This window comes from Pseudonocardia sp. Cha107L01 (genome assembly GCF_052566575.1).
Genome location: NZ_CP199579.1, coordinates 4,265,692 through 4,379,721 on the forward strand (window position 1 = coordinate 4,265,692; position 114,030 = coordinate 4,379,721).

Here is a 114,030-nt window from a genome sequence, read left to right on the forward strand (position 1 = left end):
AGCAACCGCACGAGCCGGGCCCAGCTCGCCGCGGCTGGCTGGGTGAGGTCGAGACTGGGGCCGAATGCCAGCGGGCCGGTGACCGGTCGTTCGAGGCGGGCGGTGAGTGCGTTCTCCAGGGCGGCGCGGTCGATGCGGACGCCGTAGGAGGCGTAGCCGCCACTGGTGCGCATGTGCACGTCGCCGATTGGCTGGTAGACGGCGGCGCGGCCGGGGGCGATGTCGACGCCGCGGCCGCGGTGCTCGACCCGCACGCTGCCGGTCCGCGGGAAGTTGATGTAGTAGCCGGTCCGCAGGTCGGTCATGGTGACGTCAATGCCAGCGTTGTACCAGGCCGTGCCCACGGCTAGCGCGCCCAGGGTGAATCCGTTGATGCGGAACTCGTAGGGGGCGTTGCGGTCGAGCAGGCCCATCGAGGTGATCATGTGGAAGCTCTGTCCGACCGCGGCCCGGGCTTGGTCGATGTCGGTTTCGTAGTGGGAGAAGAACTGCGCGGGCATCGCCTCCGGCCCGGGAGCCGACGGGCCTGTGGTCTGGTCGTGGGCTGGCCGTGGGCCTGCGCCGGGCCCATTGTGGCCGTTGCGCGACATGTGGCCACCTCGTTTCCGGTGTGCTGCTTGCCCTCGCCTGTGGCAGGGGCGTGCCTGGCCGTGATACCTAGGTAGGAAGGACGAGTGTGGAACCGCGCTCGACAGAGAGTCAACCGCCGGGCGGGATATAGGCCGGGTGGGGGCAGGTCCGACTGGACGCGGTCAGCCCACCGAGTCGTGGCGGGGGCCGGCCGGCGGTGGGTGGTTCAGGGCGTAGCGGACGGCACCGACCCGGCCCCTGACACCGATCTTGGGATAGATCGAGCGGAGGTGGGCGTGCACGGTGCGGGGGCTGATCCCCAGCTGCTCGGCGACCTGTTGGTCGCTCAGCGCGGCGGCGATCAGGGCGAGGATCTCGGATTCGCGGCGGGTGAGGGCCGGGGCGGACCGGGTCGGGACCGGCGGGGGAGGTATCTGGACCGCGCGGGGGTCGGCGAGCAGGTAGCCCGGGTCCGGACAGTGTTCAAGGATCCCCCGAGCCTCTTCAAGGCGATCTGTTGCGGAGTCGATCCTGCCCAGCTGACGGTCGGTCAGGGCCAGGGCGGTGAGCACCTCGACGGTTTCCAGCCGCATCGGGCCGCGCCGTAACAACTCAAGCGCCCGCTGGAAGTGGCCCTGGGCCCGTTCCGGTTCTGCTTGCCCACGCGCGGCCCATCCACGAGCGAAATGGAAACACCACGCGTTGAAATGCTCGCCCGCGGAGTGGCCCCGACTCGCGCCCTCGGCTCGGACCGCGAAAGCCTCGGCGTCGTGTTCCCGGCCCTCGGCGGCGGCAATGATGGCCTGAATGCCGCAGGTGACCATGATCGTCAGGTCATCGCCGCGATCCTGGCTGAGCAGCATCGCCTGGCCGAAGGGCGCCTGCGCTTCGCGGAACTGGCCCTTGCGGTAGAGGCTCCAGCCGAGTGCGGCGTAGGCCTGCCTGAGCGTCCGAATATCGGCCGGCAGTCGGATCGCCGCGCGAGCATGCCGGACCGAGACTGTGACATCTCCCGAGAAGTAGGCGGCCCCCCATCTGGTCACGGCGACCCCGGCATGCACCGACGTGACAAGGTCGACCGGAAGCCCGGGGCTGACCGCGGCTTGCTCGGCGAGGTCGGCCCACCGGACCATCTCGACGGGATGGCCTCCGGCGCCGGCCACCATCGCCCGCGCCATGCCCAGGCGCGGATCAGCGCGGCAGACGTCCTCACCGAGCGCCCCGAACCAACCAAGCACGGTGTCCACTTGTCCTTGCAGGCACACCGGCATGCTGTGCACGGCGATGAGCTCGGCCGCCTGCGCGGTGTCGCCGCCGGCCAGAGCGTGACCCACCGCCTCCAGCGGAGAGTCGTGCACGGCGAACCAGTCCGCGGCGCGGCGGTGCAGCACCGCGGCGAGGGCGGGCTCGGTCTGCTCCAGGTCGCGGCGCAGGACGTCGGCGAACAGATGGTGGTAGCGGTACCAACGGCGGCGATCGTCGAGCGGAATCAGGAATAGCTGGTCGCGCTCGATCCGGGCCAACATGGCCACGGCGTCGGTACCCGCGGTGGTGGCGTCGCACAGTGGCGCACTGAGCCGCTGGAGGATCGAGGTCCGCCGCAGAAAAGCGCGCAGCTCATCGGGTTGCCGGGCGAGCACCTCCCCGGCCAGATAATCCCCGATGCGGCGGTTGTCGCCGGTGATTTCACCGATCGCCTCGTGCAGGTCGCGGCGTCGGCGCAGCGACAGTGCCGCGAGGTGCAGCCCGGCGACCCAGCCTTCGGTGCGCTCGTGCAGCCGTGCGGCGTCCTCGACCGTCGGCGGGGTGGGCAGCTCCCGGGCCAGCAGCTCGGTGGTCTCGCCGAGGGTCAGAGCGAGATCGGCGGCGGTGAGCTCGACCATCCTGCCGCGACCCCGCCACCGCGCGATGGGCAGCGCGCTGGGCTGAGTCCGGCTCGCGATGATCAGGCACAGTGTCGGCGGGATCCGCTCGACCAGCAGCGCCACGCTGTCCTGGACCTCGCGGTGGGTGACCGTCTGATAGTCGTCGATTATCAGCGCCACTGCTTCGGACTGCTCGGCGAGGTCGTTGAGCAGGGCCGGCACCACATCGCCCAGGGCGGTCGTCCCGGGCGCGGACAGCAGCTGGGTGGCCCCGTCGCCCAGGCCGGGCTGGACCGCGGCGAGCGCGGCCAGCACATAGGTCCAGAACCGGCCCGGGTCGTTGTCCGCGTCATCGGCGGAGAACCAGCCGCACCGGTCTCGGGGCGGGTGCTGAGCGCACCAAGAGGCGAGCAGGGCGGACTTGCCCCAGCCCGCCGGGGCGACCACCAGCCCCAGCCGGCCGGGGAGCATTTCCGCGTCCAACCGCGCCACCATCTCGGCCCGCGCCAACGCACCCGGTTGAGGCCCCGGTGGGGTCAGCTTGGTGCGCAGCACGGGCTTCGGCTCCGCCGACCCAACCGCGCCCGGGCCAGCGCGACTCGATGTCGGATCCATGGCACTGTGAGGCTAGCGCGGTCCGGACCGGCGGATCCGCCCCGACCAAGGCACCCGCGCGGGCGGCGGATCGACGCCGAGTTTGCTCACGGCGCGGCGTCCAGAGCCGCGGCGATCGTGGGGTGGATCTCGAACAGCTCCCGAGCGTCGGCATCCAGCGCCGCGGTGATGGCGGCCGTCTGGGCGGCCGCTACGACCAGGCATAGGCCGATGTCCGCGTCCGCGGCCTCCCGGGCGACCTCGATCAGTACCGCCATGGCGGCCTCCAGCGGCGCGGGGTCATGGTTGGCCAGCAGGGCGGGCGGGGCGAATTCCACGATCACCATCCGCGGGTGTCGAGCCAGCTGCGCGAGCGCGGCATGCCGCAGCATGACCACACGCTCGCGGCTCAGCGCAGCCCGCGCGGCCACCACCACAACCTGGTCCGCCGCCGCAAACACGCTGACGGCGTGCCCCCCAGGTCCGGCCTCGGCCGTTGGGTGATCGCGGGTGTCAGCTGAGGATGGAGTGCCATCGTCGTTGTCCGGCTCAGCAGGATCGCACCACATGAACCGCAGTAGATATCCTCGCTCATCGGCAGGCTATCCATTCAGCGCAAGTCGCGCCCCGCGTGGGGCCGCCCGGCTGCCTCCAGCCTCACGCCTGCCTGGCGACTAACGGGGCCACGCCCGACCAATGCTCAGCAAGTCAACATTCAAGGCGCCTTCGTCGTGGGCGACAGCTTCGGACTGGGCTGGGGAAACAACGGCAGCGGTCCGTGGTCCAGGACAGGTGGATGCGGTACGAACTGAACGCAGCCCGCGCTCGCTGAGAACTAGGTGATCGGGTACTCCTGGCGGAACGCCCAGCGGCCAGGTGGATAGGTCGACTCGTCGAACTGCGCGGGGGAGTCGGTTCGTCCGCGCCGACCCCGCGCCCAAGGAATCCGCCGGAGGTATATTGCGGGCGTCGTATCGCTGCGAGAGACGGCCTTCTGGTGGGCGCGTCCATGGGGTTAGCGATCTCGGCGCTGGCTGCCCGGGACGTGGATGGGCTGTTGGGTGCATCCGCCGTGAATCTGGCCGAACGGCGGACAGCCTCCGTCCGGCTCCGGGGTGACGTGCGCGAGCCAGGCGAAGTATCCATAGTCGGCAAGGTGGGCATCGGGCATGTACCGGTCGGCGGTTGCCGACCCGGCCGACGCGAAGAAGTACAGCAGGGGCACGAGCAGCAGCCCGATCGGTACCGCGTACAGCGCCCCTCGCTGCGGCTCAGACAGTTGTCGATGGATCGTGGCCGCCGCGTACCTGACTCCGAGGCCGGCTAGTAGCATCAGGCAGCACAGCAGGACCGGGGTTGTGCGTGGGTAGAGCCGGACCAGCCCGTCGGCATACACCCGGCTGGCCAGCAGCATCCGAACCAGCCAAGCCCCGCAGGCGCCGCAGAGCAGGGTCACCACGGCCGTTCGCCGCCAGCCCAGAACGATCGCCACGCCTAGCCCGACCACCAGCAGCACGGTGAACACCCCAACGTTCGCGAGCTCACCGGGTGGTGGCCACGGACCGTCGCGCAGGTCTAGCGGGCGGTCGTCGCGCCACATCGCGATGAAGGTCGGCTCGGTGTAGGTGTCGAAGTATGCGTAGGCGTCCGAGGCGCCACCGCGAGCACTGAACAGCCCCCGCAGATGGATCCAGCTCACCGCGACGAACACCGCGGCCGTAGTGCCACCCAGTGCCAGGATGGCCGGCCATCGAGTGCGCCACGGCGCCAAGACGGCCAAGGCCACCGCGACCCCTGGGGCAAGCCAGACGAACCACCCGGAGTAGAGCAGGAACAGCAGCCCGAACGTTACCCCAAATAGCGCGCCCGCCAGCGCAGCCCCGCGCACCGCGCCGCGCGGCCCCGGCTGCGCTGCGGCCGATCGCGCGTGCTGCACGAATGCGATGATCACCGGCAGGAGCACGACCAGCACGATCTCCCGGTATGGCTTCAGCGGAACGATCACGGTAAGAGACGCCACCACTCCGATCGACAACGCCCAACCCGGACGCATCAGCAACCGCCACGCCAAGTAACTGGCCGGTCCGAACAGCGCGGTCCCGATGATCTGTAGGTCCTTCAGTGCGAACGCCAGCGGCATCTCGCGCAACCAGGAATAAGCGGCAAGTGCATACAAGAACAACGGGGGGTAGTGATCGGTGGTCGGTTGACCTGCCCGCATCCGTTGAATCCAGTCGAGCAGATCCTTGTAGTCACCCTGCCCGGCCCACAAACCGTACGGCGTGCCGTGCAGCGCGACGACCACCCCGCCGGCGACCGCTCCGGTAGCCAGCCCAGCGGCTGCCGCGCAGCCCAGCCGGACCAGCCCATCGCGGCTCCCGCCACGGCGCACCCGCTCCACGATCAGCAAGCCCGCCACGAGCACCCCCGCCAGCAGCGCGTACCACACCTGAACCCCGGCAAGCCCGCTGACCTGCCCGACCCGATCGATCGGATCGACCTCGACGAAGGTACTAACCCCGGTGAGCAGCAGCGCCGCCCCGACCGCGGTCACCGCCTCCAGAACCGGCCATCGCCACCGTCGCAAATTCATGACCGAGAGAATCCTACGGAGCCCTCCTCCGGACTCCAGCAATATCCCGCGCCGCCTATCGGAGGCTGTGGTCGATGTTGTCGACGCCCTTTACACCCGAGCGGTCGCAGGTTCGAACCTGCCGCGCCCACCAGCTTGACCAGCACGGACGCAATACCGAACGATCATCGGTGTTGAACGTGACACGGGCGGGCTATTGTCGTGCCGGGAACCTCCTCGTGATCCGGTGGGGTTCAGTTCCTTCGGCGTCCGGATCGTGCTCGCCCGAGTGATTGCGCGCTGCAGGCTGGCGGGAGCCTGTCCCTGCGCCGATAGTCGAGGAGTGGCGATGTCATCGACCCCGGGATGGCCGGAGTGGCCCGACTCGCCACCTCCTGCCGTAGGGACGTGGTACGGCCCTGGAACGGGACTTCCTCCGTTCCCGCAACCGGCCGGTTTGCCGACCGGCCCGCCAGTCCAGTCGCCCCCGCCGTCCAAACTCAACACGTTGGCCGTGGTGGCGTTCGTGCTGGCGTTCGTGGTGTCGCCGGCGGCGATCGCGCTCGGTGTCATCGCCCGCGGACAGATCCGCCGCACCGGCGAGTCCGGGAACGGGCTGGCCACCGCCGCTGTGGTCCTCGGCAGCGTGTTCACTGTGGGCGGCGTGGCCGCGGTCGCGGTGCTCGCGAGTGTGCTGTTCAAGGCCATGCCTGCGCTCTACCCGCATCCCGGGCTCGCGTCACCGACCCCCACAGTCGCTGCCCCGCCGCCCTCGCGCAGCGCCGGCGACCTCGCACGCGATCTCAGCGGACAGCTCACGCGCGGCGGAGCGAACGTCCGCGACGCCACGTGTCCGGAGGACCTGCCGGCCATCCCCGGGCGGACCGTGCGCTGCACCGCCGTGTTCAGCGACGGGCAGCCGGTTGATCTACTCGTCACGGTGACGTCGGTCAACGGCGAATCGATGCACTATGAGTATCGGCCCGAGGCCCGTCCGATTGCGGAGTCGTTGCTGGAACCCAGGGTGTCAGAGTTGCTCGCCGACCAGACCGGGTCCAGGCCGCTGTCCGTCAGGTGCGCCGGTGATCTTCCGCCAGTCATCGGTCAGGAGGTGGACTGCTTGGTGAGCACCCGAGGCGGAACCGTGAGGGTGGCTGTGACCACGACCGGCACGGCGGGTGGGCGAGTCAGCTTCTCCATCGCGTCGAAGTAGTCCTCCGCGTCTCGCTCGCGGTCCTGTTGGCGATCGCACTCAGGGTGAGCCTCCGCCGGCCAAGCACCTCGGATCAGAACTGGCAGAGTGACGTCACTGAGGCGGTGCCCGCTGTGCGGATCAGCGCGACGGCGGTCTTCCAGGCGGCTGCGCGGGCAAGTCTCAGGAGGTGGCCCCGGCGGAGCGTTCGCCCTGACTGATCACAGGGAAGGGATCCGTGGCGAGGCCCTTCCAGAAGTTGAGCTGGGCGGTGTAGACGCCGTACCCGACAGTGAGGTTGCGCAGGCGCAGCTCGTTTCCCGGTCTCGTTCGCATGCGAGTCTCGATATCGGCAAGGGCGGCCAGGCGCCTCTCGTAGGCGATCACCTGACGGTTGGCCAGAGCACGGACATCCTCAGGCGTCGACAGCTCGATCGCCGCGATCTTGAGCAGCGCGACATCGCGGATCTCCATCGACGCATCGGTGGGTTCACGCACCCACTCCGTCACAGCGTCACGACCGGCTGGGGTGAGCTCGAGGACACGTCGGCGCCGACCACTCTCCTCCTGCTGCGCGGTGAGCAGTCCCGCCTCGACCAGGCGGACGCAGTCTCGGTAGACCTGCGCGCGAGGCACGGCCCAGAACTCCCCGGCCAGCCGTTCCAGCCCCGACTTGACCTGGTAGGCGGTAGAGGGGCCACGCAACGCGAGCACGATCAGCACCGCGTACGAGGACTCAGTCAAGGGAAGCGGCACCAGCCAAACGTACCATTGCGACCGTCTCAGTGAGACGTTAACGTCTGTCGGCGCAGGAGGCGCCGCGATGGGCTGCTCCGCCGATGGGACGGTTGATCGCCTCCGTCCTGATCATGGTCCGGGGTGGACTCGTCGCGTAGCCGACACGGCATCCCTCAGGCACAGGAGACCGTCATGAACGCTGAAGAGACCCGCGCGGTTGTCTTCCGGTTCTACAACGAGGTCGTGAACAGTCGCGACGCCGCCGCGGCGGGTGAGTTGATCGCCGACGACATTGAGTTCACCGATCCGACAGCGCCTGGCGGACAGCTCCACGGCAGGGCGGACGTGGGGCAGTTCATCGCTACGCTGCTGAACGCGTTCCCGGACTTTCACATGACTGTCGAGGACGGTGTCATCGTGGAAGGCGATAGAGCTGTCGCCCGCTGGGTCGCCCGTGGTACGCACGCCGGCTCGTTCGCCGGCGAGAACCCAAGCGGGCGGACCGTCACCGTCCAAGGCGTCGACGTATTCATTGTCAGCGCCGGACAGATCCAGAAGATGTGGGTGTACCTCGACACCGCGAGTTTGGCGCAGCAACTCGGACTCGCGCCGATCCCCGCATAGGCGGACCACGTCCGCTGGGATTCTGTGCCCAACGGTGAGTGGCGCCGACGGTTCGAGTGGTTCATCCAGTCGCGCGGACACCCGCGCTGCCGCCAGGACCGGGACCGCAGTCCGCGATCGTGCCGGCGGCATGGCGGCATTCGGGCTGTTTCTGATGCGGTCCGTTGACAGCAAGGCTGGTCACGAGGACTGTGCCTAATCATGTTCGGGGAAACTACGACACATTGGAAAGTCAAACGTCGTGAGGTAGCGCGCCGCGAGATCCTGTCCGCCGCGTGGGCGGCGGCGCGTGAGAACGGCATGGCGGCGCTCACGTTGCGCGATGTGGCGGAGCGGGTGGGCATGCGCGCGCCGTCGCTGTACTCGCATTTCGACTCCAAGCACGCGATCTACGACGCGATGTTCGGCGAGGCGTGGACGAGCTATGTCGATGTGATCGAGGAGCTGGTCGTGCCCGCGCGCCCGCGGCCGGCGCTGCGCCTGATCGCCACCACCTTCTTCGACTTCGCGGTGGCCGATCTGGCCCGCCACCAGCTGATGAACGTGCGCACCATCCCGGACTTCACCCCGAGTGAGGAAAGCTACGCGCCCGCCGTACGCGCCTTCGCCCGCATGCGCGAGGCACTCGCCGCCATCGGCGTGCACGAGGACGCCGACATCGACCTCTACACAGCGCTCATCACCGGACTGATCGACCAGCAGTGGGCTAACGATCCGGGCGGGACCCGGTGGGCCCGGCTCGTCGACCGCGCCGTCGACATGTACGCCGATGCACTCGGACTGCCGGAGGAACCGACATGACCACCACAGACACGCCCCGGGCCGCGCGCACCAGGCGATCCGCGCTGGACCGTGAGACCGCCATGCGGCTGGCCGCCACGGAGTACCAGCGCTTCCTCGACCAGATCCGCACACTGGACGGCACCGACTGGGCGGCGCCGACCGACTGCCCGGCATGGGACGTACGGGCGATGGCCACGCACAACCTCGGGATGGCCGTGATGGCCTCGTCGTTCCGGGAGATGGTGCGCCAGAACATGAAGGCCACCAAGCGCGGCGGCGTGTTCATCGATGCGCTGACCGGACTGCAGGTCGAGGAGCGCTCAACCATGACACCGGACCGGATCGTGCAGGCCTATGCCGGGATCGTCGAGCCGGCCGCCCGCGGCAGGCGACGCAGGTCGGTCGCAATGGCCCGCGTACCGATGCCAGTGACGGAGACCCTCAACGGCGTCGAGGAGCGGTGGAGCTTCGGCTTCCTCTACGACACGATCCTCACCCGCGACACGTGGATGCACCGTGTCGACACCGCGCAGGCAACCGGCCGTGCCTTGGCGCTCACCGCGGAGCACGACGGCCTGCTCGTGGCCGATGTCGTCGCCGAGTGGGCGAGCCGGCACGGCCGTCCGTACACGCTGCACCTGACCGGGCCTGCCGGCGGCACCTGGTCCCACGCGGCGGGCGGCCCCCAGCTCGAGCTCGACGCGATCGAGTTCTGCCGCACCGTGTCGCGCCGCTTGCCCGGCACCGGTCTGCTCGATGTCGAAGTCCCCTTCTGACGAACCGCTCGTCAAGGCCAGCGGCGGGGCGCGATGGCGCGTCGCGGCGCTGGCCCTGATCACACCGATCGGGCCCCTCGCTGTCGCGGGAGAGCGCTCGGAATCCACAAGCCCTCTTAAATGAGAGGAACCTACTCTCGGCTCGCCGTAGCGGCAGCGCTCAGGACAGCACTCCGGTCGGGAGTAGGGCGTGCACGCCCCAGACCTGGTTGGCGATCTGCGTAACTCGCATGTCGACGCACGTGCTCGCCAGCGCCAGCGCTGTTGCCCGGTCCAGGTCGAAGAGCAGCTGCATCCAGGACACCATGTCGTCCAGGGCGTCGCCGGTGGCCTTGTTGAGGTCGGCATGGAAGCCGAACGTCACGCGCCCGGCTGGCGTCTCGGCGTGTACTGACGGCAACGGCCGATCCGGAGCCACGTCGATGACCACCTCGCTGGTCATCGGGCATTCGATCGCGGAGCCGCCCACCTCACCGTCGCCCTGGGCGGCGTGGCCGTCACCGAGGTAGAGCAGCGCCTCGGGCACGTCGACCGGCAGGTACAGCGTTGAGCCGGCCACCAGCTCCCGGCAGTCGATGTTTCCCCCGGTGCTGCCGCGTGGCGGGATTGTCGAGTGCTCGCCAGGTTCGGCGGGCGCCACGCCCATGACCCCGAGGAACGGGGCGAGCCTGCGCACGAACCCGCGGGACTCGGTGGCCTTGCCGGCATCGGCGTCCAGCTCCCAGAGCAGCCACGATGGCGACCCGACGGCGAGGCCGAGCCGCTGGGTGACCGGCGATTCCTTGGCACCGGCCACCGTCCAGCCCCACGTGCCGGGGTGCAGCCCGACGACGTGCACAGAAAGCATGTCTCCGCGTCGTGTGCCGCGTACTGCGATCGGCCCGGTGAGGCAGTGCCCTCGGCGATTCGGGAACATTTGCGGCCGCGCCTGCCCGGGCGCGGTCTGACGTTCCAGGTGGCCAGCCGCGTCGAGCGACCCGACCACGACGGTGTCACCCGGGTCGACGGTGATCGCGGGCGGGTGATCCGCGGAGAACACGTCGGCCGTCGTCCGCGGCGTCGGGTCGAGTACGTGGCTGGTCATGGGCACCTCTCGTCGAGGACGTCGGAATCGGATAATGCGCCGACCGCCGGCGGCCAGGCCGCCGGATGAAGTTCGGGTAAGGCAGTGGCGGCGATTCGCCCCTATGTACAGAATTAATGTGTGGGCCAGGCCTGATCATTGGTGCAGCAGAGCGACAGGCCGCACCGGGCTGGCTGTACCGCCACGCATCGGTAGGGGAAGGACGATGAAGGTGAACTCCCTCCCGACCAGTCGCTTGAGATTATTCAACTGTTGCACCATCGGAACTCCGCCTTTGAGGAAGGCGGTGTGGGTGGGCTCCCACCACTTGTCCGGGTCATCGATAGCGATGAGATCGGTGCAGAAGAGAGTGATTCCACGCTCGACCAGCCAACGTGCGCTCTCGTCGGTCACGTGCGGCCGTTCGGTGAAGAAGTCCTCGGTCCCCCAGTTCACGTCCTGACCGGTGCGCAGCACGACGGCCGTCCCAGGGCCGATCGTCTTGCCACTCGCGCGCTCGGCCTCGGCCAGATCCCGCGGTTCGATCGGTTCGTGTGCCCGTTTGTGGGAGACGTCGAGAAGGTGGCCCGGCAGGATCAGGTTCTGGAGCGGCACATGATCGACGGACACTCCATTCTCGTCGAAATGAGAGGGGGCGTCGAGGTGGGTGCCGGTGTGCTCGCTGAGCAGCATCATCTTGTTGTGCAGGGCGCGGCGTCCGTCGCTCGGACGCCGAGTGTTGTCGAAGTCGTCCACGGTCCAGAACGCGGTGATCTTAGCGGCGTGACAGGGCATCCCGGTGTAGAGCTCGTGCCCGAGGTCAACGATCTCGTCGAAGTTCATTGATCTTCTCCAGGGTGATGCAACAATGGCTCAGAGGCCGACGGTGGTGAGGGAATGGAGGAACCGTTTAGTCTCGGGCTGTTGGGGCGCCTCCAAGATTTGGAGTGGCGTGCCCTGCTCCACGACCCGCCCGTTCTCGATGAAGATCACCCGGTCGGCGACGTCGCGGGCGAAACGGATTTCGTGGGTCACTACGAGCATTGTCATACCGCCGGCGGCCAAGCGGCGCATGACGGCGAGCACCTCGCCGACCTTTTCGGGGTCAAGCGCACTGGTCGGTTCGTCGAAGAGCATCAGTTTGGGATGAGTGGCCATAGCTCGGGCGATGGCCACTCGCTGCTGCTGTCCTCCCGAGAGTTGGTGTGGCATCTTCTCCGCGTGATCGGCAAGACCGACTTCGGCGAGCAGCGCCAAGGCCTGATGAGTGACCTCAGATGGATCCTGGTTATGTACGAAGATCGGTGCCAGGCGGACATTTTCCAGGGCGGTCAGATGGGGGAACAGGTTGAAATGCTGAAAGACCATCCCGATGCGGGCCTCGGCTCGTGCCGTCGCCAGCCTTGACGCCGAGCGTTCTGAGGCACCCGATGGTGTGTAGCCGATGTGGCGACCGTTCACGGTGATCGCGCCGCCGTCGAGGGACTCGAGATGGTTGATCAGACGCAGCAACGTGCTCTTGCCACTGCCGCTGCCGCCCAGCACGGCGACGACCTCACCGCGGTGCATGGTCAGGTCAAGACCGTCGAGCACCATCCGGCCGCCGTAGCTCTTCCGCACGCCATCACAGACCAGGACCGGCTGATGAACGTCGGGAACCCGAGGGTGCCGGTCGACGGGTTCGCCGAGGGGTAGACGGGCGTCTACGGGTTCCGGGCTCAGTGCGACACCGGGGGAGCGCCGCGATCGAGTTGAGTAGCGAGGCGCCTTCGGTACCCGTTCAAGACTCATCCGCCGCTCGAATCGACCTTGTCCGAGTGCGACGCCTGAGGTGAGAACGAGGTACATCAGGCCAGAGGCGAGGAAGATCGGAAAGAAAACGAAGGTCTGCGACGACAGGAACTGGCTGCGCTGCGTCAACTCGCTCACCGAGATCACCGACGCAAGCGAGGTGCCCTTGATCAGGTTGATGAACTCGTTGCCCAGACTCGGCAGGATCGCCCGCAGAGCGAGCGGCATAACAATGTGTCGCCTGGTGACCCGCGGCGACATGCCCAGCGCCTGAGCGGCCAGTGTCTGATTCCGGTCGACAGAGAGGATGCCACCTCGAATGATCTCGGCGAAGAACGCGGACTCATTGATGGTGAATCCGATAATCGCGGTCGGGATGGGCGCCAGAACGACGCCGACTGCTGGTAGCACGTCGAAGAGAAACAAGAGTTGTAGTAGTAGCGGTGTACCTCTGATGAGCCAGATGTATCCGCCGGCGAGTGCGCGCAAAGGGGCCACGGGGGCTATGCGGACCTCGGCCAGGATCGCTCCGAGAATGACAGCTCCCACCAAAGAGGCGGCGGCGATCTCGACAGTAGTCAGCGCCCCCTGCCACAGATAGGGCAAGGTTAAGTACTGCAGATATTCGCGCATCAGCGGCCTTTCGCGGGACCGTTACCGGACAGGGACGATCCATGGCGTGCAGAGCTAGAGCAGTGCGCGTCGACGCATAGCCGCGCCGCCGCACCCGTGACCTACGGAAGTTCGGTGGCGGGCGCCTGACTGGCTGGATCGATCTTCCAATTCGTGAACAACGACTTCTCAGTGCCGTCGGCCTGCACGGACTTGACCGCGGCGAGTGTCGCGGCCTGCAGCGATGTGCTGGATTTGTTGAACGCGATACCGATGGGGGATCGGAACTCCGTGATCGGGGCGGTGCCACTGAGTCGGCTCGGGTACTTGGTGACGGTCTGCTCGACCATGCTCACCGGATCGATCGTCGCGTCGCTGCGACCCGCGAGGACACCCTGAACACACCCATTGAAGTCATTGAACGTGTTGATCGCGATCGGCTTATTGCCGGCTGCGGTGCATGCATCACTCTGCGTCTGTACGAATCCAGCCTGCACCGTTCCCGGGAAGACGGCGATGGAGTTTCCGCACAATGCGGTCACACTGGTCAACGACTTCGGGTTGTCATGCGCAACCAGCAGGGCTTCCTCGTCATTTTGGTAAATGACGAAGTTTACCTGCTTCGCTCGAGTGGCCGATGCGATCAGATTCGCGACGACCATATCAATCCGGCCAGCCTGAAGGGACGGCACGAGCGTCTGGAAATCGGAGGGAGAGAACGAGTAAGTGAACCCCGCGCATTTGCTGACCGCATCGAGGAAGTCAACGTCGAATCCGACGATCTTAGATGGGTCGCTGGGATCAATCGACTCGTAGCTGGGTTGCGTCGGCGACGTACCGACCGTGTAGTGCTTGCCCACAACGCCCGGGTTGGCCTTCTGACCCGCCGCGCACGCGGCGGAGACCGGGCTGGCGTTGGCGTTTCCGCTGGTGCCGCCGCCGGCAGAGCACCCAGCGACCAGCAGGCCGAGGGACGCAACCGCGGCGCATGTCCGCACGGATACAGCGAAGCGAAATAGTTTACGCACGGCGCATTCCTCTCGGAGGAAACAGAAAGGAGTCGCGGGGTAGAGCTTGACTAGATCAGGGGATAGTTCTGGGTTGTCAGCTCAGCGACTTCCTGAAGATGTTTGAGCATGGCATCACCGGCGGCGTCTTTGTCTCCGGCCGCAACCGCATCGAGAATCTCGCGATGACCTCGATAGGAAACTTCACGCGAGTGTCTTGTCGCGTGAGAAAGCTCGCGAATGGCGCGAGTCCACGAGCTGGCCAAGGTGTTCAATGAAGCAAGTAACGGATTTTGCGAGGCTTGAGCCAGCAACAGGTGAAATTCCAGATCCAGTTTCACCGAACCCGCGGCGTTCAATCCCTCGACAGTGTGCAGGAGCACACCGTCGAGGGCGATGAGGTTAGCGTCGGTCGCCCGGCAGGCAGCCAGCCGCGCGATCTGCGGCTCGATCGTCTCCCGCAGCTCCGCGACATCACGCAGCTTGCGGTCCTCGCCGGAGATGTGTTCGTAGAGGTCGCGCACGTACTCTGGTGGTGGCAGCACGATGGTTCCGCGACCCGGTCGCCGTTCGATAAGTGTCTTCGCCTCCAACTCGTGCATCGCCTCGCGCAGCGACGCCCGCGACACCTGCAAGTCCGCGGCGAGATCGCGCTCCGCGGGCAACCTGTCTCCCGGATTCAGCTCACCGATGGTGATCAGGCGTTCCAGATGCGCCACGATCTGCACGCTCACACTGCGCGCTCGCGGGCCGAGCGGGCTGATGAGGCGATGCGTCACGTGCCACCGTCCAGAACTTGGTCTGACCATCTGACGAACGTGACGCTACGTCGAGGCGGAAAGCGGCAGAAGGTGCGTAACAAGACCGATACGAACAGTTACGGCGCCGATACGACGTACCTGCAGGTGGTGGATCAGCAACTTCGATCGCGACGACCTGGGTGTCGTCCACGGCCCGAACATGGCATCGCCACGAGTACGCCGCTTCGCGCGATCACAGCGGCGGCCCGTTCGCGGGCGCCGCTCGGGCCGAACTGGTCATCCGGTGGGATCGCAACCGCGACTGGCTGGCCCGCCCCGCGGTCACGGCGAGTAAACCGCAGCCAGCAGCTGTGATGGTGGCGGCGCGGTTCGTGGGATGCGCGAAACGCCTGGCTGCTAGCTTGCCCGCGCCAGATGGCGTGATCCACTACCGGCCCACCCAGATGGTGACCGCAGCGTTCAGGCCCGGATAGAGGCGAATGTCGTCCGTGATCGCCGGCCGGACGCGCACGGCGATGTACTGGTCGATCTTCTGGATGTTGGTGGGATCCAGGTCGGTCGAGGGATAAATGGTGAAGTTCCCGGCGGCGGAGGCCTGGAGCTGTTCGACCACGCCGGCGACGACGCGGTTCGGGTACGCGTCGAGCCGTACCTCCGCCGCGTCGCCGACCCGGACGCGCCGAACGTCGGTCTCCGGAACACGGGCCGTGATGTAGACGCGTTGCGGGTCGTACCCGACGGCCAGTGTCTGACCGGCACGCACGTAGGTACGGTCCGCCACGGCCTTGAGGCCGACGAGGCCGGGGCCAGGGGCCTTGATGACGCGGCTGACCCGCGGGACACCGCCGACCCCGGTCACCCGCCCGAGCACCTGTCCGTGCCGGAAGGACGTGCCTTGGCTCGCGCTCCAGCTCTCCAAGATCCCGCTGGACGGAGCGTTGATCAGGATCTGGTCCGCGTCGACCTGCGCGTTGTCGGTGGAGATGTAGTAGCGGTCGTGGGCGAGGTAGGTGGTGCCGAGCCCCACCAGTTCGCAGAGCGCAAGGACAGCGACGAAGATGAGCAGTCGGCCGGCGTTGCGCACGGTCCTTGCCGAGTGGGGGACCGACACGTAGGTGAACCCGTCGGGTTCGAGGACGGTGGGCGACGGGCCGGCGCCGTTGAGTTCCGGGCCGTTGTGTTCCGGCGGCGGTGCACCGGCGGATGTCGGCGCCTGCGTCGCGGTTGTCTTCTCGATCGTCGGGGCGCGCATCAGACCCCGACCTCGACCAGTTCGCCACGGGACATCCGGGGTGGCGTCGGCCAGTTCGTGAGGAAGATGAGCGCGATGACGGCCAGGGTGCCCACGCCGACCAGGAGGTAGGCGTCGCTGTAGGCCGCCGTGAGGCTGCGTACCTGCACGCTCTGCCACAGCGGGACCAGCCCGCCTGGGCCTTGCTGCTGCAGCTGCAGGATCCGTGGCTCGTGGTAGGGGGCGCTGATGTCGAGCAGCGCGGACCGGTCGGCGAAATGTTGGGCGCGCCGCGCGGTGACCAGGACGGAAATCGCGGCCAATCCCAGCGCTGCGCCGGTGCGTTGCACCATGGTGCGGAAAACAATGCCGTCGGGCACCAGGCGCGTCGGGAGCACGTAGATCGCGCCGCCGAGCATGGGCAGCATGACGAGGCCCATTCCGAGCGCGCGGACGCAGAGCAGAAGGACAACCCTCGGATGGGGCAGGTCGACATTGAGCTGGCCGAGCATGAGGGTGGCCCCGCCCATCAGAACGAGGCCCAGGATGGTGACCTTCCTGGCTCCGATGAGCTGCCACAGAATGCCGGACAGCGGTATGCCGATGATCCAGACGATGGCCTGGGGCACAAAAATCATCCCCGCCTGGCTCGGAGTCAAGGTTTGGGCCTGTTGCAGGAACATCGGGAGGAAGGCGAACACGCAGGTCAACCCGGTGAACATAGCCTCGAGAACCACCAGCGCGACGACGAATGGGCGGAACGTGAAGATCCGCAGATCCAGCAGTGGGTTCGCGACCCGCAGCTCTACCGCGACGAACGCCACCAGGGCGTTCGCGCCCACGGCGAGGAGCGCCAGGATCGGGTAGCTGGTCCAGCCCCACTGCGGGCCTTTGGACAAGGCGAGCAGGACGGCGCTGCAGCCCAGCGCGATGCACACGAACCCGGGGAAGTCGAAGGGCGGCGGTGCGCCACTGGGTGGCATTCGCGGCAGCAGCAATGCGGCCGCTCCCATGCCGAGCAGCGCGGCGGGGGCTCCGGCGAGAAATACGAAGCGCCAGTTGAGATACTCGACGAGGTACCCGCCGATGAAGGGCGCGAAGCCCGGCGCCGAGATGGCGATGATGGCGAACATGCCCAATGCGATCGACTGGCTCGCCTTCGGTATCAACTTGTAGATGATTCCGACGCAGACGATCGGGGTGAGGGCGCCCGGAATTGCTTGGAGAATGCGAAAGGCGACGAGCGATTCGATATTGGTGGCCGAGGCGCACAGTGCGGACGTCACTGCATATCCGAGCAGAGCGGCAAAGTACATGCGACCGAGGCCGAAGCGGCGGCACAGCCAGACGGCGGCGGGAATCACCACCCCCTGGGAGAGCTTGTACGCCGTGGTGACCCACTGGACACTCTCGCTCGTGGCCCCGAGATCCTTCCCGAGCGCGGGGTAGGCAATGCCCACGATCGCGGAGTCCAGGGTGGACACGAACATGCCGATCGACACGGTGACGACCACCGGCAGCAACCAGCGGAGCGGCCCGGGGGGCCGACCAGCGGCCGGCTCGGTCGCGGGCGCGAGGGGTGTGCCCGCAGCCGGCTCGGTCCCGCGCTCCGGGCGGGATGGGGTGATCGTCGTACCGGAGTCCCTGCCGTCGGCGCCGTCCGCATATCGGTCATGACGCAAGGTGACCCCTGCACTTTCATGGTCATTGAGCTGTGAAAATGAAAATGCCGCGCAAGAATAGGTCGTGTGGGCCGAACCGTCAACCCGTCCTTGAGAAATAACCACTTAGTTTAGGCAATTATGATCACGGTTGGATCGAATTCCGACGAACCATTATTACTCGCATAATGGGGCGCTGGAGGTCCATAAGAAACCCGGTACGGTTACGCCGGTTCTGTCGTGGGGAGCCAGGTGCCGTCGAGCGGGATGCCGGCACGGCGTAGGCCGTGCGCACGGTGGAGAACATGTCGCCGCTCGCGGCCGGGCTGTCGTCGGTGCAGTCCGAGCTCGGCCGCCAGTTTCAGGTCGTCGGCGACGATGTCCTTGGTGGTCATTTCCGGGCCGCGGAGCCCCAGGGCCATGGTGGGCAGGCCGTCGCCCGGGAGTGCGGACCGGACGCGGCGGACCTCGGTGTCGATCGGGTCGCTGGTGCGGAACCCGGCGCCGAAGCAGAAGACCGACCGCCCCGGGGCTGCTCGCAGTGCGTCGATCGCGGCGTCGGTGTGTTCGGGGGTCTGCGCGGCGTGGAACCAGTCCAGCATCGTGGTGACGCCCGATGCCACGGCTTCCAGCCGGCCGTGTCATGGGTGGGCGGAGGCGAGTGCTGTGTCGCCTGTGGCGAGCGTGGCGTCGGCCGCGGCGAGTGCGTCGGCGACCAGGTCTGCTGTGTCCTCGGTGCCGGCGGCCAACCTGACCAGGCCCGCCGGAACCCCGGACGCGGTTATCTGGTCCTCGCTGAGCATTCCGCGCCACATGGCCGCCGGATGCACGGCGAGTGACTCCACGCCGCCGAGGCTGGCTGACCGGCGGGGGTAGTGCAGCCGGCTGAGGAATGCCTCGGCCGCGTCGAAGCCGCCGGCGAGCTCGATGCCGAGTACCCCGCCGAAGCCGCTCATCTGGCTGGCCGCCACCGTGTGGTGCGGATGGCTCGGCAGGCCGGGATAGTGCACCCGGGCCACGGCCGGATGGTGGTTCAGCGCCTCCGCGAGGGCTTGGCCGTTGGCGTTGTGCCGTGGCAAACGCAGCGGCAGCGTGCGCAGCCCGCGCAGCAGCAACCACGCGTCGAACGGGCCGAGCGTGGCGCCGGTGAGCAGGGCGACGTCCCAGATCTGGTCCAGGATCTGGGCCGGGCCGGCCAGCACGCCGGCGGAGACGTCGGAGTGGCCGTTGAGGTACTTGGTCGCGCTGTGCCAGACCACGTCGATGCCGAGGTCCGCAGGTCGCTGGTTGAGCGGGGTGGCGAAGGTGTTGTCCGCCATGGTCAGCACGCCGTGCGCGTGGGCGAGGTCCGCGATGGCGCGCAGGTCGGTGATCTGCAGGAGCGGATTGCTGGGTGACTCCAGCAGGATCAGGCGGGTCTTCGGGGTGAGTGCCCGCTCGAACGCCGCCGGATCGGCCTGGTCGACCTGGGTGATCGACACACCCCACCGCGGCAGCAGGTTCAGCAACACCGACGCTGTGCCGCCGTAGGTGGACTTCTGCCCGATCACATGGTCGCCGGCGGATACCAAGGCCAGTACGGCGGTGGTGAGTGCGGCCATCCCGGAGGCGGTGACCATGGCCGCCTCGGTGTGCTCCAGTTCCGCGACGACCGCCGCGACCTGAGCGTGGTTCGGGTTGCCGTAGCGGGTGTAGAAGGCCTGTCCCCGTGGGTCCACTGCGGCCCCCGCGAACTGTTCCGCGTCCTCGGCCCAGAACGCCGCAGTCTGGTAGATGGGCCGGGCCACGGCATGGCTGGGGTGGACGTCGCGATCGGCGTGAACGGCGACTGTGCTGCTGCCCGGCATGGTTGCTCTTTCCCGTGGACTGCCTGGTGGGACGTCACAAGGGTGGCCGACCGGCGTGCTGGCGGGGGCTGATCTCGGCAACTTTGGCAGCAACTAGCGCCTGAGTTGGGGCATCAGGATGTGGTAGCTCGCGTGACTGGGCAATAATCTGCCAACGTGGATGACGTGGACCGGTCGATACTGGCCGTGCTCGACAAGCACGGTCGGATCAGCAACGCCGAACTCGCCGCCCGGGTCGGGTTGTCGCCGTCGCCGTGCCTGCGGCGCGTGCGCCGACTGGAGCAGACCGGGACGATCCGCGGCTATCGGGCGCTGATCGACCCCGCCGCGGTCGGCCGCGGCCTGCGGGTGTTCGCCGGTGTCCGGCTCGTGCGGCACTCCCGCGCGGATGTGGTCGCGTTCGAGCGTGCGGTCGTGCGACTGTCCGAAGTGGTGCACTGCCACCACGTCACCGGCAACTACGACTACCTGCTCCAGGTCGAGGTCGCCGACCTGCCCGCCTACGAGGACTTCCACGCCAACCGGCTGGCCAGCCTGCCCGGCGTGGCCGCGGTGACCAGCTACGTCACCATGAAAACCCTCCCCGCCGACACCGCGTGACAATCACGAACCTGGCGACGTTCATGGATACTGGTCGGTGGTTGGGGAATTGCGTGTGGGTCAGAAATTCCCGCCGATGTCCAGCACCGGCTTGTTGGCGGTGCTGGACCCGCCGTCGGCGTCGGCCACAGCGGTTGCGATGTCCGAGGGCTTGTACCGGACTGCCGGCGGCAATCGCAACGCGCCTGAGTTGAGCCGATCAAGCACCGTCGAGACAACGTTGACGGATTCGGCCAGGGGTGTTGTCTCGAGCCAGTGGAACAAGAACCAGCCTTCGACCCGGGTGCCGCGGTAGATCATTTTTGGTGCGAAGACTGGCATCTCGAACGCGGACCGGTCGGTTTGCCGGTGTGACGACAGCGCGCCGAACACAAGCAGCCGGCCTCCCGGGGCGAGCGTTTCAGCGAGCGTGGCGCCGACCTGCCCGGCGACGCAGTCGATCGCTTTGCGCGGGCCGCCGTGGGTCGCTTCGATCAGTTGCCCGGCCCAGTCGGGGTCGGTGGTGCACAACGTGATGTCCGCGCCGAGCGCGGCGAGTTCCTCAATCTGGGCGTGTCGACGGACAAGGTTCACGGTGCGGAACCCCTCCGAGCGCGCAAGTTGCAGTACCAGTCGGCCGACGGTCGAGCCGGCCGCGGTCTGGGTGAGCAGTTCACCGTGGGCGAGGCGGTGCTCGCCAACGGTGAGCATCCAGGCTGCCACCGGGTTGATGATGGCTTGGGCGGCGTCGTCGTCGCTCACCCCGTGGGGTACGACGACGAGTTGGCCGGCCGGGCACACGACCCGCTGCCGCCAGGTGCCGATGACGTTGAGCAGCACGACCCGGGTTCCGGGCGCCGGCGTGGTGACGCCTGAACCGAGCTCCTCGACGACTCCGACCGCCTCGATGCCAGGGCTGGCGGGTAGTGGTGGCTGGCGCCCGTAGCGGCCGCGGATGATGTGCAGGTCCGACGGGTGGACGGGGGCGAGCAGGATGCGGACCGCGACCTCGCCGGGTCCGGGCGCCGGATCGGGCAGGTCCCGCAGGCCTAGGACCTGCGATGGTTCGCCGTTGGTTTCGAACACAAAGGCTTTCACGATGTTCCCTGTGGGATCGGCCGGTGGCGTGAACGACGTGCTCAGATGCCTTCGATGATGCGCGTGTCAGGCTCCGCGAAACCGTCCACAACGGCCAGCGCCGCCTGATACGCATCGCTGTCCTATGGGGGCGCCGTGGACTTGTCAAGATCTGGGACTGAAGATCTTTTAGATTCAGCCGGCGTCGTCCATACCGCCCGCCGAAAGCCCGCCGGTGGCCGAGGATCAGGGCTCGAAGCGGAACAGCACCTTGCCGTTGCGGCGGCCGGACGCGGCATGCTCGAAGGCTTGCTTGTAGTCGGTCAGCGCGTATGTCGCCTCGACGGGGGCGGTGAGCTCGCCGGTGGCCACCAGCTCGGCCAGTTGGCGGTAGGTGTCCAGGACCTCGGCTCGCGGGGTGGACCGGAGCCAGTTGATCAGCCAGAAGCCGGTGGTCGCGATCTCGTTGAACACGCTGTCGAGCACGGACACGGCCGGGGGCTTCCCGCTCACGAAGGCGTAGCTCACCGCCTTCCCGCCGAACCGCAACGCATGGGCGAGCTCGCCAACGGCCGAGCCACCCACCCCGTCGAGCACCAGAGCCAATCGCTGCCCGTCCAGTGCGGCGGTGATCCGTTCACCCAGGTCGTCGCCGTCGACGAGGACGAGGTCCCCGCCGGCCCGCCGCGCCACGTCGGCCGCGGCATCCCGGCGCACCACGTTGAGGCTGCTCAGACCCAGTCGCTTGGCCAGCGCGATCACGTACAGCCCCACGGCCGAGTTCGCCGCGGTCTGTCCGACCCAGTCACCGGGGGCCAGCGAGGTGAACCGGTGCAACAGCACCCAGGCAGTGGGCGGGTTGATCCCGGCCATCGCCAGTTGCAGCGGATCGGCGTCCCCGTTCACCACCACCACGTTCGTCTCGGCGACCACGAACTGGTCGGCCCAGGTGCCCTGTTCGTAGGTGGGGAGGATCATCACCCGCTGACCCAGCAGGTCAGGAGACGTTGCCGGACCGGCCTCGACGACCCGCCCGACCCCCTCGGCGCCGACCGGGTAGGGCAGCCTCGGCCGCTCGGGGTACAGCCCCCGGATCAGCAGAAAATCCGAGTCGTTGACCGGCGCCGCCTCCATCCGCACCAGCAGCTCACCCGGACCGGGCCGCAGCCCGTCGGTCGAGTCCACCGCGATCGACTCCACCGGGTCACCGAACGCGGTCAGCAACAGCCGTGTCATGTTCCGCCCCTCCGCGTCAGGCCGGCACATCGACGCGCGGCCGGCTGGCGACCGCCTCGGCGATGCCCTGCACCCGCTCGGGAGCCAGCCCCACCAACTCGGCGGCCGTGGCGCTGTGCCAGGCGGCGCCGTCCACCCCCCATGTCCCGCTGGGGATCTCCGCCACCAGGCAGAAGACCCTGGGCGTTGCGCCGTCCGAGCCGCCGCCGTCGGCCTTCAGGATCGCATCGGTTACCTCACGCACCAGGCCGTCGATCCGCGACTGCTCCATGAATCCGGCCATCACGGACACCTGCGCCCGATACACCGGTCGGGCCGGCTGGGCCCCGCCGACGCTGATGTGCGCCGGGGGCCGCTCGTCCAGGTACACCCAGGCGATCGAGGCGGTGGCGGGCGACTCCGGCAACGCCTCCCAGCGCAGACAGGTGCGCCACAACGTCTGCAGCAGCTCGGTCTTGGCCGACTCGGACAGTGCGCCGGCCGGATAAGTCAGGTCGATCATCGGCATGAGTACTCTCCACTTCTCGTAATTATGACACTTGTACTAATCGTGCAAACCGTAGCTGCCCGACCCGTGGCTGTCTACAGGACAACTGTCCTAAATCTCGGTTATGCTGCACCGGTGGTTGATCGATCCGAGACCAGGGCGCGCATGATCGAGGCCGCATCACGGCTGCTGCGACGGGACGGCTACGCAGCCACCGGGCTGCGCGCGGTCGTGGCCGAGGCCGGCACGCCCTGGGGCTCGGCACACCACTGCTTCCCCGGCGGCAAGGAGGAACTGGCCGTCGCGGCGATCCAACACGGCGGAACGCAGGTGCTCGGGGCACTGGAGCACGCCTTGGCCGAGGGAACCGACCTCGCCGACAGCGTCCGGCGCTGGTTCGCCCTGACCGGCCACAGTCTCGCCGCCAGCGACTACCGCGACGGATGCCCGGTCGCGGTCGTGGCACTGGAGGTGACCCCGGGCTCGGACCAGCTCGCCGACGCGTGCGCGGCCGAGGTCCGCGGATGGACGAGCAGACTCGGGCAGGCCCTGGTCCAAGCGGGCTTCTCGGCACAGCGGTCTGAAGAACTGGCCACCGTCATCGTGTCCGGTCTCGAAGGGGCCCTACTCGTGGCCCGCCTCTCCCGGAACACCTCCGCCCTCACCGTCACCGCCGACGCCATGGCGTCGCTGCTCCAGCGCCCGGTTGCTCCGACTGGGAATGAAAAACCGTAGCGTCGCCGCGAGCATGCAGGAGGCCCATGTGTGTATCCGACCGGCTCGGCCCCGACCCGGCCATCCTGTCGCGGCCGCGGGGGCCATGCTGCCGGCGGTGGCTCTGTTCACCGTCGCCAGCTGCTCGGCCTCATCCTCCAGCGGTGCGGGGCCGCGGCCGCCAGCCTCGAGCCGTCTGCCGGGAGCCCACCTCAGTCCACCAGCCAAGCGGCCCCGGCAGCTCGGCCCGACGCGGCGCGGCATTCGACAGGTGCGGCAGGCGGCGCCCACGGCACGTTCACGGCATTTGCTGGGGACTGGATCGGGCACACCCGCTCCCTGACGATCTCCTCCTCCGGCCACGGCGAGGAACACGTCAACGACGGCTGCTGCACCACGCTCCTCGACATGACCTTCGAGCTGTCCGCGCCGCCCTGCGGAGCCTGAAGTCTGCCGGAGACATCGACTCGTCCACGGTGGCAGGCCGATCGGTAGCGGGGCAGCTCCCACTCCGGGCCTGGGCCTGTCGCTCGAGGACAAGCCTCTCCATACTGCAGTGATGGCGTCGGTGCTCTCACCGGTAATGGTTGGGCGCACGGGGCAGTTGTCCGCGTTGCAGGCTGGCCTCGATGCCGTCGCTGCGGGCCACGGCGCCACCTTTGTGTTGATGGGCGAGCCAGGCGTCGGTAAGTCACGGTTGCTCCGTGAGGTGCGTCGCTGCGCCGTCGAGCGTGGGATGTCCGTCTTGGTGGGGAGGGCCGCCGAAACCACTGTGCCGCTGCCATTTCGGCCGATCAGTGAAGCGCTGCTGGCGGCATGCCGTGGCGGGCGGGTGGGCGACGACCCCGCCGTTGCACCGTTTCGATCCACGCTTGGCTCTCTGGTGCCCGAGTGGTCGGAACCGGGCACCACGGCGTCCGAGGTGTCGTTGCTGCACGTCGCCGAGGGCTTCCTGCGAGTCGCTCGGTGCCTGGGTCGAGCGTGTGGCGCTGTGGTGCTGCTCGACGACCTGCAGTGGGCAGACGGCGAGAGCCTGGGGGTCCTGGAGTACCTCGCGGACAACGTCAGCGAAGAGCCGGTGCTCGTTGTCGCCGCCACCCGGAGCGATTCCACGTCGCAGGGGGTCGCCGCCCTGATCGCGCTTGCGGATCGCCGGGTCGCGTCGCTGCTCGAGCTCTCCCGTCTCACCCCGGAGCAGTCGGTTGAGATGACCCGCCATTGCCTCGGTGACGCGCGGATTCCGGCCGCGGTGCTCCAGATCGTGATCGATCGGGCGGACGGCCTGCCTTTTTTCGTCGAGGAGCTGCTGGCCGCCTTGGAGAACGACGGTGCGTTGGTGTGGCACGGTGAGCAATGGGTGGCGGAGCACCCGGCGGTGCGGGTACCGGCCAGCTTCGCCGAATCGGTCCGGCGCCGGACCGGACAGCTGACACCGTCGGCCCGCGAGGTGCTTGTCGACGCGGCGCTGTTGGGCCGGCTGATCGATGCCGATCTGCTCGCGACGGTGGCAGGCGCCGACCCGGTGGTGGTGGCCGACGCGCTCCGGGCGGCCGAGGGCCGGTTTCTGATCGAGGTCCATGGCTCCGGCTTCCGGTTCCGGCACGCCCTTACTCGTGACGCGCTGTTGGCTGATCTGCCGCCCGGCGATCGGCCGGCGCGGGCACGCACAGTGCTCGACCGGTTGGAGACGGCGGGCGCTGGGTTGATGTCCCGGTCGCCCGAGGTGATGGCCGATCTTGCCGAGACGGCCATGAGGCATGACGTCGCGGTCGAGCACCTTCTCGCGGTGAGTCGCCGGGCGCTTCGACAGGGCGCGCTCACCAGCGCCGAAAGCGCCCAGCGGCGTGCGCTCGAGCTGGCGAGGGGTAGAGAGTTGGAGCTCGAAGTGACAGAGGCGCTGGTTGAGACGCTCGGCCTGGCCGGTCGCGCTGATGACACGTTTCCATTGGGTGAGGTTCTGCTGGCTCGGTTCGAGAGTTCGGCCGCGGCTCTCGACCCTGACGGAGCACGTCGCGGTGCGGTCCATCTGGCGCTGGGCCGGGCCGCCGTGGCCGGTACGGACTGGGCGCTTGCCGCGGTTCATCTGGGCGCCGCCGGGCGCCATGCCGCCGGGCCGGACCTGGCTGGCCCATTGAATGCGCTGCAGGCGGTGGTGGCCCTCGGCGAGGGGCGGCTCGACGATGCGGGCCGGCTCGCCGCTGACGCGGTCGCCGCCGCGGAACGCGCGGGTGTGCCCGACCTGCTCTGCGAGGCGTTGTTGGTGCATGGCCGCTGTGCGCGGATCCGAGATCACGATGCGGCCGAGCGTGCCTTCGCGCGGGCTCACACGGTCGCGCACGACGCGGGCCTGGCCCACCGGGAAGCGCGCGCGCTCGCCGAGTTGGGCTCGGTGCATGCCTACCGCGGCTTGGTGACACGGCTGTTGGAGTCCCGGCGGCTGGCCGAGGCGTGCGGAGCGCCCGAGACGGAGGCCGTCGCCGAGAACCACCTCGCCGTGGCCGCCTGGAGCCGCGGAGACGTCGACGACATCCTCGTGCACGCCGCGGCGGTGCTGCAGTTGGCCCGTCGCTACCGGTTGGGGCTGCTGGTGCCCGCGGCGCTCATCCATCAGGCCTGTGCGCACGCCATGCGCGGTGACAACGCGGCGGTGGACGCACTGCTCGCCGAAGCGGGTCCGCAGATCACGGGGGAGGCCACCCAGCGAATCTCCATGCATGCCCATGTGCGCGCGCTGTGCGCACTGGCGCATGACGACACGGCCACGGCCGCCCGCGAGTTCGCGGCCGCCGAGGACATCGTCCTGTCCGAACGGCCCACCGCCATGCCGCCACTGGTCAGCATGGCGGTGCTGATGCGTGCCCTCGATGGCGTCGATCCGAAGCAGGCGTCAAGTGAGCTCCGCCGCCGAGCCTGCGCCGGGCCGCTCTTCGAGGCGGTGCTGGCCGCGGCCGAGGCCGTTGCGCTCGGCGGGCGGGGTGAGCATCCGGGCGCGACCGCGGCCATGAGCTCCGCGCTGCATGACCTGGGGCTCAACCCCTTGGTGCACGCGATGGTTGCGCGGTTGGTCGCGCCGCGGGCGGCGGCCGAGGGCTGGGGCGAGCCGACGCGGTGGCTGGATGTCGCGCGGGCTACCTTCGAAGCGCGCGGCCTGCGCCGGCCGGCGCAGGCGTGCCGAGCGGCGTTGCGCGGTGGCGGCCCGATCGGCGGCCGCCCCGGGGGGATCAGTGCCCGGGAACGGGACGTTCTGCTGCTGGTTGCCGAGGGCCTGCCGAACCGCGTGATCGCCGAACGGCTGTACCTGTCGTCGCGTACGGTCGAGAAGCACGTGGAACGACTGCTCGCCAAGACCGGCTCGTCGAACCGCGCCCAGCTGGCCACCTACGCGCTGCGCCAGGACGAGGATACGTAGCGCGGATACGTAGATTCACCTATCCCGAGCGGCTCCGCCGGCTCGATGCTGGACCCCATGGGAACCTGCGAACCATTCCGGATCTGCCGCAACACCTGGGTGATCCCCCAGCTCGAGGAGGCCCCGCCGGTCGGGTGTTTCTTCCTCAACTCCGCGGTGATCACCGGAGCGGAGCCCATAGTGATCGACACCGGTACGCCGGTGAACCGCACCCGGTGGCTCGAGCACCTCGGCTCGATCGTCGACCCGGCCGATGTGCGGTGGATCTTCATCTCACACGACGATATTGACCACGCCGGCAACCTCGCGGTGCTGATGGAGCTCTGCCCGAAGGCGATCGTGCTCACCTCCTGGTTCGCCGTGGGCCGGATGGTCTCCACGGACGGCATCGACCTGCCGATGCACCGCATTCGTTTCGTCAACGACGGCGACGAGGTGGACATCGGTGATCGAAAACTGCGCGCACTGCTGCCGCCGATCTTCGACAACCCGACGACGCGGGGGGTTTTCGATCCGTCAACCGGCTTCTACTGGGCGGCGGACTGCTTCGGGGCACCAGTGCCCGGATTCGTCCCAGAGGCTGACGACGTCCCGGCCGCTGACTGGCGCGAGGGTTTCCTCATGCTGCACCGGATGCTGAGCCCCTGGCACACCATGCTCGACCACCGACGGTACGGCGCCGCCGTGGTTGACCGCTTACAAGAACTGCCGATCACGACGGTGGCGAGCGCGCACGGCCCTGTTGTCCGCGGCTCGCGGATCACCGATGGGTTCCGGATGTTGCGGGAGCTGCCGCACACCGGCGCATATCAACCCTTCACCCAGCAGGACCTGCAGAGTTGGATCGACGCGGCATCAACCGTGGGCACGGTCGACGCCGCGACCGCATGAGCGGAGCGTGCCGAGCGAAGCCTCGGCGCTGAGCGAGGAAAGGACGACGATCATGCACGAGACCCAGACCGCCACCGCGACGGCGACCGCTATCCCGATCCCCGCGATCGCCGGGCTACATCACGTCGGCATCACGGTCACCGATCTCGAGCGAAGCGTCCGATGGTACGGAGAGATGCTCGGGTTGGTGCAGGTGATGGAGGAGTTCTACCCGGGCGGTCGGGTCGTGGTGATGGTCCGCCCCGGCACGGCTGTCGACATCGGCCTCGACTCGCACGAGCGCAACGAAGGTGAGCCGTTCGCACCGCACCGCACCGGGCTCGACCACCTGGCGCTCGGCACGACAACACGTGCCGAACTCGACGCGTGGCACGCCTACCTGACCGCCAAGGGCGTCGAGTGCAGCGCTATCGAGGACATCACCGAGCCGATCGCCTTCTCACTATTCTCCTTCAAAGATCCCGACGGCGTCGCCCTCGAGATCTTCTACCAGGAGGTTCAGGCCTCATAGCCCGTTGGCTGGTAGTACTCGGACTTGACCAACCCAGCGAGGACGCCGTTCGGGCAGGGCTGTCCTAGTAGCAGGTTCGCTCCCGGCAGAGGTGGTCTACCCCGGCGGCGATCAACGTCGCGTAACCCCGGGTCGGTCCAAGACGAAAAGCACCGTGCCCGCGCACACAACGCCCGGGGCTGGTCGTCGAGCACGTGGTCCGTTTGGCTCTTTCCGGCCTCCGCGCCGGGGTTACGCTGGCCCCGTGGAGCCGAGCCGGCAGCTGCCGCAGCTCGAGGGCGGCCTGTTCCTCACGGACGGCGGCCTCGAAACCGTACTCATCTTCCAGCGGGGCTTGGAGCTGCCGGAGTTCGCGGCGTTCCCCCTGCTCGAGGACGAGGTCGGGATCGCCGCTCTGCGCGACTACTACCGGCCCTACCTGGAACTCGCGCGCGATCGCGGTGCGGGGTTCGTGCTCGAGAGCCCTACCTGGCGCGCGAACCCCGACTGGGCGCTGCGCCTCGGCTACGGCCCGGACGAGCTCGCGCGGGCCAACCGGCGGGCGATCGGGCTCATGCAGGAGTTACGCGAGGAGTTCGCCCCCGAGGTCGCGCCGATCGTCATCAGCGGCTGCATCGGCCCGCAGAGCGACGGCTACAGCCCCACGACGCACCTGGACGCCGAGGCGGCCCGCGAGTATCACGCCGCCCAGATCGCCACCTTCGCGGAGGCAGCGGCCGACCTGGTCACGGTGGTCAACTGCGCCCACCCCACCCACTTCGAGGGCGTGCTCGACGGCCCCTGGTGCGAGCGCATCGGCGCGCTGCGGGCCAACGCCTCCACCATGAGTCACGCCGAGCTCGACGAGGCCGAGAAGCTCGACGAGGGCGACCCGGATGATCTGGCAGCCCGCTACGGCGCGCTGCGCGGGCGACTGCCGCAGCTGCGGGTACTCGGCGGCTGCTGCGGCACGGACCAGCGCCATGTGGCGGCGATCAGCCGGGAGTGGCCGGCCTGACCGCGTGTCCGACCCCTCGGCCCGTGGCCGTGGAATCGTCGGCAACCACCGGCGACTCTGTCGCCGTTAACGCGCCGCCTGCGGTGGCGCGGTGGCTTCGCCAGTCCACTCGGCTCCGTCTCTCCGTTGGATCGGTAGTGAAACCTGGATCAGCGTGCCGTCGCCGCGAGGGCTGGTGACCTCAATCGACCCACCGATCGCCTCCACCCTGTCGCGCAACCCGATCAGTCCCGATCCCCGCCCCGGATCTGCCCCGCCCGCGCCGTCATCGCTGACGAACACCCGCAGGGTGCTGCCGCGTTCCTCCACGGCCACCTCCGCCCGCGAGGCGCCGGCATGCTTGCTGGTGTTGGTGAGTGCCTCGGAAATCACGTAGTACGCCGCTACCTCCACAGGTTGCGAATACCGGGACTCGGTGTTGACGCGCAGCTCGACCGGAACGGCCGAGCGCCGGGCGACCGCCCGCAGTGCCGGACCGAGCCCGCCGTGGGACAGCGCCGCAGGGTGAATGCCCCGCGAGAGCTCGCGTAGCTCCTCCATCACCTCGCTGAGCTCGTCGGCGACCTTGCCGAGGTCAGCCCGCAGCGCCGGCAGTTCCGCGGGCACCACGTCCTTGGCGCCGCGCAGTTCGAATGCCAGTGAAACAAGCCGTTGTTGGGCTCCGTCGTGCAGGTCGCGCTCCAGACGCCGCCGCGCCTCATCTGCGGCGGCGACCACTCGTGTTCGTGACGCCGCGAGCTGTGCACGACTCTCCGCGTTCGCGATCGCGGTGGCGACGAGCTCGGTGAAGCTCGCGATCTGCGACTCCGTCTTCACCGGGAAGGGTTCATCGCTTTTCCTCGAGGCGGCGATCACCCCCCACAGGCGCCCGGCCACGACGATCGGGCAACCGACCGACGAGCGGATACCCAGCTCACGCGCTTCCAGGGCGATCGCGCCCACTGCGCCCGTGAAGCTCTCGACCCGGACCGGACCTCCGGCCTGCCGGACATCGCGGGCGACGCTCAGCCCTTCGAGCTCGAACCGGGTGCCGACGGCCAGTTGGACCGGCACCCTGCTCCAGACGGCGAGACCCGTCACGGCCCCGTCACCCTCGTAGCGCTCCATGCGCGCGAGATCGGCGCCGCAGAGCAGGCCGATCTCCTGGATGACAGCCTCGAAGACCGTTGTCGGCGGGACCGACCGTGCGACCAGCGTCGCGACCCGCCGCAACGCGGACTGCTCCTCCGAGAGGCGTGCCGACTCCAGTGCCGACCGCCGCAACCGGGCCGCTAGCTGTCCCACGACGATCGCCGTGACGAGGAAGACGCCCAGCGCGACGGCGGTCCACGGGTCCGATACCTGGAACGAGTACAGCGGAGGGAGGAACAGGTATGCGTAGACCACGGCGCCCACGGCAGCGGTGACTGCCGCGAGTCCGGTACCCCACCGGATGGCCACCGCCACGATCGGGAGCACGTAGAGCACTTGGAAGTGAAGCGGGGGAGCCAGTGGCTCGAGCAACGCGACGAGGCCGCTCAACGCAGCCACCATCGTCACACCGGCAAGCAGCCCGCCCAGCCAGCGGACGGTAGGTTGACTCACCCGTCGACGTGCCATCTCATTGCTCCCCTAGGCGGACCTCAAGGGATGTGGTCGCCAATGACGACCCTCTCGGACCAGCGAACTTACCCGTATCCTGCCAGCTCCAGCTCGCACACCGCCCCTCGATCAGCGGTCCTCTGGTGAGGCGTGCGTCATCGCGAAGGTGGACTGTTCCCGATTTCATTGACACTGGTTTAGGCTGCCAGTTCGGTAAGTTTTCTGAACCCTAGCTCGTATTCGATGGGTGTCAAGTAGGCGAGTGTGGAGTGTCGCCTGCGGCGGTTGTAGTAGCTTTCGATCCAGAGGAATGTCTGTTGTTGTACTTCGGTCGCACCGCTCCATGGCCGGGTGTGGATGAGTTCTTTCTTGTAGGTTGCGAAGAATGATTCGGCGACCGCGTTGTCGAAACAAGTAGCGCGCCGACCCATTGAGCGCTGTACGCCGTTCTCGGTGCAGAAGTTAGCGAATTCTCGGGACGTATATTGACAGCCTCGGTCGCTGTGGAATATGACCCCGGCCAGGGGTTTACGGGTGACCAGTGCCGCGGCGAGGGCCTCGACGATGAGGCTGGTGCGCAGGTGATCGGCGACGGCGTAGCCCACCACTTTGCGGGAGTGCAGGTCGATCACAGTCGCGGTGTAGACCCAGCCGTCGACTGTCTGGACGTAGGTAATGTCGCCACACCAGCGGGTGTCGGGTGCGTCGGCAGTGAAGTCCTGGCCGATCAGGTCTGGGGCGTCGATAGGGCGTAGACCTGCGACGGTGGTCTTCTTCCAGGCTCGGGGGTGGCGTCCTTGCAGGCCGGCGGCACGCATCAGGCGCCAGACCCGCTTGGGAGCGGTCCGCACGCCGCGCACGACCAGCTCAGCCCAGACCCGGCGCACCCCGGGGTGGCCGTGCAGGTCTTGGTGGATCTCGCGGATGGTCTCGGTGAGCTCGGCGTCGGTGCGTTCGCGCTGGCACGGCCCTGAGGTCAGCCATCGGTAGTAGCCCTGCCGGATCACTCCGAGCTGGTCGCACATGAACGTAACCGAAAACTGCTCATCGGTTGCCCAGTCCGCGATCGCCGCGTATTTCACGGCTGTTCCTTCGCGAACCAGGTGGCAACTTTTTTTGCGAAGTCCCGCTCCATCTTCACAATGGCGATCTCTTTACGTAGCCGTATCAGTTCGGCACGTTCAGACTCGGACAAGTCCTTGTCAGGAGTGCGACCGGACTCTCTTGCTGACTTCACCCATTTACCCAACGTCATCTCGTGGACGCCGATACTTTTCGCTACCTCAGCGATAGTGCGGCCGGAATTGAGCACGAGGCTAACGGCCTGGTCCTTGTACTCCTGGGTGAAGTGTCGGCGTGTCGCCACGCGAGTACCTCCGCTGCGATCAGCGGCAGTCTACGACCGGCTGTCTACAAGATCGGGAACGGTCCAAGGAGCCACCTCGCTGCAGCCTTCCTGCCCTGCCATGCTCGGCTGGACCGCCGCCGATCTGCTCCGGGCGACCGTCGACATCGTGCTCTACGGGGCGATCCGCCCAGCACCCGATGATGAGCGGGAGGCCGGCCCGTGACCGTGGCCGGCTCATCTCTCACGGCACTACCTCCCGGCAGCGCATCTCGGCCGGTTCAGCAGGCTACTTCAATCACGCACGGTCCCTGGATGGCCAGACCGGCCTCGATGTGGCGGGCCAGCTCGTCGGCGGTCTGTGCGCGGAACGCCTCGATGCCGAAGGTGCGGGCCAGGGCGACCCAGTCGATCCGGGGGTTGTCGATGTTCAGCAGGGTGTCCGCGTTCGCGCCTTCCCGGGTGGCGCCGACGTTCGCCATCTCGCCGCGGAGAATCTGGTACCGGTGGTTGGCGAACACCAGTGTCAGGATGTTCAGCCCCTCCCTGGCGTGGGTCCAGAGAGCCTGCGGCATGTACATCCCGCTGCCGTCGCTCTCCAGCACGATGGTTTTGCGGTCAGGGCAGGCGATCGCGGCCCCGGTGGCGCAGGGCAGCGCGTAGCCGATGGCCCCGCCGGTGCCGAGGATCCAGTCGTGCGGCCGCGCGGTGCGGGTGTCGTCGAGGAACGTGCGCCCGGTGGTGATCGACTCGTCGACCACGATCGCGTGCTCGGGCAGCATGGCGCCCAGTAGCGCGCCGATCTTCTCCGGGGTGAGGGTGCCGTCCGGCCGGGCGGGCAAGGTCAGCTCGGTGACCGGGGCGGCGGTCTGCGTCGCGTCCAGCGCCTCGACCAGGGCCCGCAGCGCGTAGTCGGTGTCCTCGTCGGGGCGGGCCAGCTCGTGGACGTGCGTGCCGGGCTGGACGAGGCTGCTCGGCTTGTCGGGGTAGGCGAAGAACGCCACCGGGGCCTTCGCGCCGACCAGGATGAGGTTCTCGATGTCGCGGAGCGTGTCCACGGCCTGGTCGACTGGGTAGGGCAGCCGTTGCACCGGGACGCGGCCGGCTCCTCGGCTGATCCGGGCGATGTGGGTGGGCGCGAAGAGCCGCGCCCCGGTGGCGCCGGCGATCTTCCCGGCCAGCTCCAGCGGCCGCTCCCGGGTGGCGCTCGGCCCCAGCAGGATGCCGACGTTCTTCCCGGACCGCAGGATCTCGGCGACCGCCTCGACCGTCTCGTCGGCCGGTTTCCTGGTCGGGGGCACGGGGGCGCGCTCCGGGGCGGACTCGCGGGAGACCGGGCTCCAGGCGGCGTCGGCGGGCAGGATGAGCGAGGCGATCCGGCCGGGCGCGGTGCGGGCGGCTGCCACCGCGGCGGCGGCGTCCTCGGCGACGGTGTCGGCCGTCGGCGAGGTGCGTACCCAGTGGCTGAACGGTCGCGCGGTGCCCTCGATGTCGGAGGTGAGGGGCGCGTCGTAGTGCCGGTGGTAGGTGGCGTGGTCGCCGATCACGTTCACGATCGGCGAGTGCGCGCGCATTGCGTTGTGCAGGTTGGACAGGCCGTTCGCCAGGCCGGGGCCCAGGTGCAGCAGGGTCGCCGCCGGCCGGTCCGCCATCCGCGCGTAGCCGTCGGCGGCACCGGTGACCACGCCTTCGAAGAGGCCGAGCACGCAACGCATGCCGTCGACCTGGTCCAGGGCGGCCACAAAATGCATCTCCGACGTGCCGGGGTTGGCGAAGCAGACGTCCACCCCTCCTGCCATCAGCGCGTCCAACAGACTGCGCGCACCGTTCACCGTGAGCCCCCTCCGCCCGACCTCGCCCCAACCCTATTTGACGAATCGCCGGACGAAGGCCCGGGAGCTCGTGGCCGCGGGTGGGAGCGGGCACGGCCTCACCTCACGCAGGCAGCTCCGCCACCTCCCTGACCGGTAGCTTGCTCGCTGTTGGGGTCAGGCGACCTGTTGATGATGGATGCCGGAGTTGGGGTCGGCGGTGATCTGGTCGGTGTCGGTGTCGTAGTCGAAAAGTTCGGCGTAGCGGCCCCAGTCGATGGCGGTGTCGAGTTGTTGCTGGGCGTCCTGGGTGGAGAAGCCGCGGCGGAGTAGGTCGAGGAAGAACCCGGCGCGCAAGTTTCCGTCGGCACTGTTGGCGAGTGCCCGGCAGATGGTGCGAACGAGGGGTGCTCGGTGGCGCACTTGTTCGGCGAAGATTTTTTTGCTCGCTTGGATGTTGGCGGTGGTGAAGGCCTTGCCGGTGGTGGTGAGGGTGAGGTCGGCGCCGGCTACAAGAACGAGGTCGAGCATGGCGGCGGCGTCGACCAGGGGCAGTAGGTCGTCGATTTCGAAGTTGAGCTCGGCGGCGATGTCGGGCAGGTCGACGCGGCCGCCATTGGCGTGGACGATCTCGACCAGTCCGGCGAGCCCGCCGACCGAGGCGGTGGGCAGCGGTCGGGCGGTGGGGGTGGCCTCGGTGGGTTCGGGGATCTGTACGTCGGGTTCACGGCCGGTGAGGACGTCGTAGAGGTGATCGACCAGGGCGGCGAAGGTGGGGGCGCGCCGGTCTCGGGGTCGGCTGAGCGCGACGGGTACTTCGGCGCGAATGTGGCCGGGGTTGGCGCCGAGCACGATGACGCGGTCGGCGAGCAACACGGCTTCTTCGATGTTGTGAGTGACGATGCAGATCGCCTTGGTAGGAAATCTGTCTCCGGCCCACAGGGTCATGAGTTCGGTGCGCAGGTTTTCCGCGGTGAGCACGTCGAGCGCGGAGAACGGTTCGTCCATCAGCAGCAGGTCGGGTTCCAGCACGAGCGCGCGGGCGAAGCCGACGCGCTGGCGCATGCCGCCGGAGAGCTCTTTGGGGTAGGCGGATTCGAAGCCGTCGAGGCCGATCAGGTCGATCGCCTTGAGGGCCTGTTCACGCCGCTGCGCGGGCGGCACACCTTGGGCGGCGAGGCCGAGTTCGACGTTGTCCTGCACGGTGAGCCAGGGCATCAGGGCGAAGGACTGGAACACCATGGCCGTGCCGGGGTTGGCGCCGTTGAGTCGGGTGCCTCGGTAGTGCACGGTGCCGGTGGTGGGGGCGATCAGGCCGGCGACGGTGCGCAGCAGGGTCGACTTGCCCGAGCCGGAGCGACCGAGCAGGGCGACGATCTCACCTGCGCGCAACTGCAACGTGATGTCGTCCAGGACGCGGAGCTCGTCGCCGGCGGCACCGGTGAAGCTCTTGCTGACGTTCTCCACACCGACGATCACCTCGCCGGCGCCAACGGGGGGCTGCGTGATCATGGGAACCTCCAGGACAAGGGGGACCGGGCTGGGTTTCAGCCGGGGTCAGGTCGGGGAGTAGCGGCGTTCGGCCAGGGCGTAGAGACGGCGCCAGAACAGCCGGTTGAGTCCGACGACGTAGAGGCTCATCACCGCGACGCCGATGAGGATGTGCCCGGCGTTGCCGGTGCTGGTCGCCTTGGCGATGTAGGCGCCGAGCCCGGTCGCGGTGAGTGTGGTGCCGTGGTAGGAGACGACCTCGGCGACGATGGAGGCGTTCCAGGCACCGCCGGCGGCGGTGATGCCGCCGGTGACGTAGCTGGGGAAGATCGCCGGGAGGATGAGCTTGCGCCACCACAGTGCGCGGGGCAGCCGCAGGTTGGCGGCGGCTTCACGTAGGTCGTTGGGGATGGCGCTGGCCCCGGCGATGACGTTGAACAGGATGTACCACTGGGCGCCCAGTGCCATCAGCAGGATGCCGCCCCAGTTCAGGCTGATGCCGGTGGCCAGCAGTACCGCGGTGATGAGCGGGAACAGGAAGTTCGCCGGGAAGCTGGCCAGCACCTGCACCACCGGTTGGGCCAGGCGGGACACCCGGGGGTTCAGCCCGATCCACACCCCGACCGGCACCCAGACCAACGTCGCCACGACCAGGAGTGCGACCACCCGGGCGAACGTGATCAATCCGAGGAGCAGGGCGTGGCCCACCTCGGCGAATCCGGCGGTGTCGGCGATGAAGCTGACCATCCGGGCCAGCCCGTAGACGATCAGCACCGAGATCGCGACCGTGAACACCACGTCCCCGGCGCGGCGTCGCACCGGGTCGGTCCGCAGCGGATGTTCGGCCAACCCGAATATCGCCATGGCGCGGTCGACCGGGAAAACCAGGCGCCCGAACACCGTGCCGAGCGCGGCGGGGATCCTGGAGCGGCGCAGCAGGTTGAGGGTGACGCTGCGCGGTGCCTGGGCCGCTTCGGACTCCTCGACCCGGAACCGCTCGGCCCATGCGGTCAGCGGCCGCCAGAACGCCACGTTCACCCCGACCACCATGACGATCATCACGACGATCGCCAGCAGCACCCTGCCCAGCTCGCCGTTGTCGGTAGCGGTGGCCACATACGCGCCGATACCGGGCAGGGCGTACTCGTGGTTGTTCACGCTCAAGGCTTCCGAGGCGGTGAGGAAGAACCAGCCGCCGCCGAAGCTCATCATCCCGTTCCAGACCAGCGGGATCATGCCGCTGGGCACGTCGAGTCGCCAGAACCGTTGCCAGCGGGACAGCCGCATCAGCCGGGCGGCCTCGTCCAGCTCGCGGGGTTGTGAGGTCAGTGAGTAGTAGAAGGCGAAGGTCATGTTCCAGGCCTGCGAGGTGAAGATCGCGAACACCGAGGCACATTCCAGGCCCAGCTCCGAGCCGGGGAACAGTGCGATGAACCCGGTGATCGTCACCGACAGGAAGCCCAGGATCGGCACCGACTGCAGGATGTCCAGCACCGGCAGCAGCACTTTTTCGGTGCGCCGTAGCCGGGCGGCCGCCGTCGCGTAGACGAAGGTGAACAGCACCGACAGCGCGAGCGCGGTAAACATCCGCAGCAGCGAGCGGGCCGCGTAGTAGGGCAGCTCGCCCGGATCGGTGGAGACCGCTGACGGTGCGGTGGCCGGGTTGAACGGGACGTCCACCCCGCGAGCGAGGCGGACGAGGAGCCACAGCAGTGCGACCGCGCCGAGGAAGACCACGACGTCGGCGACGCTGCGTGCCGGGCGGGCCAGCACACCGCGGGTGGGGAACGTGCGCAGCATGGACATCGCGGGCTACCCCTCGTCCTCGCCGTTGACGCCCGGCAACTCGGTCTGCCAGCGCACGCTGGTCACCGAGGGTTCCAGGGACAGCCGGCTGATCGCGGTTTCCATCTGTTTGTCGTCGCGCTGCTCGGCCGACAGTTGCGCACGGACCTCCACCCGGCCCTTGCCGCCGTTCGTGTCGACGTTGGTGCTGGTAACGGACCGCAATGCAAAATCGGTACGGGCCAGGGCCTGTACCAACAGCGCGCGCACGTGTGCCTCGGAAGCGTCGTCGGTGACCGCGAGGAACTCGTACGAAGTGGGGGTCTCGGCGCCGGTGTCGGGGCGGCGGTCCACCACCCGCCCCACCGGGCGCAGCACGATGTTGACCGCCACCACCGCGACGGTGCCCGCCACCGCGATCGAGTACAGCCCGGCGCCGGCCAGCGAGCCCACCGCGGCCGCGCACCACAGGGTGGCCGCGGTGTTGAGTCCCCGCACGGTCAGTCCCTCGCGCAGGATCACCCCGGCGCCGAGGAACCCGATGCCGGACACGATCTGTGCGGCGACCCGGGTCGGGTCAGCGTCGCCACCGGTGAACCCGTGCGCGGACAACAGGACGAACAGGGTGGCTCCGCCGGCCACCAGGGCGTTGGTGCGCAGCCCGGCCATCCGGACGCGGTACTGGCGCTCGAAACCGATCACCGTGCCGAGCCCAACACCGGCGCCGAGGCGCAGCAGCATTTCAGCGGTGCTCATGAGTGTGGTCCCCTCGGGGCATGGAGCAGGTCTGTCCGGTTGGGTCTGCGTCGTGCCGTGGGTGGTCGCGTCACCACCAGGCCGGTCGGCGCCGCAGATACAGCTTCTTGGTCAACTCGGCGGCCAGACCGTAGCCGAGCAGCACCGCGCCCAGCCAGAGCAGGTAGCTTCCGGGTAGCGGTCGCAGCCCGAGCGGCACAGCCAGCGCGGACACCGGCAGCACCAGCCCGGCGACGGCGACCGCCGCGGCGGCGATCACGACCGGGCGGGCTGGTCGCGACGCCTTCCACACCGGCCCCGCAACGCGCAGCACGAACACGATGAGCAGCTGGGATACCAGGCCCTCGACGAGCCATCCGGTCTGGAACATCGACGGCTGTGTTTCCGCGCCGAACACCCACCACAACACCGCGAAGGTCATGAGGTCGAACAACGAGCTGAGCGGGCCGAACACCAGCATGAACCGGGTCAGGCCTCGGGCGTCCCAGCGGCGGGGCCGGCGCAGGTAGCCCGGATCGACCCGGTCCCACGGCAATGCGAGCTGCGCGGTGTCATAGAGCAGGTTCTGGACCACCAGTTGGAGCGGCAGCATCGGCAGGAACGGCAGGAGCACGCTGGCGACCAGCACGGAGAGCACGTTGCCGAAATTCGAGCTGGCCGTGATGTGGACATATTTGAGCGTGTTGCCCAGGGTCCGCCGGCCCTCCACGATGCCCCGGGCGATCACCCCGAGATCCTTCTCCAGCAGGATCAGGTCAGCGGCGTCCTTGGCAACGTCAGTGGCGGTGTCCGCCGCGATGCCCACGTCCGCCAGGCGCAGCGCGGGCGCGTCGTTCACCCCGTCCCCGACAAAACCGACCGCGTGCCCGCCCTCGCGCAGCGCCGCCACGATTCGGGCCTTGTGCGCTGGGGTGAGTTTGGCGAACACGCTGGTGCGCTCGACCAGCGCGCTCAGCTCCGTGCCACTGGCCTTCTCGACCTGGCGGCCGAGCGCGATCGGCTGGGACGGCACGCCGATGCGCGCGCAGACGTGCGCGGCGACGTGTTCGTTGTCCCCGGTGAGGATCTTGACCGCCACGCCGTGCTCGCGCAACGTGCGTACCGCCTCGGCGGCGCCTTCGCGGACCGGGTCGACGAAGCCGATGAATCCGACCAGCGTCAGCCCGTGCTCGTCGTCCTCGTCGTAGCGACCGGCCCGCCCCGGGCACTGCTTGACCGCTACGGCGAGCATTCGCATGCCATGTTCGGCGTGGGCCCGCATCATGTCGCGGGCCTGCGCCCGGTCCGCCGGGGTCAGCTGGGTGAGCGCGCCCAGCGCGCGGGCGTGGGTGCTGCGGGCCAGCACGACGTCCGGATCGCCCTTGGTGATCAGGAGATGCTCGCCCGGCTGACGGCGCACGACCACGGTGCCCCGGCGGCGGAGGTGGTCGAAGCCGATCTCGTCGACCTTGGCGTGGAGTGCCTCGATCAGCAGGTCCTCGGCGTCATCGCCGTAGTCCGCGAGCTGGGCGTGGATCGCGTCGTCCAAGCGGATCCGGGGGCCGGTCTGGAAATGTAGGGCGAGGTAGGCGTACTCGGCCGCCTGGCCGTCGGGCCGTCCCTCGGGGTCGATGCTGTGCGCGTAGACCACCCGGTCCTCGGTCAACGTGCCGGTCTTGTCCACGCACAGCACGTCTGCCGCGCCGAGGTCCTGGATCGCGTTGAGCCGCTTGACGATCACCTTCGCGTGGGCGAGGCGGACGGCACCGCGCGCCAGGTTGGTGGTCACGATCACCGGCAGCATCTCCGGGGTCAACCCGACCGCCACCGCCATCGCGAACATCACCGCCTGGGTCCAGTCCCCGGTCACCGTCCCGTTGACGACCAGCACGATCGGCACCAGGACCAGCATGAAACGGATCAGCGTCCACCCGACCGTGCGCACACCCCGGTCGAAACTGGACTCCGGTCGTTCGCCGGTGGTCTGCCGGGCGATCGAGCCGACGTAGGTGTTCGGGCCGGTGGCGATCACTACCGCGGTGGCGGTGCCGGACACCACGGAGGTACCGACGAAACACAGCGCCGGCAGGTCCACCAGTTCCGGGCCGGCACCGCCACGATCACTGCGCCGAGCATCGTGGAGGTGCCGGCGGTACACCGTCGCGGGCGGTGCCGGCTCCCGCTTGGCCACCGGCATCGCCTCGCCGGACAGCGCCGACTGGTCCACCACGAGATCGGACGCGCTCAGCACCCGCACGTCGGCCGGCACCAGGTCGCCTGGCTCGAGCAGCACCACGTCGCCGGGAACAAGATCCTGGCTCGGGACCTCCCGCTCACTGGGCCTGTGTCCGCCCTCGGCGCGCCGGCGCACCGTTGTGGTCATGCTCACCTGGGCCCGCAACGCGGCCACCGCGCGGTCGGAGTGGGTGTGCTGCCAGAACCGCACCGCCACGCTCAACGTCACCATCACCGCGACGGTCAACGCCCCACGTAGATCGCCCAAGCCGGCGAACACCAGGCCCAGAGCGGCCAGCAATGCAACGAACGGGCTACGTACCGCCGTGGCCACCCGCCCCGCGGCGCCGAGCCGAGCCGGTGGGTCCACGACGTTGTCGCCGTAGCGGGCCAGTCGCTCGGCTGCCTCCGGCTCGGTGAGGCCCTTGGGGGATGCGTCCAGCCGGCCGAACACCGCCAGCCGCGGCGCCTCGGCCAACTCGCGCAACCAGACAGCCGTCTCGGCGGCGGACGACACAACCGGGCGAGGCATGGTGGCGGTACGAATCATGGAACGGTCCTGTCAATGAAGGCAGTGGACATGTGCCGTGCCGAACACGAACGTGACCACCACACGGACCGCCGGGGCCTTACCCCAGTCCTGCCAGGCGTCGCCGGGCCTCCGCGTGGCGGCAGCGACTACTTCCCTCGCCGGTCATCCGGCTCACCTCCTCCACCGCGCATGCCGGCCGCCAAGGTCGAGAGGCCGCCCGACCAGTACACCGCGCGCCCGCCCAGACAGTCAAACACTTGTACAAACATCGGTCGTAAGTCACGCTGTCGGGCACCGCGCTCGAAAGGACAGCCCGTGCCCGTTGGCCCCGCTGCTCACCCGCCGGTCCCGCCGCCCGGCTCATTGCCACCCGAGCTGCTGCAGGACGCCGCGGCCACCTTTGGGCTGCTCTCCGCCACCGTGCGGTTGCACCTCGTGTGGCTCCTCGCCGAGGGCGAACGCGACGTCGGCACCCTGGCCGAGGAGGTCGGGCAGAGCGTTGCCACTGTCAGCCACCACCTCAGCAAGCTCAAGCTCGCTGGCCTCGTGCGCGCCCGCCGCGAGGGCAAACGCCAGGTCTACTTCGTTGACGATCAGCACGTCGTCGACATCGTCCAACTGGCCGTGCGCCACCACGCCGAGCTCCATGACACCCAGCTCAGCCGCGGACAACGGCGCACCCAGAGCAGAGGCGCCTAGTCACCACCGCGAGAGTCGACGCCGGACGCCGGACGCCGGACGCCGGACGCCGGACGTCGGTCAGGTGGGCAGGTCGTAGAGGTCTGGCATGGTGAAGTCCTCGTCCTACTTTGACTGGCGTGGCGACCGCGGCGGCTCGTCCGCCGCGGACGGCTCGCAGAAGGTTGGTGGTGGACTGGACCGTGGTCCATTCGGCGTCGCCGGTGATGTTGAGTCCGGCGCAGACCGCGCCGGGTGGTCCGTTGAGCGCCGCCAAGGAAATCGCGGGTGTCCGAGGTCCGCCCCTTGGGGATGCGACGCCGACCAGGTGGGGCCGTCCGGCTGCCCGATCAGCCGCTCCGACGGGGACTTCTGGGTGATGATGCCGGCCTTCACGGTGGCCTTCGCGTCATCGGCCACTGGATCTCCGCCCGATGCGGCGAGAACGACCGCGCCGATACTGTCGACCGTTCATTAATTTCCCCCCAGCGCAACTAGTGCCCATTCAGAGTCGCGCCCCGACTGGCTCTCGTCTGCACGGCCAGCCGCCGTTCTGGCTTCCCGTTAGCTGCAAGGCGCCCCTGCCTGCTAGCAAGAATGCCGCGACGACTGCGCCCGCCTCATCCGTCGAACGCCGCCGCCATGCGGTCGAGGTCGGAAAGCAGGTCGGCGAGGCGGTGTTCGGGGACGGCGTCGGTCATGTGCTGGTCGATGGCGTAGACCGCGGCTCGTGCCCCGGCGAGGCGGCGGCGGCCTTCGTCGCTGAGGTGGGCAGGCAGGGCGCGTCCGTGATCGGTCGTGGTCACTCGCGTGACGAGGCCAGCGCCCTGCAGCCCACGAAGCACGACGTTCATCGACTGCCGGGTGACGAAGGTGCCCCGGGCCAGCTCGGCGTTGGACAAACCAGGTTGCTGATCAAGGAGCTCGAGGCAGGCGTACTGCGGCACCGTCAAGCCGTGGTCGCGCAACGCCCTGTCCATCGCGCCGCGTAGAGCGGCGGCCGCACGCTTGAGGCGGTATCCCAGCCGCTCGCTGACGTCGGGGACCCGCGGCGCGGCAATCCGATCGTGCATGTCAGGAGTTTGACATAGCGTCTCGACGGCGTCTACGTTCGATTATGTCAAAGTCCTGACATACGCAACGTGTTCACCGTCGAGCCGAGGCAACAGACCGAGCTGGTCGACGCCCTGGACCGAGCCACGAGCACCCTCTTCGCCACGGTGAAGAACCCGCGATCAGCTCGGGCCCGACCCGGCCGTGTCTGCATCGAGGAGACGCGTGAGGAGCTCGGTGAGCTGCCCGAGGTCGTCGGCTGGGAGGCTTCGGATCGCCGGGGGCGGGCGCAGCAGGATGGCGTCGGCGGTCGCGATCGCGTTGTGCCCGGCGGCCGTGAGCGTGACCAGCTTGCGGCGCCGGTCGTCGGGGTGCGGGCGGCGTTCGACGAGGCCGTGGGCTTCCAGCTTGTCGACGATGAGGGTTGCGTAGGGGGCGTCGACGCTGTTGGCCTCCGCGAGCTGGCTCAGGGTCATCGGCTCGTTGCGGAGCTGGAAGAGGATCTTTCCTCGGCCGCCGCCGAGGCGGAATCCGAGCGCCTCGGCGAGCTCGCCTCGGCGGTTGTGAGTTTCGACGAACCGCTGCATGAGGGCCCAGGCCTGCTGGACGGGATCGGCTGATCGTCTCGAGGTGGCTGCCATCGGTCGCCTCTCCCGCGTCCTTCTCCTACCGCGGCGGTCCGAGCCGCCGCGTCGTGTGCCCGGCGTGCCGTAGTGCCGCGTTCACCACGCTACTGTCCGGCCGAGGTAGTCCACGTAGTGCAGACCGGGTCTGCCCTGGAGGGCGTCGAGCGTCCTGACGACGTTCGGGATGCTCTCGTCGACGCTGAGCCGGGCGTTCGGGCCGCCGAGTTCGGTGTCCACCCAGCCGGGGGCCATGAGGACCAGAGTCCGGCGCTCGCCGCCATGCCGTGCCGCGTAGCTGCGCATGAACGTGTTGAGCGCGGCCTTGCTGCCCCGGTACACCTCGTGGCCGCCGCGCTCGTTGTTGGCCACGCTGCCCTGGCCCGAGGACATCACCCCGATCGTGCCCTCGGGTTCGACGTGGTCCTGGAGAGCCTCGATGACGCGCAGCGGGCCGAGTGCGTTGGTGACCATGACCCGGTTGAACTCATCGGTCGGGGTCTGCGCCACGGTGCCTTCCGGCTGGTTGGTGACGCCGGCGTTCACGAAGAGCAGGTCGAACATGCGGTCCGCCAGGCGAGCGTGCAGCGCCGCGATCTGCGCGGGCTCGGTGACGTCGACGGTCTCGATCTCGATCTGCTCGGCGCAGGTATCGGCGAGGTCATGCGCAGGGGTCCGGCCCGAGCCGCGCACGGTGGCTACGACATGCCGACCGCCCCGCGCCCACTCCCGGGCCAGTGCAAGGCCCAGACCGCGAGACGCGCCGATCAGGAGCACTCGTCTGCCCGAGGCCGACGGCGGGCCAGAGGGAGGAGTAGAGGTAGTTATAGGCATAACAACGATTATACTAGGTATAACTAAATCCGTCAAGCCGCGGTGATCGCGGACCTGAGATCATTTCGCCTTCCAGCTGAGCTTCGACATAGTGGGCGCTTGCCGTATGCGATCGATGTGCGGCTCGGACCGTGCCGCGTCGGGACGTTTTCGAAGAAGTTGTGGCGAGGATGTCGAGACTGGCCTGGCGGCTCCGTCCCAGGGGCAGATGCGGCCACCGGGGCCGCACCACAGCGAGGAGGCCCACCATGAAGTACCTGCTGCTCAAGCACTACCGCGGTGCCCCTGAGGCCGCCAACAACGTCCCGATGGACCAGTGGACGCCACAGGAGGTCGAGGACCACATGCAGTACATGCGCGACTTCGCCACCCGGCTCGAGGGCACGGGGGAGTTCGTCGACAGCCAGGCGCTCTCGCCCGGGGGCACGTTCGTCCGGTACGACGGGGAGGGCCGGCCGCCGGTCACCGACGGGCCGTTCGCGGAGACGAAGGACCTGATCGCCGGTTGGATGGTGATCGACGTCGACAGCTACGCGCGCGCACTCGCGCTCGCCGGTGAGTTGTCGGCGGCCCCCGGAGCCGATGGCAAGCCGATCCACGAGTGGCTCGAGCTGCGCCCGTTCCTGGGCGAGGCGCCGACGGTCACCGAGTGAACGGAGCGGCCAGGTCGGCTCACGAGATGGACGAACTGCTGCTCCGGGAGCTGACCCCCTCGGTGATCGGTGTCCTCGTCCGGCGCGGAGTTGACTTCGCGGTGGCCGAGGACGCCGTGCAGGAGGCCCTCATCCAGGCCGCGCTGACCTGGCCGGACCGGCGGCCGGCCGACCCGAAGGGCTGGCTGGTCACGGTTGCCTGGCGCAAGTTCCTCGACGCCCACCGCTCCGAGCTGTCGCGCCGCGACCGGGAGCAGCGGGCCGATGCCGAGCCGCCGCCCGGGCCGGCCGAGGCCGAGGACGACACCCTGCAGCTCTTCTTCCTGTGCGCCCATCCGTCGCTGAGCCCGACGGCCGCGGTGGCACTCACGCTGCGCGCCGTCGGTGGCCTGACCACGCGGCAGATCGCCCAGGCCTATCTCGTGCCGGAGGCGACCATGGCGCAGCGGATCAGCCGGGCCAAGCGCACGGTGCGCGACGTGCGGTTCTCCGAGCTCGGCGACCTGGCGACGGTGCTTCGAGTGCTCTACCTGGTCTTCAACGAGGGCTACACCGGCGACGTCGACCTGGCGGCCGAGGCGATCCGGCTCACCCGGCAGCTGGCGTCGATGACCGAGGACGAGGAGACGGCGGGACTGCTGGCATTGATGCTGCTGCACCACGCTCGGCGACCGGCGCGGACCCGGCGCGACGGCAGCCTGGTCCCCCTCACCGAGCAGGACCGCGCCCGCTGGGACACCTCACTCATCGCCGAGGGCGTCGAGATCCTGCAGGCCGCACTCGCCCGCGACCGGCTCGGCGAGTTCCAGGCCCAGGCCGCTATCGCCGCCCTGCACGCCGATGCGCCGCGCGCCGAGGAGACCGACTGGGTGCAGATCGTCGGCTGGTACGACGAGCTGCTGCGGCTCACCGGGAGCCCGATCGTGGCGCTCAACCGGGCCATCGCGGTCGGCGAGGCCGATGGCGCGAAAGCCGGCCTCGCGGCCTTGGCCTCGGTGGACCCCGGTCTGCCCCGCCACACCGCCGCCTCGGCCTACCTGCACGAGAAGGCGGGTGACCTGTCGACCGCGGCACGGCTGTATGCCGACGCCGCCCGGTCCGCCCCCAACCTCGCCGAACGCCACCACCTCACCCGGCAGGCAGCGCGGATCAGTCAAGCGCTGCGTGGGTGAGCCTGCGCGGAAACGCACCTCACGAACCCCGGTGGAGACCCTTGGCCGGCACGACCACGACCACTGACGCGCCTTCGTCGAGGGCGTCGGCCCGGCCTGCGCCGCTGCACCCGGCGGGCGGGGAGCACCGGCGGCCGCTGAGGCTCAGACTTTGCGTCAGGGCCGATCAGCGACTACACCGGATCTGTCCGGCGCGAATGGAGGCTCCTTGATCTCACGCGGACGCGTGGCCGCGGTGCTCGCCGCGGGGCTGTTGGGACTGTCCGCCGGGACTGTGTTTGTCACGGCCTGCGGCTCAGGCGTGCGACCCCCGGACACCCCGCCAGCCGCGTCGGCACCGACGACGCCGTCCAGGCCGCCACCTCAACCACCGCCCAGAACGCCCGGTCCCGCCGTTCTTGCGGTGAAGATCGACAACGCGCGGGAGGCCCGCCCGGCACGGGGCCTCGGCAACGCCGATCTCGTGTACATCGAGCCGGTCGAGGGCGGAGCGAGTCGGATCATCGCGGTGTTCGCCTCCCAGCTCCCGCCGGTGGTCGGGCCGGTGCGTAGCGCACGCGAGACTGATCTCCAGCTGCTCCCGCAGTTCGGCCACCCGGCACTGGCCTTCTCCGGCGCCGCCCCGTCTCTGCTGCCCCGCATCGCTCGTGCCGCCGTTCGAGACGCCTCCGCTGACCGGGTGCCGCGCGCATATTTCAGGGACAGGAACCGTGCCGCACCACACAACATGTTCGTGCGCCCCGGACAGTTGCCCAAGGGCGGCGGGTGGCCGGCGAATACCGAACCACAGTTCGGCCCCGCACCAGCTGGGGGAGTGCCGAGCAGCCACAGGGTGGTGCGTTATCGGGCGGCCAATGTCGGTTTCGACTGGGCCGCCACAGCCAACCGCTGGCTGGTCTCCTTGGACGGTGCACCCGCGATGTCCGACGGCCACCGACTGGCGGCCAGCACCGTCGTCGTACAGCAGGTCCGGGTCCACCAATCGGCGATCCGTGACGTCGCCGGCAGTCCGTCGCCCATCGCCGATACCGTCGGACACGGCCGTGCGTTGATACTCCGCAACGGCCAGTTGTTCCAAGCCAACTGGTCTCGCACCGCGGTGGACCAGGGCACGACCTACACCACACCCACCGGCCAACCGATCCGTTTCGAGTCCGGGCAGGTGTGGACAGTGTTGAGCCCAGGACGACTCTAGGCGGTGGCCTGGCCTCGGACGGCGCGCTCGGCGGTTCGAATCGAGACGGGCGGGGCATGGGCCACGGCGTCGACGCCACCGAGCTCGAGGAAGCATCGGTCGCGACTACTGCTGCCCGGGCCTGCGGGCCGGCAACGGCCGGTGCCGAACGGCGCCGTCGAGTAGCCGATCAGGTCGAAAAGCGGCGAGCAGAGGCTGGGGCGCGCCGAGGATCTCCTCCGCGACGAGAGTACCGAGCAGCGGGGCGAGGGTGACGCCGCTGTGCGTGGCGACGACGTAGAGCCGGGGCGCGGAGGGCAGCGGGCCCGCGACGGTCCGGCCGTCAGCCGGTATGGCTCGCTGGCCGACGCGCAGCTGCGTGATGGCTGCGGCACCGGTGTTCCTGAGCACGCTGGTGAGACGGTTGAGGAACTCCCCGGCCAGGCCGGAGTCGGTCGTCGGAACGTCACGAGGATCAGCTGTGCTGTCGAGGTCGAGCGCCTGGAGCAGCAGTCTGCCCGCGCCGTCGGGGCGGACGTTGAGCCGCGAGGTCGTGATCAGCCGTGCCAGTGATAGGGGGAGTGGGTTGGTCACGGCGAGGTACCCGACAGTCGCGTCGCCGGCGCGTTCGAACGTCGCCATGGGCAAGGTGACGTCGGCCCGCGCCAGCAGCGTCTCGGTCCAGCGTCCGACGCAGCTGACGAACTGGTCGCCGCCGATGACCGCCCCGTCAGCGAGCCGCACCGCGGGCTGATCGGAGTCGAGGTGGAACGACGTGACCCGGGCACCGCCGATGACCTGCACGCCGAGATCGGCCGCGGTCGCGAGTAGGAAGCCGAGATAGAGCTGCGGATAGCAGTGCGCCTCGCGCGCGAAGTACGCGATGGGGCCCGCATCGACCGGAATGATCAGGTCGGGTGCGAGTTGCCGCGCGCGTGCGGGCGAGATCAGTTCGACGTCGTAACCCAGGTTCCGCAGCCGTGTCACGCGCTGACCGAGTTCGTCCCGATGCGCGAGTTCGGTCGCGATCTCGAGGTGACCGCCGGCGACGAGCCAACCACCATCGGCGTCCCGGGCCAGGCGATGGTGGGCTTCGAGGCCCGCGAGGTTGAGCTCGTAGTAGTCGCGCGGCTCCTTGTTGTTCGCGTTGACCCAGGCGAAGCTGGTGGCCGAGGTGCCGACACCGGGTGCTTCCTGCTCCACGACGGTGACGCTGGCGCCCCGTCGGGCGAGCTCGGTTGCTACGGACAGGCCGATGACGCCGGCTCCGATGACAACGACGTGCACGGGCTGCGGCTCCTTTGGGATGAGGTGGCGGCGAGTAGGGCGCGTGCGAAGCGTCCATAGCGCTCCGATGTGAACCGGGCGGGATCCGAGAGGATCATTCGTACCGCCTGTTCGCCGATCGCGAGCAGCGAGAGTGCCAGCAAATCCAGGTCGAGGTCGGCGAGACCGGGTCGGCGGTCGTGGCCCCAGCGGAGTAGGTCGCGGAGCCGTGAAAGTGCGAACTCGCGGCCGCCTTCGAAGCGACGCCGGATCTGGGTGGGTGCATCACTCGAGGGTTGGACCAGCAGTCGCCACGAGTCGGGGGCCGCCTCGACCGCACGCAGGAGATTCATCGTCGCTTCGAGCAGAATGTCGTCGAAGGTGGCGCTGTCCTCGAAAGCGCGCTTTGCCGGATCAGCAACATTGTTTGTCTTGCCGGTGGGCGTCGGGCGAGGCTTCACCGGTGACATACGCATCGGCAGTCCCGAGCTCGAACCCGAATCTGAACCGCGGCGTCGCCGCCGCCGCCGCCCACGAGCAACAGGTAGCTGACGCCGGGCCCAAGAACGGTGCCGCGGGGTGGGACGAGAGGTACGCCGGCGCTGAGCAGCTATGGAGCGGGCAGCCCAACGGGGCCCTGGTCGCCGAGGTCGCACACCTCACGCCGGGTCGGGCTCTGGAGGTTGGGTGCGGCGAGGGTGCGGACGCGGTCTGGCTGGCCGGTCGGGGCTGGAACGTGACAGCGCTGGACGTATCGCGGGTGGCCCTGGAACGCGCTGCTCGCCACGCCCGTGACGCGGGAGTCCGCGTGCGGTGGGTGCACGGTGGGCTCGAGGAAGCGCCGCTTGAGGCGGGAGCGTTCGACCTGGTGACCGCGCAGTACCCCGCACTGCTGCGCACCCCGAGCAACGATGCTGAGCGTGTGCTGCTGTCCGCCGTCGCGCCCGGCGGTGTCCTGCTTGTCGTTCACCATGCCGACGTCGACGCGGAGCAGGCCAAGGCGCACGGGTTCGACCCGGCCGACTACGTCAGCCCGTCCGACGTCGCCACCCAGCTCGGCGAGGGCTGGCGGATCGACGTCAACGAGAGACGACCGCGTGACGTACCTACCGGCGGCCCGGTGCACCACACCCACGACCTGGTGCTGCGAGCCCAGCGTCTCCGCTAGCAGACCTCGGACCCCGGGCTCGTCCCGACGAAGCGCTGTCCTTCAAGTCGAACCTCAACCGGAAAAGGATCACCAGCGCTGGGGTCAGCGGCGCGCCCACCGGGACATCACGGGGTGTGGGCCACTGGCGACCGGACCGCGAGGTGCCTGCCGGCACGGTCGATGGGGGACACCGCGCCCGGTCGGGCGTCCGGGCCCGATCTAGGGGTGCGACGACCCGCGGAGGCTTGTGCCAGGTCGGCGATCTGCCGGCTCAGGCACGCCGAGCTTGCTACCTGGGTGCCCGCCACATCGGCCACATTGTCGGTCCGCCGGGGATTTCGATCTCTGCTGTCACTTCGAAGCCGTGCCGAAGGTAGAGCGGCACGTTGCGCTCGCTCGTGGCCTCGAGATACGCCGGCATCTGGTCTCGATCGCACCTCTCGAGCACCGGGGCCATAAGGGACGACCCGAGCCCGCGTCCTTGCCGATGCGGCCTGGTGCCGAGCAGGAAGAGGTAATAGTGCGGCTGCACCGGGTGCGTCGCCGCCATCAGCCCGAACACCTCGAACAGCCGGTCGGCGTCTTCCTCGAGGACCTGGCCCAGCACGGTCGGGAGCTGCTCGTCGTCGGCGGCCCCGGGCGGAGCCCAGAGAGCTGCCGAGATCCCCTTGTCGACCGCGTAGGTCTCGTCATACGCAAGGTACGACTCGGCGACCGCCCCGTAGAAGGCCGGGCTGAGCTGCCGCCGTCTCGGCCCGTCCTCGACGCACCAACTCACCACGGGGTCGTCGTAGAAGGCGAGGGCCAGTGTCTCAATGACCGCGGGCAGGTCCGCCGCCGTTGCCTTGCGGGGGCGGAGCGTCGCCGTGTTTGCCGTTGCAGCGACCAGATTGTTCATTGCGCACCGCCAGGTTTGTCGGACACCGCCATCGAGTCGGCGTCTCCCGAAGCTACGGTTCGACCGCGGCCGCTACATCTCCCAGATGGCATATCCGCGGGCCCGAAGGTGGCTGCGTCTCAGTCGTGCTCGGCGGACTGCCGGCGAACCACCTCTGCCGCGACCTCCGAGCGGTTGCGCAGACTGAGCTTGGCGTAGATGTGCGAGAGGTGGACTTTCACGGTGCCTCGGGAGATGAACATCCGCTCAGCGATTTCCGGATTCGTCAGGCCCTCGGCGGCGTGGCGGACGATCTCGAGCTCAGTCGGGGTGAGGCTCGCCCAGCCGCTCGACGGCCGCTTGCGCACGCCCCGGGCGCGGCGCACATAGGCGATCGAGTCGTCGAGCGACATTGCTTCACCTTCCGCGCGGGCTGCCGCCAGCGCGGGCCCGCCGAGCGCTCCGCGCAGCCGAAGTGCGAGCGCCTCCGAGCGCTCCTGCTCGGGTCTCCAGCGGGCAAGTCGGAGATCACCGCGCACGCGGTCCGCTGCGCCCAGCAGGCGCGCGGCCTCCCGATGGCTCTCGAGTCCGGCCGCGACCTCGGCGAGGGTGTCGAGTGAGTCGGGTATGTCGAGGCGCTCGCCGCGCTGGGCCTGGTCCCCGAGAGCCTGGTGCGCCAGCTGCTCGGCGGTGGCCCAGTCCCCCGCGGTGGCGGCGATGCGCGCCAGCTGATTGCGCGCGCGGGCTCTCACCCCCCGGTTGTCGAGGTGGTCCGCAACTGCCAGGGCCCGCTCAGCATTGGCCCGTGCGGCGACGCCGTCGCCGAGGAGGCGCTCCACCTGCGCCAGGTCGAGCAGCGCCAACGCCTGCGCCCACGCGAATCCAGCGTTCTCGCGAACGGCGGCGGCCAATCCGCCTCGCGCCTGCTCCAGCCGACCGAGGGCTGCGTGGGCGAGCGCGATGCCGCCGTCCACGATGGGCAGCGCGAGGCCCACGCCACCGGAAACCATGCGCGCTCGGCAAGCCTCGAGCCGCTCGAGCGCCTCGACGGGCATCCCCGCGTGCACGTCGAGCAGGCCAATACCCCAGGTTGCCAGCCCGTCCTGGATGTCGCTGGCTGCCTCCAGGCAGCGTTCCCACAGTTCGCGAGCGACTTGGTGGTCACCGCTCGCGTACACGGTGTAGCCGAGCATCAACCAATGCCAGGCGACTAGGTCGCGGAAGCCGAGCTGGCGCGCGAGCTCGTAGGAGGCCTCGAGTTCCGTGCGGGCGGCGTTGTACTCGCCCATCAGGCAGAGCGCCCAACCGGTGTTCTGCGTGACCTCGGCAAGGCACCAGTCGTCACCGACTGCCCGGGCCAGCTCACCGGAGCGCCTCAGGGTTGGCAGCGCCCCACGCGGGTCAGCCATGAACTGGAGGATGCCGAGCACGTCGAGCGCACGCGCCTCGAGCGACCGGTCGCCCAGCTCCCGCGCCAGCGCCAGCGCCTCGGTTGCATCCCGCTGGGCGAGCTCATAGTTGCCCGCGAAGACCACCAGGTAGCCTCGCCAGCTGAGCGCGCCGCAGCGCAGCGCCGACCGCTGGCCGGCCGTCGCGTTCAGCGCCCGAGTCAGCGCCGCGTGCCCCTCGACGAGCCGCCCGGCGAGCACCCACCAGTAGGCCAGCGCCGTGCACAGGCGCAGCGCCTTCTCCGACTCGCCCGCCGCTGTGTGGTCGATCGCGGCGTACAGATTCGCCGCGTCGGGGTCGAGCAGGTTCCCCCGGTGCGGGTCCGCCGCCAGCTTCAATCCGGTACCTTCGGCGACGGCGACGAATGCGTCGGCGTGGCGATCGCGCAGCCGGCACGCCTCGCCGGCCTCGGCGAGCCGGTCGAGCGCGTACTGGCGGACCGTCTCCAACAGCGCGTAGCGGCTCAGCGATCCGCGCTCCTCGACGAGCACGAGCGACTTGTCGACGAGGGAGGTGAGCAGGTCGAGAATGGCGCGGCGGTCGAGGTCGTCGTCCGCGCACACCACCTCGCAGGCGTCGAGCGTGAACCCGCCCTGGTACACCCCGAGTCGACGCAGCAGCGTACGTTCCGGCTCGTCGAGCAGTGCGTGGCTCCAGTCGACCGACCCCCGCAGCGTCTGCAGACGGGGCAGCGCGCCTCGCGCGCCACCGGTGAGCAGTTGGAAGCGGTCGGCAAGCCCAGCGGCGATGCGGTCAACCGAGAGGACACGCACGCGCGCGGCCGCGAGCTCGATGGCGAGCGGGATACCGTCGAGGTCTCGGCAGATTCGGGCGACGCAGGGGGCGCTGTCGTCGGTGACCGCGAAGTTCGGCCGGACCTTGACGGCGCGCTCGACGAACAGCCGCACGGCGTCCGAGTGCCCGAGCGCGTGGGCCGCATCGGGCACGGGCGACAGCGGCAGAGACAGCGACGGCACGCGCCACGTCGTCTCGCCGCCCACCCCGAGCGGTTCGCGGCTGGCCGCAACCACCGTGACGTCCGGGCAGCCGCGCAACAGCGCGTCGACGAGCCGCCCGCACGGCTCGAGGACGTGCTCGCAGTTGTCCAGCAGCACGAGCGCCCGGTGCGCGGCGAGGCGGAAGACCGCCGCCTCGAGCGGCGTCTGGTCGGGCAGGGGTCGTACCCCGACCGCCGTGGCCAATGCCGACTCGATGAGCACCGGATCGGAGAGCGGCGCGAGCTCGACCCACCACACCCCGCCGGGGTAGTGATCCACGGCGTCGGCGGCGAGCTGGAGCGCGAGCCGCGTCTTGCCACAGCCGCCCGCGCCGGTGAGGGTCAGCAGCCGGGTCGAGGCGAGCAGCTTGTCGAGCTCGGCGAGCTCGCGGCGGCGGCCGACGAAGCTGGTCAGCTGGATGGGGAGGTTGTTGGGCAGCCGATCGAGCGAGCGCGGCTGTACGCCGCTCGGGAAGTCTGGATGCCCCAGCGCGAACACCCGCTCGGCGCGGCCGAGGTCACGCAGGCGGTGCTCGCCGAGATCGATGAGCCGGGCGCCGAGGGGAAGGTGGTCGGCCACAAGTTCGCCGGTCGCGCTGGACAGCAGTACCTGGCCGCCGTGGGCGACCGCGCACAACCGTACGCACCGGTCGACCGCGGTCCCGAAATAGCCGCCCTGGTCGCGCAGCTGCGCATCGCCGGTGTACAGCGCTATACGCACCCGCGGCGCGGCGCCTGTGCACCAGTCCTCTGCGAGAATTGCCCGCTGGGCATCCAACGCCGCCGCGACAGCGTCTCGAGCGCGGGTGAACGCCGCCAGCACGCTGCCGCCGTCGCCCTCGCCCTGCTCAACCGGCCGTACGCCGCCGTGGCGCGCGACCAACTCGCCGAGGATGTTGCCGTGGCGCGCGATCGCGGTTGGCGCGTGCTCGGCCAGCGCGGAGCTCTCGATATCGCTCAGCAGGAACGTGATCGTGCCCGGTGGCACCGCAAACGTTGAGACTTCGGTGGCTGATCGACCCATGACCGCCTCAATGAACAGCGGCCCTCCCAGGCCGAGGCACAAATCCGATGCTCTCATGACGCACCCGATGCAGGCGAATCAGTCTCTTCTGCGAGAGCCTCATGGAACCGGGTCAGTAACCCAGTTGCCACCGCGTCGGCCTGCGAGGGACCGTAGATCATGGCGCCGGACGATCTCACTGACCACTACTCACCGGGCCCGGTCAGCCTGACTCGCGCTTCTCGGCAGGTGTCTTGCGGGAAGCCTTGAGCGAGCCGGGGTGGGCCGTGGCGGTGGGGTCGTGGCGGGTCTTGACCAGGCTGGCCACGGTCACCACCGTCAGCACGACGGCGATCACCCCGAGGCTGATCGGGGTGGAGATCGCCGGTACCGACGGGCTGATGTCGACATGCCCCCAGTGCAGGATCAGCTTCACCCCGATGAACGCCAGGATGACCGCCAACCCGGTCGACAGGTACACCAGGCGATCCAGTGGGTTCTGATCGAAGGTTCGTCGCGATCTATTTCGCGTCCGTGGGCTATCCGGGGCTGGTCAACGTCTCGATCGGGTAGGGCAGGTCGCCGGGTAGCAGGAGTTGCGGTATCTGGGTGAAGCGCCACCCGTTGTGTTCGGGGGTGAAGGTCCAGATGACGTCGAACCGGTCGTGTGGCCAGTGTTGGGGCGGGGTCGGGTTCACCTGGCCCAGGTTTTCGGCGATCTTGTGCATGGCTTCGTGGTGCCAGGAGACGAGCGTGGTGCCGGGGCGGGTGCTGATCTCCCGGGTGAGGCGGGTCTCGTCGCCGGCGGCGTAGCGCTTGATGACCTCGAGGCCGAGGCGGGCGGCCAGTGGGGTGACGGTCTGGGCGGAGCGTTTGCTGTGGCCTCCGGCGTGGGCGGAGGCGTAGATGGTGTCCGGCCGCCTCAGCTCGGCGGGTAGGTCACCGCGGGAGGGCGCGAACAGCTCGACCAGCGCGCCGGCCCGGATCCAGCCGCTGACGGTGAGGCTGTGCGGGTCCTCCTCGCCCTCGGGGTTGACGCCGTGCGGGCTGCCGGAGGGGTGCAGGGGCTTCTCCGCGTGCCGGATCAGAATGATCATGCGACTGTCCGTCGGCTGACCGTTGCCGCTGGATGGATAAACCGGATTGGTCATGATGACGGTGCGACCCTCCATGAGTCGGGTAAGGGCCTCGACGACGACTTCTTCGGCGTGGGCGTCGAGATCGAAGGGGTTCGTCCAGGATCACCACCGGGGCGTCGACCAGCAGTGCCCGAGCGACTTCCTCGTCCGTGCCTCGGTCGACCGTAGCGCAGGTTGTCGAACAAGGTGCCGGAAAACAGCAAGGTGTCCTGTTGTGCCTTTATGCCTGCGCCCGTGATCAGTGGTCCGCGGTTGTCGGCTGGTCGATAGCGGGTCGGTCGACGGCTTGTTGGCGCCATTGGCCGGGCGGGTGTCCGTGGTGACGGCGGAACGCGGCAGCAAAGGCGTAGGGGGAGCCGTACCCGGTCTGCGTGGCGATCTGTGCGATCGTCAGTGCGCCGGCGCGGAGGTGATCTCGAGCTAACGTCATCCGCCAGTCGGTCAGGTACTGCAGGGGTGCCTGCCCGAGTGTCTTGTGAAAGCTCCGCGCGAATGTGGCCCGTGACAGGCCACTGACAGCGGCCAGCTCCGGCACGGTCCACGGGTGCGCGGCGTCGGTGTGCATGGCACTCAGTGCCGGGCCGAGCCTCGGATCGGCCGACGCCTGATACCAGCGAGGGGGGTCGGCGCTCCGCTGGAGACACGCGCGGATGGCGAGTACCAGTAGGACGTCGAGGAGCCGGTCGAGCACGGTCTGTTTCCCGGGGGCGGAGTCCGCAAGTTCACGTGAGAGCAGATCGACCACGTCGTGCAGAGCGTCGCCGGCGGCCGCGGACAGCGGAAGGATCGGGGGGAGCGCCGCGACGAGGGCGCGGCCGACGTCACCGGAGAACTGGTAGGCGCCGCACAGGAACACGCTCGCGGGCTGGCCGCCGGTGCGTGTGTCACCGGCATGTGTTGCGCGGAACTGTTCGGGGGAGAGGCAGGTGGCGCCGGGTTCGTGCGCGAGGTGATGGTCGGGGCCGCCCCGAACGAGTGCCAGATCACCGGGCGCGAGCTCGACCGGGGCGTGCGGGTCGTCGAGCCACAGCCACGCCCGGCCCTGAACGACGGCATGGACCGCCAGTTGGATGGTGCCGGGCAGGCGCAGCCCCCACGGAGGGTCTGCCACTGAGCGGGCGAAGACACCGCCGGAGGCGCGCGCCCTGGTGAGGTAGTCCTGCAGAACGTCCACCTGGTGAGCGTTATGCACAAAGAATCGAGCGTCAAGAGCATTGATGCGCTCAAATGCTGCCTGCATGCTCGCGGGCATGACCACTACACCGTCCACCACGCTCGTCCTCGGGGGCACCGGGAAGACCGGCTCCCGGGTTGCCGCCCAGTTGGCGGAACTCGGCCTGAACGCTCGCACGGCGGCCCGCGCCGGTGCCGATGTGCACTTCGACTGGGACGACCCGAGCACGTACCGCCCGGCCGTGGCGGGCGTTGACCGGGTCTATCTGGTCGGACCGGTCATGCGGATGGACTTCGCCGGCCAGGTCTCGACCTTCCTTGATCTCGCGGAGGCCAACGGCGTGCGGCACGTGACCTATCTCAGCGCCTACGGCATCGACCAGGCCCCACCACAGGTCGCACTGCGTGCCGTCGAACTCGACCTCATCAGCCGCGGCGCCCTCACCCACTCGATCCTGCGCCCCGCGTGGTTCATGCAGAATTTCAGCGAGACATTCCTGACGCCCGTCGACGGTGTGATCACGGTGCCCACCGGTGACGGCGCCGAGGCCTTTGTCGACGTCGAAGACATCGCCGCGGTCGCCACCGCGACACTGGCGCACCCGGACGCCCACGCCGGTGCGCACTACGCACCGACCGGACCTGAAGCGATCACGGTGAGCGATGCGGCCGACCTCATTGCCGAGGTCACCGGCCGGCCTGTCAAGCACAACGACATCGACCGCGACGCCTGGGTCGAGGGCAGCGTCGCGGCCGGTGTGCCCGCCGAGTACGGCGAGATGCTCCGGATGCTGACCGAAACCATCGCTTCCGGTCGCGGCTCGCGGCCCAACAGCGATGTCCAGAACGTCACCGGGGCGCCGCCGACCAGCTTCGCCGACTTCGCTCGCGGTTTGGTCTCGGGACCAAACCGGCCGGTCTCGTTCGGTTCGTAGCCCGATGGGCGTTGGTCGCGCGGTTCGTAGCGTCGGAGACAACATCGGGGAGGGCACTTCGCCCGGTCCCCGCTCACGTATCCGTGATCGAGGAGGTCGCCATGAAGAGCTACGCGTTGTCGGCGCCGGTCGGCGGCTCGGCCGACAGCACAGAAACCTGGCGGGACGGCAAGCGCTATCTCTGGCTCCTCGGCCTGGTCGTGCCGCTGCTGCCGTTCCTGGCGATCGGGCTGCAGCGGGCGACCGGCCTGGACGCGGTGCTGTGGCTGGGGCCGGTGGTCCTGCTGGTGGTCGTCCCGCTGCTCGACCTGGTCGCCGGGCTGGACCCGACAAACCCGCCGGACGAGGTGATGGAGGCGCTGGAGGAGGACCGCTACTACCGCTGGGTCACCTACGCCTACCTCCCGGTCCAGTACGCGGGGTTCATCGCCTCGATGTGGTTCATCGCCACGCAGGACGCCGGGCTGCTCGGCAAGCTCGGCCTGGCCATCACCGCCGGCACGGTGTCCGGCGTCGCCATCAACACCGCCCACGAGCTGGGGCACAAGCGGGAGAGCTCCGAGCGCTGGCTGTCCCGGGTCGCGCTGGCCCCGTGCTTCTACGGCCACTTCTACATCGAGCACAACCGCGGCCACCACTCGCACGTCGCCACCCCGGAGGACCCCGCGTCGAGCCGGCTGGGGGAGAGCTTCTACCGGTTCTGGCCGCGCACCGTCGTCGGGTCGCTGCGCAGCGCCTGGGACATGGAGACCAAGCGCCTCGGCCGCCGCAACCGCCACCCGCTCAGCCGGAAGAACGAGGTGCTCAGCGCCTGGGGGCTGTCGGTCGTGCTGTGGGGCGCGCTCGTCATCTGGCTCGGCGTCGGCATCCTGCCCTACCTGGTGATCCAGGCGGTGTTCGGCTTCTCGCTGCTGGAGATCGTCAACTACATGGAGCACTACGGGATGCTGCGTCAGGAGGTCAAAGGCACCACGCGGCGCCGCTACGAGCGGGTCACTCCGGCGCACTCGTGGAACTCCAACAACATCGCCACCAACGTCCTGCTCTACCACCTGCAGCGGCACAGCGACCACCACGCCAACCCGACCCGGCGGTTCCAGACCCTGCGTGACTTCCCGGAGAGCCCGGTACTGCCCACCGGTTACGCCGGCATGATGGTCTTGGCACTGTTCCCGCCGCTGTTCCGGCGGCTGATGGACCCGAAGGTTGTCGCGCACTACGACGGGGACATCCGACTTGCGAACGTGCAGCCGGGCAGGCGGGAGAAGCTGCTGGCGAAGTACCCGGCGCCGGCCGCCGCCGCCGACACTGAGCTCGGCTCGGACGCCTCGGCACGCGGCCCGGTCGGTGACCCGGTTCTCGAGGACGACGTTGCGGCGGCGCGCTGCCCGGGCTGCGGTTACACCTACCGTGTCTCGGCGGGCAACGAGCTCGAGGGCTTCGCGGCCGGCACCGCCTGGTCGGACATCCCGAACGACTGGGCCTGCCCGGACTGCGGGGTCCGCGACAAGGTCGACTTCGTGCCGCTGACCCACGAACCCGCCTGACCCGGCCCGCCCCGCCGCCCGGCTGCCCGCCAGCCGGGCGGCGGCGTGTGTCCGCCGGTACCGTCCGCACCGTGTCCATGCCGGTGTCCGACATCCTCGTCCGCGTCGCGCGGGAGATGGTGACGGGCTCCAAGGAACACGAGGACTTGCTGGCGGTCGTTCTGGCGGACATCGCCGAGGCACTGCCGGACCTCGCGGCCGATGCCCGGACGCGCGAGCTGGTCGCCGCGACGGTGCGGGACACCATCCTCGCCGCGGTGACCGTCTTCAGCACCGGTGTGCCGTTGACCTCGGTCCGCACGCCCGAGACCGGCCTGGAGCTGGCCCGTCGGCTCGCCCAGCGGAACGTCCCGATCGCGGCCATGCTGCGCGCCTACCGACTCGGCCAGGCCCGCGTCCAGCAGGAGCTGATCACCCGGATCGCGGCCCGGAAGGCCAGTGCCGACGAGGTGGCCGAGGCGGCCAAGGACCTGTCGTCCTCGGCGTTCGGCTTCGTCGACCTGGTCGCCGAGGAGGTGGTCGCCGCATACCAGGCCGAACGCGACGACTGGATGCGCCAGCGCAACGCCGCGCGGCTTGCGAAGATCAACTCGGTGCTGGAGGCGCGGAGCGGCGAACTGGATGATGCCGAGACCGCCCTCGGTTACGAGCTGGCCCGCTCCGGGCACCTGGCGGCGGTGTTCTGGTGCGAGGTCGACGGGGCGAGCCGGCTCACTGCTCTGGAGCGTCGCATGCCACGCCTCGCGGCGGCGGTCGGGGCCGTCCGCACGCCGCTGGTCATCGCACCGGACGCGGCCACGTTGTGGGTGTGGTTCCCGGTCGGGGCGTCGCCGAACGCAGTCACAGCGACAGTCACCGAGACAGTCACCGAGACCGTCACAGTGGCGGTCACCGAGGCGTTGGCGGCGGTCCCGGACGTTTACGCGGCGTTCGGGGATCCGGCATCCGGGGTGGACGGGTTCCGGCACAGCCACCAGCAGGCCCGGCAGGCGCAGGCGCTGGCGCACGCCGCCGATCCCCGCGCGCGGCTCCGGGTGACCGTCCCGGCACTGCTGGGGCCGATCGCCCTGCTGGCACTAGAGCCCGGCTCGGCGGCCGGATGGGTGTGGTCGGTACTGGGCGAACTGGCGGTGGACGACGACGCGCACGCCCGGATGCGCGAGACGCTGTGGGCCTACCTGTCCAGCGGCAGCAGCCTCGCCACCGCGGCGGCCGAGCTTCACCTGCACAAGAACACCATCCAGTACCGGGTACGCAAGGCCGAGGAGGCCCGTGGCCGGCCGCTGGCGGACGGACGGCTCGACGTCGAGGTCGCCCTGCTCGCCTGCCGCCTGCTCGGCTCGACCGTGCTGCGCCCGCCGTCCGCCGGAGGCGGCAACCACTAGGGAGTCAATGGGCACGACCAGTCCGCCTGTCGCCGCGACTCGTGGTCCGGGCTGGACAAGACGAGTAGGATCGTCGCCCCCCGTCGGGAATGTGGGGTCCGGCTCTGGCTCCGGAGGGTGCCATGATCGCCGTACGGATGTCGCGCCCGGTGCTGGTCCTGTTGCTGTTCGTGGTGGGTTTGCTGGTCCTGCTCGCCGCACCCGCCGGCGCTGATGACATGGGACCTCCTTCGGACGATCCCGCTCCGCCGGCCCAGCACGGTGGATGTCCACCGGGCGGCTGCGTGAATACCTATGACGGTGACGTGACCCCGCCTGAGCAGGACAGCAAGCCGGGCACGCACAGCAAGCAGGGCTGTGACTCCGAGGACTGCGGGCAGCACGATGCTCCCGCCTCCAATGGCTGTGGTTCGGACGGGTGCGGCCAGCAGGACGACCCGGCTCCACCGCAGGTCGCGCTCGTGCCGGCCAACCCGCCCGCTCAGGGCCCCGCCCCGCGGGCCCAGCGCCCTGCCCCGCGTGCCCAGCGCGCTGCACCGCGGCTTCAGCGCCCCGCCGCGCCGGTGGCGCCACAGGCTCCCGGCGTCGACTTCGTTCCGGGCGACGCGAACCCGGCACCGGTGCTCGAGCAATCGGCGACCTCACGCGGTGCCGGCGCGGCCGTGCCCGCCGTGGCAACGCAGGCCGGGTCGGTTACCGCCGAAACGCCCACCACCCAGTTCCGGGTCCGGCTCCGCAGCGGTGTGACCGTCAAGGTTCTGGCGGTCTATGTCACGCGCATGAGCGTGGATGTGCAGAACTACGCCGGTGGCGAGTACGGGAAGACCCGCACGATGACGTACTGGGGCGTGGGCGCCACCATCGGCGCCGGCTTCAGCGTCACGCGGCTGAGCGACTGGGAGGACTACACCACCACCCGACCGGTGACCACCAGCGACTTCGGCGGCGGGGCCTACCGTGGCGAACTCGCCGGGGCCACAGTCGGGACCTGGTGCCCTGGTGGGAGCGTCGGATCGAACCTCGGGCCGCCGAACAACGCCGGCGTGGTGATGCCCAACGCGAGCGTCGGCCTCGGCGCGAGCCTCGGCGCCTGGGGCTACGGGCTATACCGTTGAGCGCGCCGCCCGCCGCCCCCACCCACCGGCTCTACGGGCGAAGGGCCATCGTGTTGGTCGTGGTCAGCGGCGGGCTGATCGGCGCCGTCCTGGGACTGGTGACGGCGTGTCCGCCGGGGCAGTCCGATCAGGTGTTTCTCGACGCCGCCGACTCGGCGGGGACGAACCCGTTCCTGGCGGGCGTGACGGTTACGCCGGCCCCGCCCCCGGCCGCGAACCTGCCCACCCCGCCGCTGGTGGCTCGGACCGGGCCGGGCGAGGCGACGTACCCGGGTACCACGCCTGGGCTGTACGGGGGCACCCAGAACGCGTCCACCTGCAACACCGACCAGATCATCGCCTACCTCGAGACCAACCCCGACCCGGCCGCCGTGTGGGCCGGGGTCCTCGGAATCGAGCCGGTGACCATCCGCTCCTACCTGACCGGGCTCACCCCGGTGGTCCTGCGGACAAGCACCCGGGTCACCAGCTACGGGCTGGGGTCGGGTCGAGCGATCCCCAGCCAGGTTGTGCTGCAGGCCGGCACCTCGGTGCTCGTCGAGGCGTCCGGGCTGCCCCGAGTCCGGTGCGGGTCGGGCAACCCGCTCGCCCAGCCCCGCGCGGTCTCGCCGTCCGGCTCGAGCCCCGGCCCCCGCTACCGAGGTACCCCCTGGCCGGGGTTCTCTCCCGCCACGGTCATCGTGATCGCACCGACCACGCCGATTGGCGCGATCATCATCGTCGACCTCGGCAACGGCTTGATCATCATCCGGCAGCCCGGTGCGCTGCTTCGGGACGGTGTGGTGACCGTGCTGCCAGCGCTGCTGCGTCCCGGCGACCCCGTGGTGATCACCGGTCGGCAGTTCCCGCCAGGTACCCCGGTCACCATCGTCTATGACGTGCCGAACCTGACGCTGGCCGTCGTGAACTCCGACGGAGCCGGCATAGTCAGCACCACCGTCGGCGTCCCCGCCGCGTCCAGCCCTGGCCTGCACCTGGTCACCGCCGAAGGCGGCGGTGCCCGCAACGTCCTGCCGATCTACGTCCTGCCCCCGGGCGCCTGATCCAGGCTCAGCGCGACGACGGCGCCCTATTGCTCATCGTGGCCCCCGGCGCGGGAGCGGCGCGTGAGCAGATCCTCGGGCGTGGGAACGTCGGCACTTGGGCAGAGTTTTCTGGTCTCCTGATTCAGAGCCACCGAAGCGATCCCGATCACGAGCGCGATCACCAGCGCTGGCAGGACCGGGGCGAAGGTGTGAGCGTGACCGAGCAGCCAGTCTCCGACCAAAGCACCGACGGCCATGCCCACGAGGACGCCGGTCAGGCGCCGCGCCCATGTCGCCCGGTGCGGCCAGGTCGCCGGTCCGCTCGCCCAGCTGACGAAGGTGGCGGTCGCGGCCGTGGCGGAGATGCCCGGCACGTGGAGTGACCGGACGGCGTTCATCTGCAAGCCCATCGCGAGTGCGTTCAGGCCGAGCATGATGTTGGACACCTCGCTGGACGGTGTGGCCGCAATCCACACGGCGAGGAAGCCGACCTGCACGACCAGCGCGACGCCGAGCGCGATCGACACGCGGCGCGGCCACACCTGGAAGACGTCGTCATCGTCCACCTCCTCGTCGCCGTTGAACGCCTTCAGGATCCACACCGCCAGCGCGGCCCCCACCGCAAACGCGATGAGAGAGACGACCACGGAGTCCGGATCCGGGCCGAAGGGTGGGCGAGTGCCGGCGGCGGCGAGTCCGAGAAACACGATGTTCCCGGTCTGGAACCCGGTGAAGACCTTCCCGAAGGAGAGATAACAGATCGCCTCGTAGGTGCCCGACGAGAACGCCAGCAGCACGAGCAGCCAATCCCGAACAGCCAGGAGCGCCGGCGCCGTATGTGCGGCAGCAAGGTCAACGCGCCGGTCGGTAGCTCCTGCTGTTGATGTCGAACCATCAGTGGGCACACAACGGTTCGCGTCCGGCACGGATCCCGCCGTCGGAATGGCCATGACCGACACCTCTCCTCCCACCAGGTCACTGATGAAGTCCTTGCTCCGAGCGTGCGCCGGCGTGCGAGCCACGTTCAATACACGCTGGTGAGCGGCCAGTAGCGCGCGTTTATCAAGGCGGCGGTGAGGTTGCGACGGCTGCCCTCGGCCAAAGTTGATAGCCATCGCCTATTGACCAGTCGCAACCAGGTCTTGGACGTGGCGATGCGCGCCGCGGAACCTAGGAGGTGAAGGCGCACAGCCATTCCGCACGGGGAGGAACCTCCGACCATGACCACCGCTTCCACAGTGGAGACCACGGCGACCGCCGCCGACGCTCCGGCCGAGCTCACCGACGGGTACCACCTGGTCGTCGATGCGCTCAAGCTCAACGACGTCGAGACCATTTACGGGTTGGTCGGCATCCCGATCACCGACCTGGCCCGGCTCGCGCAGGCGTCGGGCATCCGCTACATCGGCTTCCGCCACGAGAGCGACGCCGGGCACGCGGCGGCGGCGGCGGGGTTCCTGACGAAGCGTCCAGGGGTGTGCCTGACGGTGTCCGCCCCGGGTTTCCTCAACGGGCTGGTCGCGCTGGCGAACGCCACCACGAACTGCTTCCCCATGGTCCAGATCTCCGGCTCCAGCGAGCGGCACATCGTCGACCTCAAGCGAGGCGACTACGAGGAGATGGACCAGCTGGCCGCGGCCCAGCCGTTCACCAAGGCCGCCTACCGGGTCAGCCGGGCCGAGGACATCGGCCTCGGTATCGCCCGGGCGCTGCGCACCGCCGCCTCCGGGCGTCCCGGCGGTGTCTACCTCGACATCCCCGCCGCCGTGCTCGGTGAGGTCCTCGATGCGGCCGCCGGCGCCGCGACGCTGCGGCGGGTTGTCGACCTGGCGCCGCGCCAGCTGCCCGCACCCGAGGCGGTGGACCGCGCGATCGAGCTGCTCGCCAACGCGCAGCGGCCGCTGGTCGTGCTCGGCAAGGGCGCCGCCTACTCGCAGGCGGACGAGCAGATCCGCGAGTTCATCGAGTCCACCGGCCTGCCGTTCCAGCCCATGTCGATGGCCAAGGGCCTGCTGCCCGATGACCACCCGCAGTCGGTGGCCACCACCCGCTCGCTGGCACTGAAGAACGCGGATGTGGTGATGCTGGTCGGGGCGCGGCTGAACTGGCTGCTCGGCCACGGTGAGGCGCCACAGTGGAACCCTGACGCGAAGTTCATCCAGGTCGACATCGAGCCCACCGAGCTGGACAGCAACCAGCCCATCGCCGCCCCGCTCATCGGGGACGTCGGCTCGGTGCTGGAGGCGCTCCTCGAGCGGACCAAGCCCGGCCAGATCACCGCTCCGGCGTCCTGGCGGGAGCAGCTCGCGGCGCGCTCGGCGCAGAACATCGCCAAGATGGCCAAGCGCATGGCCGTCGAACACCACCCGATGCGGTTCGACGGAGCGCTCCGCGCGGTTCGTGACGTGCTGGCCGAGCGGCCTGACGTCTACGTCGTTAACGAAGGCGCCAACGCACTCGACACCGCCCGCAACGTGATCGGCATGTCCGTGCCGAGGCACCGACTCGACAGCGGCACCTGGGGCGTCATGGGTATCGGCTTGGGCTACGCGATCGCCGCCACCGTGGAGAGCGGAGCCCCGGTCGTGGCCATCGAAGGCGACAGCGCCTTCGGGTTCAGCGGCATGGAGCTGGAGACGATCTGCCGCTACCAGCTGCCCATCGTGGTCGTCATCCTCAACAACGGGGGCGTCTACCGGGGCGACGATGTCAACTCGGTCTCCTCGGACCCGTCGCCGACCACGTTGATGCTGCACGCCCGCCACGACCGCCTGATCGAGGCGTTCGGCGGCAAGGGCTACCAGGCGACCACGCCCACCGAGCTCACCACCGCCCTCACCGAGGCGCTGGCCTCGGGCGGCCCGGCCCTCATCGACTGCGTGATCGACCCCACGGACGGCACCGAGAGCGGCCACATCACTCACCTCAACCCGGCGGGCATCACCGTCGGTGCCCAGTCAACGGCGACGAAGTAGCACGACAAACCGCACCGCCACGACCGAGATCATTCACGAAAGGAACGACATGACCGACTCGCCGCTCAGCGGGATCAAAGTGATCGACTTCACCGGGGTGCAGGCCGGCCCGGCCTGCACCCAGATGCTCGCCTGGTTCGGAGCCGACGTCATCAAGGTCGAGCGCCCCAACGGCGGTGACGTGACGCGCAACCAGCTTCGCGACATCCCCGATATCGACGCGCTCTACTTCACCATGCTCAACAGCAACAAGCGCTCGCTGGCGATCAACACCAAGAGCCCCGAGGGCAAGGAGGTCATGGAGAAGCTGATCCGCGAGGCCGACATCCTCGTCGAGAACTTCGCACCGGGCGCCATGGACCGCATGGGCCTGTCCTGGGACCACATCCACGAGCTCAACCCGCGCCTGATCTTCGGTTCGGTCAAGGGTTTCAACGACGACTCGTCCTGGAACGACCTCAAGGTGTACGAGAACGTCGCGCAGGCCGCCGGTGGCGCCGCGTCCACCACCGGCTTCTGGGACGGACCGCCCACCATCAGCGGCTCGGCCCTTGGCGACAGCAACACCGGCATGCACCTGCTGATCGGCCTGCTCACCGCGATCATCCAGCGCAACGCGACCGGCCTCGGCCAGAAGGTGTCGGTGTCCATGCAGGACGCCGTGCTCAACCTGACCCGGGTCAAGCTGCGCGACCAGCAGCGCCTGGACAAGATCGGTTACCTGGAGGAGTACCCGCAGTACCCGAACGGCGAGTTCGGCGACGCGGTGCCCCGTGGCGGCAACGCCGGCGGCGGTGGCCAGCCGGGCTGGATCCTGAAGTGCAAGGGTTGGGAGGACGACCCCAACGCCTACATCTACTTCACGATCCAGGAGCAGAACTGGAAGCGCACCGCCGAGGTGATCGGCCGGCCCGAATGGGTCGAGGACCCGGAGTACGCCACCCCCCGGGCGCGTCAGTCGCACATCTTCGAGATCTTCGAGGAGATCGAGAAGTGGCTGGCCGACAAGACCAAGTACGAGGCGGTGGACGTCCTGCGCAAGTGGGAGGTGCCCTGTGCGCCCGTGCTCAGCATGAAGGAGCTCGCCGAGGACCCCGACATGCGCAAGAGCGGCACCATCGTCGAGGTCGAGCAGAAGGAGCGTGGCACGTTCCTGACCGTGGGTAGCCCGATCAAGTTCTCCTCCTTCAAGCCCGACATCCAGGGTGCGCCGCTGCTCGGCGAACACACCGACGAGGTCCTCGCCAACCTCGGCTACGACGCCGACGCCATCCGCAAGCTGCACGAAGGCCAGGTCGTCGCCTGACCTGATCGGTCCAACCCGAGGTGTCCTGCGCGCGAGGATCGCGCGCAGGGCACCTTCTTGGTGTCGGTGACCTCGCCGAGGGACAACGGGGTCATTGCCTGTCGGCCGATACGTCCACCGGCTCGATCAACCCGGTCGACGAACTGCGCCAGGAAACCAAGCTCGCCGAGCAGTCGCTGCCGGTTGATTCGAGCGGTGGATAAACGTCGGGGCGGGACGACCGGGTCGGTGCGCCCGAGGGCGTGGACCCCGAAGGTGACCGGGACCACGAGGCCGCGGAGCAGGATGACCGTGGGGACGAGGCGGAGTTGTCGGTGGTGAAGATGACGAGCACCGAGGCCACCCACAACAGGTAGCCGGCGACGAAGATCCGCAACCAGGGCCGCGCCTGTCGGGGACGGCCGGCGATGGTCGTGTCGGCGGAGATCGCGCTGCCCTCGCCGGCCAGTGCCGTCATCTCGCCCTCCCGAGCGGCTCGGTCCACCGCGTTGAGGCGCGCGGTGGTGTGTGTGACCAGCCTCGTGCCTTGGCCGCGTCGAGTCGCCATGGCCAACGGCCATTTCCGCTACCGGCTGGCTGGTATCCGCGATGACGACTGTCCCCAGCGCCCTGCCCGCGGCCCGCCGCGGCGCCGAGGTGTCCCGCGGCCGGTACCGTCGGCTCCTAGGAGAGGTGGGCCGCTCCTGGGGAGAGAGGGGTCGCACATGCTGTTCCGTCAGCTGGAGTACTTCGTCGCGGTGGCGAGGGAGAGACACTTCGCGCGCGCGGCGGAATCCTGCTACGTCTCGCAGCCCGCGCTCTCTGCCTCCATCGCCAAGCTCGAGCGGGAACTCAACGTCACGCTGATCAACCGGGGGCACAACTTCGAGGGCCTGACCCCCGAGGGTGAACGGCTCGTCGTATGGGCCAAGCGGATCCTCGCCGAGCAAGAGGCGTTCAAGGCCGAGGTGGCCGCCGTCCAGTCCGGTATCACCGGGACGCTGCGGCTGGGGACCGAACCCACCGCATCCACCACCCTGGCGCTTCCCGTGGCCGCGTTCTGCGCCGCCCACCCACTGGCCAAGGTACAGGTGCAGTCCCGGTCGTCGACCACGGAGCTGCACCGCCAGCTGCGGGAGTTCGAGCTGGACGCCGCGATCGCCCACTTCGCCCCCGACGACCGGGAGTTCCTGCAGGTGGTGCCGATGTACGAGGAGCGCTACATCGTGCTGGCCTCCGGCGACCAGCTGCTCCCGCACACCCACACCATGACGTGGAAGGAAGCGGCCCAGTTGCCGCTGGCGTTGCTGACCCACGACATGAGGATCCGGCAGGTCATCGACAAGGCGTTCGCGGAAAGCGGCGTCGTGGTGACCCCGCAGATGGAGACCGACTCGGTCGCTTCCCTCTACGCGCTGGTGGGCCTCGGAGCGTGGGCGAGCATCGTGCCGCACACCTGGTTGCGGGCGATGCCGGTGGTCGGCAGGACCAGGGTCGTGCGCTTGGTCGAGCCGGACGCCAGGGCGCGGATCTCGGTGGCGACCCACTCGGCCACCCCCGGCTCGGTCTCGGCGCGGGCGTTCGTGGCCGCGGCGAAGGGCCTGTCGCTGGACGAGTTCTTCAACCAGTCACTGCCGACCGAGCACCCTTTTCAGTGAGACCGGTGTCAGTGTGTGAACTGCGCCTGGACCGCGCGCCGGTCCAGCGCCCCCTTGGCGGTGTGCGGCAGAGCGGCCACGACTTCGAGCCGGTCGGGTACTTCGAAAGCGGACAGCCGGCTGCGGCAGTACTGCAGGATCTGCTCGAGCCCGACGTTCTCGCCCTCGGCTACCAGGACCACGGCGGCGCCGACTCGTTGCCCGTAGGTCATGTCGGGGATGGCGAACACGGCCGCCTCGGCGATCCCGGGACACCCGGCGAGGATGTCCTCGACGTGCTCGGGCGAGATCTTCTCGCCACCGCGGTTGATCTGGCTCTTGATGCGCCCGGTGAGGAACAGGTACCCGTCCTCGTCCAGTGAGCCCAGGTCGCCGGTGCGGAACCACCCGTCGGTGAAGCTGTGCGCCGTCTCGGCCGGATCGGCGAGGTAGCCCCGCGCGACGGTGGGACCGTCCACCCACACCTCGCCGACGGCGCCGGCGGGGCACGGGTGCCCCTGGGGGTCGACGACGCGAAGGGCCACGCCGGTTCCCCGGCCGACCGACCCGTGCTTCAGCTCTCCGTGTTGCGGCAGCGGCTCGCTGGTCGCCTGGTGGCTGGTCTCGGTCATGCCGTAGGCGGAGAGCAGCGGCACACCGAGCGTGCGCTCCAGTGCCCTCGCCGTGGCCGAGTTGAGGGGAGCACTGCAACTGCGCACGAACCTCAGGGGCGCGACCCCCGGACCGGGATACTCGAGCGCCGAGCGCTCCAGAAGGATCTCCAGGATGGTCGGAACGGCGGTGAACCAGGTGGCGCCCGCCGACCGCACGTCGTCCCAGAAGGTGTGTGCCGAGAACTGTCCGCGCTCGGGGAGCAGTACACATCCACCACTGGCCAGGGTGGCCAGCAGCCCGGCGAGCAGTCCGTGACCGTGGAAGAAGGGCATCACGGCGACCGTCGCGTCGCCGGGTCCCAGCTCGTACGTGGCGCAGATGCCCCGCACGGAGGCAGCCACGCCGGCGTGCGTCAACGGGACCATCTTGGCCCGGTCGGTGGTTCCCGCGGTGAACAGGACGAGGGCGTCGGAGTCCGAGAGCTCAGGTGCCGCGCCCCGGACCTGTCGCACCGCACGCGCGCCGGCCTCGAGCGTCGTCGTCGCCGCGCCGGCACCGGGGATGTCTACGCGCACGGTCCACGTCGGGACGTCGACCTGCGCGACCGGGGCACCGCCGGGTCGGCCGACCGCGAGTGGGCCGACGAGGATCGCCTGCGCCCCCAGCCCCTCGATCCGGGCGGCAACCTGTGACTCGGGCAGTGTCGGATCTATCGGAGCGACCACCAGGCCGGCCCGTGCCGCACCCAGGAGCGTGACGACGAACTCGGCATTGTTGGCGCAGACCAGACCGACCGCGTCGCCGCGGCGCAGCCCAGTGCCGCGCAGTTGGGCGGCCAGGTCATCGGCCAGGGCGGCGAGGGTGCGATAGGACAGGTTCACCCGGTGCCCGGTGACAACGAGCGCTCTGGCGCCGGGACGATCGCGCACCTGCCGGTCGAGGAGATCAACAAGGCCGGTGATCGCCGGGGGCACGTACCGGCTCTCGTCGCACGCCGCTGCCGCGGTCGGAACAGCCATGACCAACACCTCTCCTCGCACCAGGTCACTGGTGAGGTCCTCACCTTCGAGCCTGCGCCGGAGTGGTGGGCACGTCCAATACGCACTGGCGAACGGCCGGTAGCGAGTGCTTATCAACCCGGCCGCGGGGTCGGACAGCAGCTCACTGAGACGGTCCCGCGTGCCGGCGGTGACGGCTCTGCGGCGGCGGAGCCTGAACGCGGTGTCGGGCCCGCCGTCGGTGGGTGTGAAGTCCGCCGCGCGCCGGGCGGCGAGCGTGCGCGACAGCGACGACCGTGGCCACAGCGGCCGCCAGAGCGCCGGCCAGCATGGCGGCGCGGTCGCCGACGGCGCCGGCCACGTCGCCACCGTTGGCCACCACGGCCACGGCGGGAAGCAGCGCCGCCCCGACCGCCGCCCCGATCTGCCGGCTGGTGTTGATCATTCCGCCGACCAGGCCCTGGTCGTCGTTCGGCACCCCGCTGCTGGCAGTCACCATCGCCCCGAATGCGATACCGGAGGTCCCGAAGCCGACAAGCGTCACCGCCGCGAGCACTGGGCTGTAGGTGCCGCCGGCGGGCAGGCGCATCAGGATCAGGAAGCCGAGCGTGGCCACAACGCTGGCCAGCACCAGCCACCGCCGCATCCCGAGACGCGTTGCCAGCCGAGCGCCGAACGCACCGGCAGCGAAACCGACCACGCCCTGGGGGGCCATGGCCAGCCCCGTCAGCAGCGGCGAGTCGTGCAGCACCTGTTGGAAGTAGATCGACAAAACCAGCATCTCGCCGCCGTTCCACACGCCCAGCAGCAGGGTGAGCGTGCTCCCGGTGCGCAGGTTTGCCAGCCGCAGGAGGTTCGCGCGGATCAGCGGGTCCGGTTGACGTTTCTCCACGAAAGCGAACGCAACGGTCGCGGACACGGCCAGCAGCAGCGCGGCGACCACAGCGGGGGACAACCAGTCCGCGTCATTGGCCTGTGACACGGCGAACACCACCGCGGCGACCGCGATCGTGATGAGCAGCGCGCCGGGGGCATCCAGGCGCGGGCGCCCGGGCCCGGGCGACCGGCGCGATTCGCGCAGCAGCATCGGCGCCAGCAGAACCGCGGCCACGCCGACCGGCACGTTCACCAGGAAGACGCTGCGCCAGCTGGAGAACTCCACCAGTACTCCGCCCAGGACCAGGCCGGACACGAACCCGATCGAGGCCGTCGCGCCGTACATACCCAGAGCGCGCGTCCGCTCGGGACCTTCGGCGAAACCCGTGGTGATCAAAGACAGCGCGGCGGGAGCCACCAGCGCTGCCCCGATACCCTGCACGACCCGCGAGGTCACCAGCAACAGGGGATCGTGTGCCAGGCCGCCGGCGAGCGAGGCGGCCGTGAAGACCACCAGCCCGGTGATGAACATGCGGCGGCGACCGAACAGGTCGGCGGCGCGCCCGCCGAGGATGAGCAGCCCGCCGAAGGTGATTGCGTACCCGGTAACCACCCATTGCACCGTCGATGGCGGAAACCCGAACTCGTGCTGGATGGATGGCAATGCCACATTGACGATGCTGAAGTCCAGGACGACCATGAAGTTCGCCACCAGGATGAGCACCAGGCCCAACCCGTGATGCCCCCGGTGCGCCGCCGTGGGCCGCGGCGCGGACCGGGGCTCTGTGGGCAGGGCCGCCGGCGACCCAGCGGGCTGGACGGGCTCCGTGGTGAGCTCGTCGGGTGGGACATCCATGACCACGACACTCGTCGTGCGGCGGGCTGATGTCGTTCAGGACAACGCCCAACTGTCTTGGCGGTCAGCCGGGCACCGGTGGTACCTACCAGCTGCAAATGCCTTGGTCAGCCCGGCTGGCCCGGGAACCGCCCCTCAGGCCGGGAGTGGACGGTTGTCGACGACCTGTTTCATGACCAGGGTCGAGTTCATCCTGGCCACCCCCGGCAGCCTGGACAGCGTGTTGTCCTGGAGCTGCTGGTATGCGGCGAGGTCCGCTGTCACGATCCGCAGCAGGTAGTCGGGATCGCCGAACAGCCGCTGCGCCAGCAGAACATTGGGAACTTGAGTCACGGCTTCCTCGAAGGCCTGGAGAGTCTCCCAGTCCTCCTGGAGCATCGTGACGAACACCAGTGCCTCGAACGTCAGGCCGAGCGCAACCGGATCCACGACGGCGCGATAGCCGCGGATCGCGCCGGTGCGTTCGAGCTCTCGCAGCCGGCGGTGGCACGGCGACGTGCTCAGCTTCACCCGGGTCGCAAGCTCGGTGAGTGTCAGTCGCCCTTCTGCCTGCAGCACAGCAAGAATCTTCCGGTCGATCGCGTCCATGTGGCCGATCTTTCCACTCCGAGCCCGTCCTGGGGTAATAGTTGGAAGCACCTGCCGGCGGATCGCACATATCGTGCCTGCAACGTCACTTTCGGAGTCCGCGGCAGGGAGTGTGACCTCGTGCCCATCAGCGCGCTGCTCGGCTTCTGGGCCGTCGCCGCCCTGCTCATCATCGTGCCCGGCCCGGACTGGGCGTTCGCGATCAGTGCGGGCCTGCGTGGTCACGCCGTCCCGGCGGCCACCGGGATCGTGGTCGGCTACCTCGCCATGACGATCGTGGTCGCCGCCGGCGTCGGGGTGCTCGTCGCCTCCAGCCCTGTCGCGCTGACCGCGCTGACCGTCGTCGGGGGCGGGTACCTGATCTGGCTCGGCGTCGCCGCCCTGGTGCATCCCGCGGAGTCACCCGGCGTCCAGGACTCCGGCCAGGCTCCGCGTACACCCGCGTTGACCATCGCCCAGGGCATCGGGGTGAGTGGACTGAACCCGAAGGGTCTGCTCGTCTTCGTCGCGATGCTGCCCCAGTTCACCACCCCGGCGGCGGCCTGGCCGATCGCGGGTCAGCTGGCTGCGCTCGGCCTGATCTTCACCCTGACCTGCGCGGCGGTCTATCTGATCGTCGGCGCCTCCGCCCATCGCGTCCTGCACTCCAGACCGGGCACCGCCCGCGCTGTCTCGCGAGGGTCCGGACTCTGCATGGTCATCATCGGTGCAGCTCTCCTGGCCGAGCACTTCCTGGCGTGATCGGCATCGCCCAGCCATGACGGAGGCAGGGTTCGGCGCGGATCGCGTTGGGCTCCGAACTGGTGGCATTGCCCTCATCGGCCACCGTCCGATTGGGGATCTCCAGGGGCTCGACCGGAGTCGGCAGCGTGGTCGCCGCTGACCTCCTCGCTCGAGCCGCACACCCTCTTGGTACGCCGTACATCCACTGCAGCGGGTGTGCGGTGGACGAACCGGGTGTGCGTGGGCGCTGGTCGGCGCGCTCAGGTCAGCCGCTGTCCGCGAGCATGGGAGACGACCAGCTGGGGGACCGGCACCGCCACGTCGTCGGCCGCGGCCTTGGCTGGAAAGTCGAACACCCCGATCATGAGCTGCATCGGGTAGTCGGGCGCCTGGTCGAGGTGGCGGACAACCTCACCGTCGACGGTGAACGCGAGCGACCCCGGCCGCCAGTCGACGCCGTACGTGTGGAACTCGGTGACATCGATAGCGAGCGGGCCGGCGGAGAACTCCTCCACCAGCGCGGGGTCGCGGAACCGGTGCAGCCCGATGCCGACGTCGGCGGACCCGCCCCGGACCGCGTCGCCGAACACCTCCGCCACGCAGATCTCGCCGGAGTGCTCGGGGCGGTCCTCGATGCCCGACATCCAGAACGCGAACATGGACCGCGCCGTGACGACGCCGCGCATCCGCACCTCGATGCGCCCGTAGAGCGGGGTGTAGCCCCATGCCGTCGGCTGCTCCTCGCGGACCTGGAGCCCGTCCCGGAACGGTTGCTGCCCGACCGTGCTGCCCAGCGGACCGGCAAAGCTCCCGCTCTGGATGCACGAGACGCGCAACGGCTCGTCGTGCAGATCGGCGCACCACAACGGCTGGTCGACGGGCACGCTCAGCCGCAGCTCGCCGTCCCGCAGGGAATAGGTCGCGGCGGACCGGGCGCGCGAGCTCCAGTGCGGAAGGTAGTACGGGAACCAGACGTCGGGATCGAGTGTGTCGCCGGTGAAGCGCTCCTCGAGCTCGAGGGGTGACGCGAGCATGCTCGATCCTAACGTTGCGCCGGTGGTGGAACGGGTGGGACGACGGGGCCGGCGTGCAGTAGGACAGAAGCCACCAGTCCCCGACGCCAGGAGCCCCGCATGTTACGAACGGATGTCACCGTCGCGACCGAGGATGGCACCTGCGCCGCCACACTGCACACGGCATCGGGGGGTGGCAGCCGGCCGGCGGTGATTCTCTACCCCGACGCCGGCGGGGTCCGGGAGACGTTCAGTGCCATGGCGGACCGGCTCGCCGGGCTCGGCTATGCGGTACTGCTTCCCGACGTGTACTACCGGAGTGGCGGGTACGCCCCCTTCGATCTCGCCACAGTGTTCAGCGACCCGGCTGAGAGGGAGCGGCTGACCGCACTGGCCACGAGCGTGACCGGGGCGATGATCGTCCGCGACGCGGGTGCGTTCCTCGGGTTCCTTGCGGGCCGCTCGGAGGTGTCCGGGGCAGGTGTGGGGACGACCGGGTACTGCATGGGCGGCCGGATGTCGCTGATCGCGGCCGGACACCACCCGGACCGGATCGCCGCCGCCGCGTCGTTCCACGGTGGGCGGCTCGCCGCCGAGGACGACCCCGACAGCCCGTATCTGCTGGCCGACCGGATCCGTGCCGCGGTCTACGTGGCGGTGGCGGAGAACGACAGCTCGTTCCCACCCGACCAGCATGAGCGGCTGGAACTGGCCCTGAAGACCGCCGGAGTACGGCACACCGTCAACACTTATCCCGCCGCGCACGGGTTCGCGGTGCCGGACAACCCGACCTACGACTCCGCCGCTGACGAGCGCCACTGGGCTGCCCTGACCGACCTCTACGGTGGCAACCTCCACAGCTGACGCTGGACATCCGCCGCTGCGTGCCCAGGGTTGTCGGGCGCCCAGGTTGTTGTGCGCGGCAGGGTCCTCAGGCGCTCGGTGACTGTTGTGCTCCTACACGTAGGAATGCTACCTATAGTAGGACCGGGTTCCCTAACTTTGGGAAGCATGCCCTCGCTTGCGCGGCGTGCTTGCCAGGAGGCGACGCGCATGGGCGAGATGCACACACTGCTGCTCGGGGTCATCGCGGGGGCGACGATCCTGTTGGGCATGCCGCTGGGACGGCTACGCACTCCGGCCGTCGGCTTGCGGTTGTTCCTCAACGCCACCGCGATCGGAATCCTGACGTTCCTGCTCTGGGATGTGCTCACCCACGCCTGGGAGCCGATCGACAACGCGCTGAGCGCCCTGCACGACGGCGCCGCCGGCCTGGCTCCGGTCCTCGGGTACGGCACCCTGTTCGTCGTGGGGCTCGGGGCGGGGCTGATGGGTCTGGCCGGCTATGAGCACTGGCTCGACCTGCGCCAGCGCGGCGAACCCAGGTCGACGGGTCCGGGCGCGATGGCCGCCGGCGAGCTGTCCCGTCGACGGGGCTCGAGTTGGACCGGCGCCCGCCGGCTCGCGTTGCTGATCGCGGTGGGAATCGGGCTGCACAACTTCGGTGAGGGTCTGGCGATCGGCGGCAGCGCGGCACGCGGTGAGATTGCGCTGGCCACCCTTCTTGTCGTCGGGTTCGCACTGCACAACGCCACGGAGGGCTTCGGCATCGTTGCACCGATGGCCGCCGAAGCCGAACGTCCGGGATGGCCACTGCTGCTCGGGTTGGGCCTGATCGGCGGCGGGCCCACCGTTCTCGGGACGGTGCTCGGGCACCAGTTCAGCAGCGATGCGGTGAGTATCCTGTTCCTCACGCTGGCGGGGGGCTCGATCCTGTACGTGGTCATCCAGCTCGTCGGGATCGCGCTGCGCTCGCCACTTCGGACCCGGTTGTACTGGGGGGTGCTCGTCGGTCTGCTCGCCGGGTTCGCCACCGACATGGTGGTCACCGCGGCCGGGGCCTGAGTTCAAGCGGGTCGTACTCGCCGCTAAGCCGGCCCGTTGATCGTCGCTGCCGGCGGGTCGGCGGCCAGAGCGGCAAGCACGGTCAGCGGGTTCAGGTAGTCCCGCCAGTGGGTGATCGCGCGGTCCCTGATCGTGATCACCGAGATGTACTGGTTCTCGTACCTGGCCTGCGTTGCGACGGCGCGGCCGTGTGAGGAGTACTCAAGGACGACGACAGAGGCCTCCCGGTCGTGATAAGCGGCCAGGTCGCCGCAGCTGTCCAGGTAGAAACTGTCGCCGTGGCCGCGGTACATCCAGGCCGTCGAGGCCCTGCTCGATGACGCGGAAGAACGGCTCAGGGCCTTGAAGTCCTCCGGATTGCTGAACGACATGCGATTCTGCCTTTCGTATTTCATCGGGTGGTGAACAGGTCAGAAGGCACCGATTGCGGCGTCCGGGAACCCGAGGAGATAACTGACTGTCGAATGGTGCATGTCGGTGGTGCATTCGATGATGAGGCCGCCGACCGCGTCCCGGTGCAGGCCCTCCATCCGGTCTCGATCGCGTAGCCGGCGCCGCCGTGCAGAGTGATGCATTAGGGGAGTGGATGTGTTGACGTGGTCGGTCAGGCCGAGCCGAAAGACGCTTCGGCATCCGCCGACCCCCGCGTTGCGCCGGTGACCAGCGCAACTTTGCCCTTCAAGCGGTTCATGATGGAGCTCCCGTCCGTACCGGGACCGCGCCGCGGCGGTGCGGGTACTTCACCGTGGTAGTGCCAACCATAATTTTTGACAGTTACTGTCACAACTGATTGGCGTCACTGTGCAGTCGGTGTCAACAGTGAGCCCGGTCGGTCCCGGTTGCGCAGGTAGAGTCCTGCCTCGTGCAACCGAACCACGGTCGGGAATACAACAAGAACCGCACGCGAATCGCGCTGGCCACGGCTGCCATCAAGCTGTTCCGGGAGAAGGGGTTCGAGTCGACCACCGTCGAGGAGATAGCCAAGGTCGCGGGGTCGTCGGCCAGCACTTTCTTCCGCTACTTCGGCACCAAGGAAGACGTCCTCTTCCTTGGCGCGCGCGAAGTCAACGAGGAATTCCAGAAATTCATCAGCGAGCCGGTCCCCGGGCTCACTCGATGGGATCAGATTCATCTCGGGATTGTGGTCGCCCTGCATAAGCTCGCGGAGCTGAGCGAGGAGGTTCAGGACGCGAGCATCGGCGGTTGGCTCGAGGAGCCGGCCTTGCGTGACCGCTTCGGTCAGCTATCCGCGCAGATGGAGGGCGCGATGGCGGCCGCGCTTGCCGCCGAGAAGGGTGTCGACCCCGACCATGACCTCGGTGTCCAGCTCGCGGCCCGCGCCGCAACCTCTATTTATGTGGCCGCGTTCCATGTGCACCACCACACCGGCCGCGCGCTGAAAGACCTCGTCGACGAGGGATTCTCGATGATCGGGACCGGCTTGTACTCGCCGTCCTGAGCGGTCAGTTGAGTTTTGTCCAGGGATTGCACCCACGTGACTCGAACGCGCCGTCCGACGGTTTGATCGTCACCGTTGTCGGCCCCTGACTGATGTTCATGGCGATGACCGACTGGGCTTCCCCGGAGGTGTCCTTGCGCCTGGTCCAGGAGCACATCTTGATAGGGCTGTCCTGGGCGGGCCCGCTGGTGCGGTAGTTCCCGGGTTCGATGTCGACTCCCACCACGTAGGTGCCATCGTCGATGGTTCTGACCGCCGTTACGGACTGCGCGGGTGCTGGCGGCATGGCGGATTCGGGACACGCCGACCCGAACAGGCCGACCTTGGAGGCACGCGCGACGTCGACCTGGGTGGCGATCCGCTGGTTGTACGACGGTGGTGCGGGGGAGTCTGGGTAGGCCCACACCCACCCCAGGCTCGCCAACTTTTCCCCGAGGTCCGCGGAGCCGACCTGCAGGTACGCCCACTGGTTGCCGTACAGGTCGGACTGGCCGAGCAACTGGTAGGTGAGCGGGGCGCGGCGCACCTCGGTATCGGTGGTGGCGGTGGCCTGTTTGACCCGGCAGGGGTCCGCGGTGGGCGCCGAGATGCCGACCTGGCGCAGCCGGGTTCCGTCGGTGAGCACGACGGTGGCCGCGTCATGCACGGCGGCTACCGACACGGTCGACGGGTCAGCTCGGGGCACCTCGAGTGTGGGGCGGGCAGGCTCGGTGAGCGTGGGAATCGGCGCGACGACGGAGGGGATCGGCGCTGTGGCTCGAGCCGCGTCGGGGCTGGTTGCGCCCGGCAGTGCGGCCTCGTACTCGGCTGCCTGTTGGGGCGTGAGCAGATGGGAGATCCGCAGCAGTACGGGCCCGCTCTGATAGTCGTACTCGCTGAAGATCGGTGCCCGCTTTCCGACAGGATGGTCACCAAGCCGAACACACCGAGCGTGATAACCCCGGCCCGGATGCGTGCCCGCGAGCCGATGCGTATGGGCTGGGTGGCGGTCATCGTTGCTCCGTTTGCTCGGTGATGTACACCACTTCGCGCAGGTGGAGCAACCTGTTACCTACGTCACCCGTTTGCCGGGGTTCAGAACAGGCCGGACAGCCAGTCGGTGAAGGACTTCCAGACGTCCTGGGCCTTCTCGGTCAACGTGCGCTTGGCCTGTTCCTTGACCTTGTCGGTGACCGCGCGCTCGACGTCGGAGGCCTTGGGCAGCTCGGGCAGGTTAAAGCTCGGTTCCGAGGAGGCGCTCGGTTCGCTGGTCGACTCCGCGGCCGGTGTCCTGGTGCGGGTGGCGCGGGGTGAGTGTGTCGACGCCGGGCTGGCGGTGCCTCCGGACGTGCTCGAACCGCCGGAGGTGTTGTTGCCGCCGGTGAAGGCCACCAGTCCCGCGACGAGCATCAACAGCACGAGGACCGGCAGGGCGATCAGTGCCACCCGCCGTGCCGGGCTGGTGGCGGCGGGCTCCTCCGGGATCGCGGCGTAGGAGGAGCCGGCGGCGGAGTTGAGCATCGAGGCGGACTGCCGCGCCGAGCCGCGGTCGGCCGCCGCGATGGCGGTCATGGCCAGCAGTGCTCGGGCCAGCGGCGCCGGCACGTTGTTGGGCACCGTCGGCGGACGGGTCAGCCGGGCGCCGGCCGCTTCCCGACCGCCGGGGTACGCCGGCCGGCCGGTGAGTGCCTCCAGCAGGGTCAGGCCGAGGGCGTACACGTCGGTCGGCGGCCCGATCGGCTCCCGACGCAGCTGCTCCGGCGACCAGTAGACCTCGGTTCCCCCGGTGGGGGCGCCCATGATCCCGGCTGTCGCGGCAAGAGTTCGGACTCCCAGATCGGCCACCCGGGTCCGCCCGTCACGGCCCAGCACGACGGTGTCCGGGGAGACGTCCAGGTGCGACAGTCCGTGGTCGTGAGCCTCGGCGAGCGCGGCGGCCGCCTGGGCGCCGATGCGGGCCACCTCCTCGGCGGGTAGCGGTCCCCGGCTCAGTTCGGCCCGCAGGGTGTGCCCGTCGACCCGTTCGCGCACCAGGTAGCCCTGGCCCCGCTCGACCCCGACGTCGAGGACGGCGACCAGGCCCGGGTGGTGCACCGCGGTCAGCGGGCGGGCCTGTTCTAGGAAGCGGCGGGCGCCGGCCTCGTCCAGCCGACCGGTGAACAGGGTGACGCCGACGGGGCGGCCGTCGCGTTGGTCGGTCGCCTGATGGAACCCGATCCCCGCCGCGGCGCCCTGCGGCTGTTCCAGCCGGTACCGCCCGGCCAGCACCTGCTCGCCCTCGGGGGGCATCCGTTCGGTGAACCGTTGGGGAGGCCCCAGGACCCGGGTGCGCTCCAGGTCGCCGGCGTCCTGGTCGCGACTGGGCTGGTCCGGCCAGCCGCGTCGCCCGGGCCAGTCGTCACTCACGTGGGCACCGCTCCTCAACTGGGTTCTGGCCGGCCACCGTAGCTGAACCGGCCGGGCGCACCGCGCCCGCCCGAGGCGAGGAGCCGCGCTCCGGCGGACCCAAGCCGACCCGGGTTGGCGGGTCACCGGAGTCCGAGGCGACCATATGACGGACAACCTCAACGGAGAGGAAGACAGCAATGGCGCTCTGGTCCCTGGCGGCGGTCTCGAGCGGTTCCGTTGTCATCGCGTCCTACTCGAACCCCTCGATGAACTACTTCACCCTCGAGGCGGCCGGGGAGCTGGATGCGCTGATCAGCGCCTGGCACGCGGACCTGTCACTCCGCGCGATCGTGCTCCGCGGCGATGGCCGGTCATCCGGTTTCATCACCCATTTCAGTGTCGAGACCCTTGCCGAGATCGCGTCGACCCCGGAGTCCGCGCGCGGCGGCGCGGCGCCGAGCCGGGGCTTCCACGCCTTGCTCGAGCGACTGACGGTGCTGCCCCAGGCAGTGGTCGTGGCGATGAACGGCGACACGATGGGCGGCGGTTTCGAGCTGTCACTGGCCTGCGACATCCGGGTCGGCCAGTCGGGCGACCACCGCTATGGGCTGCCCGAGGCCCGGCTGGGCATCATGCCCGGTGGCGGCGGCACCCAGCGGCTGCCCCGGCTGATCGGGCCCGCGCGGGCGCTGGAGTTCGTGCTGCGCGCCCGGATGGTCACTCCCGACGAAGCGCTGAGCCTCGACTGGTTCACGAGGTCGCCGACGACTCGGTCGCCCGCGCCGTGCGGATCGCCACCGAAATCGCCGCGCTGCCGCTGACCTCGATCGCCGCCATCAAGTCCGCGATGTACCGGGGTCTGGACACGAACCTGACCACCGGGCTGGCGATCGAGAGCGGGTACTTCCTGGAGACCATGCTTTCCGACGCCGCGAGGGAGCGCATGGCCGCCTACCTCCAACAGCCGGAGCATCGGCGCCGTGACTGGTTGGAGCAGGTCACCGAGCCCCGCCCCTGACCGGCTTACGAACCGGGTACCTGTGGCCGCTCGTTGAACACCTCGTCGAAGAGGTCGAGCATGGCCCGCCAGGACCGCTCGTCCGAGGCCCGGTGGTACTCGATGCCCGGCAGGGTGCGCAGCTCGGGATCCCCGGCCCTGGGATGGGTGAAGCTGTGCGCGGCCCGACCGTAGAGGTTCATCCGCCAGTCGACGCCCGCCGCACGCATGTCCCGCGTGCTTGCAGTCGGCTTGCGGTCGGGGCCGGGCCTTCGGTGCCTCGGCAGCCGTCGATCCGCCCACCCAAAACTGGTGATCAAGTACCGACTTGACCATTCGTACCCTCGATCGGGGTCTCGTTGGCGTAGTGTTCACTCCCGTCGGGAGCATGTCGCGCGCGGGCGTTCGAGCCTGCGTCGTTCTTGACTTATATCCACCCGGGCAGCCAGTCGGCCCAGCGGATAGGAGAACTGACATGCGAGCAGTAACCCTCGCGCGTAGCCCCGCCGACGCTGTGCCCACCACGGCACCCAGCACAGACGTCACCCCGTCTCCCGTCGCGATCGTCTGGGACGAGGACGAGTCCGAGGCGTTGAACCAGGCCCGCAAGGACGCCGAGCTCACCCTGTCCGCCGACTCGGTCCGGGCCTACCTGAAGCAGATCGGCAAGGTCGCGCTGCTCGACGCCCAACAAGAGGTCGATCTTGCGAAGCGCATCGAGGCCGGCCTCTACGCGGCCGAGCGGATGCGTTCGACGGTCGTGGACAACGAGCTGGCCTCGGCGCAGCTGCGCCGCGACCTGACCTGGATCGTCCGCGACGGTGAGCGCGCGCGGAGCCACCTGCTCGAGGCGAACCTGCGGTTGGTGGTGTCGCTGGCCAAGCGCTACACCGGTCGCGGCATGGCCTTCCTGGACCTGATCCAGGAGGGCAACCTGGGCCTGATCCGCGCGGTGGAGAAGTTCGACTACACCAAGGGCTACAAGTTCTCCACCTACGCGACCTGGTGGATCCGCCAGGCCGTCACCCGGGCGATGGCCGACCAGGCCCGCACCATCCGCATCCCGGTGCACATGGTCGAGATCATCAACAAGCTCAGCCGGATCCAGCGCGACCTGCTACGCGACCTCGGCCGCGAGCCCACCCTCGAGGAGCTCGGCCGGGAACTGGACATCACGCCGGAGAAGGTGCTCGAGGTCCGCCAGTACGCGCGGGAGCCGATCTCGCTGGATCAGACCATTGGCGACGAGAGCGACAGCCAGCTCGGGGACTTCATCGAGGACGGTCAGGCCGTGTCGGCGGTGGACGCGGTGTCGTTCACGCTGCTGCAGAGCCAGCTGCAGTCCGTGCTGTCCACCCTGTCCGACCGGGAGGCCGGCATCGTCCGGCTGCGTTTCGGGCTCACCGACGGCCGCCAGCGCACCCTGGACGAGATCGGTCAGGTCTACGGGGTCACCAGGGAGCGGATCCGGCAGATCGAGTCCAAGGCGATGTCGAAGCTGCGCCACCCGTCCCGCTGCCAGGCGCTGCGCGACTACCTCGACTAGACGCGGCCGCCTACCGGGCCGGTCAGCCCGCCGATCCGTAGACGGACTCGAAGGCGGTGCTGCGCAGTACCTGGGCGAGCTCCCGCAGGCTCGTGATGGCCTGGTACTTCTCGCCGACCGAGGGGTGTTCGCCGGCGCGGTCGATGTCCTTCCAGAGCTCGTCGACGTAGTCGTACAGAGCCTGGCGGGCCTCGAGCTGCGCGATGCGAGACGTCGAGTCGCAGTTGACGAGCCGTGGCCGGTCGAACAGTGCGAAGGCTTCGGCGAGCTCGAGTCCGGGTCGGGATGAGGTCACAATGCTCACGACCTGACTTCGTCGGCGGCGCCGACGAGAACATGACACTCCCGGTTCGGCACATCGGAGAAGTGCTCACTGAGCCGGGACTGCATCATGCTACGCAGCCGGTGCATCGATGCACACCAGCTCGCCGGGGCTCCTAGAAGTCGGCGTTGGGCGGGATGTTGCAGGTGTTGTGCGCGTAGATCGGGCCGGCGAGAACCGGCAGGCCGACCGGTGGGTTGATGACCGCCGGTGCGTGCTCACTGGTCATCTGGTCCATGCAGTCGTCGGTGTCGGTCTTGGTACCGCCCTGGCCGTCGATCCACATGTCGAGGTGGCCGTCGGCGCCGGACGGGGCCTTGCTGGCGCCGGAGTCCTCGACGATCACGTAGCGCTTGACGCTGGGCAGGTAGAACCTGGTGCCCGCCGGCCAGGCCATGGTGGCGTCGTGGCCGGAGACCGCAACGGTGATCGGGTCGGCGAAGGTGCCGGTGCCGCCGGCCTCCCGGTGCAGCACCGGATGGCTCACGATCGCGGAGCCGGGCGGTGTGTTGTCCTGCCAGGAGTAGCCGGTGAGCCAGATGCTCAGCTGGCCGCGCGCGTGCGCCCGCTCCAGGGCGGTGGAGCCGCAACCGGCGGCCGCGAGCAGGACCGTCCCCAGCAGCGCTCCCGAGACGGCACGGCGGCGCAACCGCCCGGAGAGCTTCACGTGGCTACGTTACTAGGGCACGTCGAAGGTCTGGCGCAGCTGGAAGTGGGCCGGGTCCAGCAGGCTCTCCACGTACTCGACGAGCTCGTCGTCCTCGGTCCAGTTGGTGCGCCGGACAGCGAGGAACCAGTTTGCCCAGTCCCGGCCCATGACCGTCGCCTCCCGCTCGGTCGGCCGCCGCCCGGACACCCACTGCTCGGCCCTGGCCACCACCAGGCCGGCCTCGGTGAGCGTCCGGGTGAGCGAGCCGTCGAGCAGACCCCGCTCCGGGATGGCGCTGGTCGCGGGTGTGAGCGGCACCCGGCTGCACTCGTAGGAGACCGCGAGGCCGCCCGGCTGCGCCCGCACCCGGTCGATCGCGACGAACTCGGGGTCGGGCACGCCAAGCCGTTTCGCGAGCCCGAGGTCACGGACCACGGCGCAGCACACGACGGTCACCGTCAGTTCGGCGCCGCTGTCGCGCAGGGCCTGCGCCCAGCCCTTCCGGTCGTCGAGCAGCTGCCCGTCGAACGTGACGAACGAGCCCTTGCCGGAGCGGGTGGTGATCAGGCCGGCGTCGCCAAGCTCGGAGAGTGCGGCGCGCACCGTGTTGCGGCTCACCGAGAACCGCTGGGCCAGGGCGCTCTCCCCGGGCAGTCGCTCGCCGTAGCTGAGCCGACCGCGCCGGATCTCCCGCTCCAGCACCTGGGCGATGCGCTCGTGCTTGAGCTGGGCGACCTCGCGCTCGGGCAGTGTCATCGGCCGGTCACCGACTCGCCCAGCACGTCGGACACCGTGACGACCTCGAGGAACGGTTGGTACAGCGCCATGGTGTCGAGCGCGCGCCGGTGGTCGGCCTCGCTGAGCCCGGCGCAGGCGTCGGAGACGACCCTGGCGTGCACCCCGGCGTCCGCGGCGCCGAGCGCGGTGGAGAGCACGCAGCAGTCCGTGGACACCCCGGTGAGCACCAGTTCGGTGCCGCCACGGACCGCCTCGGTCAGCGCCGGACCCCACTTGCCGAAGGTGGTCTCACTGACGACCGGGTGGCCGGCGGCGGGCAGTTCAGGCACCAGGTCGTAGTCCGGGGAGTCCGGCGGGACCAGGGCGAACGGCCAGTCCCGGTAGTAGTCGACCCAGGCGCCGGTGGGCTTCTCCGGCGCGACGAACCGGGTGTACACGACCCGGTCGCCGAACGCGGGCAGCAGCCGGCTGATCCCGGCGGCGGCATCGGCGAAACCGGGCGTGCGCCACGGGCTGCCCGGCCGGGCGAAGATCACCTGCATGTCCACCACGACCAGCCAGGCCGGTTCGGCACTGCCGCCGGCGCGCGGTCCCGTGCTCCCGCTCATGCGCCGGCTCGCGCTGGTTCGGCCTCCTGGGCGCGTACGGCGGAACGGCCGAACGCCCAGGTGCCGGCGAAGCCCACCAGCAGCGCGGCCAGCACGCCCAGGTTGGCCGCGGCCCAGGAACCGTCCCGCCCGCCGAGGCCGACGGCGCCGAGCAGGTAGCCCTGCCAGGCCAGCCAGGGTGCGTAGGTGTTCGTGACCAGGCCCCACCCGGCGGCGGTGCCGATGGCAACCAGCGCGATGGGCAGCCACCGGATGTTGCCGTAGCGGCCGTCCGGGTCGTAGAGGTCGCGCTCGGAGTAGTCGGCCCGACGCAGCAGCACGTCGGCGACGAAGATGCCGCACCAGGCCGCGATCGGTACCCCGAGGGTGATCAGGAAGCCCTGGAACGGCCCGAGGAAGTCGCTGGCCAGGAATACCACGTAGATCGCCCCGGCGGTCATCAGCACCCCGTCGATGCCGGCCGCCACGGCGCGCGGCGCCCGCAGTCCGGAGCTGAGCAGCGCCAGCCCCGAGGAGTAGATGTCCAGCACCGCGCCGCCGACCAGCCCGAGCACCGCCACCAGCACGAACGGCACCAGGAACCAGGTCGGCAGCAGCGTGGTCAGTGCGCCGACCGGGTCCGCCGCGATGTCCTTGCTCAGCTGCCCGGACGAGCCGGCGAGCAGCAGGCCGAAGACCAGCAGCAGCACCGGCGCCAGCGAGGAGCCGAACACCGTCCAGCCGATCACCGCGCCGCTGCCGGCCGTGCGGGGCAGGTAGCGCGAGTAGTCGGCGGCCGCGTTGACCCAGCCGAGGCCGAACCCGGTCATCATGAAGACCAGCCCGCCGACCACGGCCGGGATGGACCCGCTGGGCAGTGCCGCGATCGCGGCGGTGTCGACGTGGCCGAGCACCAGCGCGAAGTACACCACCGTCAGCACTCCGGTGATTACCGTGATGACCACCTGCAACCGCATGATCAGGGTGAACCCGACGATCCCGGCGAGCACGGTCAGCGCCACCACGACGATCAGCGCGACGAGCTTGGTGGCCACCCCGCCCTCCCAGCCGAGCCGGGTGAAGACGGTGGCGGTGGCCAGCACGGCGAGCGAGACCAGCACGGTCTCCCAACCGACGGTGAGCAGCCAGGACAGTACCGACGGCAGCCGGTTGCCGGTGATGCCGAAGATCGCCCGGCTGAGCACCATGGTGGGTGCCGAGCCACGCTTGCCGGCGAGCGAGATCACCCCGCAGAGCAGGAACGACGCCACGATCCCGACGCAGCCCACCACGACTGCCTGCCAGAACGAGATTCCGAAGCCGAGCAGGAACGATCCGTAGCTGAGCCCGAGCACCGAGACGTTCGCGCCGAACCACGGCCAGAACAGGCCACGCGGCGTGCCCCGGCGCTCGTCCTCGCCGATCGTGTCGAGACCGTTGACCTCGATACTGATCCCGGTCTTCGGCGCGTTGGGCGGGTTACTGGAGGCTGATGTGGTCGAGGTCATACCGGCTCCTGCCGTTACACCTGTTCAGACCTGTTCAAATTAGGGACGCCGAATCGTCGTGTCAATGCCGCTGATCGGCGCATACGACAGGGCTAGACAAATCATCAGTACTCAAACTACCGTCTAACGGACGACCGTGAGCCCCGCCACATCGAGGATGCGAAGGAGTGGTGATGTCCGGAGCGGACACCCAGGACCGGGCACTCGGCGCGCTGTCCGGTCTGGCGCTCGGCGACGCGCTGGGCATGCCGACCCAGTCCATGTCCAGGGAACTGATCGCGGCCCGCTACGGGCCGATCATCACGTTGCTCGACGGCGCGCCGGACCAGCCGATCGCGCCGGGACACCCGGCCGGGTCGATCACCGACGACACCGAGCAGGCCCTGCTGCTGGCCCAGCTGCTGATCGAAGGGGCGGGCCGGGTCGACCCGATGATGTTCGCCGAGGCGCTGGAGCTGTGGGAGGAGGACATGGTCCGGCGCGGTTCGGTCGACCTGCTCGGGCCGTCCACAAAGCGGGCCATCGAGAGGCTTCGGGCCGGCGAGTCGCCGGAGCAGGCCGGGCGGGACGGCACCACAAACGGCGCCGCGATGCGAATCGCCCCGGTCGGCATCGCGGTACCGGCCACCGACCCGGCCGGGCTGTTGGACCTGGTCGTGCAGGCCAGCCGGGTCACCCACAACACCGGTCTCGGCCTCGCGGCCGCGGCGGCGGTGGCGGCGGCGGTGTCCGCCGGGGTCGGCGGCGCGGACCTGCCCGATGCACTGGACGAGGCCGAGCGGGCCGCCGAGGCCGGCGGCCGGCTGGGGCACTGGACCGCCGGGGGGTCGATCGCGGCGCGCATCCGGTGGGCCCGGCGCTGGGTGCGGGGGATGTCCCGGGCGCGGCTCGCCGACGCGGTGGCCGACGTGATCGGGACCTCGGTGGCCTCGCAGGAGTCGGTCGTCGCGGCATTCGCGCTGGCCGAGGGGCTCGGCGCGGACCCGGCGGAGGCACTGCGCACCGCGGCCGGGCTGGGCGGCGACACCGACACGATGGCCGCCATCTGCGGCGCGATCCTGGGCGCCCGGCACGGGATGGCGGGGTTGCCGGCCGACCTGCTGGCGCGGGTGTGCCAGGTCAACAGCCTCGATCTGGCACCCGTCGTCGACGGGCTGCTCAAGCTCCGGACCACGCACCACAGCGGAGGGCGTCATGGCCACCACGAGCACTGAGACCGGGGTCGCCGCCCGCGCGGCCGGCGCGATGGAGACCCGGGGCATCGAGCCGGTCCCGGCCGCCGAGCGCGCCGGGCGCCCGGGCCAGCTGTTCTGGGTGTGGTTCGCGGCCAACATCAGCATCCTGGGGTTGCCGCTGGGCGCCACCCTGGTGGCGGTGCAGGGGCTGACGGTGTGGCAGGCGGTGCTGGTCGCGGCGGTCGGCTCGGTGGGCTCGTTCGCCATCGTCGGCGCGGTGTCCATCGCCGGGCGCCGGGGCGGGGCGCCCGGCCTGACCCTGTCCCGCGCGGTGTTCGGCGCGCGCGGCAACATCGGGCCGACGGCGGTGTCGCTGATCTCCCGGCTGGGCTGGGAGACGGTGAACACCACGACCGCGGCGTTCGCGTTGCTCTCGCTGGCCACCATCCTGTTCGGCACCTCACCGACGGCGAAGCAGCACCCGGTGCTGACGGTGGTCTGCATCGTGGTGTTCGAGCTCTGCACGGTGGCGGTCTCCGGGCTCGGGCACGCCGTCCTGGTGGCGGTGCAGCGTTGGGCGACCTGGGTGTTCGGCGCGCTCAACCTGCTCGTCGGCGGCTTCCTGGTGGCCACCATCTCGTGGTCCTCGGTGGCGGCCGCGCACCCGGCCCCGGTGGGCGCCATGATCGCCGGCGTCGGGGTGATCGCGGCCGGCACCGGGATCGGCTGGGCGAACGCCTCCGCCGACATCGCGCGCTACCAGGCGCCGTCGGTCCGGGCCGGCTCGCTGGTGCTCTCCGCCGCCGCCGGTGCGGGCATCCCCTTGGTGCTGCTGATCTCACTGGGCAGCATGCTCGCCGCCGGCGACCCGTCACTGGCCGCCGCCGGTGACCCGGTCGCCGCGATCCGCGCCATGCTGCCCGGCTGGATGGCGGTGCCGTACCTGCTCGCCGCGTTCGGCGGGCTGCTGCTGTCCAACCACCTGTCCGTCTACTCCGCCGGGCTCACCACGCTGACGCTGGGCATCCGGGTCCGCCGGGTGTACGCGGTGGTCCTCGACGTGGTGGTCACCTTCGTCGGCTCCATCTACTTCATCCTGGTCGCGGACGGCTTCTACACCCCGTTCATCGCGTTCATCAGCCTGCTCGCGGTACCGATCACCGCCTGGGTCGGCGTGTTCACCTGCGACATGCTGCGCCGCCGGACCTACGACCCGGACGCGCTGATGGACACCGGCCGGAGCAGCGGCTACTGGTACCGGGGCGGTGTCCGACCGTCCGCCGTGGTGGCCTGGGCGGTGGCGATCGTGGTCGGCTACCTGTTCACCACCGCCGGCCCGTCGGACGGCGCCTGGTTCACCGGTCCGCTGGCCGACACCTGGTTCGGCCACAACGGGCTCGGCTGGGTGGTGACCTTCGTGATCGCGGCCGGCGGGTACGCCGCGCTGGGTGGCACCCGGGTCGGCTCGGCGGCGGCGGCGCGGCGGTGAGCGGCGCCGGGCGGCTGCTGCACACCGGGCAGGTGATGCTGGACCTGGTGATGCGGGTACCGGGGTTGCCGCCGCTGGGTGGGGACGTGTTCGCCACGGCGAGCAGCCTGATGCCCGGCGGCGGGTTCAACGTGATGGCGGCGGCCGCGCGCGCCGGGGCGCGGGTGCGCTACGCCGGCGGGCACGGCGACGGTGCGTTCGGTGACCTGGCGCGGGCCGCGCTGGCCGCCGAGGGTGTCGAGGTCGCCTTCGCCGCCTCGGTCGGCGTGGACACCGGCGTGTCGGTGGCCATGGTGGACGACTCGGGGGAGCGCACGTTCGTCACCGCCGTCGGCGCCGAGTCCGCCGTCGACCCGGTCGCACTCGCCGGTGAGCTGGTTACCGGTGCCGACATCGTCTACGTCAGCGGGTACAGCCTGATGACCGAGGCGAAGCGGGACGTACTGCTGGACTGGTTGGCTCTGCTGCCCGGATCGGCCGGGCCTGGTGGGCCATTGGTGCTGGCCGACCCCGGGCCGCTGGCCGCCGCGATCGCCCCGGCCGCCTGGGCCCGGCTGATCGAGCGGGTCGACGTGCTGAGCTGCAACGCCCGCGAGGCCCGGCTGCTGTCCGGGCGGGCCGAGCCGGCCGCCGGGTGCGCGGTACTGGCCGAGCGGGCCCGGCCGGGCAGCGCCGTGCTGGTGCGCGACGGGGCGGCCGGCTGCTGGCTGAGCCGGCACGGTCACCAGGAGCTCATCCCCGGGCTGGCGGTGACCGCGGTGGACACCAACGGTGCCGGCGACGCGCACTGCGGGGTGCTCGCGGCGGAGCTGCTGCGCGGCGCTGAGCTGCCGGCCGCCGCAGTGCGGGCGAACGCCGCCGCCGCGCTCGCGGTGACCCGGCCCGGGCCGGCGACCGCGCCCACCCGCGCCGAGGTCGACGAGCTGCTCGCTGGCCAATCTCGTCGTTGAACGCCGGTCGCCCCTGTCATCCGGTCGCCCCTGTCATCATGGCCGGCATGGATGCGGTCGAGGCGAAGGCCTTCGTCGAGCGGTGGGTGGCCCACTGGAACGCCCATGACCTGGATGCCCTGCTCGGGCACTTCACCGAGGACGTCACGTTCTCCTCGCCGGCCGCGATCCAGGTACTCGGTGGCGGCGACGGGGTCGTCCGGGGCAAGGCCGCGCTGCGCGACTACTGGTCGAGTGCACTCGAGCTGATCCCCGACCTGCACTTCGAGGTGGTGGCCAGCTACCTCGGCGTCAACTCGCTGGTCATCAACTACCGCAATCAGAAGGGCAACCTGGTCAGCGAAGTGCTGATCTTCGACGGCTCGCTGGTGGTACAGGGCCACGGCACCTACCGGACCGGCGACCACAACCCGACCGGCGCCGGCGAGGCCTGAGCCAGCCTGGTCCGCGCGCGGCGCGCCGACGGCACACAACGCCAGGCGGCAGCGCCAGGCGGCAGCGCCAGGCCGACGGCACACAGCGCCGTGCCGCCGCACACAGGTTGGAACGTGTGTGCGGTGGCCCCGGCGTGTGTGCCCTGGCCTGCCGCTGCTCGGGGCGCTCACCGGCCGGGCCGCCGGGCGCTCGGGGCGGTCAGCCCCCGGCCGGGCGGGGTCCGGTCACCGGGCGGGGTCAGTCGGACGCGGTGGCAGGCGGGATGTTCTGGTTGAGCCGGAACAGGTTCGCCGGGTCGTGCGCCGCCTTGAGCCGGGCCAGTCGCCGGTAGTCGTCCGCGTCGAAGCAGTTCCGGACCTGGTCCGGGATGCTCTCCTCGCCGAGCACGAAGTTGGGTGACCGGCCGAGCGTCCAGGGCGCCAATGCCTCGGTCAACCGGGTGGGCGCGGCGTGCGCCGGGCTCGGTCCGGGCCCGTCCACCACGGCGAGCGCCCGCAGCAGATACGCGGCGTCCCGGTGGCCGACCGCGTTCGGGGTCGCCGGCGGGCGGGCCAGCGCACCGCCGAGGTGGTTGAGCTGCACCACGCAGGGCACCGGTGCGTCCGGGCCGACCAGGTCCAGCGTGAGGCCGGCGACCGGCTCGGCGAGCTCGCGCAACATCGCGTTGGTCCCGTAGAAGCCGTGCGGCTGGGCCGGGTCGTTGTAGATCGAACCGGATGCGGTGTACGGCAGCTCACCAAGCGTGTCCATCAGCCGTGGGCCGATCGCGCGCAGCGGCGCGACCAGCCGCTCGCCGGCCTCGACAAGGCCGGTGTAGGCGATCCGGACGTGTGCCGCGTACCGCCCGCGCAGTGGCTCGGGCAGCATCGGCAGGTCCGGGTACGGGATCAGCGCGACGCTCGAGGTGAGCTCCTCGGGCACCGAGGCGGTCCACTCCCGGAACGCGGCCAGCACGGCCGGCACCTGATCGGTGTCGAAGTACAGCCCGCCGCCGTACAGCCGCGCCACCGGTACCAGCTCGATCTCCAGCCCGGTGGCCACCCCGAAGTTGGCGCCGGCGCCCCGCACCGCCCAGAACAGGTCCGGGTCGGCGGCCGAGCTGAGCCGGCGCACCGATCCGTCGGCCGTGACCAACTCGACGGCGCGCACGTGGTCGGCGGCGTACCCGTACTCGCGGGCCAGCACGCCAAGGCCGCCGCCGAGGGTGTAGCCGACCGCGCCCACGCCGGGTGACGAGCCGCTGAGCGGTGCCAGGCCGAAGCGGGCGGCCTCGTCGATCACCCGACCCCACGGGGTGCCCGCCGAGATCCACGCGGTGCGTTGCCCGGCGTCGACGCGGACCTCGCTCATCCGGCGGGTGTCGATCAGCACGCCGCCCTCGGCGGCCACGGCGAGCCCGTGCCCACTGGACTGCACCGCCACCGGCAGCCCGCGCGCGGCCGCGTGCTGCACGGCGGCCCGGACGTCGGCCATCCCGTCGGCACGCACGATCAGCGCCGGGCGGTGCCGGTACGCCGCCTGGAACCCCGTCCGCGCCTCGTCGTAGTCGGTGTCACCGGGCCGCAGCACGGAGCCGGCCCGGAGTTCGTCCAACGTGTTCTGAGAGGTCATATCCACAGGCTAGGGACTATTTAGGACATGAATTGTCCGCAGTGGGTGGTTTCCTGTACCGGTGAGTACCGACATGCCCGGCCGGATGCTGCGGCTGCTCGCGCTGCTGCAGGGGCGCCGGGAGTGGTCCGGCCAGGAGCTGGCGGACCGGCTCGGCGTCACCGGCCGGACAGTGCGCCGCGACGTCGACCGGCTCCGCGAGCTCGGCTACCCGGTGACCGGGACGACCGGTGTCGCGGGCGGGTACCGGCTGGCCACCGGGCGCAACCTGCCGCCGCTGCTGCTGGAGGACGACGAGGCGGTGGCGATCGCGGTGGGACTGCGCACGGCTGCCGGCGCCAGCGTGGCCGGGATCGAGGAGACCGCGGTGCGCGCGCTGGCCAAGTTGGAGCAGGTGCTGCCGCCCCGGCTGCGTGAGCGGGTCGCAGCGGTCGCGCGGGACACCGTCGGGGTGTCGCGCCGGGGCGGACCGCCGGCCGACGCCGCCATGCTCGCGGAGCTGTCCACCGCCTGCCGGGACCACGAGGTGCTGGTCTTCGAGTACCGGGGGCGGGCCGGGGCTCCGAGCGCGCGCCGGGTCGAGCCGTACCACCTGGTGACCGGGTACGGCCTGTGGTACCTGATCGCCTACGACCTGCACCGCGAGGACTGGCGCACCTTCCGGCTGGACCGCCTCACCGAGCCCGCGCTCACCCGCCGCCGGTTCACCCCGCGCCCGCTGCCCGCCTCGGACGCCGCCAGCTTCCTGCGCCGCTCGATCACCGAGGCGCCGTACCGGTACGCCGGGCTGGCCACCGTGGCGGCGCCGGCACCTACCGTGCTGGCCCGGGTGCCCATGCTGCTGCCGAGCAAGGTGACGCCGACCGGCGACGACACCTGCACGGTGGTGCTGGGCGCCGACGCGCTGGGTCAGCTGGTCCAGGACATCGTCGCGCTGGACGCCGAGTTCACCCTGGACGCCCCGGACGAGCTGCTCGATCGCCTCGATGCGGTGGCGCACCGGTTGCTCGCGGCGACCCGGCACGCCCGGAGCTCACCATCCGGCTAGCGCCCGTCACTGGGACCAGCGGAGTACGTCCTCCAGCACGTCGATCAGCTCGCTCTTCGGCTGCGGCAGGGAACCGGGGAGGCGGCTGGCGAGCGGAGCGGAGGCCTCCACGGGCCGGCCCAGGTCGTGCCGGCCGCCGTCGCGGGACCGGTCGCCGCCGCCCCGGCGGGCCCGGAGCTCGTCGCGGCGGGCCCGGTGCTGCTCGCGGCGGGCCCGCAGCTCGTCGTGCCGGGCGCTGAGCGCGGTCGGGACGCGAGGCGCTCCCGGTACCGCCCCGAAGGTGCCGGTGGTGTTGATCCGGGGAACCGGCAGCGAGACACCGCCCTCAGTGGGCGGGCGCGTGGACCTGCGGGGCGGCATCGGGGTCACGCCGGTGGGGAGCGGAGTGACTGGGGTGCCCGGCCGGCGGGCGGCGCCCTGTGGCGCCAGCCGGGCGGTGGCGGATTGGGTGGCGGACTGGGTGGCGGACTGGGGAGGTACCGCGCCGTGGTCGGTCTGCCTCGGCATGCCGGGGCGGCTGGCGTTGGAGGGACACGGCCCGTAGCGACGGTCCACCTCGGTGGCCAACCGGTACATCTCGCACGGCCACTGCGCGCCGCGGCAATCCCGGCAGCGGCCGGTGGCGTCAGCGATGTGTTCGGCCTGGATACGCCGACGCAGGTCAGGCATCCGAGCCAACATCTCGACCATCAGCATCGTGGGCGTCGACCTTTCGTGCGATCTTGCGGGGTAGTGCGACGCATTGTGCTCACGCGCGATTTGGTCACGATCGGCGGGTTGACCGAGATTTGACCGTTATCCAGCCGAAACACCGGGACCCCTGTCAGGTTGCTTCGGATGTTGTGCGTTATTTCACTCGGACGAGGGGCTATAACAACGTACGGAGAGTGACATGCCCTCGCTGTCGGTATCCGGGGCAAAAAAGCAATAGCCGGTTCCCGGTGGCGCCGCCCGATCTCCGTGCCCGATCGCGCGGCGCCGCACCGAGAGCCGGCCCGACGTGCCTGTCTGACGTGCCTACCGCTTGACGTGCCTGTCTGGCGTGCCTTCTGACGTGCCTACGGCTTGGCGCCTCAGCCGGCGTCCTGCGCCACCTTGGCGAGGGTGTCCAGTTCCGCCAGCGTCTCGGACTCCGGTTGGGTGCGGAGCAGGAACGTCACCCGCTCCACGCCGCCCTCGGCGTACCCGTCCAGCGCGGTCCGGCTCGGGCCGGCACCGAAGATCGTGAACGGCACGTCGGTGCGGCCCTGGTCGGCCAGCCACTGCCGGACCCGGTTCAGCTCGGCGGCCCTGGTCTGCGCGCGCGGCAGCCAGGCGTCGCCGTACTTGGCGAGGCGGTCCAGTGCAGCCTTGCTCTCCCCGCCGACATAGATGGGCAGGTGTGGCTTCTGCACCGGCTTGGGCCAGGCGAAGATCGGGTCGAAGTTGATGTGCTCGCCGTGGAACTCCGCCTGCTCCTTGGTCCAGATCTCCTTCAGCGCGGCGAGCTGCTCGCCCATCAGTGCGCCCCGGGTCTTGGGGTCCACACCGTGGTTGCGCATCTCCTCGCGGTTCCAGCCGGCGCCGACGCCCAGTGCGGCGCGGCCGCCAGAGACCACGTCGAGGCTCGCCGCCTCGTTCGCGAGGTGGATCACGTCCCGCTGCGGCACCAGCGCGATCCCGGTGGCCAGCAGCAGGTTCTGGGTGGCCGCCCCGACCGCCGTCAGCGCGACGAACGGGTCGAGCGTGCGGTAGTAGACGCGGGGCAGCTCGCCCCCGCCGGGGTAGGGGGACTCCCTGCTGGCCGGGATGTGCGAATGCTCGGCGATGAACAGCGAGTCGAACCCGCGTTCCTCGAGCGCCGCGCCCAGCGGGCCGGGTCGGATGCCTTCGTCAGTGATGAACGTCGCGATACCGAATTTCACTCTTGGCACAACCCGGCCGGGGCGCGGAGCATTCCGGGGTTCACTCAGGTGGCGGCCGCCGAAACTGGTTGGCACGCGCGCCCGGACCGACTACCAACCATAGACATGACAACAACCGCCACGAGGGCCACGCTCGCGCCCCGGCTGCTGACCGACGGCGACTGGCCCGAGTTCCTGGCCATGGTGTCGGCGGCCTTCCTGTCGGACCCGGGCGCGGACCCGCTGGCGGCCGAGCGCAGCCGGGCGGTGCTCGAACCGGGCCGGACGCTCGGCGTCTTCGACGACACCCGGCTGCTCGGCGGCGGCGGCATCCTGACCAGGGAGATGACCCTGCCGGGGAGTGGACCGAGCCCGGTCGCGGCGGTCAGCCACGTCGGGGTGCGCCCGGACGCGCGCGGTCGGGGCGCGCTCACCGCGCTGATCCGCGCCCAGCTGACCGGGCTGCACGAGAGCGGCGGCGAGCCGGTCGCGGTGCTGTGGGCGTCCATGGCACCGATCTACGGGCGGTTCGGCTACGGGCCGGCCAGCCGCCGGGGCGAACTCTGTGTGCCGGCGCGGGCGCCGTTCCGGGAGGGCTCGCCGGCCGGTGGCACGGTCCGGTGGCTCGACGAGGCGGATGCGGCCGAGTCGCTGCGCGCGATCCACCGGGGGTTGGCCGCGAGCCGGGTGGGCTGGGTGTCCCGCCCGGAGGCCAGCTGGCGGTGGTGGCTGGCCGACCCGGAGACGGGCCGGGGCGGCTCGACGGCCTACCGGTACGCGCTGCACCAGCCGCGGGGCGGGGGCGAGCCGGACGGCTACGCGGTGTTCCGGCTCAAGCCGAACTGGCCGGCCGCCGGGCCGGACTTCGAGGTGGACATCCACGAGCTGGTCGCCGCCAACCCGGCGGCGTACGCGGGGCTCTGGCGCTCGCTGCTGGACCTCGACATGGTCGGCAGGGTGCGCTACGGCAACGTCGCGCTGGACGACCCGATCCCGCAGCTGCTGGTCAACGCCAGGGCCCTGCTGTCCGACGTCGGCGACGCGCTCTGGGTGCGGCTGGTCGACCTGGACCGGGCGCTCACCGCCCGCCGGTACGCGGCCGGGTGCGATCTGGTGTTCGCGGTCACCGACCGGTTCTGCCCGTGGAACGAGGGCCGCTGGCGGCTGCGGGCGGGTGCTGACGGTGCCGCCGAGGTCGCCCGCACCGAGGACGAGGCGGACCTGGCGTGTGACACCACCGACCTGGCTTCGGCCTACCTCGGCGGTATCCGGCTGAGCTCGCTGGCGGCCGCCGGCCGGGTCCGCGAGCTGCGCCCCGGAGCGGTGCTGGCGGCGTCCCGGGCGATGGCCGGTGATGCGGAGCCGTACTGCCTGGATGTGTTCTGACCTCGATGTCCTGACGACCTGCGTTGCTGGCCTGCCCGCCACTCAGAATTCGCGGCGGGCGGCTCGTAATCGGTCCAGCTGCCCGTCCGCCAGCGCCGACCAGAAGCGCAGCGCGGCGTGCTCCATCTCCAGCCCGAGCTCCAGGGTGATCATGCGGGGCCGCGCGGGCTCGCTGTCGCCGAACCGGGCCTGCATCTCCTGGTAGACGGTGATCCGCTCCTGGTGCTGCTTGATCTGCTCGTTGGCCAGGTTGGTCACGTCGCCCGGCTCGCCCACCTCGTTGAAGAACAGCTTCAGCTCGGCGATGTCGCGCATCTGGAAGTGCTCGTTGGTCGGCGCGGCGAGCCAGCTGCGCACCGCGGCCCGGCCGGCGTCGGTGATCGAGTAGGTCTTGCGCCGCCGGCCGCCGTCCTCGGTGGACAGCTCGAGCAGGCCGAGCTCGGCGAGTCGGTCCGGCTCGGAGTACAGCTGCGCGTGCGGGAAGTGCCAGAAGTAGCCGACCGAGTGGCCCACCGCGCGCTTGAGGTCGTAGGGCGTCGACGGGCCGCGTAGCGCGAGCATCCCCAGTACGACGTACGACGTTGACGACAGTCGGATACCGCTCACCGGTTCCACCCCTCACTGTCCTCGGCGAGTGTGCCGTAGGTCACTCGAAGCGCCGCTCCGATGCCGGCGGAGCCTAGGCCCCCCGGAGTGTCATCGCCCAGGCACCCTGAGTGTATTCACTCCACCATCCAAATCATACGTTCGGTGGTGTGACGTCGACCGTCCTCTGACTACCGTCCAGAACAGATTATTGAGGATGGTGCTCATGGACCTGGTGACCACGCTGCGGTGGGCAGCCGAGCGTTACCCGTCCCGGCCGGCGGTGTGCGGCACCGGGCGCCAGTTCAGCTACGCCGCCTGGGAGGCGCGCACCAACCAGCTGGCCCGTGCGCTGGCCGGCGCCGGGGTGTGTCCCGGTGATCGGGTCGGCGTGCTGGTGCGCGGCGGCGAACCGCTGGCCAGCCTGCACCTGGCGGTCCAGAAGCTCGGGGCGGCCACGGTCCCGCTGTCCACCCGGTTCGGGGCCGCCGAGCTGCGCTACTGCCTGGCCGACGCCGGGATCCGGTTGCTCGTGGTGGAGGAGGCCACCGCCGCGCCGGCCGGTACCGCCGTCGTCGGCCTCCCGGTGGGTGTGCGGACCGCTGCCGAGCTGGACGCCGTCGCGGCGCTGGAGGACGACCACCCGTTCCCGGTGACGCCGGCGGAGGACGCGATCAGCGTGCAGCTCTACACCTCAGGCACCACCGGCCGGCCGAAGGGCGTGCCCCGCAGCCACCGCGCGGAGCACGCCGCCGCCGTCGCGCACGTAGTGCAGACGCAGCTGCGGCTCGGCGAGGTCAGCCTCGGCGTGATGCCGATGTTCCACACCATGGGCCTGCGCACGCTGCTGGCCAGCATCGTGGTCGGCGGGACCTGGGTCGGGCAGCCGGTGTTCGACGCCGACGAGTCCGCCGCCCTGATCGTGCGGCAGGGGGTCACCTCGCTCTACGTGGTGCCGACGATCTACTGGTCCCTGCTGCGCACCGGGCGGCTCGGCGCGGCGGCCGCACTGGACCGGCTGGCCTACGCCGGGGCCGCGATGGCACCCGCGCTGGCCGAGCAGCTGACCGCCGAGGTGGCGCCCGGCGCGTTCGTCAACCACTTCGGCAGCACCGAGATCTACACCTTCACGATCGGGCCGGACGTGGCCGCGAAGCCGGGTTCGGCCGGCCGGGCCGGCATCTTCTCCCGGGTTCGCCTGGTCGCGCCGGAGCCGGGTGCACCGCCGGACGCGCTGGTCGGGCCGGGGGAGCAGGGGCAGGTCATCGTGTCCATGGCCAGTCCGGAGGCGTTCACCGGCTACTGGCGCCGGCCGGACGCGAACGCCACCGCGATCCGCGGCGGCTGGTACTACACCGGTGACCTCGCGGTGGCGGACGACGACGGCGATCTCTGGGTCTCCGGCCGGGTCGACGACATGATCAACTCTGGTGGCGAGAACATCTACCCGGACGAGATCGAGGCGGTGCTGGTGCGCTGCCCGTCCATCGACGACGTGTGCGTGGTCGGGCTGGCCGACGAGCGGTGGGGGCAGGCGGTCACCGCGTTCGTGGTGCCGGCGCAGCGGGTCGCGCCGCTGGCGGCCGCCACGGAGGCGCTCGCCTACGCCCGCGAGGCGCTGCCGTCGGTCAAGCGGCCCAAGAAGGTGATCGCGGTCGACGCCATCCCACGCTCCGGGGTCGGCAAGACACTGCGCCGCACCCTGGTCGCCGGCGAGTTCGACTCCCGGGGTGAGGCCGGTGGCTGAGTCGCGTCCCGGACCGGGCGCCCGGTCCGTCGCGGAGGTGCCGGAGTGGGCGCCGGCCCGGGTGGAGGACGGCCCGCTGGTCACCGGGCAGGGCCGGTTCCTGGACGACCTCGACCCGCTGCCCGGCACGCTGGTCGCCGCGGTGGTCCGGTCCCCGCACCCGCACGCCCGGATCGGCGCTGTCGACCTGAGCCGGGCCCGCGCTCATCCCGGGGTGGCCGCCGTGCTGGGGCCGGCCGACGTGGCCGCCGCGCTGCGCCCGTTCCCGCTGTCCACCGGCGCGGCCATGCCGTACTACCCGACCGGCACCGACAAGGTCCGCTTCGTCGGCGAACCCGTCGCCGTCGTGGTGGCCACCGACCGCTACACCGCTGAGGACGCCGCCGAGCTGGTCGACGTCGAGTACGAGCCGCTGGACCCGGTGGTCGGTGCCAGGGCCGCGCTGGCCGACGGCGCCCCGCTGCTGCACTCCGATGCCGGGTCCAACGTGGCCACCGACCGGACCTTCTCGTTCGGCCCGGTGGACGAGATCTTCGCCGCCGCCGCGCACGTCGTCGAGGGGGTCTACGACTTCCCGCGCTACTCCTCGGTCCCGATGGAGTGCTACAGCGTGATCGCCGACTGGCGGGGCGGCTCCGGTGACGGCACGAGCGGCCCGTCCGTGGAGGCCTGGGCCAACTTCCACGGCCCGTTCACCATGGTGCCGGTGATGGCCGGCGCGCTCGGCCTGCCCACCTCGCGGCTGCGGCTGCACGTGCCCGGCGACATCGGCGGCAGCTTCGGGATCAAGGCCGGCATCTACCCGTACGTGGTGCTGATGGCGCTGGCCAGCAAGCACGCCGGCGCCCCGGTGCGCTGGACCGAGGACCGCATCGAGCACCTGCTGGCCAGCTCGAGCGGGGCGGACCGGGTGATGCACTTCCGGGCGGCGGTGGCTGCCGACGGGCTGGTCACCGCGCTGGACACCGACCTGGTGGACAACGTCGGCGCCTACCTGCGCCCGCCGGAGCCGTCCACGCTGTACCGCTGCTTCGGCAACATCACCGGTCCGTACCGGATCCCGGCGGTGCGCATCCGGGCCCGCGCGGTGGTGACCAACCAGATGCCCACCGGGCTGAACCGGGGATTCGGCGGCCAGCAGCTGTACTTCGGGCTGGAGCGGCTGATGGACGAGGTGGCCGCCGCCGCCGGGCTGGACGCGTTCGAGGTGCGGCGGCGGAACCTGGTGACCGGCTTCCCGTACGAGACCCCGACCGGCGGGGTGTACGACTCGGGGGACTACGCCGCGGCCGTCGAGCTGGCGCTGAAGAACGCCGATCTGGCCGAGCTGCGCGAGCGGCAGAACGAGGTGCGTGCCGGCGGCGGCTACTACGGCATCGGCGTCGGGCTGGTGGTCGACCCGTCCGGCACGAACATCGGCTACGTCGGCCTCGCCACCCCCGCTGAGCAGCGCAAACCCGGGCGGGACAAGTCCGGCTCCACCGAGCACGTACGCATCTCGGTGGACCTGTCCGGTGTGGTCACCGTGCTGCTGGGCAGCGTGCCGCAGGGCCAGGGGCACGCCACGGTGGCCCGGTCTGTGGCGGCGCGGCGGCTCGGGCTGCCGGTGGAGCAGGTCCGGGTGGTGGTCGACATGGACACCGCGACCACGCCGTGGACGGTGACCTCGGGCAGCTACTCCTCCCGGTTCGCGCCCCTGGTGACCAGTGCCGTGGTGCAGGCCGCCGACCGGATCGCCTCGACCATCCGGGCGGCCGGGTCGGTGCTGCTCGGGCTGCCCGCCGACGAGCTGGAACTGGCCGACGGTCAGGTCCGGTCGCGCACCGATTTGTCCCGCGCCGCGCAGTTCCGGCACGCCGCCGGGGTGGTGCACTGGGATCCGAGCGCACTGCCCGAGGGGGTGTCGGCACGGCTGTACGAGGAGGCCGCGTTCACCCCGCGCGAGGTCCGCGCGGCCACCCGGGACGACCGGATCAACTCCTCGCTCTGCTACGGGTTCGTCGCCGAGATCGTCGCGGTGCGCATCGACCCGGACACCCTTGAGATCACCATCGACCGGGTGTCCTCGGTGCACGACGCCGGCACCGTGCTCAACCAGCAGCTGCTGGACGGGCAGGTGTACGGCGCGCTCACCCACGCCCTCGGCGGCGCGATGTACGAGGAGTTCCACTACGCGCCGTCGGGGCAGCCGACCTCGGCCACCTTCCTGGACTACCTCTGCCCGACCAGCGCCGAGGCCGGCTACGAGCTGCGCACCGACCACCTGGTCAGCCCGTCCCCGCTGACCCCGCTCGGGGCCAAGGGCTGCGGCGAGGGCTCCTCGATGAGTTTCCCGGTGGCGCTGGCCAACGCGGTCGCGGACGCGCTCGCGCCGGCCGGAGTCAAGATCACCTCGCTACCCCTGCACGGCGAGGTCCTGTACCAACTACTGACCCTGAGGAGCTGAGATGGCACTGACCGGCGGCGACGTACTCCTGGAGCGCGGCCAGGACGGCCGGGTGGCGTACCTGACGCTGTCCCACGGCCGCTACACCGTGATCACCTGGGAGATGCGGCAGCTCGTCGCGGACCGGTTCGCCGAGATCGACCGGGACCCCGAGATCCGGGTCGTGGTGGTGCGCAGCGACGGCGAGCACTTCACCTCCGGCGGTGACATCGCCGGCTTCATGGAGGTCGACCCGATCGACTTCACCGACCTCGGGCACAACGTCACCGCGCCGGCCCGCAGCACCAAACCGGTGATCGCGGCGGTGGATGGCTACTGCTTCGGCGTCGGCTGCGAGATGGCGCTGTCCTGCGACATCCGGCTGGGTACGCCGCGCACCCAGTTCGCGCTGCCGGAGATGAACCTGGGCATGATCCCCGGTTCCGGCGGCACCCAGCGCCTGGCCCGGCTGGTCGGGTTGTCCCGGGCCAAGTTCCACATCATGACGGCCACCCGGATCCAGGCCCGGCAGGCACTGGACTGGGGCATCCTCGCCGAGCTGCACGACGACCGGGAGGCGCTGTACGCGGCCGTCGATGCGCTCGCGGTGAAGATGGCCGACTTCTCCCCGGCCGCCCAGCGCACCGCGAAGGAGGTGCTGGACAAGGGCGTCGACGGGCCGCTCTACACCGGCATCGACCTGGAGCGGAAGGCCTACGCGATGCTGCGCGCCACGGACGACTTCGCCGAGGGCGTCGCGGCGTTCACCGAGAAGCGCAAGCCCAAGTTCACCGGGCGGTGACGGTATGAAGCCGGCCCCGTTCAGCTACGTCCGCCCCGGTTCGCTCGCCGACGTACTCGGTGAGCTGGCCGCCGGCGACGGCAAGGTGCTGGCCGGCGGGCAGTCGCTGGTGCCGGTGTTGGCCATGCGGCTGGGCCGGCCGGGCACCCTGGTGGACATCAACTCGGTCGCCGAGCTGGACGAGCTGACCGTGTCGGGCTCCGGTTCCCGGGCCGGCGAGGTGCTGCGGGTGGGGGCGACGACCCGGCAGCGGGTGCTGGAACGGTCCGAGGAGGTGCGCCGGGTGCCGCTGCTCGGGATGGCGCTGCCCTTTGTCGGGCACCGTGAGCTGCGCAGCCGGGGCACCGTGTGCGGCAGCCTGGCGCACGCCGACCCGGCCGCTGAGCTGCCGGCGGTGGCCTGCTGCCTGGGCGCGGTGCTGGAGATCGCCGCCCCGTCCGGGCACCGGCGGTTGTCAGCGGCGGAGTTCTTCGCCGGTGCCATGACCACCGCCGTCGGGCCGGACGAGGTGCTGGTGGCGGCGGAGTTCCCGGTGGCCCGCGCGGGCGAGGGCTTCGGCTTCGCCGAGATCGCCCGCCGGCACGGTGACTTCGCGCTGGCCGGGGTGGTCACCCGGGTGGTGCGTGACGGCGATCGGGTGGTGACCGCGACGTTGACCGGGTTCGGCATCTCCGACCAGCCGGTGACCAGGGACGTTGCCCAGCTGGTCCAGGCCGGTGATGGTCTTCCGGCCGCGCTGCGGGAGGGCACCGCCGAGCTGGCCGCCGACCTGGTGGACACCGCCGGCGACGCGCACGGCTCGACCGGTTACCGGCGGCGGCTGTTCACCGTGCTCGCCGCGCGGGAGCTGGGTCGGGCGTACGACAGCGCCGGCAACGACAGGGCCGGCAATGACAGGGCCGGCAATGACAGGGCCGGGTCGTGACGCCCGCACCGAGGGCGCGGGTGGCGGCGCACGAGCTGGTGGACGTGGCGCTGACCGTCAACGGCAGCGCCGTGACGGTCCGGGTGCCGCTCCGGATGCACCTGGCCGACGCGCTGCGCGAGCACCTCGGGCTGACCGGCACCCACCTCGGTTGTGAGCACGGCGTGTGCGGCATGTGCACGGTGCTGGTGGACGGCGAGGCAGCCCGGGCCTGCCTGCTGCTCGCGGTGCAGTGCGAGGGCGCCGAGGTGGTCACCGTGGAAGGCCTCGGCTCCCCGGCCGAGCAACATCCGCTGCAGCGGGCGTTCGCTGCGCACCACGGGTTGCAGTGCGGCTTCTGCACCCCCGGCATGCTGATGAGCAGCTACGACCTGCTCTCCAACGGACCGTCCGGCACCGCCGTGGCACCGGGCGAGCTGCCGGTGGAGATGTCCGGCGTGCTCTGCCGGTGCACCGGCTACCGGGGCATCCTGGCCGCCGTCGCGGACGTCGCCGCCGCCTATCCGGACGGCCTGCCCGGTCCGGGTAACTGTGCCGCGCGGACGTTGTTGGGGCGGTCCGGCGGTCGGTCGGCGGCACCGGCTCCCGATGCCGGTGGGTCGTCCCCGGGGGAGCCGTCCCGGTCGGCTGCTTCCGCTGTTTCCGCCGTTTCCGCCGTGGAGCCCCGGCTGCCCGGCGGGGCGCCGTCGGCGACCGTCGAGGTCCGCGGCGCGCTGTCCGAGCCGGTGGACGCGGTGTGGCGGGTGCTGGACGACTTCGACCAACTGGCCCGCTGCCTACCCGGGGCAACGCTGGTGGAGGTACTCGAGGACGGACGCTACCTGGGGCGTGCGGTGGTCGCGCTGGGCCCGGTCAAGCTGACCTTCGACGGGGTGGCGCGGGTGCTGGAGCGGGATCCGGGGGAACATCGGCTGCGGGTGGTGGCGCAGGGCGCGGACGCCGGCGGCAGCGCGACCCAGGCGGACATCCGGCTGCGGGCCGCGCCGGGCGCCGACGGTGGCACCGAGCTGCGGGCCGATGTGTCGCTGTATCTGTCCGGGCGGATCGCCCAGTTCGGCCGGGCGCTCGCCGGGGACGTCAGCCGGCGGTTGTTCGAGCAGTTCACCTCGGCGGTTGACCAGGCCGCCCGCACCGGCACGGCACCGACGGTGGGCGCCGGCCCCAGCCCGGTCCGAATCCTGCTCGGAGTCCTTGTCGACCGGGTGCGGGGGTTGCTGTCGCGGTGGCGTCGTTGAGTTTCTGGTTGCCTTTTACCGAAGCTTTGGACGGGACAGTGGTCAGTTAGGCGTTTTGACCTCGCCTTTGGGTCTGGGTCGGGGTGGCTTGTTGGGGACGTTCGGCGGGGTTCGCGAAAAATCATGAAATCTTTTTTCGGGGGCGGCGGTATCGGCCCGGAAACTGTCGGGGCTCTTTGCCATAATTTTGGGTATGTCGGAGGGTTCGGTTGTTGTGGCGCGGCGGGTGGTCATGGATTCCATGGCCGCGTTGCGCGCACTCGAACGCGCCGGTGATGCGGAGTGTCGGATTGACGGGTTGAAGAGTTACCAGGTTTTGCGGCGCCAATGTGAGTACGACTCGTTGGTGTTGCTCGCCGGGTTGGATCGGGATGGGGAGTTTCTCGAGCGGGGGATGCATTCGGCGAATGCCGTGGCGGATCTGCTCGGTCTGAGCCAGCGGGACGGGCGGCGGATGGTGGCGGTGGCCGCCAGTGTGTTTCCGACGCGGTCGTTGGTGGGTGAGGTGTTGGAGCCGAAACTGCCGGCGACGGCGATGGCGTTGGGTGCGCTGGAGATTGATCTGGCGCATGCTGAGGTGATCGAGTCGGTGCTGGCTACGGATGCCGCGCGGCGGATCACGGTGGAGCAGTGGGTGGCGGCGGAGGTGTTGTTCGCCGATTGGGCGCGGCAGTACAGCCCGGAGTTGTTGGGCCGCAAGGCCCGCGAGGAACTGGACCTGCTGGATCAGGATGGTGCGCCGCCGGGTGAGGACGATCCGCAGGTCAACGAGCTGCACCTGGCCAAGTCCCGCCACGGTGTCGGTGGGAAGATCAAGGGCCAGTTGGACTCGGCGACGTACGAGACGGTGGCGCGGGCGATCGGGGCGATCCTCAAACCGGCCGCCGACGAGAACAAGTCCCTCGGGCAACGGCAGGCGGATGCGCTCGGGGAGATCTGCGCGCACGCCCTCGACGAAGGCCGCCTGCCCGCGCAGGGCGGTGAGCGTCCGCACGTGGCGATCACGATGGGGCTGGAAGCGCTGAAGGCCGGGTTGCGTGGGGCGAACCTCGAGCTCGGCGGACATATCGGGCCGGGTGAGGTACGCCGGCTCAGCTGCGACGCCCAGATCACCCCGATCGTGCTCGGTGCGAACAGTGAGCCGTTGGATGTGGGCCGGGAGAAACGGTGTGCCACGTCGGCGCAACGTAAAGCGGTCGCGGTTCGGGATGGTGGGTGCGCCCATCCGGGGTGTGACCGGCCACCGAGTTCCTGCGAGGTGCACCATATTGTGCACTGGGTCCATCACGGTGAAACAAAACTCGACAATTTGGTGATGTTGTGCTGGACGCATCATCGGATGGTGCATCAATCCGACTGGGAAGTCCGCATGCGCGATGGACTCCCCGAATTTATCCCGCCAAAATGGATCGACTACTCACAGACACCCCGACGACAACCATTGCTCAGTCTGTCCGGCTAGGATTCCGCGTTCGGTGTCCGCTGATCGTGTCACGTGCCGGTTCCGTGCGCGGTGGGTGACCGATGAGTTTTCGGCGGCTGGCGCCTCTGTATGAGTGTGCCGTCGGCGAGGGTTCGGCGGCGGGAGGAAGACGGCGATGAGCACAGCAGCGGATAGTGCACCGAGCACGGCGGTCGTGGTGCGGTACCAGACCAGGCCGGACGCCGCCGAGCGCAACCAGGAGCTGGTGCGCCAGGTGTTCGCCGAACTGAACCGGGAGCGGCCGGACGGCCTGCGGTACGCGGCGTTCCGGCTCGCCGACGGGGTCAGCTTCGTCCACGTGGTGACGGTCGAGGCCGGGGTCGACCCGTTGTCCCGCTCCGCCGCGTTCGCGGAGTTCCAGCGCGGCCTCGGCGGTCGGCTCGCTGGTCCACCGGTGCCCAGCCCGGCCACTATGGTCGGCTCGTACCGGTTCGGAAAGGACGACGACTGATACGAGGTGGAGCGGCGGTGTCGACCCAGGCGGCACTCACTCAGGCGGCCAGCGCTGAGGCGAGCGAGGAGTTCGGTCGGCTGGCAGATCCGTTCCGCCGGGAGCTGCTCGCGCTGTGCTACCGGATGCTCGGGTCGAGCGACGATGCCGAGGACGTGGTCCAGGAGACCTACCTGCACGCCTGGCGCGGGTACCCGGGGTTCGAGGGCCGCGCGTCACTGCGCACCTGGCTGTACCGGATCGCCACCCGGGCCTGTCTGAAGGCGCTGGAACGCGCGGGTCGCCGGCCACTGCCCTCCGGGCTCGGTGCCCCCGCTGACAACCCGGAGGGTCAGACCGGCCAGTGGCGCACCGATATCGCCTGGTTGCAACCACTGCCCACCGCCTGGCGGGGCGCCGAGCCGGCGGATCCGGCGGTCACCGTGGCCTCCCGGCAGAGCATGCGGCTGGCCTTCGTCGCCGCGCTGCAGCACCTGCCGCCCCGCCAGCGCGCCGTGCTGATCCTGCGCGACGTGTTGGCCTGGCGCACCAGCGAGGTCGCCGAGCTGATCAGCGCGAGTGAGGCGGCCGTGAACAGCGCGCTGCAACGGGCCCGGGCCCAGCTGCGCCAGGTCGCGCCCACCGAGGACACCACGACCGAACCGAGCGACGCGGTGCAGCGCGACCTGCTGGACCGTTACGCGGCCGCCTTCGAAACTGCGGACATCGGCGAGCTCACCCGACTGTTGGCCGAGGACGCGGTGTGGGAGATGCCACCGATCCCGACCTGGTTCGCCGGGCGGCAGACCATCGCTCGGTTCCTGGTGGCCAGAGTGCTGGCGTCGGGCCACTTCCGGCTGCTCGGCACCGAGGCGAACGGCCAACCCGCATTCGGGCTGTACCTGCGCGGCCAGGATGGCGCGTTCCGGCCGCACGGGGTGCAGGTGCTGAGCCTCACCGAGCGGGGCGTCGCGCGGGTCGTCACCTTCCACAACCCGGAGCTGCCGGCCCGGTTCGGCCTCCCCGAACGCCCGTGACCTCTGCCCCGTGGGTGGCGAGTGGTCTCCCGGGACCACCCGCAACTCACGAGGTAGCTCGGCTCAGTGGGTGAGTGTCACTTTGCTCAGGCCGCCGGGCTGGTCCGGGTCGACGCCGAGAGCCTCACACCTGGCCAGTGCCAGCTGTTGGCCGCGCACGGTGGCCAGCAGGCCTTCCCCGGCATGCCCGAGCGCCGGCCAACTGACCCGCGCGGCCGGCCCGGTGCCGATCAGCGCGCTGGTCGCACCCCGCTGGGCGAGCTCGGGGGTCAGCGCCGCGGTGTCCTGGTCGGCCGGGCCCGAGCCGGCCAGCAGCACGGCGGGCGACTCGGGGCCGCACACGGCGATCGGGCCGTGCCGGAAGTCGGCCGTGGAGAACCCGTGCGCCATCACGCCGGTGGTCTCCTGCAGCTTCAGCGCCGTCTCCAGCGCCGCTGGGTAGCAGAACCCTCGGCCGACCACCGCCATCCGGTCCGGGCCGGCCAGCTCGGCGCCGAGCGCGGTGATGCCCGCGGTGTCGGCCAGCACGGTTTCGACCGCGTCCGGGATCTGCCGGACCTGCTCGCCGGTCAACCCCGGCGAACCGAGGCCACCGGCGACCGCGAGTACCGCGAGCATCTGGGCGGTGACCGTCTTGGTGGCCGGCACCGCTCGCTCCGGACCGGCGGCCAGGTCGATCGAGAGGTCGGCGGCACGGGCGAGATCCGAGGAACCGTCGTTGGAGATGGCCACCACCGAGGCGCCGACGGACCGGAACTCCCTGGCGAGGCTGACGATCTCGGGGGTGCGGCCGGACTGCGACAGCGCGACCACCAGCCAGCCGGCGAACCCGGTGGGATGTTGTGCGAACGCGGTGGTGACGCTCGGCGCGACCAGGCAGGTGGGCAGCCCGGTGTAGAGCTCGACGGCGTAGCGCCCGAGCAGCGCGGCGTGGTCGGACGAGCCCCTGGCCACGAAGGCCACCCCGGGCACCCCACCCGTGTACAGGCCGGCTACCTGCTCGCTGAGCTGCTCGAACCGCTGCGCGAGCCGGGCCAGCACGGCCGGTTGCTCGGCCATCTCCCTGGCCATCAGGGTGGTCGCCGCGGCGCTCACCGCCGGGCTCCGGTCAGCGGCTGGCGGTACGGATTCAGCGGGTTCTCCGACATACTAAGGAGCCTTTATTAAATACTCTTGCTTGTCAACACCGGCGCCGTGCCAGGATGCGTGCGCCGAACTCGGAGGGAGGTGGGCGATGGCGCCGGCCGAACCTGCCATCGGCGACCCCGCCGCCGGCCCACCCGCCGGCGCCCGGTCCGCCGCCGGCCCACCTGACGGCGACCCCGCCGCCGGCCCACCTGCCGGCGCCCGGTCCGCCGCCGGCCAGCGGGCTGTCGCGGTGGCTCCCTCCGTGCTGCGCGAGATGAACCAGCGGCTTCTCCTGGACCAGCTGTTCGCCGGCGGCCCGGCGACCCGGCCTCGGCTGGCCAGGGACGCCGGCCTCTCGCTGCCCACCGTGATCGCCGCGCTGGCCGATCTGGAGAACGCCGAGCTGGTCCGCCCGGCCGGTCGGGCCGACACCGCGCAGGGACGCCCCGCCACCCGGTACGAGGTGAACCCGAGCGCGGGCCTGGTGGTCGGCGTGGACGTCGGCCGGGACCGACTCCGGCTGGCCGTCGCCGACCTGGCCGGCAACCAGCTGGGCCAACTCGAGCTGCGCAACACCGCGCGCACCTCGGCCGCGCTGGTCGAGGGGATCAGCGACGCGGTGGCGTCGGTGGCCCGGGCCGCCGCGGTCGACCCGGCCGCGATCACCCACGCGGTCATCGGCTCACCCGGCGTCTACGACCCCCGCCGGGGCCGCGTGCTGTACGCGGCGAACCTGCCCGGCTGGCAGCGCGGCGGCCTCGCGGAGACCCTGGGCCAGCGGCTCGGCACCTCACTGACGGTCGACAACGACGCCAACCTGGCCGCCATCGGCGAGCACAACTACGGCGCCGGCCGGGGCACCCGGCACTTCGTCTACGCCCATGTGGACAGTGGCGTCGGCGTCGGGCTGGTCCTGGACGGCAAGCTCTACCAGGGCTTTTCCGGCGCGGCCGGTGAGGTCGGCTACCTGCCCATCGGCGCGCCCGCCGCGCAACCGGTATCGCGGGTCGGCATGCTCGAGGAGCAGCTCGCGTCGGCCGCGGTGCTGCGCTACGCCCGGGAGGCCGGCCTGTCCGGCTACCGCACCGTCGAGGCGGTGTTCGCGGCGGCGCGGGCCGGTGATCAGCGGGCCGGGCAGGTGATCGAGGTGGTGGCCGGCCACCTGGCCCGGCTGATCGCGAGCATCGCCGCCTTCTTCGACCCGGAGCTCATCGTGCTCGGCGGAAGCATCGGGCGGCACCTGGACCTGCTCGAGGCGCCCACCCGTGCGGTGCTCGCCCAGCTGACCCCGATGTCGCCTCGGCTGGCGGTCGGGGCGCTCGGTGCCGACGCGGTGGTCCGGGGGGCGCTGGCCACCGGTGTCCGGCGGGCCAGGGAGATCGTGTTCGCCGCTCGGTCCACGCGCGCCAGCTGATCGCCCGACCGAGTGCTGTCGTCCGTGCCGAACCGGCGCGAGTCGGGCGCTGACCTGCGCATTTGTACTCCCGGCACGAACCCGAATGCGTGATTCGTGTCCGTACACCATGTGGTCTGTTCGGACTAACCCGCTACCGTGGGCGCCGTCACAATTCTCGCTACACTCGATGACTGAGAGTGACCATGCATTTTGCCGAGCTAGCCGATGTTCGGGCTGACGACGACGCTGCCGCGCGCTGTATCAGCGACGACGCCGTGGCCCTGAACAACGGCGAGTTCGCAAAGCGGGTGCGGAGCGTAGCCGGGCTGCTGGCACAAAGCGGGGTTCGGCGGGGCGACGTGGTCGCCACCCTGTTGCCCAACCGGGTCGAGTTGGTGCTCACCCTCTTCGCGGCCTGGCGCCTCGGCGCGGCGGTCACCCCGATCAACCCGGCGCTCACCGACCCGGAGGCCGCCTACCAGCTCGAGGACTCGGCGGCCCGGCTGGTGGTGCTGGACAACCGGCCGTCGCCGTCCGGCACCGCCGATGCCCTGGAGGTGGCTGACCTCTGGTCCGACAGCTGGTCCGACGGCGGGGACCTGGGCGAGCCCGCCGATGCGCCGGTACTGGATCCCGACGGCCTGGCGCTGCTGATCTACACCAGCGGGACCACGGGTAAGCCCAAGGGCGTGATGCTCGACCACGCGAACCTCTCGTCGATGTGCGACATGGCGCTCGACGCGTTCGGACTCGAGGAGACCGACCACTGCCTGCTGGTGCTGCCGCTGTTCCACGTCAACGGCATCGTGGTCAGCGTGCTGTCCCCGCTGCTGGCCGGCGGGAGCACCACGATCGCCGGGCGCTTCTCCCCGGACCGGTTCTTCGACGACGTGCGCCGGTCCCGGCCGACCTACTTCTCGGCGGTGCCGGCGATCTACGCGATGCTGTCCAACCTGCCGGCGTCGGTCCGCCCGGACACCTCGTCGCTGCGCTTCGTGGTCTGCGGCGCGGCACCGATGCCGGCCGAGCTCATCGACCGCTTCGAGCAGCGCTACGGCGTCGTCCTGGTGGAGGGCTACGGGCTGTCCGAGGGCACCTGTGCCTCGACCGTGAACCCGCTGGACGGCGTCCGCAAGCCCGGCACCGTCGGACTGCCGATGGCCGGGCAGCGGGTGGAGCTGGTCGACGCCGACGGCAACCGCGTGCCGGCCGGCGAGTCCGGCGAGGTGGTCATCGCCGGCCCGAACGTGATGCGCGGCTACCTGAACCGGCCGGGGGAGACCGCGAAGACCGTCGTCGACGGCTGGCTGCACACCGGCGACGTGGGACGGTTCGACCAAGACGGCTACCTGGTCCTGGTGGACCGGGTGAAGGACATGATCATCCGGGCGGGCGAGAACATCTACCCCAAGGAGATCGAGTCCGTGATCTACCAGCACCCCGCCGTGCTCGAGGTGGCGGTCATCGGCCGCCCCCACGAGGTGTACGGGGAGGTGCCCGTCGGCTACGTCTCGCTGCGCGACCAGGCCGGCGCGGCCGCTCAGGTGACCGCTGAGGAGCTGCTGGAGCACACCAGGGCGCAGCTGTCCAAGTACAAGGTCCCGGTCGAGCTCACCGTGCTCGACAGCCTGCCGAAGAACTCGGTCGGCAAGATCGACAAACCGACGCTGCGCACGTCGCTCGCCGCCAACGTATGACCGACCTGGAACACCGATCGGAGAACCACCGTGGGTTTCATCAACGCTGATCTACCTGACGTGGACCTGGCTACCTTCGAGGAGCGGCCCCACCTGGAGCGGATCAAGATCCTCGCGCTGCACTGGATCGACTACGGGTTCGGCACCCCGAAGGTGATCCACGCGATGTACTGCGCGAAGATCGCCGTCTTCGTCGTGCTCGGCCTACTGCTCGCCTCGCGCACGGCCGGGATCGGCTCGATCGGCGACGTCGCCAGCTGGTGGACCCAGCCGATCTTCTACCAGAAGCTCGTCGTCTGGGTGATCCTCTACGAGATGCTCGGGTTCGGCGCATCCTGCGGCCCGCTCGCGTTCCGCTTCAAGCCGTGGGTCGGCGGCTGCACCTACTGGCTGCGCCCCGGCACCATCAAGCTGCCGCCGTGGCCGGGCAAGAACCCGATCGCGGGCGGCTCGCGACGCACCTGGTTCGACGTGTTCGTGTACGCCGGCATGATCGTTTCCGCCATCGTGCTGCTGTTCTCCGACGGGGTGCCGAAGGCCGGCCAGCCGGCGGACAGCGTGGGCCTGCTGGACCCGAGACTGCTCGCTGTGCTGATCGGGTTCACCCTGGTCGCCGGGCTGCGGGACCGGCTGCTGTTCCTCGCCGCGCGCAGCGAGCAGTACTGGGTCATGTGCATCATGTTCGCCACGCTGCCGTTCGTGGACATGATCGTCGGCGCCAAGCTGGTGATGTGCGCGGTGTGGTGGGGCGCGGCCGCCTCCAAGATCGGCAAGCACTTCGGCTACGTGATCCAGGGCATGACCACCAACGCGCCGCTGATGGTCTCCAAGTGGCTACGGCACAAGCTCTGCAAGGACTTCCCGAACGACATCCGGCCGTCCTGGCTGGCCGGTTTCCTCGGCCACACCGGCACGGTGCTGGAGTTCGGCGCCCCGGTGATCCTGCTGTTCGTCACCAACCGGCCGGTGGTGCTGGTGACCGCCGCCGTCATGGTCATCTTCCACCTGTACATCACGTCCAACTTCCCGCTGGCGGTGCCGCTGGAGTGGAACATCTTCTACACCTTCTCGCTGGTCTGGCTGTTCGTGCTGCACCCGGCCGGCGAGTTCGGCCTGTGGTCGACGAGCTCGGTGTGGCTGCCGATCGTGATCATGGTGATCCTGTTCGGTGTCCCGGTGCTGGGCAACCTGCGGCCGGACCTGATCTCCTTCCTGCCCGCCGCGCGCTACTACGCGGGCAACTGGGCGACCGGCCTGTGGGCGTTCCGGCGCACTCCGGATGGTCAGCCGAGCTGCGAGGAACGGATCGACCTCAACATCGTCAAGTCCTCGAAGAACCAGATCACCCAGCTCACCGAGCTGTACAGCAAGGAGGTCGCCGAGATCTTCCTGCAGAAGGCGGTGGCCTGGCGGTACATGAACAGCCACGGGCGCGCGCTGTCCTCGCTCATGCTGACCCACCTGGACAGCGCGGAGAACTACGACATCCGCGAGGGCGAGTTCGTGATGAGCTCGGTGGTCGGCTGGCAGTTCGGTGACGGGCACCTGCACGACGAGTTCTTCATCAACGCCGTGCAGGAGCGCTGCCAGTACGCGCCGGGTGAGCTGATGGTGGTGCTGCTCGAGTCGCAGCCGTGGCACACCATGACCCAGAAGTACCGGATCGTCGACGCGGCGGTCGGGGTGGTCGAGCGGGGAGTGGTCGACGTGCGCGACATGACCGCCGCCCAGCCGTGGTTGGCCGACGGGCCGATCCCGTACCGGGTCACCTGGCGGGCGTCGGACACCGCGCCAGCCGCGCCGGCTGCCCCGGTCGAGGAGCCCCGTGCGGCTGCCTCGGTCGAGCAGCCGCGCGCGACCAGTTCGCCGGAGTGACGGGCGGGTGACCGACGCGATCGTGGTGGGGGCCGGCCCGAACGGGCTGGCCGCCGCCGTCACCCTGGCCCGCCGCGGCGTCTCGGTGACCGTCCTGGAGGCCGCCGCCACGATCGGCGGCGGCACCCGGACCTCGGAGAACACGCTGCCGGGCGTGCTGCACGACGACTGCTCGGCCATCCACCCGACCAGCCTGGCCTCGCCGTTCCTGCGTGATCTCGACCTGGAGCGGCACGGGCTGCGCTGGCGGTGGCCCGAGGTCGACCTGGCGCACCCGCTGGACTCCGGTTCCGCCGGGGTGCTGGTCCGCTCGCTGGACGACACGGTGGCCGGGTTGGGTATCGACGGGCCGGCCTGGCGGCGGGTGTTCGGCCCGCTGGTGGCCGGGTGGGACGACCTGATCGGCGAGCTGTTCCGCCCGGTCCTGCACCTGCCGAGGCACCCGCTGCTGCTGGCGCGCTTCGGGCTCGGCGCCCCGCTGCCCGCCACTCTGCTGGCCAAGATGTGGCGTACCCCGGAGGCCCGCGCGCTGTTCGCCGGCTGCGCCGCGCACTCGTTCGCCCCGCTCACCCAACCGCTGACCTCGGCGATGGGACTGATCATCGCCGCCAGCGGCCACGGCAGCGGCTGGCCGGTGGCCGAGGGCGGCTCGCGGTCGATCACCGATGCGCTGGCCGCCCGGCTGGTCGAGCTCGGCGGCACGATCAAGACGGGTGTGCCGGTCGAGTCGTACGGGGAGGTGAGCCACGCCGACGCGGTGCTGCTCGACCTCGCCCCGCGCGCGGCGGCCGACCTGCTCGGCGCCGCGCAACCCGCCCGGATCGCGCGGGCGTACCGCCGCTACCGGCACGCTCCCGGGGCGTTCAAGCTCGACCTTGCCGTCGAGGGCGGCGTGCCGTGGACCAACGAGCCGAGCCGCCGGGCCGGCACGCTGCATCTCGGCGGGACCATCGAGGAGGTCACGGCCGCCGAGCGGGACACCAACCGGGGCAGGATGCCGGAGCGCCCGTTCGTGCTGGTCGGGCAGCAGTACCTGGCCGACCCCAGCCGCTCCGCCGGCAACGTGCACCCGATCTACGCCTACGCCCACGTGCCGCACGGCTACCCCGGCGACGCCACTGAGGTGATCATCGACCAGATCGAACGGTTCGCCCCGGGTGTCCGGGAGCGGATCGTCGGCCGGTTCGCCCGCGGTACCACCGAGTTGGCCAGCTACAACCGCAACTTCATCGGTGGCGACATCGTCGGCGGGGCGAACAACATCCCGCAGGTGGCGCTGCGCCCGCGCATCGC

Annotated in this window: 102 protein-coding genes and 2 pseudogenes (2 of these 104 cut by a window edge); 48 read left to right on the forward strand and 56 right to left on the reverse strand. The window is 70.0% G+C overall.

The annotated features are described in order from the left end of the window. The 4 genes from ACTXG6_RS20100 to ACTXG6_RS20115 all read right to left on the reverse strand — a co-directional run. Positions 1-500, reverse strand: partial view of an AraC family transcriptional regulator gene (locus tag ACTXG6_RS20100; RefSeq protein ID WP_445189331.1) — the 5' end (the start) only. Its footprint begins 514 nt before the window's first position; the window shows 500 of its 1,014 coding nt (coding positions 1-500); it begins with the start codon at positions 498-500; its stop codon lies off the left edge, out of view. Between the two features lie 252 nt (positions 501-752). Beyond that, complete coding sequence (locus ACTXG6_RS20105) at positions 753-2,990, reverse strand: LuxR C-terminal-related transcriptional regulator (RefSeq protein ID WP_445189332.1); 2,238 nt, start codon at positions 2,988-2,990, stop codon at positions 753-755. A gap of 146 nt (positions 2,991-3,136) precedes the next feature. Then, positions 3,137-3,460: a hypothetical protein gene (locus ACTXG6_RS20110; RefSeq protein WP_445189333.1), complete on the reverse strand. Its 324-nt coding sequence runs from the start codon at positions 3,458-3,460 to the stop codon at positions 3,137-3,139. A 584-nt stretch (positions 3,461-4,044) separates the two neighbouring features. Next, positions 4,045-5,622, reverse strand: coding sequence for a hypothetical protein (locus ACTXG6_RS20115; protein WP_445189334.1), 1,578 nt, complete (start codon positions 5,620-5,622; stop codon positions 4,045-4,047). Between the two features lie 493 nt (positions 5,623-6,115). Between ACTXG6_RS20115 and ACTXG6_RS20120 the strand changes: the two genes are divergently transcribed. Further along, positions 6,116-6,814 carry a DUF4333 domain-containing protein gene (locus ACTXG6_RS20120; RefSeq protein WP_445190056.1) on the forward strand — a complete coding sequence of 233 codons (699 nt, stop codon included), beginning with the start codon at positions 6,116-6,118 and terminating at the stop codon, positions 6,812-6,814. Between the two features lie 162 nt (positions 6,815-6,976). Here the strand turns inward: ACTXG6_RS20120 and ACTXG6_RS20125 are convergent, their stop codons facing one another. After that, positions 6,977-7,516 (reverse strand): PadR family transcriptional regulator, encoded by a 540-nt coding sequence (locus tag ACTXG6_RS20125; protein WP_445189335.1) that lies wholly within the window; start codon positions 7,514-7,516, stop codon positions 6,977-6,979. 207 nt (positions 7,517-7,723) lie between these two features. Between ACTXG6_RS20125 and ACTXG6_RS20130 the strand changes: the two genes are divergently transcribed. The 3 genes from ACTXG6_RS20130 (at position 7,724) to ACTXG6_RS20140 (ending at position 9,714) form a co-directional block, all read left to right on the forward strand. Continuing rightward, positions 7,724-8,155: an ester cyclase gene (locus ACTXG6_RS20130; RefSeq protein ID WP_445189336.1), complete on the forward strand. Its 432-nt coding sequence runs from the start codon at positions 7,724-7,726 to the stop codon at positions 8,153-8,155. 201 nt (positions 8,156-8,356) lie between these two features. Further along, the gene (locus ACTXG6_RS20135) at positions 8,357-8,956 is read left to right on the forward strand and encodes a TetR/AcrR family transcriptional regulator (RefSeq protein ID WP_445189337.1); all 600 of its coding nucleotides are present in this window, start codon (positions 8,357-8,359) and stop codon (positions 8,954-8,956) included. Continuing rightward, entirely contained in the window at positions 8,953-9,714 is a 762-nt protein-coding gene (locus ACTXG6_RS20140; protein ID WP_445189338.1) for a maleylpyruvate isomerase family mycothiol-dependent enzyme, read from the forward strand. The genes ACTXG6_RS20135 and ACTXG6_RS20140 overlap by 4 nt, the downstream gene beginning before the upstream one ends. A gap of 160 nt (positions 9,715-9,874) precedes the next feature. Here the strand turns inward: ACTXG6_RS20140 and ACTXG6_RS20145 are convergent, their stop codons facing one another. From ACTXG6_RS20145 to ACTXG6_RS20190, 10 genes and pseudogenes are all read right to left on the reverse strand, one after another. Next, complete coding sequence (locus ACTXG6_RS20145; RefSeq protein ID WP_445189339.1) at positions 9,875-10,798, reverse strand: acetamidase/formamidase family protein; 924 nt, start codon at positions 10,796-10,798, stop codon at positions 9,875-9,877. Between the two features lie 135 nt (positions 10,799-10,933). Next, positions 10,934-11,620 (reverse strand): cyclase family protein, encoded by a 687-nt coding sequence (locus tag ACTXG6_RS20150; RefSeq protein ID WP_445189340.1) that lies wholly within the window; start codon positions 11,618-11,620, stop codon positions 10,934-10,936. 30 nt (positions 11,621-11,650) lie between these two features. Then, a complete protein-coding gene (locus ACTXG6_RS20155; RefSeq protein WP_445190057.1) occupies positions 11,651-12,373 on the reverse strand; it encodes an amino acid ABC transporter ATP-binding protein in 723 nt (240 codons plus the stop codon). A 201-nt stretch (positions 12,374-12,574) separates the two neighbouring features. Beyond that, positions 12,575-13,201: pseudogene (locus tag ACTXG6_RS20160) on the reverse strand (amino acid ABC transporter permease); the annotation flags it as partial. 101 nt (positions 13,202-13,302) lie between these two features. Beyond that, positions 13,303-14,208 (reverse strand): ABC transporter substrate-binding protein, encoded by a 906-nt coding sequence (locus ACTXG6_RS20165; RefSeq protein ID WP_445189341.1) that lies wholly within the window; start codon positions 14,206-14,208, stop codon positions 13,303-13,305. Positions 14,209-14,258: 50 nt separating this feature from the next. After that, positions 14,259-14,921, reverse strand: coding sequence for a FadR/GntR family transcriptional regulator (locus tag ACTXG6_RS20170; protein WP_445189342.1), 663 nt, complete (start codon positions 14,919-14,921; stop codon positions 14,259-14,261). A gap of 454 nt (positions 14,922-15,375) precedes the next feature. After that, a complete protein-coding gene (locus tag ACTXG6_RS20175) occupies positions 15,376-16,200 on the reverse strand; it encodes an HlyD family secretion protein (protein WP_445189343.1) in 825 nt (274 codons plus the stop codon). Continuing rightward, complete coding sequence (locus ACTXG6_RS20180) at positions 16,200-17,693, reverse strand: DHA2 family efflux MFS transporter permease subunit (RefSeq protein ID WP_445189344.1); 1,494 nt, start codon at positions 17,691-17,693, stop codon at positions 16,200-16,202. The genes ACTXG6_RS20175 and ACTXG6_RS20180 overlap by 1 nt, the downstream gene beginning before the upstream one ends. 371 nt (positions 17,694-18,064) lie before the next feature. After that, a complete protein-coding gene (locus tag ACTXG6_RS20185; RefSeq protein WP_445189345.1) occupies positions 18,065-18,463 on the reverse strand; it encodes a hypothetical protein in 399 nt (132 codons plus the stop codon). A gap of 18 nt (positions 18,464-18,481) precedes the next feature. Beyond that, on the reverse strand, positions 18,482-19,687 hold the full coding sequence (locus ACTXG6_RS20190; RefSeq protein WP_445189346.1) for a trans-sulfuration enzyme family protein: 1,206 nt from the start codon (positions 19,685-19,687) through the stop codon (positions 18,482-18,484). A 165-nt stretch (positions 19,688-19,852) separates the two neighbouring features. Here ACTXG6_RS20190 and ACTXG6_RS20195 point away from each other — a divergent pair, with 165 nt between their 5' ends. Next, positions 19,853-20,287 carry an Lrp/AsnC family transcriptional regulator gene (locus ACTXG6_RS20195; RefSeq protein WP_445189347.1) on the forward strand — a complete coding sequence of 145 codons (435 nt, stop codon included), beginning with the start codon at positions 19,853-19,855 and terminating at the stop codon, positions 20,285-20,287. A gap of 60 nt (positions 20,288-20,347) precedes the next feature. Here ACTXG6_RS20195 and ACTXG6_RS20200 read toward each other — a convergent pair whose 3' ends face one another. The 3 genes from ACTXG6_RS20200 to ACTXG6_RS20210 all read right to left on the reverse strand — a co-directional run bounded on the left by ACTXG6_RS20200 (position 20,348) and on the right by ACTXG6_RS20210 (position 23,087). Beyond that, entirely contained in the window at positions 20,348-21,364 is a 1,017-nt protein-coding gene (locus tag ACTXG6_RS20200; RefSeq protein ID WP_445189348.1) for a zinc-dependent alcohol dehydrogenase family protein, read from the reverse strand. 225 nt (positions 21,365-21,589) lie between these two features. Next, positions 21,590-22,579: a zinc-dependent alcohol dehydrogenase family protein gene (locus ACTXG6_RS20205; protein WP_445189349.1), complete on the reverse strand. Its 990-nt coding sequence runs from the start codon at positions 22,577-22,579 to the stop codon at positions 21,590-21,592. A 16-nt stretch (positions 22,580-22,595) separates the two neighbouring features. Further along, complete coding sequence (locus tag ACTXG6_RS20210; protein WP_445189350.1) at positions 22,596-23,087, reverse strand: tautomerase family protein; 492 nt, start codon at positions 23,085-23,087, stop codon at positions 22,596-22,598. A 114-nt stretch (positions 23,088-23,201) separates the two neighbouring features. On the opposite strand from ACTXG6_RS20210, the gene ACTXG6_RS20215 reads away from it, so the two are divergent. From ACTXG6_RS20215 to ACTXG6_RS20235, 5 genes are all read left to right on the forward strand, one after another. Then, positions 23,202-23,801 (forward strand): TetR/AcrR family transcriptional regulator, encoded by a 600-nt coding sequence (locus ACTXG6_RS20215; RefSeq protein WP_445189351.1) that lies wholly within the window; start codon positions 23,202-23,204, stop codon positions 23,799-23,801. A gap of 538 nt (positions 23,802-24,339) precedes the next feature. Further along, entirely contained in the window at positions 24,340-27,189 is a 2,850-nt protein-coding gene (locus tag ACTXG6_RS20220; RefSeq protein ID WP_445189352.1) for an ATP-binding protein, read from the forward strand. 57 nt (positions 27,190-27,246) lie between these two features. Beyond that, complete coding sequence (locus ACTXG6_RS20225) at positions 27,247-28,080, forward strand: MBL fold metallo-hydrolase (protein ID WP_445189353.1); 834 nt, start codon at positions 27,247-27,249, stop codon at positions 28,078-28,080. A gap of 7 nt (positions 28,081-28,087) precedes the next feature. Continuing rightward, a complete protein-coding gene (locus ACTXG6_RS20230) occupies positions 28,088-28,591 on the forward strand; it encodes a VOC family protein (RefSeq protein ID WP_445189354.1) in 504 nt (167 codons plus the stop codon). 244 nt (positions 28,592-28,835) lie between these two features. After that, positions 28,836-29,588, forward strand: a complete 753-nt coding sequence (locus tag ACTXG6_RS20235; protein WP_445189355.1) for a homocysteine S-methyltransferase family protein — start codon at positions 28,836-28,838, stop codon at positions 29,586-29,588. A gap of 66 nt (positions 29,589-29,654) precedes the next feature. Here the strand turns inward: ACTXG6_RS20235 and ACTXG6_RS20240 are convergent, their stop codons facing one another. From ACTXG6_RS20240 to mgtA, 8 genes are all read right to left on the reverse strand, one after another. Continuing rightward, positions 29,655-31,187, reverse strand: a complete 1,533-nt coding sequence (locus ACTXG6_RS20240; protein ID WP_445189356.1) for a sensor histidine kinase — start codon at positions 31,185-31,187, stop codon at positions 29,655-29,657. Between the two features lie 179 nt (positions 31,188-31,366). Further along, positions 31,367-32,251: an IS3 family transposase gene (locus tag ACTXG6_RS20245; protein ID WP_445183283.1), complete on the reverse strand. Its 885-nt coding sequence runs from the start codon at positions 32,249-32,251 to the stop codon at positions 31,367-31,369. Continuing rightward, complete coding sequence (locus ACTXG6_RS20250) at positions 32,248-32,535, reverse strand: transposase (RefSeq protein ID WP_445183284.1); 288 nt, start codon at positions 32,533-32,535, stop codon at positions 32,248-32,250. The genes ACTXG6_RS20245 and ACTXG6_RS20250 overlap by 4 nt, the downstream gene beginning before the upstream one ends. A gap of 260 nt (positions 32,536-32,795) precedes the next feature. Then, complete coding sequence (locus ACTXG6_RS20255; RefSeq protein ID WP_445189357.1) at positions 32,796-34,346, reverse strand: acetolactate synthase large subunit; 1,551 nt, start codon at positions 34,344-34,346, stop codon at positions 32,796-32,798. A gap of 156 nt (positions 34,347-34,502) precedes the next feature. Continuing rightward, a complete protein-coding gene (locus tag ACTXG6_RS20260; RefSeq protein ID WP_445189358.1) occupies positions 34,503-35,837 on the reverse strand; it encodes an ABC transporter ATP-binding protein in 1,335 nt (444 codons plus the stop codon). A 45-nt stretch (positions 35,838-35,882) separates the two neighbouring features. Then, a complete protein-coding gene (locus ACTXG6_RS20265) occupies positions 35,883-37,622 on the reverse strand; it encodes an ABC transporter permease (protein WP_445189359.1) in 1,740 nt (579 codons plus the stop codon). A 6-nt stretch (positions 37,623-37,628) separates the two neighbouring features. Next, complete coding sequence (locus ACTXG6_RS20270) at positions 37,629-38,357, reverse strand: MgtC/SapB family protein (RefSeq protein WP_445189360.1); 729 nt, start codon at positions 38,355-38,357, stop codon at positions 37,629-37,631. A 70-nt stretch (positions 38,358-38,427) separates the two neighbouring features. Then, complete coding sequence (gene mgtA, locus ACTXG6_RS20275; RefSeq protein WP_445189361.1) at positions 38,428-41,121, reverse strand: magnesium-translocating P-type ATPase; 2,694 nt, start codon at positions 41,119-41,121, stop codon at positions 38,428-38,430. A 171-nt stretch (positions 41,122-41,292) separates the two neighbouring features. Here mgtA and ACTXG6_RS20280 point away from each other — a divergent pair, with 171 nt between their 5' ends. Further along, a complete protein-coding gene (locus ACTXG6_RS20280) occupies positions 41,293-41,802 on the forward strand; it encodes an ArsR/SmtB family transcription factor (RefSeq protein WP_445189362.1) in 510 nt (169 codons plus the stop codon). Between the two features lie 599 nt (positions 41,803-42,401). On the opposite strand, the gene ACTXG6_RS20285 is transcribed toward ACTXG6_RS20280, so the two are convergent. From ACTXG6_RS20285 to ACTXG6_RS20295, 3 genes are all read right to left on the reverse strand, one after another. Beyond that, a complete protein-coding gene (locus ACTXG6_RS20285; RefSeq protein WP_445189363.1) occupies positions 42,402-42,854 on the reverse strand; it encodes a MarR family winged helix-turn-helix transcriptional regulator in 453 nt (150 codons plus the stop codon). A 162-nt stretch (positions 42,855-43,016) separates the two neighbouring features. Further along, entirely contained in the window at positions 43,017-43,475 is a 459-nt protein-coding gene (locus ACTXG6_RS20290) for a MarR family winged helix-turn-helix transcriptional regulator (protein ID WP_445189364.1), read from the reverse strand. Positions 43,476-43,556: 81 nt separating this feature from the next. Then, positions 43,557-44,234: an SDR family oxidoreductase gene (locus tag ACTXG6_RS20295; RefSeq protein WP_445189365.1), complete on the reverse strand. Its 678-nt coding sequence runs from the start codon at positions 44,232-44,234 to the stop codon at positions 43,557-43,559. Positions 44,235-44,539: 305 nt separating this feature from the next. Between ACTXG6_RS20295 and ACTXG6_RS20300 the strand changes: the two genes are divergently transcribed. The 3 genes from ACTXG6_RS20300 (at position 44,540) to ACTXG6_RS20310 (ending at position 47,311) form a co-directional block, all read left to right on the forward strand. Continuing rightward, positions 44,540-44,944, forward strand: coding sequence for a YciI family protein (locus ACTXG6_RS20300; RefSeq protein ID WP_445189366.1), 405 nt, complete (start codon positions 44,540-44,542; stop codon positions 44,942-44,944). A 26-nt stretch (positions 44,945-44,970) separates the two neighbouring features. Continuing rightward, positions 44,971-46,116: an RNA polymerase sigma factor gene (locus tag ACTXG6_RS20305; RefSeq protein ID WP_445189367.1), complete on the forward strand. Its 1,146-nt coding sequence runs from the start codon at positions 44,971-44,973 to the stop codon at positions 46,114-46,116. A gap of 403 nt (positions 46,117-46,519) precedes the next feature. Continuing rightward, positions 46,520-47,311 carry a DUF3048 domain-containing protein gene (locus ACTXG6_RS20310; protein ID WP_445189368.1) on the forward strand — a complete coding sequence of 264 codons (792 nt, stop codon included), beginning with the start codon at positions 46,520-46,522 and terminating at the stop codon, positions 47,309-47,311. Positions 47,312-47,416: 105 nt separating this feature from the next. Here the strand turns inward: ACTXG6_RS20310 and ACTXG6_RS20315 are convergent, their stop codons facing one another. Beyond that, a complete protein-coding gene (locus ACTXG6_RS20315; RefSeq protein WP_445189369.1) occupies positions 47,417-48,577 on the reverse strand; it encodes an NAD(P)/FAD-dependent oxidoreductase in 1,161 nt (386 codons plus the stop codon). Then, on the reverse strand, positions 48,532-49,032 hold the full coding sequence (locus ACTXG6_RS20320) for a hypothetical protein (protein ID WP_445189370.1): 501 nt from the start codon (positions 49,030-49,032) through the stop codon (positions 48,532-48,534). The genes ACTXG6_RS20315 and ACTXG6_RS20320 overlap by 46 nt, the downstream gene beginning before the upstream one ends. Between ACTXG6_RS20320 and ACTXG6_RS20325 the strand changes: the two genes are divergently transcribed. After that, entirely contained in the window at positions 49,020-49,724 is a 705-nt protein-coding gene (locus ACTXG6_RS20325) for a class I SAM-dependent methyltransferase (protein ID WP_445189371.1), read from the forward strand. The two genes, ACTXG6_RS20320 and ACTXG6_RS20325, sit on opposite strands and share 13 nt — an antisense overlap. A gap of 271 nt (positions 49,725-49,995) precedes the next feature. Here ACTXG6_RS20325 and ACTXG6_RS20330 read toward each other — a convergent pair whose 3' ends face one another. The 5 genes and pseudogenes from ACTXG6_RS20330 to ACTXG6_RS20350 form a co-directional block, all read right to left on the reverse strand. Beyond that, a complete protein-coding gene (locus tag ACTXG6_RS20330; protein ID WP_445189372.1) occupies positions 49,996-50,604 on the reverse strand; it encodes a GNAT family N-acetyltransferase in 609 nt (202 codons plus the stop codon). Between the two features lie 119 nt (positions 50,605-50,723). Continuing rightward, a complete protein-coding gene (locus ACTXG6_RS20335; protein ID WP_445189373.1) occupies positions 50,724-54,017 on the reverse strand; it encodes a LuxR C-terminal-related transcriptional regulator in 3,294 nt (1,097 codons plus the stop codon). A 238-nt stretch (positions 54,018-54,255) separates the two neighbouring features. Continuing rightward, positions 54,256-54,525 (reverse strand): annotated as a pseudogene (locus tag ACTXG6_RS20340) (TerC family protein); the annotation flags it as partial. A gap of 46 nt (positions 54,526-54,571) precedes the next feature. Continuing rightward, positions 54,572-55,129, reverse strand: coding sequence for a hypothetical protein (locus ACTXG6_RS20345; RefSeq protein WP_445189374.1), 558 nt, complete (start codon positions 55,127-55,129; stop codon positions 54,572-54,574). A 280-nt stretch (positions 55,130-55,409) separates the two neighbouring features. Next, positions 55,410-56,345 carry a cupin domain-containing protein gene (locus ACTXG6_RS20350; RefSeq protein WP_445189375.1) on the reverse strand — a complete coding sequence of 312 codons (936 nt, stop codon included), beginning with the start codon at positions 56,343-56,345 and terminating at the stop codon, positions 55,410-55,412. Positions 56,346-56,421: 76 nt separating this feature from the next. On the opposite strand from ACTXG6_RS20350, the gene ACTXG6_RS20355 reads away from it, so the two are divergent. From ACTXG6_RS20355 to ACTXG6_RS20375, 5 genes are all read left to right on the forward strand, one after another. Beyond that, positions 56,422-57,279, forward strand: a complete 858-nt coding sequence (locus tag ACTXG6_RS20355; RefSeq protein ID WP_445189376.1) for an NmrA family NAD(P)-binding protein — start codon at positions 56,422-56,424, stop codon at positions 57,277-57,279. A gap of 101 nt (positions 57,280-57,380) precedes the next feature. Then, positions 57,381-58,826 carry a fatty acid desaturase gene (locus tag ACTXG6_RS20360; protein WP_445189377.1) on the forward strand — a complete coding sequence of 482 codons (1,446 nt, stop codon included), beginning with the start codon at positions 57,381-57,383 and terminating at the stop codon, positions 58,824-58,826. Positions 58,827-58,873: 47 nt separating this feature from the next. Next, complete coding sequence (locus ACTXG6_RS20365) at positions 58,874-60,211, forward strand: PucR family transcriptional regulator (RefSeq protein WP_445189378.1); 1,338 nt, start codon at positions 58,874-58,876, stop codon at positions 60,209-60,211. Positions 60,212-60,333: 122 nt separating this feature from the next. Further along, the gene (locus tag ACTXG6_RS20370; protein ID WP_445189379.1) at positions 60,334-61,326 is read left to right on the forward strand and encodes a hypothetical protein; all 993 of its coding nucleotides are present in this window, start codon (positions 60,334-60,336) and stop codon (positions 61,324-61,326) included. Next, entirely contained in the window at positions 61,323-62,369 is a 1,047-nt protein-coding gene (locus ACTXG6_RS20375) for a DUF6777 domain-containing protein (RefSeq protein ID WP_445189380.1), read from the forward strand. Before ACTXG6_RS20370 ends, ACTXG6_RS20375 begins: the two co-directional genes overlap by 4 nt. 26 nt (positions 62,370-62,395) lie before the next feature. Here the strand turns inward: ACTXG6_RS20375 and ACTXG6_RS20380 are convergent, their stop codons facing one another. Then, positions 62,396-63,301, reverse strand: a complete 906-nt coding sequence (locus ACTXG6_RS20380) for a YoaK family protein (protein ID WP_445189381.1) — start codon at positions 63,299-63,301, stop codon at positions 62,396-62,398. Between the two features lie 270 nt (positions 63,302-63,571). Here ACTXG6_RS20380 and oxc point away from each other — a divergent pair, with 270 nt between their 5' ends. Together oxc and frc are read left to right on the forward strand one after the other, a co-directional pair. Then, positions 63,572-65,326, forward strand: a complete 1,755-nt coding sequence (gene oxc / locus ACTXG6_RS20385) for an oxalyl-CoA decarboxylase (protein ID WP_445189382.1) — start codon at positions 63,572-63,574, stop codon at positions 65,324-65,326. Between the two features lie 49 nt (positions 65,327-65,375). Continuing rightward, the gene (gene frc, locus ACTXG6_RS20390; RefSeq protein WP_445189383.1) at positions 65,376-66,632 is read left to right on the forward strand and encodes a formyl-CoA transferase; all 1,257 of its coding nucleotides are present in this window, start codon (positions 65,376-65,378) and stop codon (positions 66,630-66,632) included. A 91-nt stretch (positions 66,633-66,723) separates the two neighbouring features. On the opposite strand, the gene ACTXG6_RS20395 is transcribed toward frc, so the two are convergent. Further along, positions 66,724-67,089, reverse strand: a complete 366-nt coding sequence (locus tag ACTXG6_RS20395; RefSeq protein ID WP_445189384.1) for a hypothetical protein — start codon at positions 67,087-67,089, stop codon at positions 66,724-66,726. Between the two features lie 247 nt (positions 67,090-67,336). On the opposite strand from ACTXG6_RS20395, the gene ACTXG6_RS20400 reads away from it, so the two are divergent. Further along, complete coding sequence (locus ACTXG6_RS20400; RefSeq protein WP_445189385.1) at positions 67,337-68,269, forward strand: LysR family transcriptional regulator; 933 nt, start codon at positions 67,337-67,339, stop codon at positions 68,267-68,269. A gap of 8 nt (positions 68,270-68,277) precedes the next feature. Here the strand turns inward: ACTXG6_RS20400 and ACTXG6_RS20405 are convergent, their stop codons facing one another. The 3 genes from ACTXG6_RS20405 to ACTXG6_RS20415 all read right to left on the reverse strand — a co-directional run bounded on the left by ACTXG6_RS20405 (position 68,278) and on the right by ACTXG6_RS20415 (position 72,181). Beyond that, positions 68,278-69,882 carry a FadD7 family fatty acid--CoA ligase gene (locus ACTXG6_RS20405; RefSeq protein WP_445189386.1) on the reverse strand — a complete coding sequence of 535 codons (1,605 nt, stop codon included), beginning with the start codon at positions 69,880-69,882 and terminating at the stop codon, positions 68,278-68,280. Between the two features lie 142 nt (positions 69,883-70,024). Next, positions 70,025-71,593, reverse strand: coding sequence for an MFS transporter (locus tag ACTXG6_RS20410; protein ID WP_445189387.1), 1,569 nt, complete (start codon positions 71,591-71,593; stop codon positions 70,025-70,027). Between the two features lie 135 nt (positions 71,594-71,728). Continuing rightward, entirely contained in the window at positions 71,729-72,181 is a 453-nt protein-coding gene (locus tag ACTXG6_RS20415) for an Lrp/AsnC family transcriptional regulator (protein ID WP_445189388.1), read from the reverse strand. A gap of 120 nt (positions 72,182-72,301) precedes the next feature. Here ACTXG6_RS20415 and ACTXG6_RS20420 point away from each other — a divergent pair, with 120 nt between their 5' ends. Then, positions 72,302-72,922, forward strand: coding sequence for a LysE family translocator (locus tag ACTXG6_RS20420; RefSeq protein ID WP_445189389.1), 621 nt, complete (start codon positions 72,302-72,304; stop codon positions 72,920-72,922). Between the two features lie 242 nt (positions 72,923-73,164). On the opposite strand, the gene ACTXG6_RS20425 is transcribed toward ACTXG6_RS20420, so the two are convergent. Further along, positions 73,165-73,938: a glycoside hydrolase family 16 protein gene (locus ACTXG6_RS20425; RefSeq protein WP_445189390.1), complete on the reverse strand. Its 774-nt coding sequence runs from the start codon at positions 73,936-73,938 to the stop codon at positions 73,165-73,167. A 99-nt stretch (positions 73,939-74,037) separates the two neighbouring features. Here ACTXG6_RS20425 and ACTXG6_RS20430 point away from each other — a divergent pair, with 99 nt between their 5' ends. Both ACTXG6_RS20430 and ACTXG6_RS20435 read left to right on the forward strand, forming a co-directional pair. Next, entirely contained in the window at positions 74,038-74,781 is a 744-nt protein-coding gene (locus ACTXG6_RS20430) for a dienelactone hydrolase family protein (protein ID WP_445189391.1), read from the forward strand. Positions 74,782-74,970: 189 nt separating this feature from the next. Further along, positions 74,971-75,822: a ZIP family metal transporter gene (locus ACTXG6_RS20435; protein ID WP_445189392.1), complete on the forward strand. Its 852-nt coding sequence runs from the start codon at positions 74,971-74,973 to the stop codon at positions 75,820-75,822. Positions 75,823-75,845: 23 nt separating this feature from the next. On the opposite strand, the gene ACTXG6_RS20440 is transcribed toward ACTXG6_RS20435, so the two are convergent. After that, positions 75,846-76,193: a nuclear transport factor 2 family protein gene (locus ACTXG6_RS20440; protein WP_445189393.1), complete on the reverse strand. Its 348-nt coding sequence runs from the start codon at positions 76,191-76,193 to the stop codon at positions 75,846-75,848. Between the two features lie 491 nt (positions 76,194-76,684). Between ACTXG6_RS20440 and ACTXG6_RS20445 the strand changes: the two genes are divergently transcribed. Continuing rightward, positions 76,685-77,281, forward strand: a complete 597-nt coding sequence (locus ACTXG6_RS20445; protein ID WP_445189394.1) for a TetR/AcrR family transcriptional regulator — start codon at positions 76,685-76,687, stop codon at positions 77,279-77,281. A gap of 4 nt (positions 77,282-77,285) precedes the next feature. Here ACTXG6_RS20445 and ACTXG6_RS20450 read toward each other — a convergent pair whose 3' ends face one another. Then, entirely contained in the window at positions 77,286-77,942 is a 657-nt protein-coding gene (locus tag ACTXG6_RS20450; RefSeq protein WP_445189395.1) for a thermonuclease family protein, read from the reverse strand. Between the two features lie 413 nt (positions 77,943-78,355). After that, the gene (locus ACTXG6_RS20455) at positions 78,356-79,666 is read right to left on the reverse strand and encodes a protein kinase domain-containing protein (protein WP_445189396.1); all 1,311 of its coding nucleotides are present in this window, start codon (positions 79,664-79,666) and stop codon (positions 78,356-78,358) included. A 179-nt stretch (positions 79,667-79,845) separates the two neighbouring features. On the opposite strand from ACTXG6_RS20455, the gene ACTXG6_RS20460 reads away from it, so the two are divergent. Continuing rightward, positions 79,846-80,469 (forward strand): enoyl-CoA hydratase/isomerase family protein, encoded by a 624-nt coding sequence (locus ACTXG6_RS20460; protein WP_445189397.1) that lies wholly within the window; start codon positions 79,846-79,848, stop codon positions 80,467-80,469. Further along, entirely contained in the window at positions 80,433-80,666 is a 234-nt protein-coding gene (locus ACTXG6_RS20465; RefSeq protein ID WP_445189398.1) for an enoyl-CoA hydratase/isomerase family protein, read from the forward strand. Before ACTXG6_RS20460 ends, ACTXG6_RS20465 begins: the two co-directional genes overlap by 37 nt. 5 nt (positions 80,667-80,671) lie before the next feature. On the opposite strand, the gene ACTXG6_RS20470 is transcribed toward ACTXG6_RS20465, so the two are convergent. Then, positions 80,672-80,875: a dienelactone hydrolase family protein gene (locus ACTXG6_RS20470; RefSeq protein ID WP_445189399.1), complete on the reverse strand. Its 204-nt coding sequence runs from the start codon at positions 80,873-80,875 to the stop codon at positions 80,672-80,674. Positions 80,876-81,120: 245 nt separating this feature from the next. On the opposite strand from ACTXG6_RS20470, the gene ACTXG6_RS20475 reads away from it, so the two are divergent. After that, complete coding sequence (locus ACTXG6_RS20475) at positions 81,121-82,191, forward strand: RNA polymerase sigma factor (RefSeq protein ID WP_445189400.1); 1,071 nt, start codon at positions 81,121-81,123, stop codon at positions 82,189-82,191. Between the two features lie 22 nt (positions 82,192-82,213). Here ACTXG6_RS20475 and ACTXG6_RS20480 read toward each other — a convergent pair whose 3' ends face one another. From ACTXG6_RS20480 to ACTXG6_RS20500, 5 genes are all read right to left on the reverse strand, one after another. Then, on the reverse strand, positions 82,214-82,495 hold the full coding sequence (locus ACTXG6_RS20480; protein ID WP_445189401.1) for a hypothetical protein: 282 nt from the start codon (positions 82,493-82,495) through the stop codon (positions 82,214-82,216). Between the two features lie 133 nt (positions 82,496-82,628). Next, positions 82,629-83,180 (reverse strand): hypothetical protein, encoded by a 552-nt coding sequence (locus ACTXG6_RS20485; RefSeq protein ID WP_445189402.1) that lies wholly within the window; start codon positions 83,178-83,180, stop codon positions 82,629-82,631. A 12-nt stretch (positions 83,181-83,192) separates the two neighbouring features. Further along, entirely contained in the window at positions 83,193-83,918 is a 726-nt protein-coding gene (locus ACTXG6_RS20490) for a GntR family transcriptional regulator (RefSeq protein ID WP_445189403.1), read from the reverse strand. After that, positions 83,915-84,508 carry a cysteine hydrolase family protein gene (locus tag ACTXG6_RS20495; RefSeq protein WP_445189404.1) on the reverse strand — a complete coding sequence of 198 codons (594 nt, stop codon included), beginning with the start codon at positions 84,506-84,508 and terminating at the stop codon, positions 83,915-83,917. The genes ACTXG6_RS20490 and ACTXG6_RS20495 overlap by 4 nt, the downstream gene beginning before the upstream one ends. Next, entirely contained in the window at positions 84,505-85,995 is a 1,491-nt protein-coding gene (locus tag ACTXG6_RS20500) for a purine-cytosine permease family protein (protein ID WP_445189405.1), read from the reverse strand. Before ACTXG6_RS20500 ends, ACTXG6_RS20495 begins: the two co-directional genes overlap by 4 nt. Positions 85,996-86,168: 173 nt before the next feature. On the opposite strand from ACTXG6_RS20500, the gene ACTXG6_RS20505 reads away from it, so the two are divergent. From ACTXG6_RS20505 to ACTXG6_RS20520, 4 genes are read left to right on the forward strand one after another with little or no spacing between them, the layout of a single operon-like run. Beyond that, positions 86,169-87,209 carry an ADP-ribosylglycohydrolase family protein gene (locus ACTXG6_RS20505; RefSeq protein ID WP_445189406.1) on the forward strand — a complete coding sequence of 347 codons (1,041 nt, stop codon included), beginning with the start codon at positions 86,169-86,171 and terminating at the stop codon, positions 87,207-87,209. Then, positions 87,190-88,659, forward strand: a complete 1,470-nt coding sequence (locus ACTXG6_RS20510) for a purine-cytosine permease family protein (protein ID WP_445189407.1) — start codon at positions 87,190-87,192, stop codon at positions 88,657-88,659. Before ACTXG6_RS20505 ends, ACTXG6_RS20510 begins: the two co-directional genes overlap by 20 nt. 35 nt (positions 88,660-88,694) lie before the next feature. Next, positions 88,695-89,609, forward strand: a complete 915-nt coding sequence (locus ACTXG6_RS20515) for a PfkB family carbohydrate kinase (RefSeq protein WP_445190058.1) — start codon at positions 88,695-88,697, stop codon at positions 89,607-89,609. Positions 89,610-89,647: 38 nt separating this feature from the next. Continuing rightward, positions 89,648-90,043: a nuclear transport factor 2 family protein gene (locus ACTXG6_RS20520; RefSeq protein WP_445189408.1), complete on the forward strand. Its 396-nt coding sequence runs from the start codon at positions 89,648-89,650 to the stop codon at positions 90,041-90,043. A gap of 238 nt (positions 90,044-90,281) precedes the next feature. Here ACTXG6_RS20520 and ACTXG6_RS20525 read toward each other — a convergent pair whose 3' ends face one another. Next, positions 90,282-91,655: an FAD-binding oxidoreductase gene (locus ACTXG6_RS20525; RefSeq protein WP_445189409.1), complete on the reverse strand. Its 1,374-nt coding sequence runs from the start codon at positions 91,653-91,655 to the stop codon at positions 90,282-90,284. A 61-nt stretch (positions 91,656-91,716) separates the two neighbouring features. On the opposite strand from ACTXG6_RS20525, the gene ACTXG6_RS20530 reads away from it, so the two are divergent. Further along, positions 91,717-92,703, forward strand: coding sequence for a helix-turn-helix transcriptional regulator (locus tag ACTXG6_RS20530; protein WP_445189410.1), 987 nt, complete (start codon positions 91,717-91,719; stop codon positions 92,701-92,703). 6 nt (positions 92,704-92,709) lie between these two features. Here the strand turns inward: ACTXG6_RS20530 and ACTXG6_RS20535 are convergent, their stop codons facing one another. Both ACTXG6_RS20535 and ACTXG6_RS20540 read right to left on the reverse strand, forming a co-directional pair. Then, positions 92,710-93,399: a hypothetical protein gene (locus ACTXG6_RS20535; RefSeq protein WP_445189411.1), complete on the reverse strand. Its 690-nt coding sequence runs from the start codon at positions 93,397-93,399 to the stop codon at positions 92,710-92,712. Positions 93,400-93,776: 377 nt separating this feature from the next. Continuing rightward, positions 93,777-94,607, reverse strand: a complete 831-nt coding sequence (locus tag ACTXG6_RS20540; protein WP_445189412.1) for an LLM class F420-dependent oxidoreductase — start codon at positions 94,605-94,607, stop codon at positions 93,777-93,779. Positions 94,608-94,712: 105 nt separating this feature from the next. On the opposite strand from ACTXG6_RS20540, the gene ACTXG6_RS20545 reads away from it, so the two are divergent. Then, positions 94,713-95,972 carry a GNAT family N-acetyltransferase gene (locus tag ACTXG6_RS20545; protein ID WP_445189413.1) on the forward strand — a complete coding sequence of 420 codons (1,260 nt, stop codon included), beginning with the start codon at positions 94,713-94,715 and terminating at the stop codon, positions 95,970-95,972. Positions 95,973-96,014: 42 nt separating this feature from the next. Here the strand turns inward: ACTXG6_RS20545 and ACTXG6_RS20550 are convergent, their stop codons facing one another. Further along, on the reverse strand, positions 96,015-96,578 hold the full coding sequence (locus ACTXG6_RS20550) for a PadR family transcriptional regulator (RefSeq protein WP_445189414.1): 564 nt from the start codon (positions 96,576-96,578) through the stop codon (positions 96,015-96,017). 205 nt (positions 96,579-96,783) lie between these two features. Between ACTXG6_RS20550 and ACTXG6_RS20555 the strand changes: the two genes are divergently transcribed. From ACTXG6_RS20555 to ACTXG6_RS20590, 8 genes are all read left to right on the forward strand, one after another. Continuing rightward, positions 96,784-98,304: a class I adenylate-forming enzyme family protein gene (locus ACTXG6_RS20555; RefSeq protein WP_445189415.1), complete on the forward strand. Its 1,521-nt coding sequence runs from the start codon at positions 96,784-96,786 to the stop codon at positions 98,302-98,304. After that, positions 98,297-100,750 carry a xanthine dehydrogenase family protein molybdopterin-binding subunit gene (locus tag ACTXG6_RS20560; protein WP_445189416.1) on the forward strand — a complete coding sequence of 818 codons (2,454 nt, stop codon included), beginning with the start codon at positions 98,297-98,299 and terminating at the stop codon, positions 100,748-100,750. Before ACTXG6_RS20555 ends, ACTXG6_RS20560 begins: the two co-directional genes overlap by 8 nt. A 1-nt stretch (position 100,751) precedes the next feature. Beyond that, the gene (locus ACTXG6_RS20565) at positions 100,752-101,531 is read left to right on the forward strand and encodes an enoyl-CoA hydratase/isomerase family protein (protein WP_445189417.1); all 780 of its coding nucleotides are present in this window, start codon (positions 100,752-100,754) and stop codon (positions 101,529-101,531) included. Positions 101,532-101,535: 4 nt separating this feature from the next. Then, positions 101,536-102,456 carry an FAD binding domain-containing protein gene (locus ACTXG6_RS20570; RefSeq protein WP_445189418.1) on the forward strand — a complete coding sequence of 307 codons (921 nt, stop codon included), beginning with the start codon at positions 101,536-101,538 and terminating at the stop codon, positions 102,454-102,456. Continuing rightward, positions 102,453-103,691, forward strand: coding sequence for a 2Fe-2S iron-sulfur cluster-binding protein (locus tag ACTXG6_RS20575; protein WP_445189419.1), 1,239 nt, complete (start codon positions 102,453-102,455; stop codon positions 103,689-103,691). The genes ACTXG6_RS20570 and ACTXG6_RS20575 overlap by 4 nt, the downstream gene beginning before the upstream one ends. A gap of 232 nt (positions 103,692-103,923) precedes the next feature. Then, the gene (locus ACTXG6_RS20580) at positions 103,924-105,153 is read left to right on the forward strand and encodes a DUF222 domain-containing protein (protein WP_445189420.1); all 1,230 of its coding nucleotides are present in this window, start codon (positions 103,924-103,926) and stop codon (positions 105,151-105,153) included. 136 nt (positions 105,154-105,289) lie between these two features. Further along, positions 105,290-105,625: a hypothetical protein gene (locus ACTXG6_RS20585; protein ID WP_445189421.1), complete on the forward strand. Its 336-nt coding sequence runs from the start codon at positions 105,290-105,292 to the stop codon at positions 105,623-105,625. Positions 105,626-105,642: 17 nt separating this feature from the next. Then, positions 105,643-106,641 carry a sigma-70 family RNA polymerase sigma factor gene (locus ACTXG6_RS20590; protein ID WP_445189422.1) on the forward strand — a complete coding sequence of 333 codons (999 nt, stop codon included), beginning with the start codon at positions 105,643-105,645 and terminating at the stop codon, positions 106,639-106,641. Between the two features lie 63 nt (positions 106,642-106,704). Here ACTXG6_RS20590 and ACTXG6_RS20595 read toward each other — a convergent pair whose 3' ends face one another. Continuing rightward, positions 106,705-107,736 (reverse strand): SIS domain-containing protein, encoded by a 1,032-nt coding sequence (locus ACTXG6_RS20595; RefSeq protein WP_445189423.1) that lies wholly within the window; start codon positions 107,734-107,736, stop codon positions 106,705-106,707. A gap of 139 nt (positions 107,737-107,875) precedes the next feature. Between ACTXG6_RS20595 and ACTXG6_RS20600 the strand changes: the two genes are divergently transcribed. The 4 genes from ACTXG6_RS20600 to ACTXG6_RS20615 form a co-directional block, all read left to right on the forward strand. Continuing rightward, positions 107,876-109,183 (forward strand): ROK family protein, encoded by a 1,308-nt coding sequence (locus ACTXG6_RS20600; protein WP_445189424.1) that lies wholly within the window; start codon positions 107,876-107,878, stop codon positions 109,181-109,183. A 185-nt stretch (positions 109,184-109,368) separates the two neighbouring features. Further along, positions 109,369-110,862, forward strand: a complete 1,494-nt coding sequence (locus ACTXG6_RS20605) for a class I adenylate-forming enzyme family protein (RefSeq protein WP_445189425.1) — start codon at positions 109,369-109,371, stop codon at positions 110,860-110,862. A 30-nt stretch (positions 110,863-110,892) separates the two neighbouring features. Beyond that, positions 110,893-112,737, forward strand: coding sequence for a DUF3556 domain-containing protein (locus ACTXG6_RS20610; RefSeq protein ID WP_445189426.1), 1,845 nt, complete (start codon positions 110,893-110,895; stop codon positions 112,735-112,737). A gap of 7 nt (positions 112,738-112,744) precedes the next feature. Beyond that, positions 112,745-114,030: the 5' portion of a phytoene desaturase family protein gene (locus ACTXG6_RS20615; protein WP_445189427.1), read on the forward strand. It continues 127 nt past the right edge of the window; the window shows 1,286 of its 1,413 coding nt (coding positions 1-1,286); it begins with the start codon at positions 112,745-112,747; the stop codon falls past the right edge of the window.

What these genes read in the sequence shown, in the direction of transcription:
- ACTXG6_RS20115 (WP_445189334.1), bottom strand. Translation starts at nt 5,622, where the DNA reads ATGAATTTGCGACGGTGGCGATGGCCGGTTCTGGAGGCGGTGACCGCG.
- ACTXG6_RS20130 (WP_445189336.1), top strand. Translation starts at nt 7,724, where the DNA reads ATGAACGCTGAAGAGACCCGCGCGGTTGTCTTCCGGTTCTACAACGAG.
- ACTXG6_RS20135 (WP_445189337.1), top strand. Translation starts at nt 8,357, where the DNA reads ATGTTCGGGGAAACTACGACACATTGGAAAGTCAAACGTCGTGAGGTA.
- ACTXG6_RS20140 (WP_445189338.1), top strand. Translation starts at nt 8,953, where the DNA reads ATGACCACCACAGACACGCCCCGGGCCGCGCGCACCAGGCGATCCGCG.
- ACTXG6_RS20145 (WP_445189339.1), bottom strand. Translation starts at nt 10,798, where the DNA reads ATGACCAGCCACGTACTCGACCCGACGCCGCGGACGACGGCCGACGTG.
- ACTXG6_RS20150 (WP_445189340.1), bottom strand. Translation starts at nt 11,620, where the DNA reads ATGAACTTCGACGAGATCGTTGACCTCGGGCACGAGCTCTACACCGGG.
- ACTXG6_RS20155 (WP_445190057.1), bottom strand. Translation starts at nt 12,373, where the DNA reads ATGGTGCTCGACGGTCTTGACCTGACCATGCACCGCGGTGAGGTCGTC.
- ACTXG6_RS20175 (WP_445189343.1), bottom strand. Translation starts at nt 16,200, where the DNA reads ATGCGCGCCCCGACGATCGAGAAGACAACCGCGACGCAGGCGCCGACA.
- ACTXG6_RS20190 (WP_445189346.1), bottom strand. Translation starts at nt 19,687, where the DNA reads ATGCCGGGCAGCAGCACAGTCGCCGTTCACGCCGATCGCGACGTCCAC.
- ACTXG6_RS20205 (WP_445189349.1), bottom strand. Translation starts at nt 22,579, where the DNA reads ATGACACGGCTGTTGCTGACCGCGTTCGGTGACCCGGTGGAGTCGATC.
- ACTXG6_RS20210 (WP_445189350.1), bottom strand. Translation starts at nt 23,087, where the DNA reads ATGCCGATGATCGACCTGACTTATCCGGCCGGCGCACTGTCCGAGTCG.
- ACTXG6_RS20220 (WP_445189352.1), top strand. Translation starts at nt 24,340, where the DNA reads ATGGCGTCGGTGCTCTCACCGGTAATGGTTGGGCGCACGGGGCAGTTG.
- ACTXG6_RS20225 (WP_445189353.1), top strand. Translation starts at nt 27,247, where the DNA reads ATGGGAACCTGCGAACCATTCCGGATCTGCCGCAACACCTGGGTGATC.
- ACTXG6_RS20240 (WP_445189356.1), bottom strand. Translation starts at nt 31,187, where the DNA reads ATGGCACGTCGACGGGTGAGTCAACCTACCGTCCGCTGGCTGGGCGGG.
- ACTXG6_RS20260 (WP_445189358.1), bottom strand. Translation starts at nt 35,837, where the DNA reads ATGATCACGCAGCCCCCCGTTGGCGCCGGCGAGGTGATCGTCGGTGTG.
- ACTXG6_RS20265 (WP_445189359.1), bottom strand. Translation starts at nt 37,622, where the DNA reads ATGTCCATGCTGCGCACGTTCCCCACCCGCGGTGTGCTGGCCCGCCCG.
- ACTXG6_RS20270 (WP_445189360.1), bottom strand. Translation starts at nt 38,357, where the DNA reads ATGAGCACCGCTGAAATGCTGCTGCGCCTCGGCGCCGGTGTTGGGCTC.
- mgtA (WP_445189361.1), bottom strand. Translation starts at nt 41,121, where the DNA reads ATGATTCGTACCGCCACCATGCCTCGCCCGGTTGTGTCGTCCGCCGCC.
- ACTXG6_RS20280 (WP_445189362.1), top strand. Translation starts at nt 41,293, where the DNA reads ATGCCGGCCGCCAAGGTCGAGAGGCCGCCCGACCAGTACACCGCGCGC.
- ACTXG6_RS20285 (WP_445189363.1), bottom strand. Translation starts at nt 42,854, where the DNA reads ATGCACGATCGGATTGCCGCGCCGCGGGTCCCCGACGTCAGCGAGCGG.
- ACTXG6_RS20290 (WP_445189364.1), bottom strand. Translation starts at nt 43,475, where the DNA reads ATGGCAGCCACCTCGAGACGATCAGCCGATCCCGTCCAGCAGGCCTGG.
- ACTXG6_RS20300 (WP_445189366.1), top strand. Translation starts at nt 44,540, where the DNA reads ATGAAGTACCTGCTGCTCAAGCACTACCGCGGTGCCCCTGAGGCCGCC.
- ACTXG6_RS20305 (WP_445189367.1), top strand. Translation starts at nt 44,971, where the DNA reads ATGGACGAACTGCTGCTCCGGGAGCTGACCCCCTCGGTGATCGGTGTC.
- ACTXG6_RS20320 (WP_445189370.1), bottom strand. Translation starts at nt 49,032, where the DNA reads ATGCGTATGTCACCGGTGAAGCCTCGCCCGACGCCCACCGGCAAGACA.
- ACTXG6_RS20330 (WP_445189372.1), bottom strand. Translation starts at nt 50,604, where the DNA reads ATGAACAATCTGGTCGCTGCAACGGCAAACACGGCGACGCTCCGCCCC.
- ACTXG6_RS20345 (WP_445189374.1), bottom strand. Translation starts at nt 55,129, where the DNA reads ATGATCATTCTGATCCGGCACGCGGAGAAGCCCCTGCACCCCTCCGGC.
- ACTXG6_RS20355 (WP_445189376.1), top strand. Translation starts at nt 56,422, where the DNA reads ATGACCACTACACCGTCCACCACGCTCGTCCTCGGGGGCACCGGGAAG.
- ACTXG6_RS20360 (WP_445189377.1), top strand. Translation starts at nt 57,381, where the DNA reads ATGAAGAGCTACGCGTTGTCGGCGCCGGTCGGCGGCTCGGCCGACAGC.
- ACTXG6_RS20370 (WP_445189379.1), top strand. Translation starts at nt 60,334, where the DNA reads ATGATCGCCGTACGGATGTCGCGCCCGGTGCTGGTCCTGTTGCTGTTC.
- ACTXG6_RS20380 (WP_445189381.1), bottom strand. Translation starts at nt 63,301, where the DNA reads ATGGCCATTCCGACGGCGGGATCCGTGCCGGACGCGAACCGTTGTGTG.
- oxc (WP_445189382.1), top strand. Translation starts at nt 63,572, where the DNA reads ATGACCACCGCTTCCACAGTGGAGACCACGGCGACCGCCGCCGACGCT.
- frc (WP_445189383.1), top strand. Translation starts at nt 65,376, where the DNA reads ATGACCGACTCGCCGCTCAGCGGGATCAAAGTGATCGACTTCACCGGG.
- ACTXG6_RS20395 (WP_445189384.1), bottom strand. Translation starts at nt 67,089, where the DNA reads ATGACGGCACTGGCCGGCGAGGGCAGCGCGATCTCCGCCGACACGACC.
- ACTXG6_RS20400 (WP_445189385.1), top strand. Translation starts at nt 67,337, where the DNA reads ATGCTGTTCCGTCAGCTGGAGTACTTCGTCGCGGTGGCGAGGGAGAGA.
- ACTXG6_RS20405 (WP_445189386.1), bottom strand. Translation starts at nt 69,882, where the DNA reads ATGGCTGTTCCGACCGCGGCAGCGGCGTGCGACGAGAGCCGGTACGTG.
- ACTXG6_RS20410 (WP_445189387.1), bottom strand. Translation starts at nt 71,593, where the DNA reads ATGGATGTCCCACCCGACGAGCTCACCACGGAGCCCGTCCAGCCCGCT.
- ACTXG6_RS20415 (WP_445189388.1), bottom strand. Translation starts at nt 72,181, where the DNA reads ATGGACGCGATCGACCGGAAGATTCTTGCTGTGCTGCAGGCAGAAGGG.
- ACTXG6_RS20425 (WP_445189390.1), bottom strand. Translation starts at nt 73,938, where the DNA reads ATGCTCGCGTCACCCCTCGAGCTCGAGGAGCGCTTCACCGGCGACACA.
- ACTXG6_RS20430 (WP_445189391.1), top strand. Translation starts at nt 74,038, where the DNA reads ATGTTACGAACGGATGTCACCGTCGCGACCGAGGATGGCACCTGCGCC.
- ACTXG6_RS20435 (WP_445189392.1), top strand. Translation starts at nt 74,971, where the DNA reads ATGGGCGAGATGCACACACTGCTGCTCGGGGTCATCGCGGGGGCGACG.
- ACTXG6_RS20440 (WP_445189393.1), bottom strand. Translation starts at nt 76,193, where the DNA reads ATGTCGTTCAGCAATCCGGAGGACTTCAAGGCCCTGAGCCGTTCTTCC.
- ACTXG6_RS20460 (WP_445189397.1), top strand. Translation starts at nt 79,846, where the DNA reads ATGGCGCTCTGGTCCCTGGCGGCGGTCTCGAGCGGTTCCGTTGTCATC.
- ACTXG6_RS20470 (WP_445189399.1), bottom strand. Translation starts at nt 80,875, where the DNA reads ATGCGTGCGGCGGGCGTCGACTGGCGGATGAACCTCTACGGTCGGGCC.
- ACTXG6_RS20475 (WP_445189400.1), top strand. Translation starts at nt 81,121, where the DNA reads ATGCGAGCAGTAACCCTCGCGCGTAGCCCCGCCGACGCTGTGCCCACC.
- ACTXG6_RS20490 (WP_445189403.1), bottom strand. Translation starts at nt 83,918, where the DNA reads ATGACACTGCCCGAGCGCGAGGTCGCCCAGCTCAAGCACGAGCGCATC.
- ACTXG6_RS20495 (WP_445189404.1), bottom strand. Translation starts at nt 84,508, where the DNA reads ATGAGCGGGAGCACGGGACCGCGCGCCGGCGGCAGTGCCGAACCGGCC.
- ACTXG6_RS20500 (WP_445189405.1), bottom strand. Translation starts at nt 85,995, where the DNA reads ATGACCTCGACCACATCAGCCTCCAGTAACCCGCCCAACGCGCCGAAG.
- ACTXG6_RS20505 (WP_445189406.1), top strand. Translation starts at nt 86,169, where the DNA reads ATGTCCGGAGCGGACACCCAGGACCGGGCACTCGGCGCGCTGTCCGGT.
- ACTXG6_RS20510 (WP_445189407.1), top strand. Translation starts at nt 87,190, where the DNA reads ATGGCCACCACGAGCACTGAGACCGGGGTCGCCGCCCGCGCGGCCGGC.
- ACTXG6_RS20515 (WP_445190058.1), top strand. Translation starts at nt 88,695, where the DNA reads ATGCTGGACCTGGTGATGCGGGTACCGGGGTTGCCGCCGCTGGGTGGG.
- ACTXG6_RS20520 (WP_445189408.1), top strand. Translation starts at nt 89,648, where the DNA reads ATGGCCGGCATGGATGCGGTCGAGGCGAAGGCCTTCGTCGAGCGGTGG.
- ACTXG6_RS20525 (WP_445189409.1), bottom strand. Translation starts at nt 91,655, where the DNA reads ATGACCTCTCAGAACACGTTGGACGAACTCCGGGCCGGCTCCGTGCTG.
- ACTXG6_RS20535 (WP_445189411.1), bottom strand. Translation starts at nt 93,399, where the DNA reads ATGCTGATGGTCGAGATGTTGGCTCGGATGCCTGACCTGCGTCGGCGT.
- ACTXG6_RS20545 (WP_445189413.1), top strand. Translation starts at nt 94,713, where the DNA reads ATGACAACAACCGCCACGAGGGCCACGCTCGCGCCCCGGCTGCTGACC.
- ACTXG6_RS20555 (WP_445189415.1), top strand. Translation starts at nt 96,784, where the DNA reads ATGGACCTGGTGACCACGCTGCGGTGGGCAGCCGAGCGTTACCCGTCC.
- ACTXG6_RS20565 (WP_445189417.1), top strand. Translation starts at nt 100,752, where the DNA reads ATGGCACTGACCGGCGGCGACGTACTCCTGGAGCGCGGCCAGGACGGC.
- ACTXG6_RS20570 (WP_445189418.1), top strand. Translation starts at nt 101,536, where the DNA reads ATGAAGCCGGCCCCGTTCAGCTACGTCCGCCCCGGTTCGCTCGCCGAC.
- ACTXG6_RS20580 (WP_445189420.1), top strand. Translation starts at nt 103,924, where the DNA reads ATGGATTCCATGGCCGCGTTGCGCGCACTCGAACGCGCCGGTGATGCG.
- ACTXG6_RS20585 (WP_445189421.1), top strand. Translation starts at nt 105,290, where the DNA reads ATGAGCACAGCAGCGGATAGTGCACCGAGCACGGCGGTCGTGGTGCGG.
- ACTXG6_RS20600 (WP_445189424.1), top strand. Translation starts at nt 107,876, where the DNA reads ATGGCGCCGGCCGAACCTGCCATCGGCGACCCCGCCGCCGGCCCACCC.
- ACTXG6_RS20605 (WP_445189425.1), top strand. Translation starts at nt 109,369, where the DNA reads ATGCATTTTGCCGAGCTAGCCGATGTTCGGGCTGACGACGACGCTGCC.